Genomic DNA, 113,736 nt, shown 5'->3' with positions numbered 1-113,736 from the left:
ACCTACGTCACCGCCGACATCGTGAACAACCGCCTGCGCCTGACGGCCGAAAACGGCTACGAGTACGCCTTCGGCACGGACACGGCGGGCCTGGCGGCGGGGCTCGGCCTGAACACGTTCTTCGACGGCACCACGGCGGCGGACATCGAGCTGACCACCATGGTCCAGTCGGACCTGGACTTCATCGCCACCGGGCACGTCAACGGCGCGGGCGAGATCAATACGGGCGACAATACGACGGCCGGCGCCATCGCCGCCCTCAAGGACAAGGCCGTGGCCATCAACACCAACTCCGAACGGCCGACCAGCCAGACCCTGGCCAAGTATTTCAACAGCATCGTGACCAGCGTGGGCGGCGACACGTCCACGGCGCAGTTCAACTACGAGTACAACGAGGCCCTGGCCACGGACCTGGAGTCGCGCCAGCAGGAGACGGCGGGCGTGAGCCTGGACGAGGAAATGAGCAGCCTCATCAAGTACCAGCACTCCTACACCGCGGCGGCCAAGCTCATCTCGGCGGCGGACCGGATGCTCCAAACCCTCCTGGGCATCAAGAACTAGGCGGAGACAGCCATGCGCGTGACCCACTCCAACAGGTTCAACATGTACATCGGGAACCTGAACGGTTCCCTCTCCGAACTGATGGAGCTGAACATCCAGGCCGCCACGCAGAAGGTCATCAACAAGCCTTCGGACAACCCCGTGGGCATGGCCCGCGTGCTCGGCCACCGCGACACCCTGGCGGCGCTGGACCAGTATCGCGCCAACGTGAGCACTGCCAAGGGTTGGCTCAGCCTGGCCGACAACAAACTGACGCGCATGGAGGAAATCCTGACCCGCCTGCGCGTGCTGGCCGAGCAGACCTCCACGGGCAACGTCAGCGCCGACAACCGCAGCCAGGTCAGCTACGAGGCGCGCCAGCTCTACGAGGAGCTGGTGGTACTGTCCAATACCCAGTACGAGGACAAGTACATTTTCGCCGGCCACAAGACCGACACCAAGGCCTACGAGCAGGCTCTGTGGGTCACGGACAACGACGGCTCCACGGCGGGCACGAACTTCACCATCACCGGGGCCGCGCAGAGCACCGTGCTCGTGCGCTTCACCTCGGCGGGCACCGTGGGCACCGACGCCCTGACCTACGAGTATTCCACCGACGGCGGCGACACTTTCGTCAACGGCACGCTTGCCGCGGGCGACACCCAGCTCGACCTGGGCTCGGTGCAGCTCGACCTCGAGGCCGGAACGGCGGTGACCCAGCACGACCCCGCCGTGAGCGGCAGCACGGGCAACGGCACCTGGCTCTGGGTCCGGCCCACGGCCATCTACCAGGGCGACGACAACGACAGTCTGGTGGTCGACAAGCTCGGCTCCAGCAATCTGGATGTCACGGCAAACGGCCTGTTCGACAAGAACATCACCGTGCGCATCGACAACGACACCACCCTGGACGGCAACCCGGTGCACTATTCCTACAGCCTGGACGGCGGGGCCAACTGGGTCACGGGGCTGTCCACCGACGGCTCGGGCGACCCGGCGAACCTGACCCTGGTCGTGCCCGGCGGGACCATGACCCTGTCCGACTCCGGCGGCGGCAACCTGCTGGCCGCGGGCGAGCAGTTCGTCATCCGCCCGCACACGGCGAGCATTTCCCTGGAAATTTCCCCCGGGGAGAACCTGCCCATCAACAACGTGGGCAAGGACATCTTCGGCGGCATCTACACCGACCCCGTCACCGGGCAGACTTCCATGGTTTCCGGCCTGCCCGACGGGGTGAACATGTTCGACGAGATCGGCAAGCTGGTCGGCTACCTGGAAACCAACAACCAGCAGGGATGCGGCGAGGTTCTGGCGGCCATCACGCCCATCGGGCAGCACCTGATGAACAATGCCGCCCGGGTGGGCGCCCTGGAAAACCGGCTCCTGGTGGCCGACGGCGTCCTGGAGACCATGCAGCTCAACGAGAAGGAACGCATGTCCGAGGTGGAGGACGCGGACCTGGCGGAACTGATGACCAAGCTCGCCAACCAGCAGATCGTCTACGAGACCGTGCTGCGGTCCTCGTCGATGGTCATGCGTCTGAGTCTGGCGAACTTCATGTAGCGCGCACGCAGGACGCGGGCGCAAACGGCACGCAAGCAAGGAAGGCGATGGATACGCGATGCTCATACTGACACGGCGACCCGGGGAGAGCATCTACCTCGGGGACGACATAAAACTCACGGTGCTCTCGGTACAGGGCAAGCAGATCAAGATCGGGCTGGAAGTGCCCGACGACATGCCCGTCTACCGGGAGGAGGTCTACCTGCGGGTGCAGGAACAAAACAAGCTGGCCCTTCAACTCACGGACCAGGATCTCCTGGCGGCGACACGGTTATGGCAAAAAGAGAAATAACGCAGAAGGTGCAGACCCGTCTGGGCAACCTGGCTGTGGACATGGACCGGGTGATCCGCTTCCCCCGTGGGCTCATCGGTTTCGAGGACTGCAAGGAATTCACGCTGCTGCAATTGCGCCAGGATTCCCCCTTCCTCATCCTGCAAAGCCTGGAACGCCCCGAACTCGGGCTCATGGTGGCCGACCCGTTCTGCTTCATCGTCGACTACAACGTGAAGCTGGGCACGGCGGAGCAGAAAATCCTGAAACTCGACAACATCCGCCAGCTCGCGGTGCTCGTCACGGTGAGCATCCCCAAGGGCCGGCCCGAGGAGACGGCGCTGAACCTCATGGGGCCGATCCTGGTCAACCACGAGGCGCGCATCGGGCTCCAGGTGCCGCAGGTGGACTCCAAGCACCCCAGTCGCTTCCTGGTCGGCGCCCAGACGCAGGCGCCGGAAACGCGGGAAGCCGCCGAGCCCCTGGCCGGTCGGGCGGGGGGCTAGGCGGCTTCCGGAGCCGGAACCGGGCCGGGCCCGGCTACAGCAGCAGTTCGAGGTCTTCCTCGACGATCTTGGCCGCGGTCTTGCGGATGTCGGGCTGGTACTGGCCCGACTCCACCAGGGCCTTGAGTTCCTCGACCTTCTGGCGGCGCACGTCCGGGGCCTGCTGGGCCGCGCTCATGGCGCTGCCGAAGAGCCTGGCCTCGCCGGACAGGGTGACGGAGTCGCCCTGTCCGGACGAGGCCTTGGCGCCCTTTTCCTTGCGCGAGGACGGTTCGGGCTTGTCCACCTGGCCGTAGCCCTTGAGGCTGCCGATGAGCCCTGTGATTTCCATTGCCATTGTCTTGCTCCCCTGCCCCGAGTCCTCAGAGCATCGTGTCGCTCACCTTGTCCAGGGTGATCTCCCACAGCCGCTTGAACACGGCCTGTTTCTCGGCGCCGGTGACCTCCCGGGCGCCTTGGTCCGTCATCCTGAACACTTGCAGATCGATGGCAGCGGGCGGGTATTGGAACTGGAACTGCTCCCCGAATTCGCGGTTCAGGCTGCTCAGGATGGACTGGACGGTCGGGTTCTCGCTCCCGGTGACGACAAGATTTTCAACGATCTCCCTGGAAACTTGCTCCACCAGCAGCCGCCGCTTGGCCTGACGCAGGGTGGCGGTCTCTTCGTCCACCTCGGTGAAGGAGCGCCGGAACCGCGCCAAGCGGCGCGCGCTCGTCATTTGACGGGCGTAGGTCCGGAGCATTCTCTGCGTTTCCAACGGGCGTGCTGCGCTCAAAGCGGTTTCCTCTCGCAAGACTTATCGGCAGGGGCGGGTACTTTCTTTAGGGGTCGGGGTCGATTTTGCCGCTTTCGGGCCGATTGTCCGGAAACTGCTGGCGGGCGCATCTATTTCTGCGCCGCCCTTTCCGGGGTGGCCCCCGGCGCCTTGAATTGCTCCCCGCCATGAGCTAGAGAAGGAACCCATGTCCACGATACCAAAGACCGTTCTGCTCGTCACCAAGGCAGGCCATGCCCAGGCTCCGGCCCTGGCCGAAACCATCGCCCACTGGCTGCGCACCCGGGGCGAGAGCGCCCGCGTGGCCGAACACCGGGCCGGGCAGGGCGGCCCGGGCCTGCCCGTGGACGGCTGCGACCTCGTGCTCGTGCTCGGTGGCGACGGGACCATGATCAGCGTGGCCCGCGAGGTGGCCGGGCGCGCGCCGCTGCTCGGGCTGAACCTCGGGCGGCTGGGCTTTTTGACCGAACTGACTCCCGAGGGCTGGCGGGAACCCCTGGCCCGGCTGCTGGACCGGGGCGTGCCGTGGTGCGAGCGCCTGGGGCTGGCCTGGGAGGTGCTGCGCGACGGCGTCGTGGCGGCCTCGGGGGCGGTGGTCAACGATCTGGTGGTCAACCGCGGCGCCCTGGCCCGGCTGCTGCACCTGTCCCTGGCCCTGGACGGCGAGGACCTGGGGCACCTGCGGGCCGACGGGCTGGTGGTGGCCACGCCCACGGGGTCCACGGCCTATTCCATCTCCTCGGGCGGGCCCATCGTGCATCCGTCCCTGGCGGTGTTCACCGTGACGCCCATCTGTCCGTTTCTCAGCAATTTCAAGCCGATGGTCCTGCCGGGCGCGGCTGAGCTGCGCATCGCCGTGCGCGACGCGGGCACCGAGGTCTTCCTGACCCTGGACGGGCAGGGCGCCTTCGCCCTGCGCGCCGGGGACGAGGTGCTCGTGCGCCGCTCCCCGGCGGGCATGAAGCTGGCCGATGCGGGCATCACCACCTACGTTTCGCGCCTGCGGGCCAAGGGCGTCATCGAATAGCCGCGCCCGCCCGGGCCCCCGGCGCAACCGCAACACCTGGATGGAACCATGACCCCGCGCCGCTGCGTCGTGATTTTGGCTGCCCTGGCCCTGTTGGCGGCTCTGGCCGCCTGCGGCCCGACCCGGACCTGGACCCGCCTGGACGACGGCGCCGCGCGCGGCGTGGCCCGGGAGCTGGCCCCTGCGTCCCAGGGGCTGGGTTCCTGGGCGGAACTGGCCCCGGCCCTGGAACGCAGCCTCCAGTACGTGCGCGTCAAGCCGCAGGACGCGGTGGTCGTGCGCCAGGACGGGCTGGCCCTGACCTGGGGCGACCTGGGCCGGACCCTGGAAACCCTGCTGGCCAGCCTGCCGGAACTGGACGCCGACCCCGGGCTGCTGGCCCGGCGCTTCACCTGGCTGCGGCTGGCCCCCCGGCCGCTCATGACCGGCTACTACGCCCCGCACCTGGACGCCAGCCCCGTGGCCGACGAGCGGCACGTTCACCCGCTCTACGCCCGCCCGCCGGAGTCGCAGGAGGCGGACCTCGGGCAGTTCCACCCGCGCTGGGCCGGGCAGCGCCTGACGTACCGCATCGTGGACGGGCGGGTGGCGCCCCTGCCCACGCGCGAGGCCATCGACCAGGGCGGGGCCCTGGCCGGACGCGGCCTGGAACTGGCCTGGATACATGACCCCGTGGACGCCTTTTTCCTGCATATCCAGGGCTCGGGCATCCTGCGCTTTCCCGACGGCAGCGTGCGCCACGTGCTCTACGACGGCAAGAACGGCCATCAATACGTGAGCCTGGGCAAGGTGCTCATCGAGCGCGGGCTGGCCCCGGCCGAGGGCATGAGCATGAAGGTCATCCGCGAATTCCTGGCGGCCCACCCGGAGCGGATGGACGAACTGCTGGCCACCAACCCGAGCTACGTCTTCTTCCGCCTGGGAGACTCCGGGCCTTACGGGGCCATGGGGAAACTGTTGACGCCGCGCGTCAGCGTCGCTACAGACCCGGGACTTGTGCCCCTGGGCGCGGTACTGGCCCTGGAGGCCGTCCTGCCGCCCGAGGCCCCCGGCGGCCCGGCCCTGCGCGTGGCCGGGCTGGCCCTGGCCCAGGACACCGGCGGCGCCATCAAGGGCCACCGGCTCGACTACTACTGCGGCGACGGCCCCGATGTCGAATTCCTGGCCGGGCACATCAAGGACCCGGCCACCGTCCATCTGCTCGTCAGCCGCGAGGTGCTGCCATGACCCCGACTTCCCCGACGGCCCCGACTTCCTGCACCGCCTGCGCCCCCGGCCCGGGCCCGGCGGTGGATTTCGCCGCCCTTGCGGCCTGCGTGCGGGCGCTCATCGAGGTCCAGGGCCCCCTGGTGGCCGAGTGGCACGCGGCCGAGCCCCCCGATGCCGGGCCCGGCGCCGAGCCCGCCCCGGCGGCGGATCTCGCCGTGCTGCGCGCCCTGGCCGCCGGGCAGCATCTGGCCAACTTCCGGCTGTGGCACGTGGAGGACGAGGCCCGACGCACCGACGTGGGCCCCGAGGTCATCGCCGACTGCAAGCGGCGCATCGACGGCCTGAACCAGCGCCGCAACGACCTCATCGAAAGGGTGGACGCCTGCCTCGTGGCTTTGGTAACACCGTTCATCCCCGAGGGAACCCCGGCGCGCCACAACACCGAGACCGTGGGCATGGCCCTGGACCGGCTGTCCATCATCGCCCTGAAGATCCACCACATGGACGAGCAGGCCCGGCGCGACGACGCGGACGCCGCCCACCGCGAGGCCTGCGCCCGCAAGCTGGCCGTGTTGCGCGAGCAGCGCGACGACCTGACCCGGGCCGTGCTGGAGCTTCTGGACGACTACGCCCGGGGCCTGCGTCGGCCCAAGGTCTATTATCAGTTCAAGATGTACAACGACCCCGCCCTGAACCCCGCCCTCTACGCCCGCCGGGGCGCCTAGGGCGGCAAGGAAGCGCCGCCATGCCCGTCTACGAAGCCGTCATCGGCCTGGAAGTCCACGCCCAGTTGCGCACCGAGTCCAAGCTCTTCTGCTCGTGCTCCACGCGCTTCGGCCAGGAGCCGAACACCAACGTCTGCCCCGTGTGCACCGGCATGCCCGGCACGCTGCCCGTGCTCAACGCCCGGGCCGTGGAATACGCGACCATGATGGCCCTGGCCGTGGGCTGCCGCGTGAACGCCCGCAACGTTTTCGCGCGCAAGAACTATTTCTACCCCGACCTGCCCCTGGGCTACCAGATTTCGCAGTTCGACCTGCCCCTGGCCGAGGGCGGCGCCGTGACCATCGACGCGGGCACCGGGCCGAGGACCGTGGGCATCACGCGCATCCACATGGAGAACGACGCGGGCAAGAGCATCCACTCCCAGGCCGACAATGCCTCGTTCGTGGACCTGAACCGCGCGGGCACCCCGCTCATCGAGATCGTCAGCGAGCCGGACATGCGCAGCCCCGAGGAGGCCGAAGCCTACCTGCGCGCCCTGCACGGCATCGTGACCTGGCTGGGCATCTGCGACGGCAACATGGAGGAGGGCTCCTTCCGCTGCGACGCCAACGTCTCCATCCGCCCCGTGGGGCAGGCGGAGTTCGGCACGCGCACGGAGCTCAAGAACATGAACTCGTTCCGCAACGTGCGCCGGGCCATCGCCTACGAGATCACCCGCCAGGAGGACCTGCTGGCCGACGGCGGCGCCGTGGTGCAGCAGACGCGGCTGTTCGACGCCGACAAGGGCGTGACCCACGCCATGCGCGGCAAGGAGGAGGCCCACGACTACCGCTATTATCCCGACCCGGACCTGCTGCCGGTGGAGATTCCCCAGGCCATGATCGACGCTCTGGGCGCGGCCCTGCCCGAGCTGCCCGCCGCGCGGCGGGCGCGTTTCGAGGCCGACCTCGGCCTGCCCGCCGAGGCCGCCGCCGCGCTGACCGCCGAGCGCGCCCTGTCCGATTACTTCGAGGCCGCCGTGGCGGCCTACGCCGAGCCGCGCAAGGTCGCCAACTGGATGCTCTCCGAGATGCTGCGCCGCCTGAACGACACCGGGGCCGCCGTGGCCGACTGCGCCCTGGCCCCCGAGGGCTTCGCGGCCATCGTGCGCATGGTCGAGGAGGGCGCCGTGAGCCAGAAGAGCGGGCGCGACATGTTCGCGGCCCTGTTCGCCGAGGGCGGCGACCCCGAGGCCTATGCCCGCGAGCACGGCCTGGCCCAGGTGTCGGACAGCGGAGCCCTGGAGGCCGCGGTGGACGCCGTGCTGGCCGCCAACCCGGCCGAGGTCGAGGCCTACCGCGCGGGCAAGACCAAGCTCATGGGCTTTTTCGTGGGTCAGGTCATGCGCGCGACCAAGGGCCAGGCCAACGCCAAGCTGCTGAACGAAATCATCGCCGCCCGCCTGGGCTGACGCCCCGGGCCGACCCCAACCGCACCGAGGTTCCCGTGGATTGGCATATCCGCTTCAACGACGCCCAGGCCCGCCTGGAACTGCTGGATCAGCGCATGCTTCCCGTGCGCGAGGACTGGTTTTACTGCACGGACACGGCCAGCACCATCTATGCCCTGCAAACCATGGTCGTGCGCGGGGCTCCGGCCATCGGCGTGACGGCGGCCTACGGCTGCTGGCTGGCCGCGCGCGAGGCCGCCGCCACGGCGGGGACGGCGGAGCAGGACTGGCGCCCGTGCCTGGACGCCCTGCTGACGGACCTGGAAAACGCCCGGCCCACGGCGGTGAACCTGGCCTGGGCCGTGCGGCGCATGCGCGCGGCCTGGGAGCCGGAGCAAGGCATCGAGGCCCTGTGCGCCTCCTGGCTGGCCCTGGCCAAGGAGATTCACGAGGAAGACAAGCGCTTCTGTCGCCGCCTGGGCGCCGTGGGCGCCGCGGTCATCGACGACGGCGACACGGTGATGACCCACTGCAACGCGGGCGCCCTGGCCACGGCGGACTACGGCACGGCCCTGGGCGTCATTCGCGGCGCGTGGGACGCGGGCAAGCGCAACATCCGCGTCATCGCCAACGAAACGCGGCCCTTTCTCCAGGGCGCGCGGCTCACGGCCTGGGAGCTGGCCAAGGACGGCATCCCCGTCAAGGTCGCCTGCGACAACGCCTGCGCCCTGCTGATGAAAAAGGGGCTGGTCCAGAAGGTCGTGGTCGGCGCGGACCGCATCGCGGCCAACGGCGACGCGGCCAACAAGATCGGCACCATGGGCGTGGCCATCCTGGCGCAGCATTTCGGCGTGCCGTTCTACGTGGCGGCGCCGCTGTCGACCATCGACCCCGCCACCCCCGACGGCGACGCCATCCCCATCGAGGACCGCACCCCGCGCGAGGTGACCCACGTGGGCGCCACGCAGATCGTGCCCGACGGCGTGGAGGTCTACAACATGGCCTTCGACCCGACCCCGGCGGCGCTCATCGCGGGCATCGTCACCGAGGTGGGGATTCTCCGGCCGCCGTACAAGGAAAGCATCGCGGCGGCCCTGGCCGGGCGCTGAATGCCCGGCGCCGTCCGCCGCCCCCTTGCGCGCGGCGGCGAATCGGGATAGCACCACGGGCCGCCCCGGAGCCCCCCGCTGCCGGGGCCGGGCGCGGCCCGCGCCTTTCTGTTCCACTCCCTGCAAATCTACGCTATACGGACAATCATGCTCGCAACCATCGCCATCATCGGACGGCCCAACGTCGGCAAGTCCACGCTGTTCAACCGCCTGCTGCGCCGCAACAAGGCCCTCACCCACGACATGCCCGGGGTCACGCGCGACCGCATCCACGGCGTGGTGCGGCCTCAGAGCGGGCGGCCCTTCACTCTGGTGGACACCGGCGGGCTCGTGCCCGAGTCCAACGTGGACATCGAGCGGGCCATCGAGGAGCAGGCCGCCGAGGCCCTGGCCGAGGCCCAGGCCGTGCTGCTGGTGGTCGACGCCCGCGAGGGCCTGACCCCGGTGGACGCCCAGGTGGCCCGCGAGCTGCGCCAGAGCGGGCGGCCGGTGCTGCTGGTGGCCAACAAGGTGGACGGCGGCGAGCAGGAGAGCGTGGCCGCCGAGTTCCACGCCCTGGGCCTGGAAATGCTCTGCGTCAGCGCCGAGCACGGCCATGGCGTCCCGGCCCTGGTGGAGCGCCTGGAGCGTTTTCTGGACGAGCACGGCATCGACTCCGCCGAGCCGCAGATGGACCCCGAGGCCCGGGGCCTGCGCATCGCCATGCTCGGGCGGCCCAACGCGGGCAAGTCGTCGATCATCAACGCCATCCTGGGCGAGCGGCGGCTCATCGTCTCCGACGAGGCGGGCACCACCCGCGACAGCGTGGACGTGACCTTCGAGCGCGGCGGACGGACCTACACGTTTGTGGACACCGCCGGGGTCCGGCGGCGCACGCGCATCGAGGACGCCCTGGAGCGCTTCTCGGTGCTGCGCAGCCTGAAGAGCAGCGCCAAGGCCCAGGTGGCCGTGCTGGTGGTGGACGGCATGCAGGCCATGTCGCACCAGGACAAGCGGCTCATCGAGTTCCTGGACCGCGAGAAGACGCCGTTCATCGTGGCCGTGAACAAGACGGACCTGCTGCCCAAAGACACCATGACCGCCCTGCGCGAGCACTACGCCAAGGAACTGGCCATGGTCGGCCACGTGCCCATCGTCTACACCAGCGCCCTGACCCGGGCGGGCCTGGGCGGGCTGCTGCCCCTGGCCGAGAAGATCTGGGCCGAGTGCTCCCTGCGCGTGGGCACGGGCGAGTTGAACCGCATCATGCAGGAGGCCATCGAGCGCCACCAGCCGCCGCTCATCAAGCGCCGCCGGGCCAAGTTCTATTATCTGACCCAGGCCGCGACCCTGCCGCCGACATTCGTGTTTTTCGTCAACGATCCCGAGCTGGTGAAGGAATCCTATCAGCGCTATCTCGAAAAGCAGTTGCGTAAGTTCGTGGGCCTGAGCATGGCGCCCATGGCCGTGCATTTCCGCGCCAGCCACGAGAAGAAAACCACCACGACCAAGCCGCGCCGCCCGGCCCCCGAGCCGCGCCGCGCGCCCAAGCCGCGCCAGAAATCCACCAAGCTCGGCCCCGCGCCCGAGGGCGGCGCCGCTCCGGCCGCCAAGGGCGCCCCGGCGCCCGCGACCAAGGGCAAGCCCGGGGCCGACGCCCCCCGCCCCCGGCCCGCCAAGCCCAAGGGCCGCACCCCGGCCAAGGGCATCGCCCGCAAGCCCGGCGGCGGCAAATCCGGTGCGCGCAAGGCGGGCGCGGGCAAGGGTGGCGCCAAAGGCGGCGGCAAGGGCGGGCGCGGGTAGGGCGCCAAGCCCGGGGCGCCTTTCGCCGCCTTGCCGCCTTGACCTCACCCGGGGTTTTTCTTACCTTCGTCCGTCACGCCGCGCGCCCATACCACGCCCGGTTCCGCAGGGCCCGAAAGAGCCGGGGCGGACCGGGGGCGACCCGGGGCCGGGTCGTCCCGGCGCTCAACTCTTCATCCCCGAGGGAGTCTCCACCATGGTCCAGAAAGCCGAAAGCATCTGGTTCGACGGCAAGCTCGTGCCGTGGGATCAGGCCCAGGTCCACGTCCTGACCCACACCCTGCACTACGGCTGTGGCGTGTTCGAGGGCATCCGCGCCTACAAGCTTGCCGGGGGCGGCTCGGCCGTCTACCGCCTGAAGGAGCACATCCACCGCCATTTCAATTCGGCGAAGATCATGGAAATGAAGATTCCCTTCACCGAAGAGGAGATCTGCGACGCGGTCATCGCCACGCTGAAGGCCAACAAGCTGGCCGAGGGCTACATCCGGCCGCTGTCCTTCATCGGCGCGGGCGTCATGGGCGTGAACCCCGGCGACAACCCCATCCAGACCATCATCGCCACCTGGCCCTGGGGCGCCTACCTGGGCGAGGAAGCCCTGGAGAAGGGCATCCGAGTGAAGACCTCCACCTTCACCCGCCACCACGTGAACGTGATGATGACCAAGGCCAAGACCGTGGGCAACTACTGCAACTCCATCCTGGCCAAGCGCGAGGCCGTGGCCGACGGCTACCACGAAGCCCTGATGCTCGACACCGAAGGCTACGTCTCCGAAGCCTCGGGAGAGAACATCTTCATCGTGCGCCGCGGCAAGCTCAAGACCACGCCGCTGACCTCCGTGCTCGACGGCCTGACCCGCGACTCGATCATCGCCCTGGCCAAGGATCTGGGCTACGAGGTCATCGAGGAGCGCTTCACCCGCGACGAGCTGTACAGCGCCGACGAGGCCTTCTTCTGCGGCACCGCCGCCGAGGTCACGCCCATCCGCGAGGTGGACCGCCGGACCATCGGCGCGGGCAAGGCCGGCGACGTGGCCAAACACATCCAGCGCGAGTACTTCAAGATCGTCAAGGGCGAGAACCCCAAGTACGACGCCTGGCTCGACAGGTACGACATCTAGACCGCATCCGCCCCGCGCCGCGCCCCTCCCGGGCCCGGCGCGGGGCAGGGCCCCGCATGAGCCAGACCCACCTGACCCACAAGTACCGCCCGCAGCGCTTTTCCGAAGTCGCCGGGCAAGAGGTCATCAAGACCATCCTTTCGCGTGCGGCGGCCACGGGCGCCGTGGCTCCGGCCTATCTGTTCAGCGGCACGCGCGGCGTGGGCAAGACGACCATCGCGCGCATCTTCGCCAAGGCGCTGAACTGCGAGCAGGGCCCGGCCGCCGAGCCCTGCAACCAGTGCGCCCATTGCCGCCAGATCCAGGCCGGTGCCGCCGTGGACGTGATGGAGATCGACGGCGCCTCGCACACCGGCGTGGACAACGTGCGCTCCCTCAAGGAGGACGTGGGTTTCGCGCCCATCGACTGCCGCTACAAGGTCTTCATCATCGACGAGGCGCACATGCTCTCCAAGGGCGCCTTCAACGCCCTGTTGAAGACCCTGGAAGAGCCCCCGGCCCACGCCACGTTCATCATGGCCACCACCGAGCCGCACCGCTTTCCGGCGACCATCATCAGCCGCTGCCAGCATTATACCTTCCAGCGCCTGGGGCAGAAGGAACTGGAAGAGCATCTGGCCGGGCTGCTCAAGGCCGAAGGGCTGGCCTACGACGCCGACGCCGTGGCTCTGTTGGCCCGGCGCGGGGCGGGCAGCGTGCGCGACGCCATGTCCCTGCTGGGGCAGGTGCTGGCCCTGGGCGGGCAGCGGCTGACCAGCGCCGACGTGCGCCAGGTGCTCGGGCTGGCCGGGCGCGACATTCTTTTTCGGCTGCTGGAGGCCATCCACGGCCGCGATTGCCTGGGCGTCTCGACCATTCTGCGCGAGATTCTGGACCAGGGGCTGGATCTGGGCTTCTTTTTACGCGAACTCACGGAATGCTGGCGCACGCTGTTCCTGCTGGGCCAGTCGGGCGAGGCAGCCCTGGCCGTGCTGGATATCGGCGAGGACGAAGCCGCGCAGTGGATGGAGTGGACCCGGCGCTTCGACCCGACCCACGTCCACGCCTGCTGGCAGTTGACCCTGGAGGGCCAGCAACGGGTCAAGGGCAGCCTGGAACCGGCCCTGGCCCTGGAATTGCTGCTGCTCAACCTGGCCTGCCTGCCCCGGCTGCTGCCCCTGGGCGACATCGCCCGCACGGGCGCCGCGCCTGCCGGTCCTGCCGCCCCTGCGGCAGGGCACGCGGGGGGAGGGCAGGGCGCCCCGGCTCCGCCCCGGGCCGGAGCCGCGCCGCACGGCGCCGCGCGCAACCGCGAGGCCGCGAGCGCGTCGCACGCCGCCTCCAGCGCTGCCGCGGAGGATGCCGAAGCCGACGACACGGACCCAGGCGCCGCCCCGGGCATGCTGCCGGGGCCGGGCCAGGAGCAGGCGCCTGAGCCCGCACACCGCGCCGCACCCCCGGCCACGCCGGACGCGGACCCCGACGCATGGCGCGCCGAAATGGCCGACGCCGCCCCCGGGGCTCCCGATCTTGAGCCTCCGGCGCCCGAGCCCTCCCGGGGGCTGCCCCCGGCGCACCCGCGTGCTGCGCATCGCACCGCGCCCGCGCCTTCGGTGGCCGGGCACGGCGTGCCTCTGCCCGAAGGGCCGCGCTCCTGGGCAGGGTTCCGCCAGTTCGCCCAGGCGGTGCAGGAACGCACCGGGCGGGGCGTGAACGGCCTGATGCAGGCCGAAGCGCAATTCGCCGAGGGCGTGCTGACCCTGGAATGCCGCAGCCAGATGCACTGCAACCAGATTCGCCGCGGCGAGGCCTTTGCGGCGCTGACGGCCCTGGTGAACGACTATTTCGGGCCGGAAACGGCCATCGAGTTCCAGATTCCCGAGCGGTCGCAGTCGAACCGCAGGGACATGGAATCCCTGGCCAAGGCCCATCCGCTGGTGCTGTCCGTCATGGACGCCTTCGAGGCCGGGTTCGTGGAAGCGCGTCCGCCCGAGGTCGTCGTTGCGGACGAACCCGACACGCAACAAACAGAAACCGATGGAGAATAAGCCATGCGTGGCATGAACGACCTGATGCGTCAGGCGCAGATGATGCACAAGAAGATGGAGAAGCTCCAGACCGAGATGAAGGAGCGCGAGGTGGAGGCCAGCGCCGGGGGCGGCATGGTCAGCGTCACGGCCACCTGCGCGGGCGAGGTGCGCGCCATCCGCATCGACCCGGCCTGCGTGGACCCCAACGACGTGGAGATGCTTCAGGACCTGGTGCTGGCCGCCGTCAACGAGGCCGTGAAGAAGGGCAAGGAAACCGCCGAGGCCGAAATGAAGAGCATCACCGGCGGCGTCAACATCCCGGGCATGTTCTAGGAGCCTCGGCGTGCAGCAGCTTCCCGAGCCGCTCAAGGCGGTGGTTGACCAGCTCTCGCGGCTGCCGGGCCTGGGGCCGAAATCGGCCCTGCGCGCGGCCCTCGAGCTGCTCAAATGGCCCCTGCCCAAGGCCCAGGCCCTGGGCCGGAGCATTCTGGACCTGCGCGAGCGGCTGTTCTTCTGCGACCGCTGCGCCAGCCTGTCGGACTGCAACCCCTGCTGCATCTGCGCCGATCCGGCCCGCGACGGCTCGCAGCTCATGGTCGTGGCCGAGTGGGACAGCCTGCTGGCCATCGAGGACGGCGGATTCTACAAGGGCCGCTATCTGGTCCTCGGCGGGCTTCTGGCTCCGCTGGAGAACGTGACCTCCCAGAACCTGGAAATCCCCCGGCTGCGGGCGCGGCTGGCCGAGGGCCGGGTGACGGAGGTCATCCTGGCCCTGGGCACGACCCTGGAGGCCGAAACCACGGCCAGTTTCATCAAGGATCTCGTGGCCCGCGCACACCCCGCCGTGCGCGTCAGCCGCCTGGCCCAGGGCATCCCCCTGGGCGCCGAGGTCAAGTTCGTGGACCGCGAGACCCTGCGCCAGTCGCTGCGGTTCCGCCAGGACCTGTAGCGCCGCCCCGGCGCGCCCCGGCGGGAGAGCATGTCCGAGACCCTGAAAGCCGAAGTCAAGAGCGTGGTCTACCACAACCCGGCCAACGGCTACACCGTGGCCCGGGTCCGCGCCCGGGGCGAGGCCGGGGACGTGACCGTGGTCGGCACCATGGCCCAGGTCTGCCCCGGCGAGATGCTCGACCTCACGGGCCGCTGGGTGGAGCACCCCAAGTTCGGGCGCCAGTTCGAGGTCCACGTGGCCCAGCAGGCCATGCCCGCGACCATTAACGGCATCCGCCGCTATCTCTCCTCGGGCAACGTGCGCGGCATCGGCCCCAAGCTCGCCGCCCGGCTGGTGGACCATTTCGGGGCCACGGTGCTGGACGTGCTGGACCAGGAGCCCGAGCGCCTGCTGGAAGTCGAGGGCCTGGGCCGCAAGAAGCTCGCGGCCATCCGCGAGTCCTGGGCCGGGCAGCACGAGGCGCGCAACCTGATGATCTTCCTGCAATCGCATCAGGTGTCGCCGACCCATGCGGCGCGCATCTGGCAGCGCTACGGCAGCGGGGCCGAGGCCAAACTGCGCGAAAATCCCTATGAACTGGCCTACGAGATCCGTGGCGTGGGCTTTCGCACCGCCGACGGCATGGCCCTGCGCCTGGGCTTTTCGCCGGACGCGCCCCAGCGCGTCGAGGCCGGGGTGATCTACGCCCTGTTCGCCGCCAGCGAGAAGGGCCACCTGTTCCTGCCCGAGGACGAGCTTGTGCGCCATGTGCTGGGCCTGCTCGCGGGCTGGGAGCGCGTGCTGGCGCCCCCCGACGCCGCCGATGGCCCCCCCGGGCCCGGCGACGGCGGCGAGGGCGAGCCCGCCATGGGCCCGCCGGATGAGGACGGCCCGCCGCCCTGGCTGCTGGAGGACGACCCGGAGCTTGCCGGCGCCGGGGGCGGCCCGGGGCCCGAGGCCGTGCGCACCGCCGTGGCCGCCCTGGAGCACCGCAAGCGCGTGGTGGTCGAGGATCTTTCGGCCCAGGGCGTGCCGCGCGCGGTGTTTCTCATGCATTTCTACCGCCACGAGACCGAGACGGCCACGCGGCTGTACCACCTGATCGAACACCCCACGCCCATGGATTTGGCGGCCATCCGCAAAGTCATGCCCGGCATCGAGGCGGCCGCGCAGGTGGAGCTGTCCGCCGAGCAGCGCGAGGCAGTGTTGGCCGGATGCGAAAACAAGGTTTTCGTCATCACCGGCGGCCCGGGCACGGGCAAGACGACCATCACGCGCACCCTGGTCAGCGTGCTGACGGCGCTCAAATTCAAGGTCAAGCTGGCCGCACCCACGGGCCGGGCGGCCAAGCGGCTGGCCGAGGCCACGGACCATCCGGCCTCCACCCTGCACCGCCTGTTGCAGTACTCCCCCGAGGGCGGCTTCCAGCTCGGGGAGGACAACAAGATCGAGGCCGCCGCCGTGGTGGTGGACGAGGCCTCCATGCTCGACGAAGCGCTGTTCCTCGCGCTGCTGCGGGCCCTGCCCCTGACCTGCCGTCTGGTGCTCATCGGCGACGTGAACCAGCTCCCTTCGGTGGGTCCGGGCAACATCCTGGGCGACATCCTGGCCAGCCAGGCCGTGCCCCACGCCGTGCTCACGCGCATCTTCCGCCAGGCCCGCGAGAGCCTCATCGTCACCAACGCCCACCGCGTGAACGCGGGCCAACTGCCCGAAAACAACGAGCCCCCCGGGCCCGCGGACGATTTCTTCTGGGTCCGCCGGTCGGACCCCGGCGACATCCGCGACTACATCCTGCATCTGGCCACCGAGCGCATCCCCCGGGCCTATGGGCTGGACCCGCGCCGCGACATCCAGGTGCTCACGCCCATCCACAAGGGCCCCCTGGGCACCCAGGTGCTCAACCGCCTGCTTCAGGACCGGCTGAACCCCAAGGGCCGTGAAATCCGGCGCGGGGAGACCATCTTCCGCCAGGGCGACCGCGTGCTGCAACTGCGCAACGACTACGACAAGGACGTGTTCAACGGCGACCTGGGCTGGATCGCGGCGGTGGACCCCGCCGAGGGCGAACTGCTGGTGGAATTCGACGGCCGCGAAGTGGCCTACGAGGCCCACGAACTGGACGAACTGGCCCCGGCCTACGCCGTGTCGGTGCACAAATCCCAGGGCAGCGAGTATCCGGCGATCATCATGCCCGTGGTGCCGCAGCATTACATCATGCTCGAACGCAACCTGATCTACACCGGCCTGACCCGGGCCCGGAAGCTGGCCGTGCTCATCGGGCCCACGCGGGCCATGGCCATCGGCCTGGGCCGCGCGGGCAGCCGCAAGCGCAACACCAACCTGCAATACCGCCTCCAGGCGGCGTGCAACCGCTAGGGGAGGACGCCATGCCGCAACCCACGCGCCAGCCCGCGCAGATTCTGACCATCGCCGGATCGGACTCCGGCGGCGGAGCGGGCATCCAGGCCGACCTGAAGGCCGTCGCCATGCTCGGCGGCTACGGCATGAGCGTCATCACCGCGCTCACGGCCCAGAATTCCCGGGGCGTCACGGGCATCGAGGCTCCCACGCCCGGCTTCGTGGCCCTGCAACTGGCCACGGTGCTGGAGGACTTCCGCGTGGCGGCGGCCAAGACGGGGATGCTCTTCTCGGCGCCCATCGTCCACGCCGTGGCCGACGGGCTGGCGGACAAGACCTTTCCCCTGGTGGTGGACCCGGTGTGCGTCAGCCAGAGCGGGCACCGCCTGCTGAAGGAGGACGCCGTGGACGCCCTGCGGCGGCGGATGCTGCCCCTGGCGGACCTGCTGACGCCCAACCGGCCCGAGGCCGAGCTGCTGGCGGGCATGGAGATCGCCAGCCCCGGGGCGGCGCGCGAGGCCGTGGGACGGCTGCTGGACATGGGCGCCCGGGCCGTGCTGCTCAAGGGCGGGCACTTTGCGGGCGAGCACCTGGAAGGCCCCGGGGCGGGGCGCATGGCCGACCTGCTGGGGCTGGCCGACGGGACGTTCCAGGTCCTGGACCAACCCCGGGTGGACACGGCCCATACCCACGGCACGGGGTGCACCCTGTCGGCGGCCATCGCCACCGGCCTGGGCCAGGGCCTGGGGCTGGCCCAGGCCGTTGCCCGCGCCCAGCGCTATCTGAACCTGGGCCTGCGTCACGCCTTCGCCCCGGGCCACGGGCCCGGGCCCGTGGCCCACGGCATGCCCCTGGCCCTGCTGGCGGGTGGGGCCGACCCGCTGGACGCGGCCCTGGCGGCGGAGCGCGGCGGGGCGGGGGAGTAGGCCGGGCTCCCGTTCCGGCGAGGGCTCCGGCGAGGGCTCCGGCCCCGGGCCGCAGCGCCCGCGCCGGATGCCACAGACTTGACACAGCGGGGCAAATAGGGTTTCTAGCCTGCGCACCGTGGGACGATTGACACCCCCGCCCGGCGTGGCTATTGCATGGCCTTTTGCGGGGCGGAGCGTGCCGGGTCGCGGCGTGCGCCACCAGTGGCGCGGGCCCGGGGCGGGCCGTCGTCGCCCGGATTCTTTTTTTTCGCCCGCCGGGGCCCCGCCCCGCCGCACCCGCGATGGGGCGGGTTCGCGCCATGCAGGGGTGGTGGAATTGGTAAACACGCTGGTCTTAGGAGCCAGTGCCGCAAGGCTTGAGGGTTCGAGTCCCTCCCCCTGCACCAGGCCCGCGCTGGCCAACGATTTCCTCTGAAAACGAGGCAGACGCACAAGGAGCCGAACAATGGAATACAAGGTCGAAGAACTGTCCCCCGTCGAGCGCAAGGTGGTGGTCACCGTTCCCGTCGAGGAAGTGGACTCCGCCATCCAGGCCACCGTGGCCGTCTACCGCACCACGGTGGACATCAAGGGCTTCCGCAAGGGCAAGGTGCCCTCGCAGCTCGTGGAGAGCCGCTTCCGCCAGCAGATTGTCGAGGAAGCCACCACCGACCTGGTCAATGTCCACCTGAATGAAATCATGGGCGAGCTGGGCGTGCAGCCCATGTCGCGCCTGGACGTGGACGCCGGGCTCCTGGCGCGGGGCGAGGCCTTCACCTACAGCGTGAAGTTCGAGGTCGCCCCGACCTTCGACGTGCCCGAGTACATGGGCCTTGAGGTGGACCAGGAGAAGCCCGAGGTCGATTCCGCCGAGATCGAGGCCGTGGTGGACCGCATCCGCGAGAACCTGGCCGAGGTCCACACCGTCACCGAGGACCGCACCGCCCGGGACGGCGACATCGTAGTCGTCGACTTTTCGGCCTGGCAGGACGGCAAGGCCGTGGACGAGATCAAGGCCAACGGCTTCCAGATGGCGCTGGGCGAAAACCAGTCCCTGCCGGAGTTCGAGGCCATCGTGAAGAAGCTCAAGCCCGGGGAGAACGGCGAGGACGAGATCACCTTCCCCGAGGACTTCATCAACCGCGATTTCGCGGGCCGCACCGTGACCCTGCGCGTGAAGCTGCACGAGATCAAGGCCAAGGCCCTGCCCGAACTGGACGACACCTTCGCCAAGAAGGCGGGCGGTTTCAAGGACATGGCCATGATGCGCGAGGCCATCGAGAATTCCTACCTGGAGTCGCGCCGCAACCTCGTGCGCTCCGACGCCCAGAAGAAGCTGGTGGACAAGCTCCTGGCCCAGGTGGACTTCCCCCTGCCGCCCATGGTGGTGGAGGAGCACATGGCCCAGATTCTGGCCGACTTCAAACAGCGCGTGGAGAGCCAGGGCCGTCGCCTGGATGCCCTGGGCAAGACCGTGGAGGAGCTGCGGGACGAGTTCCGGCCCAAGGCCGAGGAGATGGTCCGCACCCAGATGCTGCTCCTGGCCGTCGCCGCCAAGGAAGGCATGGCCGTGAGCAACGAGGAAGTGGATCGCTTCCTGCTCCAGGAGGCTATCCGCACCAAGCAGGACCCCGAGACCGTGCGCCGCTACTATGAGGAGCACAACCTCATGTTCGCCCTCAAGGACCGCCTGCTGGCCGACAAGGCCGTGGACCGGATCTACGCCAGCGCCAAGGTGAACGAGGTCGCGCCCAAGGCCAAGGCCGATGAGGACGGGGAGGCCGCCCCGGCCAAGCCCGCCCGCAAGGCCCCGGCCAAGAAGGCCGCCAAGGAGCCCGGGGAGGCCGAAGACGAGACGGCCGCCAAGCCCGCCAAAAAGCCCGCCGCCAAGGCCAAGGCCGACGGCGCCGAGAAGAAGGCCCCGGCCAGGAAGGCCGCTCCCAAGGCGGACAAGGCCGAGAAGTAGCCAGCCTTTCGCAGGACGGGGCTCCGGCAGCGGAGCCCCGCCCCGTCTCCTTCGGGCGCCCGCGCCCGGCCCAGCCCGCGCCCAGCGGGCACGCGCGTTTTGAGGCTGGACGCGTCAACGGCCCATGACGTATGCTGTTTCATGGGCCCGAGGCGTCCGCAGGGCCCGACCATCAGCAAGAAAAGGGGGAGTGTTCCATGCCCACCGTTCCCATAGTCATCGAGACCACCGGGCGCACCGAGCGAGCCTACGACATCTATTCCCGTCTGCTGCGCGACCGGATCATCCTGCTCGGCACGGCCATCGACGACCACGTGGCCAGCCTGGTCTGCGCCCAGCTCCTGTTCCTGGAGTCCGAAAATCCGGAAAAACCCATCAACCTGTACATCAACTCCCCGGGCGGCGTGGTCACGGCGGGCATGGCCATCTACGACACCATGCAGTACATTTCCGCCCCGGTGTCCACCGTGTGCATCGGGCAGGCCTCCAGCATGGGCGCAGTGCTCCTGGCCGCCGGTGAATCTGGTATGCGTTTTGCTTTGCCTCACGCGAGAATCCTCATCCACCAGCCTCTGGGCGGGATGCAGGGCCAGGCCACGGACATCGACATCCACGCCCGCGAGATTCTGCGCATGCGCGAGATGCTGAACGGCATCCTGGCCCAGCATACCGGCAAGAAGCTCAAGAAGATCGCCGAGGACACCGAGCGCGACTACTTCATGGGCCCCCAGGAAGCCAAGGATTACGGCATCATCGACAAGATTCTGGTGTCGCGCAAGGAACTGCCGGAGCAAGCCAAGGAGTAGAAGGCACATGTCCGACAAGAAGATTGGCCTGCCCCCCGAACTGAGCTGCTCGTTTTGCGGCAAGGGGCAGGACGAGGTGCAGCGGCTCATCGCAGGGCCCGATGTCTACATCTGCGACGAGTGCGTTGGCCTGTGCAACGAGATCATCGCCCAGGAAAACGTTGCCGAGGAGGTGGAGGAAGGCCGCCTGCTCACCCCCGAGGAGATCAAGAACCTCCTGGATGAATACGTCATCGGCCAGTCCACGCCCAAGAAGACCCTGGCCGTGGCCGTGCACAACCATTACAAGCGCGTGTTCTACGCGGGCAAGTCCAAGAACGACGTGGAGCTGGACAAGAGTAACATCCTGCTCATCGGCCCCACGGGCTCGGGCAAGACCCTGCTGGCCCAGACCCTGGCCCGCGTGCTCAAGGTGCCCTTCGCCATCGCCGACGCCACGACCCTGACCGAGGCCGGGTATGTCGGCGAGGACGTGGAGAACATCCTCGTTCAGCTTTTGCAGAACGCCGACTACGACATCGAGGCCGCCTCGCGGGGCATCATCTACGTGGACGAGATCGACAAGATCGCCCGCAAGGGCGACAGCCCGTCCATCACCCGCGACGTGTCCGGCGAGGGCGTGCAGCAGGCGCTGCTCAAGATCATCGAGGGCACCGAGGCCAACATCCCGCCCAAGGGCGGGCGCAAGCACCCGCAGCAGGAGTTCATCCGCATGAACACCTCGAACATCCTGTTCATCCTGGGCGGGGCGTTCATCGGCCTGGAGAAGATCGTCCAGAGCCGACGCGAGGGCAGCGGGCTGGGCTTCGGCGCGGAGCTGCGCAAGACCCAGGAGGCCAAGGCCGACGAGCTTATCCGCAACGTCAGCCCCGACGATCTGGTCAAGTTCGGGCTGATTCCGGAGTTCGTGGGCCGCATTCCCGTGGTGGCCAGCCTGGAGGAACTGACCGAGGAAGACCTCGTGCGCATCCTCACCGAGCCGCGCAACGCCCTGGTCAAGCAGTACCAGAAGCTCTTCGAGCTGGACGACGTGCGCCTGCGCTTCACCGCCAACGCCTTGACGGCGGTGGCCAAGAAGGCCCTGGGGCGCAAGACCGGCGCGCGCGGCCTGCGCAGCGTGCTCGAGGGCGTGATGCTCGACATCATGTACCGCCTGCCCTCCCTGGAGGGCGTCAAGGAATGCGTCATCAACAGCGCCGTGGTGGAAAACGCCCAGGAGCCGCTGCTGATCTTCCAGTCCGAGGTCAAGTCCGCCTAGGCGGCTGGCGCGCCGGGGGCCGCCCCGGCGCGCCGCCGCGAGGGAGTTGACATCCGCCGCGGCGGTCATAGCTTGTCGGAGTTCGGGCCTGAGCGCCCGCCCTCACCCCTTCCCGGAGGAATAGATGTCGAACTTCGTCATGGTGGACAACGACCCCCGCTCCGAAGAACTGCGCCTGCCGCTCATGTCCTTGCGCGAGGTGGTCATGTTCCCGCGCTCCATCGTCCCGCTTTTCGTGGGGCGCGAGGCCTCGGTGAAAGCCATCGAGACCGCCCTGGCCAACTTCAACAAGAAGATTTTTCTCGTCGCCCAGCGCAGCCCCGAGCAGGAACGCCCGACCCCCGACGACCTTTTCGATATCGGCACCGTCAGCAAGATTCTCCAGCTTCTGCGCCTGCCCGACGGGACCATCAAGGTGCTCTTCGAGGGGCTCTACCGCGCCCGCTGGACCCCCGCCGACGGCCTGGTGCCGCTGGATTCCAAGGACGGCAAGGCCGAGTTCCCCATGGCCGTGGTGCGCCGCGTGCCCGACTTCGAGGCCGACTCCGCCGACGCCGAGGCCCTGGTGCGCGCCACGCACGAGGCCCTGGAGGAATACGGCAAGGTCAACAAGAAGATGGCCGCCGAGACCATCGTGGCCATCTCGTCGCTGACCAACGCGGGCAGGCTGGCCGACGCCGTGATGCCCCATCTCAAGGTGGACTACGCGCGCAAGCAGGAGATTCTGGAGCAGGCCGACCCCCTGCGCCGCCTGGAAGAGGCCTATGCGCTGCTGCAAAGCGAGATCGAGATTTCCTCGCTGGAAAAGAAGATCAAGTCGCGCGTCAAGGACCAGATGGAGCGCAACCAGCGCGAGTATTACCTGAACGAACAGCTCAAGGCCATCAACAAGGAGATGGGCCGCGAGGACGACCCCAACGTCGAGGTCGCCGAGCTGGAAAAGCGCCTGGCCGAAAAGGTCATGCCCGACGAGAACCGCGAGAAGGCCCTGCGCGAGCTGAAGAAGCTCAAGCAGATTCCGCCCTCGTCGGCCGAGTACACCGTGGTGCGCAACTACGTGGACTGGATTCTGGACCTGCCCTGGAACGTCTACAAGGAAACCGAGCTGAACATCGAGCAGGCCCGGACCATCCTCGACCAGGACCACTTCGGCCTGGAAAAGCCCAAGGAGCGCATCCTCGAATACCTGGCCGTGCAGAGCCTCGTCGAGACCATGAAGGGCCCCATCCTGTGCCTTGTGGGCCCTCCCGGCGTGGGCAAGACCTCCATTTCCAAGTCCGTGGCGCGGGCCACGGGGCGTGAGTTCGTGCGCCTGTCCCTGGGCGGGGTGCGCGACGAGGCCGAGATTCGCGGCCACCGCCGCACCTACGTGGGTGCACTGCCCGGCAAGATTATCCAGGCGCTGAAGCGCGTGAAGTTCAACAACCCCGTCTTCTGCCTGGACGAAGTGGACAAGATGTCCATGGACTTCCGGGGCGACCCGTCGGCGGCGCTGCTCGAAGTCCTCGACCCCGAGCAGAACTCCAGCTTCAACGACCACTACCTGGACATGGACTACGACCTGTCCAAGGTCTTCTTCATCACCACGGCCAACAGCCTGCATTCCATCCCCCTGCCGTTGCAGGACCGCATGGAGATCATCAAGCTGCCCGGCTATCTGGAAACGGAGAAGATGCAGATCGCCCGCAACTTCCTGGTGCCCAAGCAGATCAAGGAGCACGGCCTCAAGCCCGAAAACCTGACCCTGTCGGACAACGCCCTGACGGAGATCATCCGCCGCTACACCCGCGAGGCGGGCGTGCGCAGCCTGGAGCGCGAGGTCGCCGCCGTGTGCCGCAAGTCGGCCATGAAGCTGGTGGAGGAGGGCGACATGGACAAGGCCCTCAAGGTCACCAAGCAGCAGTTGCCGCAACTGCTCGGCATCCCCAAGCACAGCTACGGCGAGAAGGAGGACGCCCCGCAGGTGGGCGTGACCACCGGCCTGGCTTATACCGAGCTGGGCGGCGAACTGCTGCTGGTGGAAACCGCGCTCATGCCCGGCACCGGGCGGGTGGAAATCACCGGCAAGCTCGGCGAGGTCATGCAGGAGTCGGCCAAGGCCGCCCTGTCCTATATCCGCTCGCGCTCGGACCTCTTCGGCCTCAAGCGCGACTTCCACAAGGAAATCGACATCCACGTCCACGTGCCCGAGGGCGCCATCCCCAAGGACGGGCCCAGCGCGGGCATCACCCTGGCCACCACCCTGGCCTCGGCGCTGCTCAACCTGCCTGTGGACAACGAACTGGCCATGACCGGCGAGATCACCCTGCGCGGGCGCGTGCTGCCCATCGGCGGCCTGCGCGAGAAGCTCCTGGCCGCCCACCGGGGTCTGATCAAGAAGGTGCTCATCCCCAAGGAAAACGCCAAGGACCTGAAAGACGTGCCCGCCGCCATCCTGCGCGACCTGACCATCGTCGAGGTCGCCAACATGGACGAGGTCCTCTCCCACGCCCTGGTCTGCGCGGACCCGGAGAAGATCTTCTCCGGCCGTGGAACGGAGATGTGCCCCGTGGCCGCCTCCCTGGCCAAGGAAGCCGTGGAGGGCCCGACCCACTAGGGTCGGCGGCGCCGCAGAAAGAAACGAAAAGGCCGGAGCGCGATGCGCCCCGGCCTTTTTTTGCGTTTTCCCGCCGGGGAATCCCGCCCGCCTGGGGGCGGGGGGCCTGCGTGGTCCTATTCCCGGAAGTCGAGCACCGTGGGCTCCTGGGTGGCGGCGTTCAGGCTGCGCACCGGTGCGGGCAGGCTCCACGGGGACATGCCCAGGGCCCGCGCCGCGCGGGGCGCCCAGGCGGTGTCCACGCTGGGGCGCACGCGGGCGGCCTGGGCCCGGGCGTCCACGTCCAGCAGTTCGGCGGTCTCGGGCGTGATCTGCACCGTGCCCGAGGCCATGGCCAGCACCTCGCCCGTGGGCGCGTGCAGCAGGCGGATGTTGAAGCGCACGCTGCGCGAGGTCTGGCTGTAGGTGCCCGCCAGGAGCACTTCGCTCTGCGGGCTGCGGTCGCCCAGCAGGCGCACGTCGCGCGAGAGGGCCATCTCGCCGGTCCCGGGGTCGAGCATCAGATTGCGCGCCCGGCGGACCTCCTGGACGCGGTAGCCGTTGGCCACGAACCAGGAGGCCAGCTCCTCGCCCATGAGCCGGGCCAGGGGCGAGCTTTTTTCCAGGTCGCCCAGGTCCACGGGGGTGGAAAGGATGAGCGTGGTGCCCCGGGCGGGGCCTTCCAGCAGTTGCAGCCGCTCCACGAGCTGGCCGTCGAGCTGCACGGCGATGGACGCGGCGGTCTGGGGCACGCTCTGGGAGGCCCGGGCCGGGGCGGCCAGGGCCAGGGCGGCCAGCAGGGTCAGGGCGATGGTCAGGGGGCGGAGGGTGGACATGGGCGTCTCCTACCTGTTGCTCAGGATGATGCGGTCGGTGGCTTCCACTTCCCGGCTCAGGGTCTCGCGCATGGCGTCGTCGCGGGCCGTGGCCAGGCCGTGCATGAAGGTTTCGCGCGCCAGCTCGAAGCGGCCTTCGGCCTGATAGCGGCGGCCCAGGGCCAGGCAGCGCACGGAATTCTCGTTGTAGGCCATGGCGCGGGGTTCTGTTCTGGGCGCCGCCGGGGCCGGGGCGATGGCCTGCCACAGGGAGCAGCCTTCCAGAAGGAGGGCCAGCAGGGCGGCGGCCAGCAGGGGCATGACGGATCTGCGCATGGTGCGTCCTTGGCGTGGGCCTAGTGGAGCGTGTTCTGCTGGAGCATGAACTGCAGGCTCGTGTCGTCCTTCATGTCCGCCAGCGATCGGACCTCGGTTTGCGCGGCGCGCAGGCGCATGCCGCCGCCCTTGGTCAGCATGGCCCGGGTCACGGGCGTTTGCGGAAAGACCATGTTGGCCGTGCGCAGCACCAGCCCGTCCTTGGTGTTGAACAGGCGCGCGTTGACGAACACGTTGTGCTTGTCGAAATAATAAGTGCCCGAAAGGGCCAGTCCCGCCGGGCGCGGGCGCGCGGCCTTGGCCATGTCGCGGGTGATGACGAACTCGCCCTGTTCGGGGCGGGTCAGCACGCTCGGCATGGTCCGGTATTCGCGCACGGGGATGCCGAGCTGGTTCAGCTCGTAGAACATCTGCTCGGCGATGTAGCGCCCGAAGGCCGAGGAGCTGTCCATGTCGTCCTGGTTGACGAACGAGGCGGGCAGGGCCACGCCGCCGCCCAGGCCTGTGGTGCCGCGTTCAAAGAGCTGGGCGGCCATTTCGCGGATTTGCAGGCGGATTTCGCGCGCGGCGGCGTGCTCCTCGCTGGGTGCGGGCACGGGCGCTGCGGTGCCGACCCACACGTAGCCCCCGCCGCCGTCGGGCGCGAGCACTCCGGCGGGCAGGCCGGAAGCCCCCGCGACGGGGCGCCGGGCGCCGTCCACGTAGGCCTTGCCCATGGGCGCGGCCAGGGCCCCGGCGCCGGGGTCCAGGGCGCCGCCCCGGGTGGCGCTCTCGGCGTTGCGCCGGGCCAGGGATGCGGCATCGGCCTCGCCCGCCACGGCTGCCCCGGCGGACAGGGCGACGGCCAGCAGGCCGCCCAGCAAGGAGAGGAATACGGGTCTCGTGCGCATGGTTTCCCCCGAAGGGTCGTTGACGGAATTGGCTCTGGAGGCTCTATCGGCCGGGGCGACCAAAAGCTTTACACCCCGCGCGGGGTGCGGGGGGCGGCAGGGCCCGGGGCGGGCGAAGGGGAAGGGGCCCGGGCGCGGGGAGCCCGGGGGAGGGGACGGCGGCCGCGCGGGCCGGGGCGTCAGATTCTGTCGCAGGGGATGTTGAGCATGAACTCTTCGATCTGGTCCAGGTACTCGGAGTAGGCGTCGAGCTTGAACTTGCCGCCGCACTGGCCGCAGAAGAGATAGACCTCGCGGCAGGAGCGGATCACGCGCAGGGAACCCTGGCATTCCTTGCACGCCATGCGCGTGTCGGCCTGGCGGGGCCCGCCGAACAGGGTGGGGGTGTTCCACATGGTGGGGAAATCCTCGGCTGTTGTCGGTTTGCGGAAAGGCCGGGGCGGAGGTCGAACCGCCGGGGCGGATCATGCCTTATTTCCCGCCCCCGGGCAAGTCCCTCCTTTCATGGTGGGAAATAGACCGCAATTTCTCCGAATCATGGTTTATTCCTACGCGAATTTCAGGTATGCCCATGGGTATGGCCGCCTCGTCCCGCCAGCGCGGGCCGGGCGGACGCACCCTTCCCGCCTGGAGCAAGGAGAACCCATCATGGCCGAACATTGTGTCAATCTGATGATCGCGGGCGCCGCAGGGCAGGGGCTGGCCACGGTGGGCCAGTTGCTGGCCAAAAGCCTGGTGCGCGGCGGCTACGAGGTGCTGGTGCGCCAGGACTTCATGTCCCGCGTGCGCGGCGGGCACAACACCTTTCTCATCCGTGCCGCCAATTTTCCCCTGGACGCGCCGCGCGAGGCCGTGAACCTGCTCATGGCCCTGAACCAGGAGAGCGTGGACCTGCATCTGGACGAGATGGCCCCGGGCGGGCTGGTTTTCGCCGACACCGGGCTGGACCGCCGGGGCGCGGCGGGCCGGGGCGTGCCCTTCGGCGAGTTGGCGCCCAAGCCCATCTTCCAGAACGTGGCCGCCCTGGGCGTGCTGGCGGGCGTCCTCGGGCTCGATCCGGCCATCCCCAAGGCCCTGCTGGGCGAGACGTTCGCCAAGAAGGGCGAGGCCGTGGTCGCCCAGAATCATGAGGTTCTGGACGCGGCCTACGCCTGGGTGCGCGCCGGGGCCACGGCCTTTGCCCCGCTGCCGCCCATGGCGGCCCCGCCCCGGCGGCTGATGCTGACCGGCAATGAGGCCCTGGCCCTGGGCGCCATGGCTGCCGGAGCCAATTTCTGTTCCTATTATCCCATGACTCCGGGCACCTCCATCGCCCAGGTCCTGATCACCCACGGTCGCAAGCTGGGCGTGGTGGTCGAACAGGCCGAGGACGAGATCGCGGCCATGAACATGGGCCTGGGCGCGGCCTACGCGGGGGCGCGGGCCCTGGTGCCGACCTCGGGCGGCGGCTTCGCGCTGATGACCGAGGCCGTGAGCCTCGCGGGGGTGACCGAAACGCCCATCGTCTGCGCCGTGGCCCAGCGGCCCGGCCCGGCCACGGGGCTGGCCACGCGCACCGAGCAGGCCGACCTGAACCTCGTGCTCCACGCCGGGCACGGCGAGTTCCCCCGGGCGGTCTTCGCCCCGGGCACGGTGGAGGAGTTCTTCCACCTGACTCACCGCGCCTTCGACCTGGCCGAGCGCTTTCAGTCCCCGGTGTTCGTGCTGTCGGACCAGTACATGGCCAATTCCTACCGCAGCGTGGCGCCCTTCGACCCGGCGGCCCTGCCCGCGCCCGCCGAGCCCCTGCGCCGGTGGACGGCCAAGGAGCCTTACGGGCGCTACGCCGTGACGGAAAGCGGCGTGTCCCCGCGTCTGCTGCCGGGCTTTACCGACCAACTCGTGCTGGCCGACTCCCACGAGCACGTGGCCAGCGGGCACATGAGCGAGGACATCGAGGTCCGCAACACCATGCAGGACAAGCGCCTGCGCAAGGGCGCGGGCCTGCTGGCCGAAACCGTGGCCCCGACCTGGGACGGGCCCGAGGCCCCGGAGCTGCTGCTGGTCTGCTGGGGCTCCACCCGGGGCGCGGCCCTGGAGGCCGCGCGCGACCTGCGCGCACGCGGGCGCTCCGTGGGCGTCGTGCATTTCGCCCAGGTCTGGCCCCTGCGGGAGGACCAGTACCTGGAGCGCATCCAGGCCGCCGGGCGCACGGTCTGTGTCGAGGGCAACAGCACCGGCCAGTTCGAGCAGCTTCTGCGCCAGCAAAGCTGCCTGCGCATGGATGCTCATATCCACAAGTACGACGGCCGCACCTTCACCCCGGAATACATCCTGCGGGCCCTGGACGCCCTCGGGCTGGCATAGGGAGGCTTTGCCATGATCGACATCAAGGAATACGGCGAGTTCACCACCTCCTGGTGCCCGGGCTGCGGCAACTTCGGCATCATGGACGCCGTGCGTGCGGCCCTGTCGCGCCAGGGCATCGCCCCGCACCAGTTCGTGTATGTTTCGGGCATCGGTCAGGCGGCCAAGGCGCCGCACTACATCCGCTGCAACGGCTTCAACGGGCTGCACGGCCGTTCCCTGCCCGCGGCCCAGGCCATCCGTCTGGCCAACACCCGGCTGCCCGTGCTGGTTTCCAGCGGCGACGGATGCAGCTACGGCGAGGGCGGCAACCACTTCCTGGCGGCCATCCGGCGCAACGTGAACATCACGCTGCTGGCCCACGACAACCAGATCTACGGCCTGACCAAGGGCCAGGCCAGCCCGACCACCGCCCAGGGCCACGTGACCAAGGCCCAGCCGCAGGGCGTGGCTTCGGCGGCCTTCAACCCGGTGGCCGTGGCCGTGGCCATGCGTTGCGGCTTCGTGGCCCGGGGCTTTGCGGGCGACAAGGAATTCCTGGCCGATCTCATCGTGGCGGCCATGCAGCACGACGGGTTCGCCCTGGTGGACATCTTCCAGCCCTGCGTGTCCTTCAATAAAATCAACACCTATGCGTGGTATAAGGAACGCTGTCGCCCCCTGCCTGCGGACTACGATCCCACGAATTGGGAGGCGGCCATGGCCGCGGCGGCCACCTTCGGCGACGAAATCCCCGTGGGCGTGCTGTACCGCGAAGACAAGCCGAGCTTCGAGAGCCGCCTGGGGCACCTGGCGGGTGAGCCCCTGGCCGCGCGCGGGCCCGATCCGGCGGGCATGGCCCGGGTGCTCGAAGCGTTTGCCTAGCCCGCGAGGCTCTGGTAGGACAGGGGTACCGCCCGGGTTCAGGCCCGGGCGGTGCCCCTTTTTTCGCGCCCGGCGGGGCGCGTACACTGTGCGGGAGGAGCCATCATGAAGAAAGTTGCCCTGTTTCCCTTTCGTGGCGAACTGCTGTGCTTTGTGCACGTGCTGCTCAACGCCCTGGACATGCAGGCGCGCGGCTACGACGTGCGGCTGGTGCTCGAAGGCGCCTCGGTGACCCTGGTGCCCCAGTTGGCCGACCCGGACAACCAGTTCCACCAGCTCTACGCCAAGGTTCTGGCCTCGGGCGTGCTTGACGGGGCGTGCAAGGCCTGCTCGACCAAGCTCGGCGTGGCCGAGGCCGTGCGCGCCGCGGGCATCGCCCTCATCGGTTCCATGGGCGGACATCCGGCCATGGGCGAGTATCTGGACCAGGGATACGAGATCATCACCTTCTAGCGCATACGGACCGGCCCGCCCGGTCCGTCAGGGTATCCGTGAAGTTCCTCGCCGCCCAGGTCACCTACCTGCTTCAGGACCGCACCGCCCGCCGCAACATCGGCTTCCTGCTGAAGTTCGTGCTGCTGCTGGTGGCCGTCATCGCGCTGTACAGCGTGCTGTTCCACTTCATCATGCAGCGGGAGGGCCAGGAGCATTCCTGGATTACCGGCGTCTATTGGACGCTGACGGTCATGTCCACCCTGGGGTTCGGCGACATCACCTTCAGCGGCGACCTGGGGCGGCTGTTTTCCATCCTCGTGCTGCTCTCTGGCATCATCTTCCTGTTGGTGATGCTGCCGTTCACGTTCATCCAGTTCTTCTACGCCCCGTGGCTGGAGGCCCAGAACAAGGCCCTGGCCCCGCGTGAGCTGCCCCCGGGCACCAGCGGCCACGTCATTATCGTCGGCCCGGACGCCACGGCTCAGAATCTGGCCCAGCGCCTGCGCCAGTACGGCCACGACCACGTGTTGCTCTGCCCCGACGTGCAAACGGCCCTGGCCCTGCACGACCAGGGCTACACCGTGGCCGTGGGCGACCACGACGACTCCCAGACCTATCGCAAGCTGCGGGTGGATGCGGCGGCCATGGTCGTCGCTCTGGACAGCGACGTGCGCAACACCAGCGTGACCTTCACCGTGCGCGAGGCCTGCGCCACGGTGCCCATCGTGGCCAAGGCGGACCAGGAAGCCTCGGTGGACATCCTGACCCTGGCGGGCAGCACGCATGTGTTCCAGTTCACGCGCATGCTCGGCCAGACCCTGGCCCGGCGGACCCTGGGCGCGAACATGCGCTCGGGCATCATCGGCCGCTTCGACGAACTGATGGTCGCCGAAACGCCGGTGATGCGCTCCAACCTCGCTGGCCGGACCCTGCGCCAGAGCGGCCTGCGCGAGGCCGTGGGCGTGAACGTCGTCGGCCTGTGGGAGCGCGGGCATTTCACTTTGCCGGACCCGGACCTGCCGCTGACCGGGGCCATGGTCCTGGTCCTGGCGGGCACCCTGGGCCAGATCGAGGCCTTCGACCGCCTTGCGGGCGTGAATCCCAGCAAGGACGGGCCGGTGGTCATCCTCGGCGGGGGCCGGGTGGGCCGGGCGGCGGCGGAGCAGCTTCACCGCCTGGGGCTGGCCTATCGCGTGGTGGAGAAAAAGCCCCGCCAGATCGGCGACGAGGAGCATCTCGTCATCGGCAACGCGGCGGATCTGGACGTTCTGGAGCGCGCGGGCATCCGCGAGGCGCCCTCGGTGTTCATCACCACCCACGACGACGACATGAACACCTACCTGACCATCTACTGCCGCAGGCTGCGCCCGGACATCCAGATCATCAGCCGCGCGACGCTGGACCGCAACATCGGCGTGCTGCACAGCGCCGGGGCGGATCTGGTCATCTCCCACGCCTCCCTGGTGGCCAACACGGTGGTCAACCTGCTCTCGCCGGGCAAGGTGCTCATGCTCACCGAGGGCCTGAACATTTTCCGCATGCCCCTGCCCGCCGCCCTGGAAGGCACCACGCTCATGGGCAGCGACATCCGCGCCGCCACGGGGTGCAGCGTGGTGGCCGTGGGCTCGGCCCGGGGCCTGGAAATCAACCCCGACCCCACGCGGACCCTGGGCGCGGGCGACGAGTTGATTCTCATCGGCACTTCGGAGTCCGAGCGCCGCTTCCTGGACCGCTTTCCCCAGGCTGCGGGGCAGGCCTAGACCGGCGCGGGCCGCCCGCCCGCCACGCGCAGCCGCGCAAGGAGGTGCCATGCGTTCCGACGCCATCCCCCAGGGGCGGCTCTATGCCGAACTGGCCCACCTGATGCCCGTCATCACCCCGCCCGGGGACTACGCCGAAGAGGCCGCCTTCTGGCGGACCGTGCTGCGGGATTCGGCGGTGCCCCCCGGGGCCGGGGTGCTGGAACTGGGCGTGGGCGCCGGGCACAACCTGTCCCACCTTGCCGGGGAGTTTCGCGCCACGGGGGTGGACCTCTCGGAGGCCATGCTGGAGTTGTGCCGCGCGCTGAACCCCGGGGTGGAGCTGCACCGGGGCGACATGCGCCGCGTGCGCCTGGGGCGGCGCTTCGCGGCGGTGCTCATCCACGACGCCGTGAGTTACCTGACCACAGAGGACGATCTGGCCCGGACTCTGGAGACGGCGGCGGCGCACCTGGAGCCCGGCGGCGTGCTCGTCGTCGCGCCGGAGCATTTCACCGAAACCTTCCGGGGCCCGGCCCTGGAAACGAGTGCGCACCAGCGCGGGCCCCTGCGGGTCCATTACGTGGAATACACCCATGACCCCGACCCCGGAGACACGAGCATCGAAGTGCTGATGACCTTCATCGTCACCGACGGCGAAGGCACGCGCGTGGAACTGGACCGCCACGTGCTGGGGCTCTTCCCCCGGGCGGCGTGGGCGCGGCTGTTCGCGCGGGCCGGGTTCCGCCTGGAAACCCGCGCCTTCCCCCTGGCAGGCCTGGACCGGCCCTACGAACTGCTGCTGGGCATTCTGGAATAGGGCGCCCGGCTCCGCCCCGGGGCCGGGCCCAGCCCTTGCCTACGGTTCCCACATCTCGCGCAGCGCCTTGAGGGGCGTGGTCACCTGGTAGAGGGTGTGCCAGTCCGCATCTGCTTCCTGCGGGCAGGGTTCGAGCCGCGACGGGTCTGCCCCGGCCCAGGGCGCCGGGGCCCGGGTCAGGCTGCCCCCGGCGCCCAGCAGGCCCATGCCGCCGAGGTTGGCCACCCGCGCGCGGTAGGCCGCCAGCTCCAGTTCGGCCAGGGTCTTCCAGTCCGCCGCGGCCTGAGCCACGGTCTGGGCATCGACGGCCACCTCCGCCTTGAAGTAGCTCTCCATGCTCACGTCGGACAGAAAGGCGACATGCCGGGCCTGAATGAGCAGGGTGGTCACCTGGGGCCAGGTGGTGAAGGCGCCGATGTTGCGCAACCCGGTCCAGTGCGCCCCGATGTCCTTGCCCACGTAAAGCCGCGCGACGCGGATGCCGCCCAGCACGGCCAGCCCCGAGCGCCCGGCTCCCGAGCCGCCGGAAAGGCTGGCCCGCTCGCCGGAGCTGGCGTTGTATTCGGACTCCTGCGCCACGGACCAGCGCACCACCAGCAGCCCCGGCTTCTTGAGCGCCTGGCGCACGGCCTGTTCGGCCGTCGTGAACTGGCTCTCGGCTTTTTTGGCCTCCCGGGCGGCTTTGTCCGCAACGGTTGCCGTTTGCGCCTGCGGGGCGTCTTCCCCGGCGGCGGCTTCGGCTTGCGTGGCCGCAGCCGGGCTGCCCCCGGCGGCGCGGGCGTCCAGGGCCGTTCGCAGGGCTTCCAGCCGGGCCCGGGTGGCGTTGGCGGCGCTGTCCTGGGCCTGGAGCAGGGCGTCGCGCAGGGCCAGCACCTCGTCCAGGGTCACGTCGGCGCCCACGGTGCGCGTGAGAAAGTAGCTGTCGCCCTCACTGACGCCGATGGCCGAGTTCGGGCCCCGCCTGGGATTGTAGCTGTGCAGGACGCCCGGCTCGCGCGCGGGCAGAAGCCCCAGCAGGGACACCGATTCCCACTGTGAGCCCCAGAACAGCCGGGTGAATTTCGGCCCCAGGGCGTTGCTCTCGGTGGTCACGCCGTGCAGGGTGCTGATGGTGCTGGCGGGCTGGCAGGCCGCCAGAAACAGTGCCGCGCCCAGCAGGGCGGCCGCCGTCATGGTGCGCATGAGAGTCCCCCCTTTGTGAAATGATTTCAATTATCTTATATTATTAATCGAAAAAAGTATTTCTGGCAACGTGAAGATGCGCGGACAAAGAGAGAGGCCGCGCCCCGCGTGTGCGGGGTGCGGCCTCTTTCCTGGCGGCGCGCGGCGCCGGGGGCGCGCCGCGTGTCCGGGGCCGGCTAGTCGTATTTCACGGAGGAGAACTGCATCAGTTTGTCGAAGGCGTGGCGCGCCTCGACGTAACGGATGCTGCCGGTCTTGCCGCGCATGACCAGGGAGTGGGTGATGGCGCCGTGGCCGGTGTAGCGCACGCCGGCCAGGAAGGTGCCGCCCGAGATGCCCGTGGCCGCGAAGTACACGTCCTCGGTCTTGACCAGGGTCTTGACGGTCAGGATCTCGCGCAGGTCGCGCCCGGCGTCGATGAGGGCGTGCTCCTCCTTCTTGGAGCGCGGGTCCAGGCGGGCCAGGATCTCGCCGCCCATGGCGCGGATGGCGCAGGCCGAAAGCACGCCTTCGGGGGTGCCGCCGGTGCCCATCATCACGTCCACCTTGGAGCGCGGGTCGATGGCCATGAGCGAGCCCGCCACGTCGCCGTCGGTATGCAGCTCGATGCGCGCCCCGGCTTCGCGGATTTCCTGGATGAGCTGCTTGTGGCGCGGCTTGTCGAGCACGAAGACGACCAGATCGTCCACGTCCTTGTCCAGGGCCTTGGCGATGCGCGTCAGGTTCTCGCGCACGGGCGCATCGAGGTGCACCACGTCCTTGGCCTCGGCGGGCACCACGAGTTTTTGCATGTAGAAGCTCGGCCCGGGGTCGTACATCGCCCCGGCCGGAGCCACGCCGACGACCGAGATGGCGTTGGGCCGCCCGAAGGCCAGCAGGTTGGTGCCTTCCACGGGGTCCACGGCCACGTCCACGGCGGGGCCCTGGCCGGTGCCGAGCTTCTCGCCGTTGAAGAGCATGGGCGCTTCGTCCTTCTCGCCCTCGCCGATGACGACTCGGCCCTTGATGTCCAGGGCGTTGAAGGACAGGCGCATGGCGTCCACGGCGGCCTTGTCGCCGGCGTCCTTGTTGCCTCTGCCCAGCCAGCGGCCCGAGGCCAGGGCCGCCGCTTCCGTCACGCGCACGAGGTCCAGTGCGAGGTTTCTTTCCGGGGCTTCCACGGTGGGACTCCTTTTGCTGTGCGTTCGCTATCCGAGCCGCGCGCGGACCATGTCCGCGATGTTTTCAGGGGTGAAGCCGTAGTGGCGCTCCAGTTCCTTGGCCGGGGCCGAGGCGCCGAAGTGGCTGATGCCGAAGGCGACGCCCTCGGTGCCGACGTATTTGTACCACAGGTCGGGCCGACCGGCTTCCACGGCGACCTTGAGCGCCCCGACGGGCAGCACGGCGGCGCGGTAGGCCGCATCCTGCTCGTCGAACAGCTCGAAGCTCGGCACACTGACCACCCGGCAGCGCACGCCCGCGAGCAGCTCCGCCGCGCGCATGACGAGCTGCACCTCGGACCCCGAGGCCAGGAAGACCACCTCGGGCTCGCCCTGGCAGTCGGCCAGCACGTAGCCGCCCCTGGCCGGGCCGTCCAGCACCGCCGGATGGGCGGCCGGATCGATGACCGGCAGGCCCTGGCGGGTGAGCATCAGGCACGAGGGCCGCTCGGTCTGGGTCAGGGCGATGTTCAGGCAGGCGGTGGTTTCGTTGGCGTCCGCCGGGCGCAGCACGAGCATGTTGGGGATCAGCCGCAGGGAGCTGACGTGCTCCACGGGCTGGTGGGTCGGCCCGTCCTCGCCCACGTAGAACGAATCGTGGGTGAAGACGTGCAGCACGGGCAGCTTTTGCAGCGCGGACATGCGCAGGGCGTTGCGTTCGTAGTCCGAGAAGGTCAGGAAGGTCGCCCCGAAGGGCACCACGCCGCCGTGCAGGGCCATGCCGTTGAGCACGGCGCCCATGGGAAACTCGCGCACGCCGAAGGACAGGTTGCGCCCGCCGGGGTTCTCCGGCCCGAACACGCCCACGGCGTTGCGGAACTTTTCGGTCTGGTTGGAGGGGTCCAGGTCGGCGGAGCCGCCCGCCAGCAGCGGGAGCTGGTCCATGATTTCATTGAGGGCCATGCCCCAGGCCTTGCGCGTGGCCACCGAGGCGCCGGGGGTGAATTCCGGCCAGCGCAGGCGCAGGGTGTTGCGCCGGGCGGTCACGGCCTCCCACAGGGCGGCGAATTCGGGCTCGGAGTCGAGCAGGGCGGTGAGCTTGCGGTGCCATTTGCCGCTTTCGGCACTCAGGTGCCCGAAGCGGGAACGGAAATGGGTCAGCACCTCGTCGGGCACCTGGAAGTCCTTTTCGGGATCCAGGCCCATCTTGGCCTTGCTGGCGGCTATCTCCTCGGGGGAGAGGGGCGCGCCGTGGGTGTTGTGGTCGCCCTCCAGAGTGGCGGTGCCCTTGGCCATGACGGTGTGGCCGATAATCAGGGTCGGCTTGGCGGTTTCGGCATGGGCCTCGGCCAGGGCGGCGCGGATGGCGCCGTGGTCGTGGCCGTCGATGTCCAGCACCTGCCAGCCCAGGCCCTCGAAGATCATGCGGTAGTCCGCGCGGTCGCAGCGGCTGGTCGGCCCGGCGAGCTGGATCTTGTTGCTGTCGTAAAGCACGGTGAGGCCGCCCAGGCCCCACAGCCCGGCCAGGGCCGCCGAGCCCAGGGCCACGGGCTCCTGAAGGTCGCCGTCGGAGGCCAGGGCGTAGGTACGGTGGTTGCAGACGGCCTCGCCCAGGCGATGGCGCAGCATGGCCTCGGCCACGGCCATGCCCACGGCCATGCTCATGCCCTGGCCCAGGGGGCCGGTGGTGGCCTCCACGCCGGGGGTCATGTCGTGCTCGGGGTGGCCGGGGGTGCGGCTGCCCCACTGGCGGAAGGCCTTGAGGTCGTCGATGGTCAGCAGGTCGCAGAAATGCAGCAGGGCGTAAAGCAGCATGGACTCGTGCCCCGCGGAGAGCACGAAGCGGTCGCGGTCGAACCAGGCCGGGTCCTTGGGGTCGAAGCGCAGGGTCTCCTTGAAGAGCACGTAGGCCATGTCCGCCGAGGACATGGGGCCGCCGGGGTGCCCGGAGTTGGCCTTGCGGGTGGCGTCCATGACCAGGCCCTTGAGGGTGCTGACCGCCAGGGCGTCCAGGGCGCTGTCGGTGGTATGTTCCATGGGTGGTTTTCCTTGTGCGGTGGCGGTTGATGCGGCTTTGACGGCCTTATGCGCGGTCCATCAGGTCCACGCGGCGCTTGTGGCGGCCCCCTTCAAACTCGGTATTGAGGAAAAAGTCAAGAATCTGGAGCGCGGCGCCCTCGCCCGTCACGCGCTCGCCCAGGCAGAGCACGTTGCAGTCGTTGTGGCGGCGGGTCATCTCGCATTGGTAGGCGTTGGCGCAGGCGGCGGCGCGGATGCCCGCGAAGCGGTTGGCGGCCATGCTCATGCCGATGCCCGTGCCGCAGACGAGCACCCCGGGCACGCCCTTGTCGAGCACCGTGCGGCACAGGTCCTGGGCGATGGCGGGATAGTCGCAACTGTCGGTGCTCATGGTGCCCACGTCCAGGACTTCGATGCCCTGGCCCTGCATGGCGGCCTTGAGGGTTTCCTTGAGCCGGAATCCGGCGTGGTCCGAGCCGATGGCGACGGTGGTCGGCGGCATGATGCTTCCTTTGCTCCGCGCTGCGGGGCGGCTAGTTGTCGTTGTCCAGGCTCCGCCTGCGGCGGGCCAGCATGTCCTTGCGCGTGCGGCGCGCCTCTTCGGCCATGAATTCCAGCTCCTGCTCCAGGAAGTCGATCTGGGCCATGGCGATGCCCGCCTCGCCGTCGGCGGACAGCGGCGCCTTGCCGCCGGAGGCGAGGTGCGCCCGGGCCAGGCGGCCCAGGGCGGCGTATTCGGCCTCCAGGCGGCGGCGGACCTGGCGCGACTCGTAGCCGCGCAGCCCGCCGGTGACCATCCAGCGCAGTTCGTCGGCCAGCACGCGCAGGCCCAGGCGGCAGGTGCCCAGGATGCCCAGGGACTGTCCGGGGCGCTGGGGCGTGTCCTGCTGCGGGGCGGGCGCGGGCCGTTCCTGCCCGCCGGTGTCGGTGGCGGACCCGGTGGCGGCTTCGGTGGAGGGGCCGCTGGGGGTGGTGTCGGCGGGGTCGTTCCTGTCGGTGGTCATGTCGCCTCCCGTGTGCGCCTGGGCGCCGGGCCCGCCGGGCGGGTCACTGGTCCAGGGTTTCGTAGAGTTCCAGGGGCACGATGCGGGTGTCCTCGGGCACGGCCAGGGCCAGCCTGTCGGCGGGCCAGGGCGCATCGCGGCGCTCCAGGCGCTTGATGCGGATGATGGCCGTGGAGCCGCTTTCCGTGCGCAGGGCCAGACGCCGGGGCTCGGGCAGGGCGGCGGCCTCGTCGAAGGTGCCGAGCTCCAGGGTCCAGGCGGTCTGGCGCAACCGCCCTGCAAGTACCACCGGTCTGCCCGTCGCGTCCAGCGTCAGCGAGGAGACGGGCAGGGCGCCGGAAAACTCGTAGCGGAAACCGCCCTCGGGAGTCGGTGCCACGCTCTGGTAGCGCGCGGGCACGAGCCCGTCGTAGCCGCCGCAGACCAGGGCGGCCAGATCGCCCAGGGCCAGGGGCACGCCCAGGCCCATGCGCGCGGCCCCGGCGCGCGGGTCGGCGTGGGCGTAGAGCGTACCCTCGCCGGGGTAGTAGCCCTCGATGCCCCGGGCGTCCTCGCGCCACAAGGCCACGGGCGTGCCGAAGCCCGCGCTGGTGTCAAGGCGCAGCACCGGGCGCAGCTCCGGGCGCAACACCGGGCGCAGCTCCGGGCGTTGGACGGTCGCGCTTTCGCCGCCGTCGGGGTTGCCCCAGAACAGGAACTCCACGCGCATGGCCTTGCCGTCGGCTCCGGCGTAGTTCAGGCTGCCTGCGGCCGAAAAGCCTGTCGTGGCGCGGCGGGCGGCGTGGCGGGCGGTGTCGAAGGCGGCCCACAGCGCCTCGGCGGGCGGGCTGTCGCCGCGCGGGGCCTTGGGCCCGCAGCCCCACAGCGCCGCGGCCAGGGCCAGCAGCAACAGCGGCACCGCGAGCCGCGCCGGGGCCCCCGGGCCGAAAGGACGCACCGGGCTCACAGGGCGTCCAGCTTGGCCTTGACCCGCGCCTGGCCGGGGCGCAGCTCCAGGCTGTTGCGGTAGCCTTCGCGGGCCTTGTCGCGCAGGCCCAGGCGCGCGGCGATGTCGCCGTAATGCTCCCAGATGTCGGGCTCGTCGGACACGTGCTCCACGGCGCGGCGCGCCAGCTCCCAGGCCTTGTCCGTTTCGCCCATGCGGAAGTGGATCCAGGCCAGGGAGTCGATCACGTAGCCGTTGTCGGGCTCGATTTCCAGGGCGCGGGTGATGAGGACCAGGGCGCGGTCCAACTCGCGGTTCTGGTCGGCCAGCATGTAGCCCAGGAAGTTCAGGGCGTCGGCGTTTTCCGAATCCAGGGCGATGATGCGCTCCATTTCCGCCAGGGCTTCGTCCAGGCGCCCGAGCTTGTCCAGGATCACGCCGCGCGAGTAGAGCAGTTGCGTGTTGCGCGGCCATTTGGCCGTGGCCCGGTCGAGCACGTCCAGGGCCTGGGGCAGGTCGTTTTGGCGCTGGTGCCAGTTCGCTTCCAGCAGGGGATACTGGCTCTGGTCCGGGTAGCGGCGCCCCAGCTCGAGGATCAGCTCCAGGGCGCGCTCGGCGTCGCCCTTGTCCATGAGCAGATGGATGCGGAACTGGGCGGCCTGATGGAAGTTGCGGTCGGTGTCGGGGATGCGCTCCAGGTAGCCGATGGCCCGGCCCGCGTCGTTGTCGCCCTCATAGGCCAGCACGGCCATGGAGAACCAGATGCGGTCGGGCGCGTCGCCGCGTTCGGACAGGGGCACCAGCACCGCCCGGGCCTGCTCGTAGAACTTCTCGTCCATGAACAGCGCGGCGGCGTCCAGGGCGTAGGCCGCGTCGGTGGGGCCCTGGCGGTAGATTTCCAGGGCCCGGTCGGGCTGGTTGAGCTTGAGGTTCAGGCTGATGAGCCGCAGGTGGACCTCGCTGCCCGTCTCGCCCAGTTCCAGCAGGCGGGTGTAGACCTTTTCGGCCTCCAGGTAGTTGCCGTCGAGCTCGAAGAGGTAAGCCAGCTCGGCCCAGGCCTCGACGAAGAAGGGGTCCTTGGCCACGGCCTCGCGCAGCAGTTCCCGGGCCTGACGGTTCATGCCCAGGCCCGCGCTGGCCTTGGCGCTGTAGTAGAGGATGGAGGCGCCGCGCTCGGCGGGCGGAATGGCCCGCAGGTTTTCCAGGGCCTGGGCGAACTGCCCGGCGTCCAGGTGGATGAGGGCCATGTCCTTGTTGGCCGTCCAGTCCTGGGGGTTGCGCGCCAGGTAGTCGCTCATGGTGGCGATGGCGTCGTCGTGGCGGCGCTCGGCGTAGAAGGTGTTGGCCAGGGCCACGGCCAGCTCGCGCGAGGCGGGGTAGAGGGCGATGCCTTGGCGGGCGAGGTCGCGGGCCGCGTCCAGGCGCCCGCTGCGCCACAGGAAGTCCACGCCCTGCCGGTAGACGTGCTCGCGCGGGTCCAGGCGCAGCAGTTCGCCCAGGGCTTCCATGGCGTCGCCGTCGTCACCCGCGCGCCGGGCCTCCTCGAATTTCAGATAGTTGTAGGCCGCCTCGGCCTGGGGCGAGCGCTCGGCCTGGGGCTGCACCTCGGCCTGGGGAGCGGGGTCGGCGGGGCGCATGGGCGCGCACGCGGTCGCCCCGAGGGTCACCAGGAGGAGGAGTATGGCTGCTGTGTGGCGATGCATGGCCTGGTCCTTGGCTGTGCGGCGCGGCCGCGTGTGTTCCGGCTCAGGGCCGGTCGGCGTCGGCGATGTCCCGGGACGCCAGGTCGCGCAGTCTGGTGTGGATCTCTTCGCCCAGGGACAGCCCCAGCGCGATGAACTGCGGCCCGAAGGTCCGTCCCGTTGCCGTGCGGAAGGTTCCGGCGACCTCGCGGATCTTGGCCACCCCGGCGGGGAAGCGGGCCAGGATGTCGGCCACGGGCACCTCGTTGTAGTCGCACATCTCCCACAGGGTGGTGCTGAAATTATCCGGCCCCCAGCGGAATTTGTCGGCGTCGTACAGCGCGCCCGAGAGCAGGGCCGCCTCGGGGTCGTCGGTTTCGCGGCGCGTGCCGAAGGCCTCGTGGTCGGTGATGGCGAAGGCCACGCGGTCGAGGTCGCCGGGCTCCAGCGGATAGTCGGCCAGGATGGAGCGGGACAGCTCCGCGCCGCGGGCGGCGTGGTCGTCCTCCAGGCGGCAGATGTCGTGCAGCAGTCCGGCCAGATGGGCCAGCAGGGCCAGATGGCGCGCCCGGGCCAGGTCGCCCTGGCGCAGTTCCACCAGCACGATGGCCCCGGCCTCGATGGCCACCTTCTTGGCGTGGTCGATGCCGTGGCCGTAGTCGTCGTAAAGGAAGGGGATCACGTCCTCCTGCAGGCGCACCAGCAGGGGGTTGTCGAAAAACGTCGAGCGGGAGTATTCCAGCTCGCGGGCGCAGTCGGTGTAGAAGCCCGGCATTTCCTGACGGGCGACCATGGCCTTGGCCTCGGTCTTCATGCGGGCGAGGAGCTTATTCATCGTCCTTGATCCAGTCCTGTGAAAAGTCGTCGATGTGATCCGACAATTGTTTCTTGATCTTCTGGAGCAGCCGGGCCTCGATCTGGCGCACGCGCTCGCGGGTGATGCCGTAGCGTTCGCCGATTTCGCGCAGGGCCACGGGCGAATCCGAGAGCAGGCGCAGTTCCAGGATGTCGCGCTCCTTGTCCGAGAGCAGGGGTACGATGGCCCGCAGATGGCGGCGCAGCACCTCGGCGATCTCGTCCTGGGCCAGGGTGTCCTCCACGCCCGGGGTCAAGGCGGGCAGGAAGTCCATGCGCGTGGCCCCGCCGTCCTCGGACAGCGGCAGGTCCAGGGACATGTCCTGCCGGGCCAGGCGCTGGTCCATCTCGATGACCACTTCCTCGGACACGCCGAGGTTCTTGGACAGGGTGGCCGTGTCGGGGTCGAAGCCCTGGCTGATGAGCCGCTGGCGTTCCTTGTTCAGGTTGTAGAACAGCTTGCGCTGGGCCTGGGTGGTGCCGACCTTCACCAGCCGCCAGTTGTCCATGATGAACTTGAGGATGTAGGCCTTGATCCAGAAGGCGGCGTAGTACGAAAACTTGATGCCCTTGTCGGGGTCGAATTTCTGCACGGCGCGCATCAGCCCGACGTTGCCCTCCTGAATCAGGTCCAGCACGTTCTGCATCCAGCGGCGCTGGAAGTCCATGGCGATTTTGACCACCAGCCGCAGGTGGGAGGACACCAGCCGGAAGGCGGCGTCGGAGTCGCCGTCGTCGCGCACGCGCCGGGCCAGCTCGAACTCCTCCTCCGGGGCCAGCAGGCTGAACTTGCCGATCTCGCGCAGGTAGAGATGCAGCGGGTCGCGCGTGGCCAGGGCGCCCGTGGGGGCCGGGGCCAGTTCGAAGGTGTCGTCGTCCAGGCCGGGGTCGTCGTCGATCTCGGGGTCGAGGATGTCCTCTTCCCCGTCCTCGTGGAGTTCCTCCTCCTCGGGCGGCAGCACTTCGGGCGTTTCGGCCTGGGGCCGTGGCGTTTTGTCACTCATCGTCTGGGGTCCATGTGTCATATTCCGGTCGTGTTGTCATGCGTGCAGGCGGGCGCGCGGTCGCGCAGGCGGGGCGGGCCCCGGGGGGGCGGGCCGGGGGCGGCATGCCTGCGCCGCGCCCCAAAAAGGGAAGGGTATAGTTTTTGTTTGGCCTTTTCAATGATTTTGGTTAATCATCTCCCCCTCCAGGATGCGCGGGAAGGCCCGCCCCTGGCCGCTTCCCGGGCTCTTCCCGGGCCCCTTTCCGGGCCCTTCCCGGGGGGAGGCAACGCCAACGGAGCCAACGGAGCCAACGGAGAATGACTCTTGCCTGATTTTCGTCGCCTGCTGGCCGACGGCCGCGTCCACCTCTTCGATGGCGGAATGGGAACCCTGCTTCAGGCCCGGGGGCTGAAGTCCGGCCAGTCGCCGGAGCTGTTCGGCCTGGCCTCCCCTGAGGCCGTGGAGGGCGTGCACCGCGACTATCTGGCCGCCGGGTCCCGGGTGGTGACCACCAACACCTTCGGCGGCACGGCCTTCAAGCTCGGCCCCGGGCAGGACCCGGTGGCCGTCTCGCGGGCCATGGCCGCCTGCGCCCGCCGCGCGGCGGGCGACCACGGTTTCGTTGCCGGCAGCGTCGGCCCCACGGGCCATTTCGTCAAGCCCATGGGCGACCTGACCTTCCGCGAGATGGTCGCGGCCTTCGCCGCCCAGGTGCGCGGGCTGGCCGAGGGCGGGGCGGATGTCGTCCTGGTGGAGACGCAGTTCGACCTGGCCGAGGCCCGCGCCGCCGTCATCGCCGTCCGCGAAACCTGCGACCTGCCCGTGGCCGTGTCCATGACCTTCGACAAGGGCGCCTGCCTCACGGGCACCGCCCCGCTGACCTTCATCGACACCATGCAGAACATGGGCGTCGAGCTGCTGGGCACCAATTGCAGCGCCGGGCCCGAGCAGCTTGTGGACGTGGTGCGGGCCATGCTGCCGCGCCTGTCCACGCCGCTGGTCGTGCAGCCCAATGCGGGCCTGCCCGAGCTGGACGCCCAGGGCCGCACGGTCTTCCGCCTGGGCCCCGAGGATTTCGCGGCCCAGGTCATGCCCTTCGTGGAGATGGGCGCCAAGTTCCTGGGCGGCTGCTGCGGCACGACCCCCGGGCACATCCGCGCCGTGGCCGGGCGCCTGGGCGACCACGCCTGGACGCTGCCGGTTTCGCCCGAGCCGCCCGCCCTGGTGGTCACCTCGCGTTTCCTCTCCGTGCCCGTGGGCCACGGGCGGCCCGCAGTCATCATCGGCGAGCGCATCAACCCCACGGGCAAGAAGGAGCTCACGGCCCAGCTTCAGGAAGGCCGCTTCGACGAGGCCCTGCGCCTGGCCGAGGAGCAGGTGCGCGACGGGGCAGGCATCCTCGACGTAAACGTGGGCGCGCCCCTGGTGGAGGAGGCCGCGCTGCTGCCCGCCCTGGTGCAGGGCCTGTCCTCGCGCGTGCAGGCCCCGCTGTGCATCGATTCCACGGACATCGGCGCCGTGCGCGCCGCCCTGGACGCCTATCCGGCCTCGCCCCTGGTCAACTCCATCAGCGGGGAGCCCGGGCGCATGGAGGAACTGGGGCCGCTGTGCCGCCTTTACGGCGCGCCGTTCATCCTGCTGCCCCTCAAGGGCCGCAAGCTGCCCGTTTCGGCCGCCGAGCGCCTGGACGTGGTGGAGGAACTGCTCGTGCAGGCCGAGGGCCTGGGCATTCCCCGGCGGCTCATCGTGGTCGACGCGCTGGTGCTTACGGTGTCGTCCAAGCCGCAGTCGGCCCTGGCCTGCTTCGAGGTCATCCGCCAGTGCCGCGAGCGCTGGGGGCTGGCCACCACCTGCGGGCTGTCCAACATTTCCTTCGGCCTGCCCGCGCGCGAGTTGCTCAATTCGTCCTTCGTGACCATGGGCCTGGCCCACGGGCTGACCTCGTTCATCGCCAACCCCGGCTCGGCCCGGCTGCGCGAGAGCCTGGCCAGCGCCGAGGTGCTTCTGGCGCGCGACCCGCAGGCCGAGCGCTACGTGGCCGGATTCTCCAACTGGACCCCGGGCACGGGCGGCGCTGGCGGCGCGGCGGGCCCCGGCTCCGGCCCGGCCGAGCCGGTGAAGACCCTGGGCGACGCGGTGATCCGCGGCGCCAAGGACTCCATCTGCGCCATGCTCGACGCCGAACTGGCCAAGGGCGCCGACCCCTTCGTCCTGGTCGGCGAGCATCTCATCCCGGCCATCACCGAGGTGGGCGAGAAGTACGAGCGCAAGGAATACTTCCTGCCGCAACTGCTGCAATCCGCCGAAACCATGCAGACGGCCTTCGCGCACCTGAAGCCGCTGCTGGAGGCCGCCGGAGGCGCCCCGCGCGCCAAGATCGTCATGGCCACCGTGGAGGGCGACATCCACGACATCGGCAAGAACATCGTCATCCTCATGCTGCGCAACAACGGCTTCGAGGTCATCGACCTGGGCAAGGACGTGCCCGCCGAGCGCATCGTGGAGACCGCCGAGCGCGAGGGCGCGTCCCTCATCGGCCTTTCGGCGCTCATGACCACCACCATGGTCCGCATGCGCGACACGGTGGACCTGGTGCGCCAAAAGGCGCTGCCGTGCCGCGTCATGGTCGGCGGCGCGGTGGTGACCCAGGATTTCGCGGACTCCATCGGCGCCGACGGCTACACTCCCGACGCCGTGAGCTGCGTGAAACTCGCCAAGGACCTGACCGCCTGACCCGGAGGCTCTGCCCATGATCCGCATCCCGCGCCTGTTGCGCGTCGTGCCGTTGCTTGTCGCCGTGGCGCTGGGCGCCGCGCCTGTTCCCGCCGTCGCCGGGCCCGCCGTTGCGGCCTCGGGCGCCGCCCCGCAGGCTCCGGCCCAGCCCCAGGCCGCCGCCCCGGACGCCGCGAGCACCATGGACACCATGGACGTGGTGCGTCTGGTGGCCCGCTCCCAGGGCAAGGTCGTGCTGCTCAACTTCTGGGCCTCGTGGTGCAAGCCCTGCCAGGCCGAGATTCCCGAGTTGAACGCCCTGCGCCGCGCCGTGGGCGAGGACAGGCTGGTCATCCTCGGCCTGTCCGTGGACGAAGACCCCGCGGCCTATGCGCGCTTCGTGGCCCGCACGCAGTTCGACTACCCCGTGCATCTGGCCGACGAGAGCGTGCCCGCCTTCTACAAGGTCGGCGCCATCCCGCGCATCGTGGTCTACGATCCGCAGGGCCGGAAGGCCGTGTCCTACGAGGGCGGCGTGTCCGCCCAGACCCTGGAAAACCTCGTCTCGACCCTGTTGCCGGAGAACTGAGCCCGTGGCCGAACCCTATATCCGCAAGGCCAAGATGCAGGACGTGCGCGCCATCCACGCCCTGCTCATGCAATGCGCCGGGCGCGGCGAACTGCTGCCCCGGTCCCTGTCCGATCTCTACCGCCGCCTGCGCGACTTCTTCGTCCTGGTTTCGGGCGAGGAGGGCACCGTGCTCGGCTGCTGCGCCTTTGCCATCTGCTGGGAAAACCTGGGTGAAATCCGCTCCCTGGCCGTGGTGCCCGAAAGCCAGAAGACCGGATGGGGGCGGCGGCTGGTGGAAGCCTGCCTGTCCGAGGCGGTGATTTTCGGCGTGTATCAGGTGTTCACCCTGACCTACGTGCCGGGGTTCTTCGGCCGCCTGGGTTTCGAGGAGGTCACCAAGGACGTGCTGCCCCAGAAGGTCTGGGCCGACTGCCTGAACTGCCCCAAGTTCCCGGAATGCGACGAGACGGCCATGCTCCTGGCCCTGTAGGGCCCCCCCTTGCCCTTTGAGCCACAACCTGCAATAATCACAGCATAACGTAAAGGATTCGCCATCCATGAGCCCCGCGAGTGCCCTGACCAGGAACCTGAAGACCGTGCTGCCCCCGGAGCGGATCGAGGCCCGGGTGCGCGAGCTTGGCGCCGAGATCACCCGCATCTACCAGGGCGAGCCCCTGACGGTGGTCTGCGTGCTCAAGGGCGCCTTCCTGTTCTTCGCCGACCTCGTGCGCCGCATCGACCTGGACCTGGAGCTGGAATTCATCCGTCTGGCCAGCTACGGCAAGGGCACCGACAGCGGCGAGCTGGTGTTCTCCAAGGATCTGGAAACCTCCATCCAGGGCAAGAACGTGCTGGTGGTGGAGGACATCGTGGACAGCGGCCGGTCCATGGATTTCCTGCTGCGGACCTTTGCCGAGCGCAAGCCGCGCAGCCTGCGCCTGGCCGCCCTGGTGGACAAGTTCGAGCGCCGCGAAGTGCCGCTGGACGTGGACTTTCCTGGCTTCACGCTGCATAAAGGCTTCATCGTCGGCTACGGCATGGACTACGCCGAGCGCTATCGCCAGCTTGGCGGCATCTTCGAAATCGAGACCTGAGGCCCCGGCGCCCCGACGGGCCGGGACGAAGCATTGCGAGTGCGCCCATGATCGTCGAGTGCCCAAACTGCAAGTCCTCGTTCAACCTCGACGACGCCCTTGTGCCCCCCGGCGGGCGCAAGGTGCGTTGTTCGGTGTGTGAAAACATCTTCACGGCCACCCCTCCGGCCGGGCCCCCCACGGGGGAGCTGCCCGAACTGGACGAACTGGCCGACGGCTTCGGGCAGGACTTCGGGGCCGACGACGACGATCTTCTGGCCTCCCTGGGCGAAGCGGCCCTGGACCGTGACGATCAGGATCTTCCGGGCGTGGCCGAGGCTCCGGAGGCCAAGGCCGCGCCGTCGGCCTCCCGCTCCGCAGGCTCCGCCCCGAAGCTCGACCTGAACCTCGACACCGTGCCCAAGGCGGGCAAGGCCGCCAAGGCCGGGCGCGGGCGCGGGCGGCGCGTGGTCATCGCCGTGGCGGCGATCGTGCTGCTTCTGGGCGCGGGGCTGGGCGCGGTCTGGCAGTTCGCGCCGCAGTATCTGGGGCTGGCGCCCGAGGCCAAGTCCGGCTCCGGGGGCACGGAGCCGGTGGCCGACCCCACCGAGCAGGTCCGGAAGATATCCCTGGAAGGCATCAAGCAGTATTACGTCGAGAACGACAAGACCGGCCGCCTGTTCGTCATCCAGGGCAAGGCCGTGAACCTGTTCGAGACGCCGCGCGAGCTGATCGCCGTGGAGGCCAGCCTCTTCGACGCCCAGAACCAGACCCTGGCCACGCGCCGCCTGCTGTGCGGCAACACTCTGGACCTCTTCCAGCTCCAGGTGCTGGCCCGCGAGGAGATCGACGCCGCCCTGGAGAACGAGGCGGGCATCGGCGCCAACAATATCAGCCTCCAGACCGGCCAGTCCGTGCCGTTCATGATCGTGTTCTTCACCCCGCCCGAGGGGCTGGCGGAGTTCAACGTGCGGGTGGTCGACGCCAAGGAGGTCGCGCCGTGAGCGCGACCCGCGTCCGGGCCGGAAGCCGGGGCGGCGCCTCGCGCCGCGCCTGTGCCGGGGGCCGTCGCCGGGGCGCCCGCGCGGGCGTGGTTCCGGCCCCGGCGCCCCGGCCCCGCGTGCTTCCTCCGGCCTCTGCTTTCCATCCATGAAGACCCGGCGCGTTTACGTCTGCACCGAGTGCGGCGCGAAGTCGCACCAGTGGCAGGGCCAGTGCGCGGGGTGCGGCGCGTGGAACAGCCTGACCGAGCACGCCGAGGCCAAGCCCGCGGCCGGTGCCCCGGGCCGTCGCCCCAGTGCCGAAACCCTGCTGGCCGAGAACCGCCCCGCGCCCCTGGCCGAACTGCGCCAGGGCCGCGCCGTGGCCTATTCCAGCGGGCTGGACGCCCTGGACGAGGTGCTGGGCAAGGGCTTCGTGCCCGGCGGGGTGGTGCTTTTGGCCGGGGAGCCGGGCATCGGCAAGTCCACGCTGCTGCTGCAACTGGTGGGCAACCTGGCGCGCACCGGGCGCAGCGCGGTCTACGTGTCCGCCGAGGAGTCCCTGGGCCAGATTCGCGGCCGGGCCGAGCGGCTGGGCCTGCTTTCGCCGGACCTGCTGGCCATGGCCACCACCCGCGCCGAGGACGCCCTGGCCGCCCTGGCCCAGGGCCATGCGCCGGACCTGATGGTGGTGGACTCGGTGCAGACCCTGTCCTCCGAAGCGGTGGACGGGCTGCCGGGCAGCGTGTCGCAGGTGCGCGCCGTGTCCACGGCGCTGGTGGAGCAGGCCAAGCGTTGCGGCACGACCCTGGTCCTGGTCGGCCATGTGACCAAGGAGGGCCAGATCGCCGGGCCCAAGCTGCTGGAACACATGGTGGACACCGTGCTCTCCCTGGAGGGCGACCGCCAGCACCTGTTCCGCATGCTGCGCGTGATGAAGAACCGCTTCGGCCCGGCGCACGAGATTCTGCTCTTCCACATGACCGGCGCGGGCATGGAGGTGGTCGGCGATCCGTCCACGTTCTTTTTGCAGGACCGCGACCCCGGCCTGTCCGGCGCGGCGCTGTGCATGGCCGTTTCGGGCCAGCGGCCCTTTGCCGTGGAAGTCCAGGCCCTGGTGACCAAGACCTTCCTGGCCATCCCCCGGCGCACGGCCCTGGGCTTCGACGCCAACCGCCTGCACCTGCTGCTGGCGGTGATGGAAAAAAAGCTGCGCCTGAACCTGGGCGGCGTGGACATCTACGCCAAGATCGGCGGCGGCATGAAGCTGGCCGACCCCGCCCTGGACGCCGCCATCGTCGCCGCCGTGCTGTCGAGCTTCTACGACCGCGCCCTGCCCGAAGGCGCCGTGACCTGGGGCGAAATCGACCTGAACGGCCAGATCCGCCCCGTGGCCTCCCACGACATCCGCCTCAAACAAGCCGCCCGCCTCGGCTACGCCCCGGTCCTGCACCCCGGGGAAGTCAAGAACATCGCTGTGTTGCAGACGCGGCTGTTCGGGCGGGGGAAAGAGGGCGGGAGCTGACGGGCAGCTACAGGCTCCTTGGCTGAAGCTGAGAGCGGCTTCGAGCAATCCGCCATGCCCCGCACGGCTCCTGTTCGTCCCGCCGTGTGCGGTGTCCGTAAGACGTTGCGCGCCCGCATGTTTGGTCGCGCCAAAACCCAGGAGTCTCGTAACGGCCTCCCGGCCTGGGAAAGGGCGATGCCGGGGCGTTGCCGCGCACAAGTTTTTGTTGTGTTCTCTGAACAATAGTGTGTCGCTTCCCCTTATTCCGGTTTCCTCCGGGTTTCCCAGGAACCGACTCCTGCCCTCCGAATGGCACCTTGGCCGATTTCCCCTTTCCCCGCCGACACCCAACTCCATTTTGGGCCGGGAAATCCTCTGCTCACGTATGAGGATCGTATTCGCACGGATGCATAATGGCGCCTTGGGATTTCTATTTTCCATTCCCCATCCGCCACGGGCGCCAGTCCATCGCGCTGGCGCCCTCGGCGGAAAGTTTCCGGAACGGGACACGGAAGAGCCCCTCCGAGAGCACCTCCCTTGCGCTCCCTGAACGGCAAAATCCTAGAGAGAAAACGAAAAAATGCTGTCAGGCCTTTCCTTCGCGTGCGGCATTTGCTAGATTCTGACCCTAAGAGTCCAGTATACCGGAGAAGGCGCGGCGGACAGGGGCTCGCTTGCGCCGCGCCCGCACTTTCACGCAAAGGAGGCATCCTATGGCAGACGACAGCAAGGTTTCGCGCCGTAATTTTCTCAAAGTCACCGGCATCGCGGCGGGTGCCGCCGCGTTGGGGACCATGGCCCTGCCCGCGGGCGAGGCCGCCGCGCAACACGCGGAGCACGGCCACGGCGCTCCCGGGGACGTGAACCTGCATCGCGGCAGGATGTTCTTCACCAACACGCTGGAGTTCTCCATCCTGTCCAGCGCGGCGGAGCGAATCTTCCCCAAGGACGAACTCGGCCCCGGGGCCATCGAACTGGCCGTGCCGTATTTCATCGACAACCAGCTTGCGGGCGCCTGGGGCTACAATGCCCGTGAATACATGCAGGGCCCCTTCGCCCCGGGCGCATCCACCCAGGGCCCGCAAACGCCGCTCATCCGACGCGATCTGTTCCGCCAGGGCCTGCTGGCCCTCAACGCGGCCGCGCACCAGCGCCACAAGAAGGACTTCCCCAAGCTCTCCGGCGCCGAGCAGGACGAAATCCTCAAGCTGTGCCAGGCCGGGGAGTTGCCCACCGAGGGCTTCAAGTCGTCCTACTTCTTCGGCGAGTTGCGCGGCGCCGTGCTGGCGGGCTGCTATGCGGACCCGATCTACAACGGAAACAACAACATGGATGGCTGGCGCCTGAAGGACTACCCGGGCGCGCAGATGGTCTACACGCACCTCATCGAAAACGACGGATTCGACAAGGTCGAGCCCATTTCCCTGGCCAGCATGCAGTAGGAGGCGACCATGGCGAAAGAATTGAAGAAAGTGAACGTGGTGACGGTGGGCGTGGGCTTCACGGGCGGCATCGCCCTGGCGGAATGCGCCAAGGCGGGTCTTTCCGCCGTCGGTCTGGAGCGCGGCGGCCGTCGCGGCCTGGACGACTTCCTGGAAATCCATGACGAGTGGCGCTACGCCATCAACTTCGGCCTGATGCAGGACCTGTCCAAGGAAACCATAACCTTCCGCAATTCCGAGAAGATGCCCGCCCTGCCCATGCGGCGCATGGGCTCGTTCTGCCTGGGCGACGGCCTGGGCGGCGCGGGCGTGCATTGGAACGGCATGAACTACCGCTTCAAGCCCTACGACTTCCAGATCAAGACCATGACCGAGGAGCGCTACGGCAAGAACAAGCTCGGGCCGGACTACCAGCTTCAGGACTATCCCCTGACCTATGAGGAACTGGAGCCGTACTTCACCAAGTTCGAGTACGCCATCGGCGTGTCCGGCGAGCCGGGGCACTTCGACGGCAAGCGCTCCAAGCCCTGGCCCATGCCTCCGCTGGTCAAGACGCCGGGCATGAAGCTCTTCGAGAAGGCGACCAAGGGGCTGGGCTACCATCCCTACCACATTCCGGCGGCCATCGCCTCCGAGCCGTACACCACCACGGACGGCATGCAGCTCAACCCCTGCCAGTATTGCGGGTTCTGCGAGCGCTTCGCCTGCGAATACGACGCCAAGGCCCAGCCGACCAATACGTTCATCCCCGTGGCGGAAAAAACCGGCAACTGCGAGGTGCGCTGCAACTGCAACGTGGTTGAAATCCTGAAGAAAGGCAACAAGGTCACCGGCGTGCGCTACGTGGACACGCTGACCATGGAGGAATTCATCCAGCCTGCGGACGTGGTGGTGCTTTCCAGCTACGTGCTCAACAACGCCAAGCTGCTCATGGTGTCGCAAATCGGCCGCCAGTACGACCCCGCCACCGGCAAGGGCACGCTGGGCAAGGGCTACTGCTACCAGATCCTCCCCGGCGCCACGGGCTACCTGAAGGATCCCTCGAACCTCTACGCCGGAGCCGGAGCCCTGGGCATGGTCATCGACGACTTCAACGCCGATGCCTTCGACCACTCCGGGCTGGACTTCATCCACGGCGGCTGCATCGCCCTTTCGCAGACGGGCAAGCGGCCCATCGCGGGCAACACCACCGACCCCGGCACCCCGTCCTGGGGCGCGGAGTTCAAGAAAAGCTCGATCCGCAACTTCAACCGGACCTTCGGCGTCGGCGCGCAGGGCGCGTCCATGCCGCACCGGGCGAACTTCCTGGACCTGGACCCGACCTACAAGGACGCCTACGGCCTGCCCCTGCTGCGCATGACCTACAACTTCACCGACCAGGACAAGGCGCTCTTCACCTACATGAACAAGAAGATCGAGGAGATCGTCAAAAACATGGACACGGTGGCCGTCGCGCCCCGGGGCATGATCAAGGACTACAACATCGTGCCCTACCAGACCACGCACAACACCGGCGGCACCATCACGGGCAAGAGCCCCGAGGACAGCGTGGTCAACTCCTACCTGCAACACTGGGACGCCGAGAACCTCTTCGTGGTCGGCGCGGGCAACTTCACGCACAACGGCGGCTGCAACCCCACGGGCACCGTGGGCGCCCTGGGCTTCCGCTGCGCCGAAGGCATTCTCAAATACGCCAAGAGCGGCGGCATGCTGGCCTAAGCAAGGCGCCCCGATTGCGCGGGGAATCCAGACGCGGCGGGGCGGTCCGGAAGTTCTTCCGGGCTGCCCCCCAGCCCGGGCTCCTGCGCCGTGCCGCATGATCAGGCCTCACTAACAAGCAAACGGCTTTGACGGGTTCGTCAAAGCCGTTTTGCCTTGGGGCGGGGGTGGGGGCCCGGCGCAAGAAAGGAAACCGCCGCCGCAGTCGCAAGACTGTGGCGGCGGCTTTTCTCCGAGTGGAGCGGGGGAGAGTGGCCTGCGGTCAGGCCACGTCCCAGGCCTGCCCGGCGGGGGTGTCCTTGACCGTGGCGCCCAGGGCGGCGAGCTGGTCGCGCAGGGCGTCGGAGGCGGCGAAGTCCTTGGCGGCGCGGGCGGCGGCGCGCTGGTCCAGCAGGGCCTGGACCCGGGCGGTGTCGATGCCCTTGCGCCGGGCCTGGGTGTCGCGCAGGGCGGCGAGGAACTGCGCCGGGTCCTGGGTGAAGACGCCGAGCACCGCGCCCCAGGTGTCCAGGTCGGCCTGGATGCGCTCCCAGGCGGCCTTGGCGCCCCGGGTCTTGCGCAGGGCCTTGTCTTCGGCGATGCGCCCGGCCAGCCGCACGAGGTTGAACACGTGGCCCAGGGCCTGGGCGGTGTTCATGTCGTCGGCCATGGCCGCCTCCCAGGCGGCTTCCTGCTCGGCGATCTCGGCGTTCAGTTCGGCGGGCAGGTCCGTGGCGGCCCATTTCGTGCCTGCCAGGGCGGCGGCCATCTCCTGGCGCGCGGTGTAGATGCGCCGCAGGTTCTTCTCGGCCTCGTCCATGTTGTCCAGGGTGAAGTCGATGGGGCTGCGGTAGTGCTTGGTCAGCAGGAAATAGCGCAGCGTCTCGGGCAGGTAGGCCTCCATGATCTCGCGGATGGTCTTGAAGTTGCCCAGGCTCTTGGACATTTTTTCCGAATCCACCTGCACGAAGCCGTTGTGGACCCAGAAGCGGGCCATTTCCCGGCCCGTGGCGGCCTCGCTCTGGGCGATTTCGTTCTCGTGGTGCGGGAAGACGAGATCCTGGCCGCCGCCGTGGATATCCAGCGGCAGGCCGAGGTGTTTGTCGCTCATGGCCGAGCACTCCAGGTGCCAGCCGGGGCGGCCGGGGCCCCAGGGGCTGTCCCAGGTGGGTTCGCCGGGCTTGGCGGCCTTCCAGAGGGCGAAGTCCAGGGGGTCTTCCTTTTCCTCGCCGGGGGCCACGCGGGCGCCCGCGCGCATCTCGTCGATGTCGCGGCCCGAGAGTTTGGCGTAGTCCGCAAAGGAGCGGACCCGGAAATACACGTCGCCCGAGGGCGTGGCGTAGGCGTGCCCCTTGGCGATGAGTTCTTCGGTCAGGGTGATCATCTCGGGGATGTGCGTGGTGCAGCGGGGCTCCACGTCGGCGCGCAGGATGCCCAGGCGATCCATGTCCTCGTAGAAGGCCTGGATGAAGCGCTCGGCCAGGGCCATGGGGTCCTCGCCGTTCTCGTTGGCGCGCACGATGATCTTGTCGTCGATGTCCGTGAAGTTGCGCGCGAAGGTCACGGTATAGCCCATGTGGCGCAGGGTGCGCACGAGCACGTCGAAGACCACCGCCGAGCGCGCGTGGCCGATGTGGCAGTAATCGTAGGCCGTGATGCCGCAGGCGTACATGCGCACGTGGTTGCCGCGCAGGGGTGCGAACTCCTCCTTGCGGCGGGTCATGGTGTTGTACAGTTGCATGGGGTCGCTCCCTGGCGTGATGATTGCGTTGGCGTGGCCGGGCCTTGCGGGCCGGTTGGGCATCATGCCCGAAACGGCCCGGGCCGTCAAAGCCCTTGGCCGCGCCGGGGCGCCCAAGCGGGCCGCGCCCGCCTTTGCCATTCTTAATAAATCATGAACGAACGTTAACGCGCGGCGGCCATGCGCGGGGGGGCTTCTTGCATGCCCGGGCTGCGACGGCAGGGAGGCGGCAGAATGTGCAGCCGCTTCCCCTTCCAGCCGGGGGCGTAAACCAAGGAGCAAGGACATGTCGATTTCCAGCGTAAGCGGACAGGGCACATCGTCGCTGCAGGACCTGCTGGCGACGATGCAGTCCGGGTCGCAGTCCTCCAGCGGGGTCTCTGAGGACGCGTCGTCCCTCCAGGCCAAGCTCATGGAGGAGTTCGACACGGACGGCAACGGCGAACTGAGCGAGGAGGAGCTTGCCGCCCTCGTGGAGAAGCTCGAAGCCATGCAGGACAATCTGGCCATGATGAACCAGATGCGCATGGGCGAAGGCGAGGACGACGGCGGGCTCATCGGTTCGCTCATGCAGAGCCTTGAGGAGTCCGGCGAGACCGAGGCCGCCGACGCCGACGGCGACGGCGAGGTCACCCCCGAGGAGGCCCTGGCCTACTTCGGCCTGGACCAGGAGGGCGATGCCCTGCTGTCCGCCGTGCAGAATGCGGGAACGGGCTCCTCCGGCAGCGAGGAGGAGGAAGAGGAGGAGACCTCCGTGACCGAGGCGGCCGCCGCGGGCTCGTCGTCCTCCACCGAAGAAGCCGACCTCAACGGCGACGGCGTGGTCACCCAGGAGGAATGGGCCGAATTCTACGGCGTGAGCGCCGAGGATCTCCAGGCCATGGGCCTGGGCGGCAGCCAGGGTTCGGAATCCGGAAACTCCATGGCCAAGCTGCTGCGCGAGGCCGTGCAGGCCTATCGTGACGCCTACAACTCCCAGAACGAGTCGAGCCTCGACAGCCTGGGCGGGTTGATGGATCTGGGTTCCGGCGTGGATTCCGTGGCCTAGGGCATCCGCCGCGCCGGGACCGTAAACGGGAGCCGACCCGCCATGGATGGCGGGCCGGCTTTCCTTTTGCCCGAGGCGGCAGCGGACCGCACGGCCGGGCAGGGGCCGTGTGCCGGGAGCGGGGCGCTTACCCCGGGAGCAGGGCGCTGACGCAGGCCACGGCCTTGATGCCCTTCTTCTCGCCCGTGAAGCCCAGGCCCTCTTCGGTGGTGGCCTTGACGTTGACCCGCCCGGCGGGCAGGCGCAGCAGTCCGGCCACGGCGGTGCGGATCTGGGCCTTCCAGGGCGCCAGGCGCGGCACCTGGCAGATGAGCGTCAGGTCGGCGTGGGTCACTTCCAGCCCGGCTTCCAGGGCCATTTCCAGCACCTCGTTGACCAGCACGGCGGAGGGAACGGCTTCGTAGCGCGGGTCGGTGTCCGGAAAGTGCTCGCCGATGTCGCCCCGGCCCAGGCAGCCCAGCAGGGCGTCGGCCAGGGCGTGCAGCAGCACGTCGCCGTCGGAATGGGCCACGACCTCCGGCCCGCCCTGGATGGGCACCGTGCCCAGGACCATGGGCCGCCCGGGGCCGTACTTGTGCACGTCGTAGCCCCAGCCGGTGACGGGCACGCGGGCCGGGGCGGCGCTTCGGGGCGCGAGCATCCGCAGATCCTCCGGGGTGGTGATTTTCACGTTGCTCTCCTCGCCGGGCACCACGGCCACCTCCAGGCCCAGGGCCTCGACCATGGATGCGTCGTCGGTCACGTCCAGCCCGTTGCGGGCGCAGTGTGCGTGGGCGGCCAGCAGGTCGGCCAGGACGAAGGCTTGCGGCGTCTGCACCGCCGCCAGTTCCGCCCGGGGCAGGGTGGCGGCGACGTGCCCGCCCGCCACGCGTTTGACAGTATCCTTCACCGGCACGGCGGGGATGGCCGCGCGGGCGCCCGCATCCAGGGCCGCCAGCAGCGCGGTGACCAGCGCGGCCGAGGCGAAGGGCCGCGCCGCGTCGTGAACCAGCACCCGTGTGCAATCCCGGGGCAGCACGGCCAGGGCGGCGGCCACGGAATCCTGACGCCGCGCGCCGCCGGGGGCGAAGCGCAGGGGCAGCCCCAGGTCCTCGGCGGCGGCCAGGGCCTCGGCCCGGGCCCCGGCCTGGGCCAGCTCGGCGGGCGGGAAGGCCAGCGCCACGCCGTGAACCCCGGCCACACGGGCCAGGGTGCGCACGCCGGCCCAATAGAGCGGGGCGCCGCGCCAGGGCAGGAACTGCTTGCCCGTGCCGAGCCCGGCGGCGGCCAGCCGCGTGCCGCTGCCTGCGGCGGGAATCACCACCCACGTGCTCATGGGGCCTCCTGGAGGGGTGCGGATACGTTGCGGGCGCGCCGGGGGCCGAGCCCCGGGCGCGCCCGGTCGTGTGCTGAAAAGGGAGCCGGACTGTAAGCCGGGTTCTGTTCCCCTTGCGGGGTGGCCATCATTCCTCTAGGGCGGCGGTTGCCCGCCGCCTCAAGCAGCCTACCCGAAGGCATCGGCCGGGCCAGCCTCAAACGCCTTCCTATTTGGCCTTGCTCCGGACGGGGTTTGCCGAGCCGACCGGGTCGCCCCGGCCGCTGGTGGGCTCTTACCCCACCGTTTCACCCTTACCCTCCGGGGAGGGCGGTTTGCTTTCTGTGGCACTTTCCGGGGATTTCGCCCCCTGGACGTTATCCAGCGTCCTGCCCTGCGGAGCCCGGACTTTCCTCCCCGGCCCTTGCAGGCCGCGGCGATGGCCCGTCCGGCTCCCAAGTCTTGAAACTAGGTCCGCCCGGCCCCGAAGTCCAGAGCCCGGGGCCGGGCGGCACGAATCAGCGGTCGTCGTCGTCGCGCTCGTCGTCGGGGCCGTCGTGGTCGTCCGCGTAGCGCGGCTCCTCGTCGCGCTCGTCGTCGGGCCCGGCTTCGTCCTCGTCGTCGTCCATGGCCACCGGGGTGCGGATGGCGGCGGCGGCCAGGGGCGAGTCGCAGGCGTGGAAATGCTCGCACCAGTAGATCAGGCGCTGGCAGTTGGGGCAGGAGAGGATGGTCTCGCCCTTTTGCAGGTCGTTGAAGGCCTGGGGCGGAATCTGGATGAAGCAGCCCGAGCAGACGCCCGCCGTCACCGGCACGATGACGGGGTTGGAGATGCGCTCGCGGATGAATTCGTAGCGCTTGAGCACCGGAGCGGGCACCACGACGCAGGCTTCCTCGCGCTCTTTCTGCAACTCGGCCAGGCGTTTGCGCGCGGCGGCCGAGCGCTTCTTCAGGTTGCCCTGGTATTCCTCAAGCTGGGCGGTCAGCTCGGCCTGCTCCTTTTGCAGCTCGTCGAGCAGGGCGGTCTGGCGCTCCAGCTCCTCGGCCAGGGCGACCTTTTCCTCCTCGCGGTTGCGCGTGGTCTTCTCCATGTTGTCCATTTCGCGCATCATGGCGTGGTATTCGCGGGTGTTGCCCGCCATCATGAGCTTGTTCTTGCTCTTTTTGATGCGCGAGGTGTTGTCCTCGATCTCCAGGTCCAGGCGCTTGCGCTGGGTGTTCAGGATGTCGAGCTTGTCGTCGAGAACGGCCTTGCGTTCCAGAAGCTCGGCATTCCTGGCCTCCAGGTCGGCCAGTTCGCGGGGCATGCTGCCCAGTTCTTCTTCAAGGACGAGGATCTCGCCGTCCACCTTCTGGAGGACGACGAGTTTTTCGATCTGTTCGAGGTACATGCTCAAAGGGGTATCCTCCCATGGCCGCACGCGGCGGCCGCTTCGGTCTGCGCGGCCCGCGCGGGCCGGCCTTGGTTGCTCGGTTCCGGGCCGGGCCCGGGGAACCTATTTGGGCAGGTGGACCCGCAAGGGGTCGCTGCCGGGGAAAAAACGCACGCTGACGCCCTGCGGGCCGAGACGTTCGTCCAGCAGGGCGGCCATCTCGCGGGTCATGCGCTCCTCAAGGGAGAAATGACCCACGTCGATGGTGAAAATTTCGGCCTCCATGGCCGCGTGGTACTTCACGTCGCCGGTGACGAGCACCTCGGCCCCGGCGGCCTGGGCGGCCCCGCCCAGGGACGCCCCCGAGCCCGTGCAATACGCCACCGTGCGCACCCGGCGCGGCGCCTCCCCCGCCAGGGTCCAGAAGTCGCGCGCAACGCAGTCGCCCAGGTGCGCGGCGAACTCCTCCCAGGGCAGCGGCGCGGGCAGTTCGCCCGCCAGACCGTAGCCCGTTTGCGGCGCCTCGGGGCCTGCGGGTTCGAGCACGCGCAGGTTCTCCAGGCGCAGTGTCCGCGCCAGCCAGCCCGCCGGGCCTTCGGGGCGCACGTCCAGGGAGGTGTGCGCCGCGTAGAGCCACACGCCGTCGGCGAGCACGGCCCGCGCGGCGTCCAGGAAATATCCGGGCCGCGACAGGGGCTTGGGCTCCATGTACAGCGGATGGTGGGTCAGCACCATGTCCGCACCCCAGTCCAGGGCCTCGCGCAGCCGCCCGGGCGCGGGGTCGATGGTCACGCCGAGCTTGCGCACCTGGGCGCGGGTTCCGGCCACCTGCACGCCGCTGTTGTCCCACGCGGCGGCCCCGGCGGGCGGGGCGATCTGCTCGATGCAGGCGATGACGGCTGCGTGATCCATGGTCTCTCCGGCTTCGGGCACCGGTTGGGGAGCCAAGGAGGGCGAGGGCGCTCCGCGCGGCGGGGCTTCTCGCGGCACCTCCGGGGTGTCGGTGGTGGGCCAAGCAGGGGTCGAACCTGCGACCATCCGGTTATGAGCCGGAAGCTCTGCCAACTGAGCTATTGGCCCATCCGGTGCTTGCCAAGCCGAATTTCATATCCTTTTGAGGCGGTTTTTGTCAAGGCGCGGCCCGGTGCCCGGGGCGGCGGGACGTACGCCGACCGCGTTCCATCATGAGCGACGGGTGCGACACGATGCCGGAGCGCGAGCCGGGTCGCCGACTCATGACCGGATGGTCGCGGGCCCGGCTGCGGGCAGCATGGGGCTGCCCCTTTCCCGGGTGAGTGAACAAGCGCGCCGGACCCGGCAGACGGGCCCGGCGCGCGGGAGGTCGGGGATTTTAGTTCAGGAACGCGCCTGTTGCGTGAAAGGGGAGCGGCGCGGCGGCACTGCCGACTTTGGGCCGCCTGCCTTCAGGAGCTTCAGGAGCGGGCCTTGGGGCATTTGTCGCGGCAGTACTTGATGGCCTGCCGGGCGGCGACGGCGCCTTCGCCCACGGCCACGCTGATCTGCGCGAAGCGGCCCACGCAGTCGCCCGCGGCGTACACGCCGGGGATGTTCGTCTCCTGCATGGGGTTGGCCACGATGTGGTTGCCGTTGCGTTCCAGGCCCAGGGTCCAGGCGAAGTCCGACGAGGAGGCCTCGCCCATGGCGATGAACAGGCCGTCGGCGGCGTAGGTGTCGCCGTCCTCGAAGACCAGGGTCTCCAGGGCCGGGGCGCCGCGCAATTCCACGATCTTGCGCTTGATGATCGGGATGTTGGCTTCTTCGAGTTTCTTCAGGTATTCCTGGGAGATCGTCATTTCCTTGCCCTGGGTGCACAGGGCGACCTTGTCGGTATAGGCCAGCAGTTCCAGGGCCTGGCTGGCGGCGTAGACGCCTTCGCCCAGGGCCACCACCGGACGGCCGCGATAGAAGAACCCGTCGCACGACACGCAGTAGGAAATGCCCTTGCCGTCGTAGTCGTCGAAGTTGGAGATGCCGGGGCGGACCTTGGAGACGCCCGTGGCCAGGATCACGGCGCAGGCGTCGTAGTGGCCGGACTCGGTCTTGACCTCGAAGCGCATGGCCTCGTTCATGTGGATGCCGAGCACCCGGGCGGTGACGATGGTGGCGCCGAAGCGCTCGGCCTGGGTGCGCCCGGCGGCCATGATGACGTTGGCCTTGGTGGTGTCGGGAAAGCCGAAATAGTTGTCGATGTCGTATTCGCCGTCGATCTTGGGCGGCAGGCCGACGACGACGGTTTCGATGTCGGCCCGGGCGGCGTAGATGGCGGCGCTCAGGCCCGCGGGGCCCTGGCCGACGATCAGCAGTTGAACCTGTTGCATGCATTCCTCGCGGGGGTTGGCGTTGGCTTGTCCTTCCCCCCTTTTCTATCAGGACCGCGCCCGGCCCGCAACCGTGCCCACATGCCGCGCAAAATACAGGAACGGCGTGTCGAGAAGGGCGACGATGCTCTTGAAAACATACGTCGTAAGCATGATTTCAAGCAGCACGGGCCATGGGAAGACGCCCCAGAACGCAACGAGGCAGAAAATGGACGAATCGAGCAGTTGGCTGACCAAAGTGCTGGCGTTGTTGCGCAGCCAGAGCTTGGCGTCTCCCGTGCGGTCTTTCCAGAAATGAAACGCCCAAACGTCGTGGAATTGGGACACGAGATAGGCGGCCATGCTGGCCAGGGCGATGCGCGGCAGGAGGCCGAAAATGGCTTCCATGTGCGGCTGGGCGAAGTCGTCGGCCGTGGGCGTGAAGGCCAGGGCGATCTGCATGTAGACCGTGGCCAGCACGAGCACCGTGAACCCCAAAAGCACCCCGCGTTTGGCCGCGGCCTTGCCGTACAGTTCGCCGAGCATGTCGGTGGAGAGGAACACGCTGGCGTAGAGCACGTTGCCCAGGGTGGTGGTCAGCCCGAAGAGCTGCACCGTCTTGAGCACCTGGATGTTGCACAGGATCAGGTTGAAGACGATCAGGCCGTAGAGCCCGGCCTTGCCGAAGAAGCGGTGCAGGACGACGACCATGGACAGGTCGAACAGGGCAAAGCCCAGCCACAGGATTTCATTGGGCATGTCGAACTCCGGAGTGATGTTTTAGATGGAGGGCGGCCTCCATCCCGGCGGTGTGCCGGAGGGATGCTCCATAGGCGTCTTCGGGGCGGGGGTCAAGCCGGGCGGGAGGGCCGGGGTTTGAGCGGGAGCCAGGGCGTCGTTGTGCAAAACCCTGGGCGGTTTTTTATCCACTTTTTTCCAGACACGGTTGCCTTGGGTAAAATATTCAGTTATATTAATATGTAAGCAACAGCATAATAAATTTCCGGTCGTACCCCGTTGTACAGGGCCACCCGGCAAACCTGTTGAAAACGCAAGGAGGCTCACCATGAAGGCGCAAATCGACAGCAGCTACAAGCTTTTTATCGGCGGCCAGTGGGTCGCGGGCTCGAACGGCAAAACCTTTACCACCCGCAACCCGGCCAGCGGCGAGGCGCTGGCCACCTGTGTGGACGCAAGCTCCGAAGACGTGGACGCCGCGGTGCAGGCCGCGTGGAAGGCCTTCGAGTCGTGGAAGCGTACCAGCCCGCAGGAGCGGGCGGCCGTTCTGCTGCGCGTGGCCGATCTCATCGACGCCAACGCCGGGCACCTGGCCATGGTCGAAACCCTCGACAACGGCAAGCCCATCCGCGAGACCACGGCCATCGACGTGCCCCTCTCCTCGGACCATTTCCGCTACTTCGCCTCCGCCATCCGCACCGAGGAAGGCCGCGCGGTGATGATCGACGACACCACCATGAGCATCATCCTGCGCGAGCCCATCGGCGTGGTCGGGCAGATCATCCCCTGGAACTTCCCGCTGCTCATGGCCGCCTGGAAGATCGCCCCGGCCCTGGCCGCAGGGGACTGCGTGGTCATCAAGCCCTCCAGCGAAACGCCGCTCAGTGTGCTGGAACTCGCCAAGCTCCTGGCCCAGGCCGTGCCCCCGGGCGTGGTCAACGTCATCACCGGCAAGGGTTCCGGCGCGGGCAACGACATGCTGACCCACCCGGGCTTCCGCAAGCTGGCCTTCACCGGCTCCACCAAGGTGGGCTACACCGTGGCTGCGGCCGCGGCCGCAAAGCTCATTCCGGCCACGCTGGAACTGGGCGGCAAGTCGGCCAACATCATCTTCCCCGACGCGCCCTTCGAAAAGGCGCTGGAAGGCATCCAACTGGGCATCCTGTTCAACCAGGGCCAGGTGTGCTGCGCGGGGTCGCGCGTGTTCGTGCATGAGGACGTGTACGACAAGTACGTCGCGGCGGCGGCGGCGGCCTTCGGCAGGATCAGGGTCGGCCTGCCCTGGGAGAAGGACACCATCATGGGCTCCCAGGTGAACCAGCATCAATTGGAGAAGATCCTGGCCTATGTCGAGGTGGGCAAGGCCGAGGGCGCGACGGTTGCCGCCGGAGGCCGACGCGCCGATGCGGGCCCGTTGGCCAAGGGCGCCTTCATGCAGCCCACGTTGCTGACCGACGTGAAGAACTCCATGCGCGTGGCCCAGGAGGAGATCTTCGGCCCCGTGGCCTGCGTCATCAAGTTCCGCGACGAGGCCGAGGTCGTCGCCATGGCCAACGACAGCGACTATGGCCTGGGCGGCGCGGTCTGGACGCGCGACCTCAACCGGGCCATGCGCGTCGCGCGGGCGGTGGAGACCGGGCGCATGTGGGTCAACTGCTACAACCTCCTGCCCGCCCACTCGCCCTTCGGCGGCTACAAGAAGTCCGGCATCGGCCGCGAAACGCACCTCATGATGCTCGACCACTACACGCAGAACAAGAATATCTACATCCACATGTCCGAGGAGCCCCTCGGGCTGTACTAGCCGCGCACGACCGGCGGGACGGGGCTCCGGCCCCGCCCCGCCCCCGCGCGGGGAGGCGGAACATGGCCGCGATAACGCCGGATACTCCGGTGGACGAGGTGCTGGCCCTGCCCGGAGCCATGACCTATTGCATCCGCAACGGGGTCTCGCCCTTTTCCTGCGCCGGGGAGTACCCGGGCAGCATCGGCGAGTTGCTCGAACGCAAAAACGCGCCCGACCCGGAAGGCTTCATCGCCGGGCTCAACGAGCTTGCGCGGGGGGCGGACGAAGGGTAGGCGGCGGGCGCGCCCCGGCCTTGCGAGAACTCGACCGGACGAGGATGGCACGGTGTCTGCCGGGGCGCAGGTCGCCCCATCCGGCCGATGCCGGGCCAGACCGGGCCAGACGTGGCCAGACATGGCCAGACATGGCCAGACATGGCAAAAAGGCCGCCCAAGGGCGGCCTTTTCATTGCGTGTGCAGGGTGCCCGCGCCGGGCCTCAGCCCGCAGCGCCCGCGCGGGTGGCGGGTTCGGTCAGGCATTCATTGGCTAGGCAGACCTGGTTGCGGCCCTGGCCCTTGGCCGTGTACAGGGCACGGTCGGCCTCGCGCACGAGGTCCGCATTGCGCGCGAAGGCGCCCGGGGTCAGGGACGAGACGCCGATGCTGGCCGTGACCGTGAAGTCGCGACCCTCGAAGGAGAAGCGCAGGGCCTGGACCTTGGTCCGCAGGCGTTCGGCCAGCAGCAGGGCCTGGGCCTGCCCGGTGTGCGGCAGGATGACGCAGAATTCCTCGCCGCCGTAGCGCGCGGCGAAGTCCGTGGAGCGCAGGGTGTCCTGAAGCAGTTGGCCCACGTCCTTGAGCACCAGATCCCCGGCCTGATGGCCGTAGGTGTCGTTCACGGCCTTGAAGTGGTCCAGGTCGAGGATGAGCAGGGAGATGTCCTGCCCGTAGCGCTGGGCGCGCGAGAGTTCCTCCACGATGCGCTCGTCGAAATAATGGCGGTTGTAGATGCGCGTGAGGCCGTCGTGGTCCGCGCGCAGCTTGACTTCGCGGTAGAGCAGGGCGTTCTTCAGCGCGAGGCCCATGTGGCTCACGGCGGAGTTGAGCACGTCGCGCTGCTGGCGCGTCAGGCGGACCTCCTCGCCGGTCAGCAGGGCCAGGCAGCCGAAATTGCGCCCGCCCGCCTTGAGGGGCAACAGGAAGAAGCGCCCGTCGCGCGGGGTCAGGTCCGCGCCCTCGGCCACGGCGTCGGCGTCCATGAGGTAGGTGAGCTGGTAGCTCTCGACCTTGGCGCCCGAGAGTCTGCGCGCGCTGCCCAGAAGCAGTTCTATCCATTGCTCCTGCACGGCGGGGTCCTCGTGGAAGGCCAGGAAAATCTCGCTTTCCATGGAGTCCTTGCCCATCTCCTGCCAGAAGATGCCCTGGGCGGCGGTGACGGGCAGCAGTTCGGCCAGGTCCTTGCGGGCGGTGGCCACGATGGTCGCGGGGTTCAGGCTTTCGGACACCCGGGCCATGAAGCGGTTGAGGAACAGCAGATAGTCCGTCTTGCGCGAGAGGATTTCCCGTTCCAGGGCGATTTCGCGGGTCATGCGCATGATGTCTTCATAGAGCGAGTGGACCTCGCCCGCCTTGCGCATGGTGTCGATGATCTTGGGTTCGGCCAGGGGGCGACGCAGTACGGTCAGAAAGCCCATGTCGATGAAGGCCTCCAGGTCGGCCTCGCCGCCCGGGTCGAGCACCAGCACCTTCTGGGGCGGGTCCCATTCCAGGATGGCCGCGCGCCCGGCGGCGTCCAGCCGCTCCCACACGCGCATGGGAATCCAGACCATGAAAGGCGTTTCCTCGTCCATGTCCGTCTCGCCCGGCAGGGCGGACTCGGGCCAGTTGCGCAGGGTGCAGCCCGGCACGGCGGCCTGGATGCGCTTGGCGTCCAGTTCGTCGAGCCCCAGGCCCCAGAAGAGGATGTTCTGTTCCACAGTGTTCATTGCTGCGTCCTTTGTGCTGAGAGGGCGAATCGCAGTTTGGCTAGCAAGAACGGGGCCAAAATGGAGCGGGGCCCGGCGCGGCAGAAGCCCCCTGGCGGGCGCGGATTTTTTTGCGGCCTGCCCGGCGGTCGGTTTTTTGACTTGGGGCCGCGCAGGGGCTAAACCCGCCGCCGGGTTGCGCCGATGAGCCGACGGACCCGACGCGTCCGATTCGCGTCCGTCTTGCGTTCGGCCCGCGCCCACCCCGTTGGCGCGCTCCGGAAACTTTGTTCCCTGGGAAGGTCCATGCCCGAAACGCCGCTTGTGTCCGTCGTGGTCGCCAATTACGAGTACGCCCGCTTCCTGCCGCGCCTGTTCGACAGCCTCGCGGGGCAGACCTTCGGCCTCTCGCGGGTCGAGCTGGTGGTGGTGGACGACGGCAGCGCCGACGAGTCCGTGCCTGTGGCCCGGGCCTTGGGCGCGGCCCTGGGGCTGGCGCGGCTGCGCGTGCTGCCCCTGCGCCATCAGGGCCACCCCGGCCCGGTGCGCAACGCGGGGCTGCGCGTGGCCGCCGGGCGCTACCTGCTCTGCCTGGACGCCGACGACGAACTGGCCCCGGGCTTCCTGGCGCGCACGGTGGCCGCCCTGGAGGCCGATCCGGACGTGGCCCTGGCCTATACGGACTATGTGGAATCCGGCCCCGGGGGCAGCCGCGATGTGGCCCTGCCGGAGTTCGACCCCGCCCTGCTGCGCACCCAGAACCCCCTGACCCTGGCCACGCTCATGCGCCGCGAGGTCTTCGCCGCCAGCCGGGGCTTCTCTTCGGCCACGGCCTATGAGGACTGGGATTTCTGGGTCCAGGCCGCGGCGGCGGGGTTCTCGGGACTGCGTGTGGCCGCGCCGCTGTTCCGCTACAACCACCACCGGGCGAACTTCTCCTGGCGCGCGCGGCTGGCCGACGGCCGGGCCAAGGCGCAGATCGTTGTGGACAACAAGTATTTCTTCGCCCCCGAGGTGCTGGCCTGGGCCCGGGCGCTGCTGCGCGGCGAGGCCTGGGCCGTGCCCTTCAAGCGCGGGCTCATCCCCCGTGTGCAGGACGTGGCCGCCCTGCGGGCCATTGCCGCGGACGTGGCCCGGGCCCGTGCGGTTCAGACCCAGGCGCGGCCCCTGACCCAGGGTTCTTGACGCGCGCCCCCGCCAGGAGGCATGATCGAACGCTATGGAATCGCGGAAAATCTGGGCCACTCTGGATCCGTTCCACGAGGGCGGGGAGATCATGGGCCGCAGCGTGGCCAACGAGGCCTTCCTGCGCGCCCTGCTGACCCTGGACCCGCTGGACGAATACCATTTCTTCCTGCGCGATCAGGTGCTGGCCCGGGGGATGGAGGAGTTCCTGGCCCGCGAGTTCCCGGCCCTGGCGGGCGACGGGCGCCTGCGCGTGCGCACGCGGCGGGAGTTGCCCGGGGCTCTGGCCTCGGGGCGCCATCACTGTTTTCACCTTTCGGACTGCATCAACAACCCCGCGCACCTGGCCCGGCTGCGCAACGCCCTGGCCCCGGCGCTGTTCCCCATCACCGCGCCCACCCATTCCCTGAGCTATACGCGCTACATGCGCGACCTGCTGGCCCACCTCTGGCCCGGGGTCACCCCGCGCGACTGCGTTGTGGCCACCTCGCGCGGGGCCGTGGGCGTGCTCGGCGCGCTGTACGACCACCTCGACGGCTGCTACGGGCCATTGCCCCGGCCCCGGGTGGAGCGCATCCCCCTGGGCGTGGACACCGAGGCGCTCTGCCCGCCGGACCCCGCCCAGCGCGCCGCCGCGCGCGACCGCCTGGGCCTGGACGAGGACCACTGCGCCCTGCTCGTCTTCGCGCGCATCTCGCAGTATTCCAAGATGGACCTCGTGCCCGTGCTGCGCGCCGCGCGGCGCATGGCCGCCGGAGGGGTCGACCTTGCGCGCCTGCGGTTGTTCGTGGCGGGTTGGACCGACGCGGGCGACCCCTATCCGGCCACCCTGGCGGCCCTGGCGGCCAACGCGGGGCTGCGCCTGGAGGTGGTGTCCCGACCCGACGAGGCCGCCAAGCGCGACCTGTTCCACGCGGCGGACGTGTTCCTCTCGCCGGTGGACAACCCTCAGGAAACCTTCGGGCTTACGGTGCTGGAGGCCGCCGCCTTCGGGCTGCCCGCCGTGGTGTCGGACTACGACGGCTACCGCGACCTTGTGCAGGACGGGAGCACGGGCCTGCTGGTGCCCACCCTGGGCCCGGGGCCGACCCCCGACGTGGACGCCCTGGCGCCCCTGGTGTTCGACAACCAGTCGCACCTGCTGCTGGCCCAGCAGACGGTGGTGGACGTGCCCGCCCTGGCCCGGGCCCTGGCCCGGCTGGTGCGCCAGCCGGAGCTGCGCCGGGCCATGGGCCGGGCCGCCCGCGAGCGCGTGCTCGCGGAGTTCACCTGGGCTTCGGTGGTCCGGCGCCATGTGGAGTTGTGGGACGCGCTGTGGGCCGAGCCGGTGGACGAGGCCGCCTTGCGCGGGCGGGCCCACCCGCTGCACATGCCCTACGGCGCGGCCTTCGCGGGCTATCCCACGGCGGGCTGGGACGACGCCCTGGCCCTGCGCTGGTCGCGCACGGGCGAAGCCGTCTATCGCGGGCAGGATTTCATTACCGTCTGCGCCGGGCTGGAAGGGCTGGTGGACCCGGAGCATGTGTCCCGGCTGGTGTTTTTCGCGCGCAACGCCCTGGGGGCCGGAGCCCTGGCGGCCAAGGTCGCCGCCGGGTGCGGGCTGGACGCCGGGCAGGCGCGTTTCCTGGTGCTCTGGGCCCTGAAGCACGACCTGCTGGAACGCGCCGGGCAGAGCCTGGGCTCCGGCGGGGCGCGCTGAGGTGCCCCCCGTGTCTTCTTCCGGCCCCGGGGATTCTTCGGCGCCCGATGCCCCCCGGGGGGCCCCCGCTGTTTCTTCGGTTTCCGCCGCCTCGGGGCCGCTGCCCCGGGTGCGCCAGCACACCCTGTTGCGCCTGCGCGGGGGCACCACGGGCGTGGCCCGGCTGCTGCACGAGGCGCTCCTGGCCGCCGGGGCCGACGCGGCCCTGAGCTATGAGCAGGACGACGCCCCGGGGGCGGCCTCCGAGGTTGCCCGAAACGCGGACCCCGGGGCCGAAACGCCGCCCCCCGGGCGCGAGCCCGGAGTCGAGATGCGCGTATCGCCCCTGGCCGCCGGGGCCTGGGCCTTGGCCGACGGCCCGGCGCTGCTGCACCTGCACGCCAGCGCGGACTGGCAGGCCTGCCTGCGCGGCGCGCTCTACGCCGGGGCGCGCACGCTGCTGACCCTGCACGACTGCCGGGCGCTGACGGGCGGGTGTCCCTATCCCCTGCGTTGCCGCGAGTGGCGCACGGGCTGCATGGACCCCTGCCCCCGGGGGTTCGAGGAGGCCCGGGCCGCCTGCGCCGGGCGGCGCGAACTGCTGGGCAGGCTGCGCCCGGTGCTGGCCGCGCCCTCGCGCTGGCTGGCGGACATGGCCCGCGAGGCCCTGCCCGGGCTGGACGTGCGCGTCATCCCCAACGGCATTCCCTGGCCCGGGCGCGTGCCCGCGCGGGGCGAGGCCCGGGCCCGCCTGGGGCTCGGGGCCGGGCCGCTGCTGCTTTTCGCCGCCCACGGCGGCACCGAGGCGGCCTACAAGCGCGGCTGGCAGTGGGTCGAGTCCTTCGCGCGCATCCGGGCCCGGGTGCCCGGGGCGCAGTGCTTCATCGTCGGTGGCGGGCGCTACGAGCGGCGCGACGACGGCGTGACCTTCTGGCCTTATGTGGACAACGCCACCATGCTGGCCTTCATGCGCGCCGCCGACGTGCTGGTCTACCCCAGCCAGGCCGACAACCATCCGCTGACCGTGCTGGAAGCCCTGAGCCAGGGGCTGGCCGTGGCGGCCTTCGGCGCCGGGGGCATCCCCGAGCAGTTGGCCGACCCCGAGGCGGGCATCTGCGTGCGCAGCATGCAGTGGGCCGAGCTGGAGGCCGCCGTGGTGGCCCTGCTGTCCACCCCCGGGCTGGCCCGGCGCATGGGCGAGCGCGGTTTCGCCTACGGGCGCAAGCGCTTCACCGCCGAGCGCATGGCGGCGGACTACCTGAAGCTCTACCGCCGCCTGGGGGCCTGAGCCCCGGCGCCTTCAGCCGCGCGGCGCCCTGCCGCGCAGGCTTTCTTCCAGGAAATCCAAGACGATTCGGGCCGTGGGCCGATGAAAGACCATGCCCAGGTGGCAGACGGGGGCGGTTTCGCGTTCCTGCCAGCCGGGGGCCTGGATGCGCAGGCCCTGGCGGGGCAGGACGATGTTGTCCATGGGCGAGGCCAGGCTCAGGCAGGGCGTCTGGGGCGGCCTGTCGGCGGCCTCCACGGCCTGGATGAGCGGGCCGCGAAAGGCCAGGGAGCGGCCCAGGGGGTTCAGGGCCAGCCCGGCCAGGGCGCTGCCCTGGTGCGGCGCGCCCAGGGTGGCGGCGGCCGACACGCGCCCGGCCAGGGGGCTTGTGTTCAGGAACTGGCGGATGGCCAGCCCGCCCAGGCTGTGACCCACCAGGACCACCCCGCGCCCGGGCCGGGCGGCGTCCAGGCGGCGCACCTCGGCCTCCACCCGGGCCACGATGGCCGCGAAGTCGTCGCGCAGGCTGTGGTAGGTCAGGGCGTGCAGGTCGCGGTATCCGGCGGCGTGGAACCATGTCGAAAAGGGCAGCCAGGCCGAGGCGGTGTGCATGTAGCCGTGGACGAAGAGCACCGGCGGCCCGGCCTGGGGCCCGGGGTCGGCCTCGGGCGAACGCAGCCACAGCCGCTGGAGCAGGAAAACCGGATACAGGGCCACGGCGGCGGCCTGGACCACGAGACTGGAGGCGAACGCCGCCGCGCCCAGGCTGAAGACGTGGCCTTGCGAGAGCCGGTGCAGGTGGTCCAGGTGCGCCGCGTCCACCACGCGCCAGAAGCGCCACCACGTCACGGCGCAGAACACGAGCACGCCGAGGCACGGCAGGACGACGAGCGGCAGGATGAACAATGCGGGCATGGACCTTCCTTGGCGGCGGGAGCGTCGGGCCATGGTAGGGCCCGGGGGCGTAAAAGGGAAGGGGGCTCAGGCGACGGGCGTCAGGTTGCCCAGGAACTGGTCCACGCTGCGTTCCCAGGTGTGTTCCAGGGCCAGGGCGCGGCATTGGGCGGGGTCCATGGTCAGGGCCCGGGCCACGGCGCGGCCCAGGTCCTCGTCCAGCCAGCCGGTGCGGCCGTGGGCCACCACGTCGCGCGGGCCGGGCACGGGATAGGCCGCCACGGGCACCCCGCAGGCCATGGCCTCGATGAGCACGATGCCGAAGGTGTCCGTGCGGCTGGGGAAGACGAACACGTCGGCGGCGTCCAGGTGCACGGCGAGGTCCAGCCCGGTCTTGCGGCCCGGGAAATGGGCCTGCGGATAACGGCGGCGCATGGCCTCCAGGGCCGGACCGTCGCCGATGACCACCTTGCTGCCCGCCAGGGGCAGGCTCAGGAAGGCGTCCAGATTCTTCTCCACGGCCACGCGGCCCATGTACATGGCGATGGGTCGGGGCAGGGCCAGGGCGCCCTTGCCGCGCGGGCGAAACAGCTCCGTGTCCACCCCCCGGCCCCAGTGGCGCAGGTTGGCGAAGCCCCGGCGGGTCAGCTCCTCGCGCAGGCTCGGCGTGGAGACCATGGTCGCCGCCGCCGGGCGGTGGAACCAGCGCAGGGCGCGGAAGGTCCACTCCTCGGGCACCCCGGAGCGCATGCGCACGTAGTCGGGAAAGCGGGTCATGAAGGCCGTGGTGAACGGCCAGCCCCGGCGCAGGCAGTGGTTGCGCGCGGCCAGCCCCAGGGGGCCCTCGGCGGGCACGGCCACGGCCTGGGGCCGGAAGTCGTCCAGCAGTCGCCCCAGGCGCCGCCCGGGCAGCAGGGAGAGGCGGATGTCCGGGTAGGTCGGGCAGGGCATGGTGCGAAACAGGCCGGGGTGGATCACGAGCACCTCGTGGCCGCGCCCGGCGAGGCCCCGGGTCATGCGGTTCAGGGTGGTGACCACGCCGCTGGTCTGCGGCTGCCAGGCGTCGGTGCAGATGGCGATTCTCATGGGCGGCTGGCTCCGGGCGCCGGGAGCGGCGCGGGGTTGCGCGCAAGGGTTGCGGGAGGGCAGCGGGACGCTGCGAGGGGCTGGGGCATGGGTACACCGCCCGGCGGCTTGTGACAACGCATGACGGCCCGCAAGGGGCCGTCGTCACCGGAATTTCGCCCGGGCGTCACCGTGGCGCCACGTAGCGGGGGCTTCCGGTGGCGAAACGGGGGCACTCATGCGGCAGGGCAGGGGGAAGATGAAGCGGAGCGCAGGCCCGGGCCGGGCGCCAATGTTACATTTTCGCCGTTTCGTTGACACGAAATCGCCGGGCCGCCTATGGTGGCGCCCTTTCCCCCCGCCGTGCGCGGGGGGCGCAACCTCATGCCGACACCCGCCGGGCCGCCCGCCCGGCGGCGGGGAGCCCGAAGAACATGACCAGCAACGCGACTCCGGCCCCGGGCCGGAACGAACGGCCCGCGCGCGTGGCCCCCGCCGTGCGCCTGCGCAGGGGGGTGGCCGTGGTGGCCAATCCGGCGGCGGGGCGCCTGCGCGGCGGGCGCTCGCGCGGGCGGCTGGACGCCGTGGCCCGCCGCCTGGGCGCCCCGGTGCTCGGGCTGGACTGCGCCAGCGCCCCGGAGTTTCGTCACTGCGTGGCCGAGGCCTCGCGGGATTTCGAGGTGCTGCTCGTGGCGGGCGGCGACGGCACGTTCACCGACGCCCTGAACAGCGAGCGCGGCCCCGCCGCCCTGGGCTACCTGCCTTTCGGCACGGGCAACGCCCTGGCCTGGGCCCTTGGGCTGCCCGGAGCCCGGGGGCGCTACCTGGAGCGCGTGCGGCGCGGGGCCGGGCGGCCCGTGGGCGTCATGCGCGTGGACGGCGCGCGCAAGGCCTTTTTCGCCAGCATCGGCATCGACGCCCTGACCGTGCGCAAGTACAACGAGGCGCGGATGGGCCACGGCCTGGGGCGCTACGCCCTGGCCTTCCTGGCCGCCCTGGCCGAGCACGACCCGGCGGACCTGGAAATCCGCTCGGCGGGCGCGGTGCTCCGCGTGCCCCGGGCCCTGGCGACCATCGTCTCCAAGCACCCGTTCTACGGCTACGGCCTGCGCGTGAACCGTGGCGCCATCACCGACCCCTGCCTGCACGTACGGGCCTACGACCGCTCGCGGCTGGCGGCCCTCAAGGCCCTGGCGGCGGCGGCCCTCAAGGTCGCGCCCACCACGGGCGTCTTCCACCACGGCGCGGCCTTCACCATCGCCTGTGACCGCGAGCAGGCCCTGCAACTGGACGGCGAATGGGGCGGCACGGGCCGCGAATTCCACTTCGAGCTGCTGCCCGAGAGCGTGCGGCTGATTCTGTAGCCGCGCGTCGGGCTCTGGCTTCTGGCCTTTCATGTCCAACGAAAAACCCCGCCGAAGCGGGGTTTTTCGTTTTCTGCCGTCCACGAGGCGCACGCCGGGCGGCGGGGAGGAATCAGCCGTCGGCGTTGAGCTTGGCGACGATCTCTTCCAGCACCTTGGCGGCGCGCTCGTTGTCCACCTGGCAGGTGCCCACGGCCTGATGGCCGCCGCCGCCGTAACGCAGCATGAGCTGGCCCACGTCGGTCTTGCTGCCGCGGTTGAGGATGCTCTTGCCCACGGTGAACACGGTGTTCTGCTTGTTCAGGCCCCAGAGCACGTGCACGGAGACGTTGGCCTGGGGGTAGAGGGCGTAGACCATGAAGCGGTTGCCCGCGTAGATGGTCTCCTGGTCGCGCAGGTCGATGACCACCGCGTTGCCGCGCAGGGCGGAGTTGTCCAGCAGCATCTGGCGGAAGAGCTTGGCCTGGTCGTTGTAGCGCTCCACGCGCTCGCGCACGTCGGGCAGTTCCAGGATCTTGTCCACCGGCATGGCCCGGCAGTACTCGATGAGGTCTTCCATGAGCCGGTAGTTGCTGATGCGGTAGTCGCGGAAGCGGCCCAGGCCGGTGCGCGGGTCCATGATGAAGCCGAGCAGGATCCAGCCCGTGGGGTTCAGGATTTCATCCTCGGTCAGCCGGGCGTCGTCGACCTTGTCCACGGCGGCCATCATCTCGTCGAAGTCCTTGGGGAACTTCTCGTGCCCGCCGTAGTATTCCCAGATGACCCGCGCGGCGCTGGGGGCCTGCTTGTAGGCGCCCTTGAACTCGAAGCCCGCGCCCAGGCGCGCGGCCTCGGAGGCATGGTGGTCGAACCACATGCCGCAGCCCTTGACGTAGGGCACGTTGGCCAGGATGTCGTTCTCGGACACTTCGATGGTGCCATCCTGCAAATCCTTGGGGTGGGCGAATTTCCATTCGTCGATGAGCCCCAGCTCGTTGAGCAGGACGGCGCAGATCAGGCCGTCGAAGTCGGAACGGGTAAGCAACCGCATGGATGTCCTCCTTGATTCTTGCGTCGGGGAGCGTCGGGGGCCGTCGGAGCGGGCTCCCGTGGCATTCGATTGACCACCATGTAATATGCCCAATTGAATTTTATTGTCAAAGTATTTGAAATGCGCGGCAGCCCAACGCTCCCGGACTGCGGGCCGCGGCCGGGGCGGGACGCTTCGCGCGGGCCCGGGGGGGCCGGATTTCTGGCCCGGGTCAGCCCTCGCGGGGCAGGGCGGCCAGGGCCTGGCTGCGCAGTTCGCGCAGGTGGCGGCCCGACTCCTCGCCCCGGCCGCGCCACTGCCCGGGCAGGGTCACGGCCAGCATGGCCCGCAGGTCGCGCCGGGCCAGGGGCGCGTGGTCCTGCCCGTGGTCGGCCAGCACGAGGCGGAACAGTTCGTCCACCAGCCGCGCGCGGTGCAGGGCGTCCAGCAGGTCCACCCGCGTGGCCGGGCGCAGTTCGGGGTAGCGCGCGGCGGTCATGTGCAGGGCGGCGGCCAGCTCCCCGGCCTGGATGAAGCGGTTGGGCAGGGCCAGACGCCTGCCCATGGCCTGAGCCAGGGGCGCGCCCAGGCGGTCATGGCCGTGGTGGCGCGGGTGGTGCTCCGGGGGCGTGGCCGTCTTGCCCAGGTCGTGGACCAGGGCCATCCAGCAGGGCAGTTCGTCGCCCGCCAGGCGGTCCATGACCTGGGCCGTGTGTTCCAGGGCGCTTTCGTCGTGCCAGGGCGCGGGCCCGGCGGGTATGGCCCCGGCTCCGGCCAACTCGGCCAGCCAGGGCGCCAGGGCCCCGGCCCGGGCCAGCATGCGCAGCAGCCGCCCCGGCGCCGGGCTGCACAGGGCCTTGCGCACCTCGGCGCCCACGCGCTCGGGGGGCAGGGCGGCAAAGCCCGCCCCGGCGGCGGCCCGGGCCATGGCGGGCACAAGCTCCGGGTGCGGCTCGAAGTCGGGCATGCGCGCCAGAAAGCGCGCCGCGCGCAGCACGCGCAAGGGGTCGTCGTCCAGGGCGGTCGGCCCCACGGGGCGCAACAGGCGCGCGTCCAGGTCTTCCAGGGAGTGGGGCAGGCCCACGGCCAGCTCGCGGACGCGGGCCGGGTCCGGCTCGGCGGGATAGTCGGGCAGGGGCAGGGCCAGGGCGTTGATGGTGAAGTCGCGCGCCAGCAGGTCCGCGCCCAGGTCGGCCAGCAGGTCGCAACTCTGGGCCCCGCCGCAGCAGGCCGTGCGTCCGCCGTCGCGCGGGAAGGCGTACTCCCGCCCGTCCAGCAGGAAGACAGGGAAGGTTTTGCCGACCTGATACGCCTTGGGGAAGCGGCGCAGGAACTGGGCCGTGGTCGCCCCGAGGACGAGATAGTCCCTGTCGCGGGCCTCGCGGCCCAGGAGCATGTCGCGGACGGCGCCGCCGACCAGACAAATGAGCATGGCCCCAGCAATAACAGGCCGAAGGAGCCTTGCCAACCGCCGCGCGGCGGGGGCATGAATACGTCGAATACGCAAGGGTTCGGCCTGTATTCATACGTCGACCACGCACGCGGACAACCGTGATTACCGTGATTACAGGTGTAATCACGTTGCACGTTGCAATCACAAATTGACCACGCACGCACGCGCGCGTACAACTGCGCCCATGCGCGTGCCAGCGGGAGTGAGCCTCCTGGGCCCGGGGTTGGACGGCCTGTCCGGCCCCCTGAATCCGGATGATCTTGGTGCCGTCCACCCGGTGTGGGCGGCGGATGTTGCCGCATACGGCCCCTGGAGCCGCGACGGGCAGGGCCTGTATCGCGCGGCCGGGGCGCCGGACGGCGCGCCGCTGTGCGTCTGCGGACCGTGCGCCTCGGCGCTGGACGTGGCCTGGGCCCTGGTGCGCGCGCAGGGGCTGCCCGAGTGGGGCGCCGTGCTGGCCACGGCCCAGAGCGCCGGGCGCGGGCAGTTGCGCCGGGCCTGGAGCGGCGCCCCGGGCGACATTCTGGCCGCGTGGCGCTGGCCGCTGCCCCCGGGGCCCTGGGCGCCGCTGCTGCCGCTGCTGGTCGGCGCCGTGGTGGCGGACGAACTCGCGGCGCGGGGCGCGGCCGTGCGTATCAAATGGCCCAACGATCTGCTGGTGGACGGGCGCAAGGTCGGCGGCATCCTGGTGGAGGAGCGCGGAGGCGTCGTGGTGGCGGGCCTGGGGCTGAACCTCGGCGGCGCGCCGCGGGATCATGAATTGCGCGACGCCCGGGCGCCGCGCGCCGCCTGCCTGGAGCCCGCAACGGCGATAAAATCGATTTTCGGCCTGTGGCGGAGTCTTGTGGAGCGGGCTGAAAACTGGTACATCTTGAAAGTTTCCGGCGGCAGTCCTGCACAATTTCTGGAAGACTTGACCCTTCGTCTGGCCTGGGTGGGCCGGGAGGTGAGGGTTTGCGAGGCGGAGAGCGAGTTCACGGCCCGGTTGCTCGGTCTGGCTCCCGACGGGGGGCTTGTCCTTGAGCGCGCGGGGCGCAGGGTGACCTTGCACTCCGGGAGCGTTTTCCTGCCTTGATGCGCGGGCTCCGCCGGGGGGAAGCACGGACGGTTTTCAGGATCATCAGCCCAAAGGGAGTGTGTGGAATTGTCTGAGCAGCAGAAGCGTCCGAAGCCTTTCAAGGAAGTGCTGGCGGAGCTTGCCGGCAAGAAGATTCTCGTGGCCAACCGGGGCATCCCCGGGCGGCGCATCGCCCGGACCATCCGCGAAATGGGTGGCGCCGTGGCCATCATGACCGCCACGGACGTGGACAAAACCTCCCCGGTGCTCTCGGGCGTGCAGGAGCTGATGCTCCTGGGCGACAACCCCAGGGCCTACCTGGACATCGACCGTATCATCCGCAAGGCCAAGGCCCGGGGCATCGTGGCCATCCATCCCGGCTGGGGCTTCGCCGCCGAGGACGACTCCTTCCCCGAGAAATGCAAGCGCGAGGGCATCCTCTTCCTGGGCCCCGAGGCCAAGGCCATGCGCCTTCTGGGCAACAAGGTCGAGGTGCGCCGCCTGGCCAAGACCCTGGACGTGCCCGTCGTGCCCGGCTCCGAGGGCGCGGTGAGCATCCCCGAGGCCCGGCGCATCGCCGAGGAGATCGGCTACCCGATCATGCTCAAGGCCGAGGGCGGCGGCGGCGGCCGGGGCATCTACGAGGTCTTCCGGCCCGAGCAGCTCGAGGACGCCTTCTCCAAGGCCTCGGCCATGGCCCAGGCCTCCTTCGGCAACCCGCGCCTGTTCGTCGAGCGCCTGCTGACCAGCGTGCGGCACATTGAAATCCAGGTCATCGCCGACCGCTTCGGCAACGCCTTCGCCTTCGACGAGCGCGACTGCACCGTGCAGCGCAACCACCAGAAGCTGGTGGAAATCACGCCCTCGCCGTGGGCGGGCATGACCGCCGAACTGCGCGAACGGCTCAAGGAATACGCCGTCCGGCTGGTCAAGGCCGTGAACTATTTCTCCCTGGCCACCGTGGAATTCCTGGTCGACCAGAGCGGCACGCCGTACCTCATCGAGGTCAACACGCGCCTGCAGGTGGAGCACGGCATCACCGAGATACGCTACGGCGTGGACCTCGTGGAGGAGCAGATCGCCGTGGCCTTCGGGGCCAAGCTGCGCCTGAACAAGCGCGACACCAAGCCCCTGAACCACGCCATCCAGGTGCGCATCAACTGCGAGGACCCGCAGAAGAACTTCGCGCCCAACTCCGGGGTCATCACGCGCTACGTCTCCCCGGGCGGCCCCGGCATCCGCCTGGATTCGTGCATCACGGCGGGCTACGAGTTCCCGTCGCAGTACGACTCGGCGGCCTCGCTGCTGGTGGCCTACGGCGCCTCGTGGAAGAAGGCCCTGCGCGTCATGGACCGCGCCCTGCGCGAGTACCACATCGGCGGTGTGAAGACGACCATCCCCTTCCACCGCCAGATCGTGCGCCACCAAGCCTTCCGCGACGCCGAGTTCGACACCAACTTCGTGGCCAAACACCCGGAGTTGATGGACTACGTGGACTGGGAGCCCGAGGCCCTGCGCCTGTCGCGGCTCATCGCCGAAATCTCGGCCAAGGGCTACAACCCCTACGTGCAGCTCGGCGAATACCGGGGCCGGCGCGACAAGCGCATGGGGCGGCTGGACGTGGTCCTGCCGCGCATCTACCCCAACGCCTACAAGTACCCCTATCCGCGCGGCGACCGCCAGGCGACCCTGGACTACGTGCGCGACTCGGGCATCGTCCATTTCACGGACACCACCACCCGCGACATCACCCAGTCCAACAGCGGCAACCGCTTCCGCTGGGCCGAAGACAAGCTCGTGGCCCAGTACCTGGACAACTGCGGGTTCTTCTCCCTGGAAAACGGCGGCGGCGCGCACTTCCACGTGGCCATGCTGGCCAACATGACCTACCCGTTCACCGAGGCCGCCCTCTGGAACGAGTTCGCGCCCAAGAGCCTGAAGCAGATCCTCATCCGGTCCACCAACGTGCTGGGCTACAAGCCCCAGCCGTCGAACCTCATGCGCAAGACCGGCGAGATGATCAACGAGCACTACGATGTCATCCGCTGCTTCGACTTCCTGAACCATATCGAAAACATGCGACCCTTCGCCGAAGTGGCCCTGGCCAGCCCGCGCAACATCTTCGAGCCGGCCATCTCCCTGTCCTGGGCCAAGGGCTTCACCGTGCAGCACTACCTGGACGTGACCGAGGCCATCCTGGCCCTGGTGCGGCAGGTCGCGGGCGTCAGCGCCAAGAAGGCCCAGAAGCTGTTCATCCTCGGCCTGAAGGACATGGCCGGGGTCTGCCCGCCGCACTTCATGCGCGAGCTGGTGGGCGCCCTGCGCCGCAAGTACCCCGACCTCGTGCTGCACTACCACCGCCACTACACCGACGGGCTGTTCGTGCCCGCCGTGGCCGAGGCGGCCAAGGCCGGGGCGCACATCGTGGACACGGCCATCGGCGCCAGCGTGCGCTGGTACGGCCAGGGCGAGGTGCTTTCCACGGCGGCCTACATGGAGCAGGAACTGGGCCTGAAGACCAGCCTGAACAAGGAGATGATCCGCACCTGCAACTTCGTGCTCAAGCAGGTCATGCCGTTCTACGACCGCTACGCCGCGCCCTATTTCCAGGGCATCGACTACGACGTGGTGGACCACGGCATGCCCGGCGGGGCGACCTCCTCCTCCCAGGAGGGGGCCATGAAGCAGGGCTACATCCACCTGCTGCCCTACATGCTCAAATTCCTGGCCGGAACGCGCCAGATCGTGCGCTACCACGACGTGACCCCCGGCTCGCAGATTACCTGGAACACGGCGTTTTTGGCTGTGACCGGGGCCTTCAAGCGCGGCGGCGAACGCGCCGTGCGCGACCTGCTCGATGTGCTCGAATACGTGGTGGCGACCCCCGAACGCGACATGTCCGACAACATGCGCCGCGAGCGGCTGGCCATCTACTGCGACGCCAACGACGCCTTCCGGGGGCTTTTGCTCGGCCAGTATGGCCGCCTGCCCCTGGGCTGGCCGCCGGACTGGGTCTACGAGAGCGCCTTCGGCTGCGAGTACCGCAAGGCCCTGGCCTCGCGCACCGAGGGCACGCCCCTGGCGACCCTGTGCGACATGGACATGGACGCCGAACTGGAGGCCCTGCGCGGGCACATCAAGCGCGAGCCCTCGGACGAGGAGTTCGTCATGTACCTGAACCACCCCGGCGACGCGCTCAAGACCATCCAGTTCCAGCAGAAGTTCGGCGACCCGAACAACCTGCCCCTGGACGTGTGGTTCGAGGGCCTGGAGCCGGGCGCGGAGCTGACCTTCCAGGACTCCAAGCGCAAGCCGCACATGATGACCATCCTGGACATCGCCGAGCCCGACGAACGCGGCATGAGCATCGTGCGCTACGTGCTCGACGCCGAGACGATCTCCGAGCAGGTCAAGGTCGCCCAGGGCACGGGCGTGGTCAAAAGCACCGTGGAAATGGCCAACCCCGACGACCCGCATCAGGTCGGATCGCCCTCCAACGGCGACCTCTGGATCATGTATGTCTCCCCGGGGGATGTGGTCCATGCGGGCGAAGAGCTGTTCAACATCTCGATTATGAAGCAGGAAAAGGCCGTGCTCTCCCCGGTGGAGGGCGTGGTGCGGCGGGTGGTCAAGTCCGCCAACTACAAGGACGACAAGAAGATGGTACCCGTCGTGGAGGGTGAATTGCTGGTGGAGATCGGGCCCATTCCCAGGACCTGCCCCACCTGCAAGGCCCACGTCATCGACGAGCGGTTCAAGTTCTGCGCCGAGTGCGGGCAGAAGCTGTAGGTGTGAGGCACCGCGCACGCCGGGCCCCGGAAAGGCGCCCGGCGTGCGCGTCCATCCCAAGCGCAAAGGGCCGGACTCCGGGGATGGGGGCGGCCCAAGTGGAGCATTCCCGTACCATGCCGTAAGGAGGAGAGCATGGCCAAAGCCAAAAAAGCCGAGCAGGGCAAGGGCACCGAAGCCGCCGGGAACCAGACTGAAACCCAGGCCGCGACCGCCGGGGTACAATCCGGACTCCAGGCCGCGACCCACGACGTTGCCGCCCTGCGCAAGCAGATCGTGCTGACCGGGGCCGAGATTACGGCCATCGGCGAGGAATCCGAGATCCTGGTGGGCGGCAAGAACTACAACACCGCCATCATCAGCCAGGTGTCCGGCATCCGCGCTCCGCAGTTCCGGGCCATTTCCTCCATTGCCTTCCACAAACTGCTGGACGAGACCAAGGTCAACGCCGCCCTGGTGCGCGCCACTGTCGATGCGGAATACAACCGCGTGGACTGGAGCGACGAAGAGGTGAACAAAGACGCGGACTTCCTGCAAAAATTCGTGCGCAACATCGCGCGGGTGGTCCGCGAGGGATCTTCCAGCGGGCCGCTGGTGCGTCTGCGCACCTTCGTCAACAACGTCGTTGACGGCTTCGCCACCTCCCCCGAGGGCATCGACCAGCTCCGCAAGCGCTCGGTGCTCGTGCAATCGGCCATTCTCTCCGTGATTCTGCCGCCCGAGGTGGAGCAGGCCGTGCGCTTCGCCTACCAGGGCATTTGCAAGGAGGCCGGGCTGGAAGACGTGCCCGTGGCCGTGCGCTCCTCCGCCGCGGGCGAAGACAGCCGCAAAAAGGCCTTTGCCGGGCTTCAGGACACCTACCTGAACATCGTGGGCGAGAACATGTGCGTCGAGGCCTACCATTGGGATTGCGCCTCGGCTTACAACCTGCGCTCCATGACCTACCGCCGCGAGGCCATTCTCGACGCCATCGCCCGCGCCGAACGCACCGGCGACGACGAGTACGCCGCCCAGGCCAAGAAGGAATGGGCCATCGAGAACACCTCGCTGTCCGTGTGCATCATGCGCATGATCAACCCGGTGATTTCGGGCACGGCGTTCTCCGCCGACACAGCCACCGGCTGCCGCGGCACGGACAAGAAAGAGCTGGTTTCCATCGACGCCAGCTACGGCCTGGGCGAGGCCGTGGTCGGCGGCATGGTCACCCCCGACAAGTTCTACGTCTTCGAGCGCGAGGACGGCGCCGAGGTCGTCATCCGCTTCATGGGCTTCAAGGACAAGAAGATCGTCTACGACCCCGAGGGCGGCACCAAGGTCGTCAAGGTCGGCGACCTGGAGGCCTACCAGTGGGCGCTGTCCCTGGCCCAGGCCGAGGAGGTCGCCCGGGGCGTGCGCGGCATTTCCAGGGCCTACGGCGGCATGATCATGGACACCGAGTTCTGCATCGACAGCTCCGACCGGCTCTGGTTCGTCCAGGCCCGGCCCGAGACGCGCTGGAACGAGGAGTTCGAGCTGCACCCCAACACCATCTTCATGCGCCGCCTGGAGGTGGACCCCAAGGCCCTGGTCCGGGCCGAGGTGGTCATCGAGGGCAACGGCGCCTCGCGCGGGGCGGGGCAGGGCACGGTGCGCTTCCTGCGCTCGGCCCTGGAACTGAACAAGATCAACAAGGGCGACGTGCTGGCCGCCGAACGCACCGACCCGGACATGGTGCCCGGCATGCGCATCGCCTCGGCCATCCTGGCCGACGTGGGCGGCGACACGTCCCACGCGGCCATCACCTCGCGCGAGCTGGGCATCCCGGCGGTCATCGGCATCCAGCGCGCCGAGATCCTGCGCAGCCTGGACGGCCAGGAAGTCACCGTGGACGGTTCGCGCGGCAAGGTCTACCGCGGCTGCCTGCCGCTCATGGAGGTCGGCGGCGAGATCGACACCGCCGCCCTGCCCGTCACGCGGACCAAGGTCGGGCTGATCCTGGCCGACGTGGGCCAGGCCCTGTTCCTGTCGCGCCTGCGCCAGGTGCCGGACTTCGAGGTCGGCCTGCTGCGCGCCGAGTTCATGCTCGGCAACATCGCCGTGCATCCTCTGGCCCTGGAGGCCTTCGACAACCGCAGGCTGGAAGTGCTGGTCAACCGCAAGCTGCGCCAGCTCGACGCGGAACTGACCAAGATTCTGCGCGACCAGTTGGCCACCGGCGTGCATACTCTGGACCTCAAGCTGCGCGAGTACGTGGGCGTGGTCAGCGGCCTGGGCCGCGAGATCGCCGGGCTCACCGAGCGCGAGGGCTCCCGGGGCGGCACCGACGAGGTGCTGGCCATCCACCGCCGCCTGCGCGAGCTGGACAAGAAGCTCGACACGCACCTGGAACTGGCCACCCAGCGCCTGGACGTGCTCAAGACCTCCGAGGATCTGGAAGCCCACGTGGCCGTCATCATGGGCTACACCGAGATACTGGAGGCCCCGGGCCATGACCCCGAGGTGGAAAAGCACCGCCAGGACGCCCTGGAGGCCGTGCAGGCCCACTGCGCGCGCATCCAGGACGAGCCCATGGTCCAGGACGTGCTGGAGCGCATCGGCCGCCTGCGGGCCGAGGTCGCCCGTCAGGTGGGCCTGGAAAAGGAGATCGAGGATGTGCGCACCCTGCCCGGGAAGATTCGCGAGCTGATCCGCTCGCGCGGCTTCCGCAACGGCAAGGAGCACTACGTCCAGACCCTGGCCCAGAGCCTGGCCCTGTTCGCCATGGCCTTCCACGGCCGCGACATCATCTACCGCACCACCGACTACAAATCCAACGAGTACCGCAACCTGCTCGGCGGCAACCTCTTCGAGGCCTATGAAGACAACCCCATGATCGGCTACCGGGGCGTGTCGCGCAATCTCCACGACTGGGAGATCGAGGCCTTCAAGCTGGCGCGCGGCGTGTTCGGCGGCAAAAACCTCCAGATGATGCTGCCCTTCGTGCGCACCCTGGAAGAAGCCCGCAGCATGAAGCGCTACCTGGAGCAGGTCCACAAGCTCAAAAGCGGCAAGGACGGGCTGAAGATCATCCTGATGAGCGAGATTCCGGCCAACGCCATCCTGGCCAAGCAGTTCCTCCAGGAGTTCGACGGCTTCTCCATCGGCTCCAACGACATGACCCAGATGGTGCTGGCCACGGACCGCGACAACGCCCGGCTCCAGCACATCTACGACGAGGAGGACCCGGCGGTCGTCTGGGCCATCCTGGTGACCATCTTCACCGGCCAGAAGTACGGCAAGAAGGTCGGCTTCTGCGGCCAGGGCGTGTCCAACAGCCTGATCATCCGCGGGCTGGTGGCCATAGCGGGCATCGTCTCGGCTTCGGTGGTGCCCGACACCTACCACCAGACCAAGCTGGACATGGCCGCCGTGGAGGCTCTGAACATCCCGGCCTCGCGCCTGGGCGCCTGGATTCGCGAGCAGCACCTGAACCGGTTGGTCAAGCTCATCGAAGAGCAGAAGTACGGACACATTCTCAAAAAATACAAGACCTCCGCCGACTTCATGGAGTGGTACGAGGGAGAGCTGGCGCGCTTTGCCGAGCAACTGCGCGACAACCTCGACGCCGACAAGGAGGAGTTCTACCGCCAGGAGCTGGAGCGTTTCCGCTCGCTCTTCCACAAGCCGGTGATCTACGCCGACTGGGACTGGGAGGCCACCGTGAGCGACGCGCTGCACCAGTCGGGCTTCAAGGACTTCGAGGAGCAGGCCAGGGCCCTGGAAATCCAGCGCGGCAAGATAAGCTAGCCCGCCGGAACCGACGAAAACACCCGAGCCCCCTGTGGTCACGCCCCGGGGGGCTCGTTTTTCCGGACAGGAGCCGCCATGCCCCGCCGCGATCCCCTGCGCCACTGGCGCCGCCACGTGCCCGAACTGGGTGCGGGGCTGGCCGAACGCCTGCTGGAGCGCGCGGACGGCCTGCGCGCCCGGGCCGAGGTCTTCCCGCCCCGGGGCCAGGAACTGCGCGCCCTGGAGCTGACCCCGTTCGACGCCGTGCGCGTGGTCGTCCTGGGGCAGGACCCGTACCACGGCCCCGGCCAGGCCCACGGGCTGGCCTTCTCCGTGCCGCACGGCGTGCCCGCGCCGCGTTCGCTGCGCAATATCTTCAAGGAACTCGGAGCCCCGGCGGACATGAGCCCGGACCTGACGCCCTGGGCCGGGCAGGGCGTGCTGCTGCTCAACACGGTGCTCACCGTGGCCGCCGGGCGGGCCGGGTCCCACGCCGGGCTGGGCTGGCAGGAGCTGACCGACGCCGTGGTCCGGGCTCTGGCCGCAGGCCGCGAAGGGCTGGTCTTTCTGCTGTGGGGCGCCCAGGCCCGGGCCAAGGCCGCCCTGGTCGACCCCGGACGGCATCTGGTCCTGGAGGCGGCCCACCCGTCGCCGCTGTCGGCCCATCGCGGCTTTCTGGGCTGCGGCCATTTCATCCGGGCCAACGAGTGGCTCGCCGCGCGCGGGCAGGCGCCCGTGCGCTGGATTACCCCGTCATAGTCATAAGGAGCATTGCGCGTGTCCGCCTTCACCATCCGTTCCGTCCGCCACGAGGACCTGGACTCCTGCCACCGCCTGGAATCCTGCTGCTTTCCACCCGCCGAGGCCGCCTCGCGGGAGAACATCGCCGTGCGCATCGCGCGCTTTCCCGAAGCCTTCCTGGTGGCCGAGGCGGCGGGCCTGGTGATCGGCCACGTCAACTGCGGCGCCACCGGCAAGGACGACATCACCGACGAGGCCTTCAAGGGGTTGACGGGCCACGACCCCGCCGGGCGCAATCTGGTGGTCTTCTCCCTGGCCACGGCTCCGCCCTGGCGCGGGCAGGGGGTGGCCTCGGCGCTCATGGCCAGGCTGGTGGCCTCGGCCCGGGCCCAGGGCCGGGGGAGGGTGCTCTTGTTGTGCAAGGATCACTTGAAGGATTTCTACCAAGGGCTGGGCTTCGCCGACGGCGGCCCCTCGGCCTCCACCCACGGCGGTGCCGCCTGGCGCGAAATGCGCCTGAACCTCGACTGAGCGCGGCGCACCCGCCCGCACGAAGCGAGACGCACAGCGCCCCGGAGCCGGAAGGCCCGGGGCGCTGTGTCGTCCGGGGCCCTTCATTCGTTGGGCGCGGTATTTGCCGCTCGCGTCCGGAGCGACCTTCGCCGAAGCGGTGTGCGCCGCCCTGGCGCCATCGAGAAATTTCATGTGGGGGTGGAAAAAATCACGTGTTTGTTTTATGATATACCATCTCAAGTATTTCAGTGCGTTGCAATACCCGTAACGGAGGGCGAAGGTGAGCATTGCGTCGCGGTTGACTCTTGTTGTCCTGGCGTTGTTCTGCGTGACTCTGGTTCTGGCGGGGGCGTCGTGGATGTCCTCTGCGGGGCAGGAGGCCGACGGCCTTGTTATCAACCTTGCGGGGCGCCAGCGGATGCTCAGCCAGAAGGCGGCCAAGGAGGCGCTGTTCCTGCTGGATCGTCAGGCCGCGGGCCGGGACACCGACGAAATTGCCCGCAAGCTGGCGTCCACCGTGGCGGTATTCAACAAGACCTTGGAATCGCTGCGCCTGGGCGGCGCGGCGCCCCTGACAGGCGACCCCCGGGGCCCGGCGGCGGACTTGCCCCCGGCTTCGCCCGAGGTCGCCGCCAAGCTGACCGAGGTCGAACGTCTGTGGCATCCTTTCCGCGACCTGCTGTCCCACCTGGACGCGACCGCCGATCCGGCACGCATCGTCGAGGGCAGCGAGGGCGTGCTCGCGGCCATGAACGCGGCCGTCGTCATGTTCCAGAAGGAATCCGAGGCCAAGGTGCGCCGCCTGCTGTGGATGCAGACGGCGGGCTGCGGGCTGGCCTTCGCCGTCCTGCTGGCCGCGGCGTTCTTCGTGCGTCGCCACGTGACCCTGCCCCTGCGGCGATTGACGGAATTCGTCGCCTGCCTGGGCGGGGGCGAGGGCAGGGCCGACGCCTGCCGGGAAGGGCACTACGCGGGCGAGCTGGCCCAGTTGCGCGACGGGCTGGTGCAGATGGTCGGCTCCCTGTCGCAGACCATGGAGGAACTGCGCGGCAAGGAGCACGTCGCCGCGAGCAGCCTGGCCGAGGCCGAGGCGGCCACCCGACGCGCCAACGACGCCCTACGCGAGGCCGAGCAGGCCAAGCGCCAGGGCATGTACGACGCGGCCCTGGCCATCAAGGAGCTGACCGAGCGCATCGGCGTGGCCACCCGGCGTCTGAATGCCAAGATCGACGAGGTCAGCAAGGGCGCGGCCCTGCAACAGGAACTCACGGCCGAAGCCGCCCGGAGCCTGCAAAGCATGGACGAGGCCAGCCGCGAGATTGCCGGCAGCTCGACCCAGGCCGCCGACGCCGCCGACAGCGCCAAGGAAACCGCCGAACGCGGCGCAGCCACCGTGCAGAAGGTCGTGGAGGCCATCCGCGCCGTGCAGGACGGCACGGACCGTATGAAGCTGGGCATCGACGCCCTGAATCAGCGGGCCGACGGCATCGCCCAGATTCTGACGCTCATCAGCGACATCGCGGACCAGACGAACCTCCTGGCCCTGAACGCCGCCATCGAGGCCGCCCGCGCGGGCGACGCCGGGCGCGGCTTCGCCGTGGTCGCCGACGAGGTGCGCAAGCTGGCCGAAAAGACCGTGCATGCGACCACCGATGTGGGCGAGGCCGTGCAGGCCATCCAGGACGGCACGCGCGACACCCTGACCGACATCAATCAGGCCGTGCAGGCCGTGGAGCGCAGCACGGGCCTCACCGACGGCGCGGGCAGGGCCCTGCACGAGATCGTGACCATCGTGGCCCGGACCTCGACCCTGGTGCGCCCTTTCGTGGCCCTGGCCGGAGAGCAGGCCCAGGCCGGGGAGCGCATGACCGGCAGCATGGACCGCATCACCGAGATCGCGACCCAGTCCGTGACGGGCACCACCGACGGCATGGGCATCCTGGGCGCGCTGCTGGGCGCCACCAACGAACTGGAGGCCCTGGTCGCGCAGTTGTCGGAAAACCGGCTGACCGTGGTCTACGACGAACAGGAGCGCATGGCCGCCGTGGCTCGGGAAGGGGAGTTCGTGACCTGGACCCCGGCCCTTTCCGTGGGTGTGGCCAACATCGACGAGCAGCACAAGCATCTGGTGAGGATGATCAACCAGCTCTACGCCGCCGTGCGCGGCGGGTCCGCCGACGCCGTGATCAACGAGCTTTTCGAGGGGCTCAAGAAATACGTGCAATTGCACTTCACCACCGAGGAGCGCCTGCTCAAGGGCATCGGCTACGACGAACTGGACGCCCACGTGGCCCAGCACCGCAGGCTGGCCGAGGAGGCCAAGGCCCTGGAAGCGCGCTGGCGCTCCGGAGGCCGGGGGGTGGGCATGGAGGTCCTGGCCTTCCTCAAGGACTGGCTGGTCAACCATATCCAGAAGGTGGACAAGCGCTATTCCCAGGCCTTCGCCCGGGCGGGCATCTCCTGACGCCCCGCGCGGAGGGATGAAACGAAGAATCCCCGGGGCCCTTGCGGCTCCGGGGATTCTTTTCGCCTGTGCGCCGGGCGGCTACTGGCCCAGGCCCACGCGGTCGATGACGTTGTTCCGGATCCAGGCCGGATCCCACCATTCGATGGGGTTCACGGGCACGCCGGAAACGTAGACGCCGTAGTGCAGGTGGTCGCCGCCGGCCAGGCCCGTGGCGCCGGTGCGGCCGATGATCTGGCCCCGGGCCACGGTGTCGCCCGTCTCCACGTCGATCTGCGAGAGGTGGGAATAGATGGTCATGAGCCCCAGGCCGTGGTCGATCATGACGTTCTCGCCGAAGATGCCGTGAAAGCCCGTGCGCACGACCACGCCCGCGTTGGCGGCGGGCACCTGGGCGGCCTGGAGGGAGGCCAGATCCACGCCCAGGTGGGTCTGGTGGTCCACCACTTCGCCCTTGTAGAGGTAGGTCCGGGCATCGGCGAACCCGGCCCGGGGCGCGGAGTTGGGCAGGCGCACGAAATCGCCGCGCCACAGGGGCTCCGCGGCGCTGTGCTGCCCCAGTTCCAGGATGGCCGCGTTGTCGCGCACGCGCATCTCGGTGTTGACCTTGAGGTAGATTTCCAGGGGCGAGGTCAGGCCGGGGTAATCGGCCTCGTACTGGGGCATCTTGGCTTCCAGGAAGCTGTCGGGGATGTTCAGCGTGTCCTCGCGGAAGGCGCGGTCGTTGACGTGGAAGGGGAAGGACTGCTCGCGGACGTTGCCCGCGAGGTCGGCGGCTTCCAGGCGCGGGGCGAACTCGGCGGGGGTCATGTCATACGGAAAAGCGAACAGGCAGGCGTAGTTGCCGCCGGGCAGCTTGTAGCCGGGGAAGAAATGCGGCCCCACGCGCACGCCGCTGCGCGACACGTCCTCGTTCACGGTGTAGGAGATGCAGCCCGCGCCGCCGCGGTTCAGGTTGTGCTGCCCGGAGAGCACGGCAACGTGGGGTTTCTTGGTGTCCAGGGTCAGGGGGAAGACGGTCTCGCCCGCGTTGCCCTTGCCCAGGCTGCGGAAGGAACTGTCCACCGCCGAAACCACGATTTCGATCGGCCCGTCGGGCGCCTTGGCCTCGCCCAGGGTGAAGGGGATGCGGGCGGCGGGGGTCTTGTCGAACTCCTGGGAGGCCAGCACCACGGACCCGGAGGGCGAACGCAGGGAGACGATGACCGTGCGCAGGCCCGAGGGGTCGGCGGCCTGGAGGGTGAACTCGGTGCTCATGCCCACGGGGCCCGAAGCCGGGGAGAGGGTCAGGGCCGGGGGCTGGCCGTCGGAAAAATGCAGCAGGGCGGCGCCGCCGGCCAGCACGGCCAGGGCGACGACAAGGAGCAGGGAAAACGTTTTTTTCATGATGTCTCAAGTCCTCGGGCTTGTTGGTTGCTGCCGCGCCGAAGGATGGGCGGGGCCTTTCCGGGAAGGCAGACTACCCGTTTCGCCGACGCCTGCCAAGGGCGGCGCAGGATCCGTCCAGGTAGGAAATGGCGCCGCAGGCAGATAAAGAGAATCATTGTCAGTCAAAGAGTGGGAAGATTTTTTCAATGCAGTGCTCTTGGTAATACGTTCACAATAGGCAGTGTTACCTTTCGGCATAACAATGCATCAAACATGTAAACCACCGGGAATATGCTCAAATCCTGGCGGAAAATTCTGCTTTTCGGTTGACGCCCTCTTTGAATTGTGGTGAAAATCCCTGCAAATTGCGGCCAACGCATGACGATTCATAAACCCTCAACCAGGTTGGATGAAAGGTTTGCCATATTGGCGGGCACGTGCCCACCGATTGTTTGGTAACTATGGAGGTGTCTTATGAAATGTTCCATTGGAAGCGGTAAGAATGATGTGATGAAGTCTCTGGAAGAGAAAGGTGTCTCCCGCCGTGACTTCATGAAGTTCTGCGCCGCTGTGTCCGCCGCCATGGCCGCGGATGCGACGTTCACCCCCGCCAAGGTCGCCGAGGCCCTGACTTCCGGCAACCGTCCCCCGGTCGTCTGGCTGCACTTTGCCGAGTGCACCGGTTGCACCGAGTCCGTCCTGCGCACCACCGAGCCCGACATGGCCACGGTGCTGTTCGACGTGATCTCCCTGGACTACCACGAGACCCTGATGCAGTGCGCCGGCGAGGCCATCGAAGAGGCCCTGCACGACACCATCCACAAGCACGAAGGCAAGTTCGTCCTGGTCCTGGAAGGCGGCGTGCCCACCGCCGAGGGCGGCATCTACGGCAAGGTCGGCGGCAAGACCATGCTCTCCATCCTGGAAGAAGTGTACCCCAAGGCTGCCGCCACCATCTGCATCGGCACCTGCGCGGCCTACGGCGGCGTGCAGAAGGCCGCCCCGAACCCCACCGCGGCCAAGGGCTGCTCCGAGGCTCTCGGCGGCGCCACCATGGTCCAGGTTCCCGGCTGCCCGCCCAACCCCATCAGCTTCATCGGCACCGTGGTCTACTTCCTGACCAAGGGCATGCCCGAGCTCGACGACCTGGGCCGTCCGGTCCTGTTCTACGGCGAGACCGTGCACGACAACTGCCCGCGCCTGCCGCACTTCGACGCCGGCGAGTTCGCCCCCTCCTTCGATTCCGAGGAGGCCAGGAAGGGCTACTGCCTCTACGACCTGGGCTGCAAGGGCCCGGACACCTACAACAACTGCCCCAAGGTGCTCTTCAACCAGGTCAGCTTCCCGATCCAGGCGGGCCACCCCTGCATCGGTTGCTCCGAGCCTGACTTCTGGGATGAGATGAGCCCGTTCTACGAGCCGCTGTAAGGCCGGACGGCTTCATTTTATCGCTGAACAACAAGCAAGAGACAAGAGCAACCATTTAGGAGGAAATCATGGCTGGTTGTAAAACGAGCAAAATGCCGGTGACCCCCGTCGGCAATTATAACGGCAAGGTCGTCATCGACCCGGTGAACCGCCTCGAAGGCCACCTGCGCATCGAGGTCGAGGTCGAGAACGGTCGCGTGAAGAACGCCTGGTCCAGCTCGCAGTTGTTCCGCGGCCTGGAAATCATCCTTCAGGGCCGCGACCCCCGCGACGCCAAGCACTTCACCCAGCGCGCCTGCGGCGTGTGCACGCACACCCACGCCCTGGCCTCCACCCGCTGCGTGGACAACGCCGTGGGCGTCCAGAAGAGCATCCCCGAGACGGGCCTCATCCTGCGCAACCTGCTGCTGGGCGCGCAGTTCCTGCACGACCACATCGTGCACTTCTATCACCTGCACGCCCTGGACTGGGTGGACGTGGTCAGCGCGCTGTCCGCCGATCCCAAGAAGGCTGCCGAGATCACCAACACCGCCGGCCTGGGCCATCGTCAGCACACCGTCGAGGAGCTGAGCGCCACCCAGGAGCGCATCAAGAAGTTCGTTGAGCAGGGCCAGCTCGGCATCTTCGCCAACGCCTACTTCCTGGAGCCCCACGCGGCCTACAAGCTGCCCGCCGAGCTGAACCTCATCGCCACGCATCACTATCTGGAGGCCCTGAAGCTCCAGATCCTGCCCGCGCGCATGATGGCCATCATCGGCGGCAAGAACCCCCACACCCAGAGCCTCTACGAGGGCGGCATCACCTGCTACGACGCCCTCAAGCCCGAGAACATCGCCCAGTTCAAGGCCCTGTTCAAGCAGACCATGGAGTTCGTGAACAACACCTACATCCCGGACGTGCTGGCCGTTGCGCCGTACTACCTGGATTGGGGCGGCATCGGCCACACCACGCACTTCAACTCCTGCGGCGAGTTCCCCATGGACGAGTCGGACCTCGGCTCGCGCTACCTGCCCTCCGGCGTGATCTTCAACAACGACCTGTCCGTGGTCCACGACTTCGACCTGAAGAAGATCGAAGAGCATGTGGCCCATAGCTGGTACAAGGACGGCGCGCCCAAGCATCCCTGGCAGGGCGTCACCGAGCCCATGTACACCTCGCTGAACGAGATGGAGACCGGCAACACCGGCAAGTACAGCTGGATGAAGTCGCCCCGCTACGACGGCAAGGCCACCGAGGTCGGCCCCCTGGCCCAGGTGCTGGTCGCCTACGGCAAGGGCCATCCGCGCGTCAAGCCGGTGGTGGACCTGGTGCTCAAGCACCTCGGCGTCGGCGCCGAGGCCCTGTTCTCGACCCTGGGCCGCACCGCCGCCCGCTGCATCGAGACCAAGGTCATCGGCGACGAGATGGTCTCCTGGATCGAGAAGCTGGAAGCCAACGTGGCCGCCGGCAAGACCGACATCGTGGCGCCCTTCAAGATGCCCGAGTCCGCCTTCGGCGTCGGCTTCGTGAACGCCCCGCGCGGCACCCTGTCGCACTGGATCGAGATCGAGGGCGGCAAGATCAAGAACTTCCAGTTGGTCGTTCCGTCCACCTGGAACCTCGGCCCGCGCTCGGACGACGGCGTCCTCTCCCCGGTGGAGGAGGCCCTTATCGGCACCCCGGTGTTCGATCCCAAGCGTCCGGTGGAAGTGCTGCGCACCATCCACTCCTACGACCCCTGCATCGCCTGCGGCGTGCACATCATCGACCCCAAGACCAACGAAACCTACAAGTTCAAGGTCTGCTAGGGTAGACAGGACGCGAACACAGGTTATACAAAGGGACCCGGCCCCCAGGGGTCGGGTCCCTTTTCTTTGCGAGGAGGCCGCGTGGCGGACCAGACGAAGAACATTCTCGTGCTCGGCGTGGGCAACATCCTTTTGCGCGACGAAGGCATCGGCGTGCGGGTGGTGGAGCGCCTGGAGCGCGAATTCCGGTTTTCCGGCAACGTGCGGCTCATGGACGGCGGCGTGCGGGGCATGATCCTCATGGACCCCATCACCCAGGCCGACCACGTGGTCGTCATCGACGCCGTGGTCAACGACCAGCCCCCGGGCACCATCTACCGCCTGGAAGGCGACGACCTGCGCCTGTCCGTGGCCTTCAAGAACTCCGTGCACGACATGGACCTTCTGGAGACCATGTGCTGCTGTGAATTGATTTCCGGGCGGCGGCCCAGCGCCGTGATCATCGGCATCGAGCCCAAGGACTACCAGTCCGACCCGCTGGTGGCCCTGAGCCCGGAAATCGAGGACAAGATTCCCCGGCTCATGGAACTGGCCCTGGAGGAAATCCGGGCCGCCGGGGGCGAATTCGCCCCCCGAAGCGACAACTAGACCAGGAGGGAGCGCCTATGTGCCTGGCCACGCCGTGCAAGGTCGTGGAGTACATCGACGAGGATATCGCCCGCGTCCAGGTGGGCGACAGCGAGACGTTCATCAAGTGCGCCTGCATGCTGCTGCCCGAAAAACCCGTCATCGGCCAGTACGTCCTGGTCCACGCCGGGTTCGCCATCAACGTGGTGGAGGAGGACGAGGCCCGCAAGACCCTGGACCTTTTGCGCGAAATGTCCGATCTCGCGGGGGTCACGCCCGTGGGCAACACGGCCTTCGACCTCTCGGAATAGCCGCCCGCAAAGGGCTTTTGCGCACAAGGCGCCCCGGCCGCATCCCCGGCCGGGGCGTTTTGCGTTTTGGGCGCCGCCCTCGCGCGGCCGTCGCGCGGCCCGGTGCAGAAACGCGCAATGCGCGGCACGATTCCCGCCGCCGGGCGACCCTGGCGACGGCGGGCCCGTTGCGCAAGCCTTCCTGAGCCGAAATTTCGGGCAATATCGGGCAGAGGGGCACCGCGGGCACGACCGATGCAACGCCTGCGGCAGGCTCCGGCAGAAGAACGGCATTCCCGCGGCAATCGCAATCAAGGAGGAATCCCATGGTCCTGAGCGTCACCGTCCACGGACGGTCCTGCGACCTGGCCCTGCATCCGGTTTCCGAAAAGACCGCCGAGATGGTCCGCCGCCTGGGCACGGACGTGTACCGCGAAAAGCCCCTGCGCTGGTGGCGCAAGGGCAACACGGCCACCTGGGGCATGAAGATCGACGACGAGTGCAACGTGCGCGTGGAATTGGACGGTCGCCCCGTGGCCTTCGACACGGCGCGCATCGTCGCCGATCCGCTGCGCCTGCGCAGGCGCATGTATCTGGACAGCAAGGTCCGCTATCTCTGCGTGCTGGGCTACGACAACGAAATCTGCAAGTTCCAGTGGACCTGGGACAACGTGACCGGATTCGACCCCGACAAGTTCGAGTTCATGGTCCACAAGTGGGACCGCATCATGGGCGAGCAGGACTATTACATCCTGGACGAAATCCGCTACGGCGGCGAGTTCGCCGACCGCCACGACTGGTGCGAGACCTCGGGCTTCACCCTCGTGCCGCCCCGGCTTATCGATCTGGACGAGGTCCGCGCGCTGTACGCCGGAGGAGGGGACCCCGTGGAGGCCGATACCGTGGCCTGAGATCGCCCATGGCGACCTCCCGGCGCCTTCCGGGGCGCCGTAACCATAGAACGGGGCCGCCCGCGCGGGCGGCCCCGTTCCGTTTGCCGTGCGGCAGGCCGGGCCCGGCGGGCCCGGGCTAGAGATCGGCCAGGTCGCCCTCCAGCGCCTCCATGAGCCGGATGGTCAGCTTGAGGAAATCGGCCTCGGTGATGATGCCCCGCAGCACGCCGTCGTCCACCACGGGCAAACAGCCGTACTTGTGGTTCAGCAGGATGTTCGCGGCGTCGCGCAGCTTCATCCACGGCGGCACCACGGTCACGTCGTGGCGCATGACCTCCAGCACGGGGATGCCCGCGTCGATCTCGTCGCGGGTGCTGCGGTCCACCTCGGCGAACTGCGAAATGGTGGCGCTCAATATGTCTCGGTGGGTCAAAAGCCCCAGGAACTCCATGTTTTCGCCCACGATGGGAATGTGCCGAATGCGCGCCAGGGACATCATGGACCGCGCCGTCTTGAGCGTGTCCGTCTCGCGCAGGGTGAACACCTCTCCGGTCATCAGGTCGGCCACGGTGAGCATGGGCAAAACTCCTTGTGTTACTTCTCATAATCCCGCATCGTCCGCGGCCTGTCAAGGGCGGGCGCCCGCGCGCGCCGGGTCGTGAAGTTGACTTGCGTCCCGAAATCTGGTGGGAAACGCCTTGCGTGGCGCCGGGGCGCGGCGTATGGATTCCGCCGGAAAGGGGAGAGCTGATGCGAATCGACATGCGCCGCAGCCGGGAACGCATGGTCCGGGAGCAGATCGAGGCCAGGGGCGTGCGCGACCCGCGCGTGCTGGCGGCCATGCGCCGGGTGCCGCGCCACCTGTTCGTGGACGAGGCGCTGCACGGCCAGGCCTACGCCGACCACCCCGTGCCCATCGGCTTCGGGCAGACCATCTCCCAGCCCTACATCGTGGCCCTCATGACCTGCTACCTCGAGCTGGCCCCCGGCATGAGCGTACTGGAGATCGGCACCGGCTCCGGGTATCAGGCCGCCGTGCTGGCCGAGGCCGGGGCGCGGGTCTGGACGGTGGAGCGCATCCCCGAGTTGTACGAGACGGCCCGTCGGCGCCTGGAGCACCTGAAGTACTCCTCGGTGCACTGCAAGCTCGACGACGGCACCCTGGGCTGGCCCGAGGCCGGCCCCTTCGACCGCATCCTGGTCACGGCGGGCGGGCCCGACGTGCCCCAGCCGCTTTTGGCGCAACTGGCCGACCCGGGCATCCTGCTCATCCCCGTGGGCGGCTCGCGCCGCGAGCAGCAGCTCGTCATGGTCCGCCGCCAGGACGGCCGGTTCCTGCGCGAAAACAAGGGCGGAGTGGTCTTCGTCGATCTGGTCGGCCGCCACGGCTGGTAACCTGTGCCCTCTTTCCCCTGCGGAAGGCGTATGACGTTCAAGCAAGCGTGGCTGCGCGGCCCCGGCCCCACGACCCTGCCCCAGGCCCTGCTGCTGGCGGCCAAGGGCTTCTGCATGGGCGTGGCGGACATCATCCCCGGCGTCTCCGGCGGCACCATCGCCTTCATTACCGGCATCTACGAGGACCTGCTGGCGGCCATCCGCTCGGTGAACGCGCCCTTCGTGGCCGCCCTGGCGCGCCTGCGCCCGGCCGAGGCCCTGGGCGAGGTGCACCTGCGCTTTCTGCTGCCGCTGCTGCTGGGCCTGGGCGCGGCCCTGGTGGGCACGGCCGGGCTGATGCACCATCTGCTGACCGCGCACCCCGTGCAGGTCTGGGCGCTGTTCCTGGGGCTCATCGGGGCCTCCATCCTGGTGGTCGGCCGCATGGTGCCGCGCTGGGGCGCCGCGCCCCTGGGCGCCCTGGTTCTGGGCGCCGTGGCGGCCTGGGTCATCGTCGGGCTCATTCCGGTGGCCACGCCCGAGACGCCGTGGTTCCTGTTCCTGTGCGGGGTCATCGCCATCTGCGCCATGATCCTGCCGGGCATCAGCGGCTCCTTCCTGCTGCTCATCCTGGGCAAGTACGAGTACGTCACCGCCGCCCTGCGCAACCCGCTGGACCCCGGCAACCTGCTGATCCTGCTGATCTTCGGTTGCGGCTGCGTGGTGGGCATCGCCGGGTTCTCGCGGCTGCTCTCCTGGCTGCTGACGCGCTGGCACGCGCCCATGATCGCGCTGCTCACGGGTTTCATGATCGGCGCGGCGCGCAAGGTCTGGCCCTGGAAGGAAACCCTGGAGACGGCGGTCATCCGGGGCAAGGTCCACGTGCTGCGCGAGGCGGCCGTCCTGCCCGACGCCCTCGACGCCGGAGTGCTCCTGGCCCTGGGGCTCATGGCCGCCGGATTCGCGGCGGTGCTGCTGCTGGACCGGCTGGCCTCGGGCGGCGCAGGGGCGCGAAGGAAATGAATTTCCATCCCCGGCCTTGCAGACAGGCGCCGGGGGCTTATGCTAGACGAGGACATGCGGACGGCGGGCCCTGCCCGCGCCGTCCGCTCCACGGAACACGCCAACCACGAGGTATGCATATGAGTTCCTGCGGTTCCTGTTCCTCGGCGTCTTCGTGCGCGTCGGCCAAGAAGGGCGGCGGGTGCGACGACCCCAAGGAAACCAAGCTCAAGGTCCAGGATCAGGTCATCAGCAGCACGCTGGCGCACATCCGCTACAAGCTGTTCATCATGAGCGGCAAGGGCGGGGTGGGCAAAAGCTCCATCACAGTGAACACGGCGGCGGCCCTGGCCCGGCTGGGCTACAAGGTCGGCATCATGGACGTGGACATCCACGGCCCCAGCGTGCCGCGCCTGCTGGGGCTCACGGGCGGCGGGCTGGAAACCGGGCGGGGCAGTCTGCTCGTTCCCCGCAAATACGACGACAACCTCGCGGTGGTGTCCATGGACTCGCTGCTCAAGGACCCGGACCAGGCCGTGCTCTGGCGCGGGCCGATGAAAACATCGGCCATCCGCCAGTTCGTGTCCGACGTGGACTGGGGCGAGCTGGACTTCCTGGTCATTGACTCGCCCCCCGGAACGGGCGATGAACACATGACGGTGCTCAAGACCATCCCCGACGCGCTGTGCGTGGTGGTCACCACCCCGCAGGAGCTGTCCCTGGCCGACGTGCGCAAGGCCATCAACTTCCTGCAATACGCCAAGGCCAACATCCTGGGCGTGGTGGAGAACATGAGCGGCCTGATCTGCCCGCACTGCGCGCAGGAAATCGCGCTGTTCAAGAAGGGTGGGGGCCGCGATCTGGCCGCGAAATACGGCCTGCCGCTGCTGGGCGAGATTCCCCTCGACCCGGCCACCGTGGTCGCCAGCGACCTGGGCACGCCCGTGGTCTACCTGGACGGCCCGTCCCCGGCCAAGGACGCCCTGCTGGCCCTGGCCGGGACCATCGCCGCGGCGGCCCAGGACAGCCTGGAAGCCGTGGCCTCGGCCCACGTGTAGGGCCCTCGGGCCGCCCCCGGCGGCCCGGCCCGTGGAGGAGACCATGCCCCGCAAGGCCGCCTTCCTCGCCGCGATGGCGCTGGGCGCCGCGCTGTTCTGCGCGGCGCCCGTCGCGCGCGCCGCGGGCATGTATTTCTACGAGGACGGCGAAGGCCGGTATCACTTCACCAACCGCCCGGCCAACACCACCTACCGGGTGTTCGCGGTGTTCAAGAACTTCCCCGACGCCCGCAAATCCGACATCCTGCGCGTGGTGCGCTCCAAGGCCGACGCCTACGGGCTGGACCATCGCCTGGTGCAGGCCGTGATCCAGGTCGAGTCCAATTTCCAGCCCGGGGCGGTGTCCAACAAGGGCGCCCAGGGGCTCATGCAGATCATGCCCTCCACCGGGGCGGACCTGGGCCTGACCAACCCCCACGACGTGGAGGGCAATATCGAGGCCGGGGTGCGCTACCTGCGGATGCAGATGGACCGCTTCGGCAGCCCGCCCCTGGCCCTGGCGGCCTACAACGCGGGCCCCGGGCAGGTGGAGCGCTACGGCGGCATCCCGCCCTTCCGCGAAACCCAGGACTACGTGCGCAAGGTTCTTTCCCTGTACCAGAAACTCAAAGGCGGTTCCTGACCCATGCTCAAGCGACTGAACCTGGCCAACAAGCTGACCCTGGGCCGCATCCTGGCCGTGCCCGGGGTGGTGGTTCTCTTAACCTACCCCAACCGAGTGACCTGCCTGCTGGCCATGCTGCTGTTCATCGCCGCCTCGCTGACCGACATGGCCGACGGCTACGTGGCCCGGCGCTACGGGCAGGTCACGGCCTTCGGCAAGTTCCTGGACCCCCTGGCGGACAAGATCCTCGTCGGCTCGGCGCTGATCATGCTCTCGGCCCTGGCCTGGGTGCCTGCCTGGGTGGTGGTGGTCATCATGGCCCGCGAGATCACCGTCACCGGCCTGCGGACCATCGCCGTGGAGCAGGGCGTGGTCATCGCCGCCGACCGCTACGGCAAGATGAAGACCGTGATGCAGATTCTGGCCGTGTGCCCGCTGTTGCTGCACTACCCCTGGTGGGGGTTCGACCCGCAGCCCCTTGGACTGGTGTTTCTCTACGTAGCCCTGGCACTCACGGTTTTCTCCGGGGCCAATTACTTGTACACTTTTTACAGGAATTGGGTATATACGGCAGAAAAGGAAGCATAGGGCGGAACGACGCGTCGCGCCGGGCCGCCTTCCCGTACTTCAACCTGACCGGGGGGAGCAATGGCTCAGATCGATGCGTTCTTCAAGATGGTCCACGACATGGGGGCGTCGGACCTGCACCTGTCGTCGGGCAACCAGCCCATCATCCGCCTGCACGGCGACCTGGAGCGGGTCAAGTACAAGGTTCTGGAGCACGACGAACTCAAGCGCCTGCTTTACGAAATCACGCCCGAAACCAAGATCAAGGAGTTCGAGGAGGCCGGCGACATCGACTTCGGTTACGAAGTGCCCGGTCTGGCGCGCTACCGCGTGAACTTCTTCAACCAGTCCCGGGGCGTGGCGGCGGTGTTCCGCGAAATCCCCTCGACCATCCTGACCGTGGAGCAGCTCGAACTGCCCGCGCTGCTCAAGGACCTGGCCCTGCTGCCCAAGGGGCTGGTGCTGGTCACGGGCCCCACGGGCTCGGGCAAGTCCACGACGCTTGCCGCGATCATGGACTACGCCAACAAGACCCGCAAGCAGCACATCCTGACCATCGAAGACCCCATTGAATTCGTGCACACCCCGCAGAAGGCGCTGATCAACCAGCGCGAGCTGGGCCGCGACACCCGGAGCTTCTCCGCCGCCCTGCGCGGGGCCCTGCGCGAAGACCCGGACATCATCCTGGTGGGCGAAATGCGCGACCTGGCGACCATCCAGCTCGCCCTGGAAGCCGCCGAAACCGGCCACCTGGTCTTCTCGACCCTGCATACCATCTCCGCCGCCAAGACCGTGGACCGCATCATCGAGGTCTTCCCCGGCGATCTGCAGGGGCAGATCCGCGCGGGCCTGTCGGAGTCGCTGCGCGCCGTGGTCTCCCAGACGCTGTTCAAGCGCATCGACCGCAAAGGCCGCGTGGCCGCGCTGGAAATCCTGGTCGGCGTGCCCGCCGTGCGCAACCTGATCCGCGAGAACAAGACCTTCCAGATCAACTCGGTCATGGAGACCGGGCGCAAGTTCGGCATGCAGACCCTGGACGACGAAATCCTGCGCCTGCTCAACCAGCGGATCATCGACCCCAACGAGGCCTACGAGAAGTGCGTGGACAAGGCCAAGTTCAAGCAGTTCCTGACCAAGCCGCCGCAGGACTTCACCGAGGGCGTCTAGCCGGGGGGCGACCATGCTGCGTGCGCATCTCGATCATCTCATCGGCCAAGTGCTGGATTTCGCGCCCGAAACCTCGGACATCTTCGTCGTGGCGGGCAAGCCGCTGCAGGCCGAAGTCCACGGCGTGCTGCGCGACGTGCCCCTGGCCCCGGCCATGGGCGCGCTGACGCCGTTCCAGACCGAGTCCATGGCCCTGTGCATGATGGACAAGAACAACAGGCTGTACCGCGACCTGACCCGCCAGGGCTCGTGCGACCTGTCCTACGCCCTGCCGGGCCGGGCGCGTTTCCGTGTGAACATCTTCAGCCAGCGCGGGTCGCTGTCCATCGTCCTGCGCCAGCTTTCCATGCAGGTGCCCAGCCCGGCGCGCCTGGGGCTGCCCGCCGTGTTCGAGGAAATGGCCCGCGAGAAGTTCGGGCTGATTCTGGTCACGGGCGCCACGGGCTCGGGCAAGTCCACCTCCCTGGCCGCCCTGGTGGACTCCATCAACGAGCAGTTCCCGGTGCACATCCTGACCCTGGAAGACCCGGTGGAATACGTGCACGCCCACAAACGCGGCACGGTGAACCAGCGCGAACTGGGGCAGGACTTCGATTCCTTCGCCTCGGGCCTGCGCGCGGCCCTGCGCCAGGCGCCCAAGGTCATCCTGGTCGGCGAAATCCGCGATCGGGAAACCATGGAAATCGCGCTCCAGGCGGGCGAGACGGGCCACCTCGTGCTGGGCACGCTGCACACCGCCGACACCGGCCAGACCGTGAACCGGGCCATCGGCCTGTTCGACCCCACCGAGGAGGTGCTGATCCGTCAGCGGCTGTCCGAGGCGTTGAAGTTCGTGGTTTCCCAGCGCCTGCCCCCCCGGGTGGGCGGCGGGCGCGTGGCCGCCTTCGAGATCATGCGCAACACCTTGCGCATCAAGGAGCTGATCCAAAACGGCGAATCCGGCGAGAAGACCTTCTACAACGTGGTGGAGCAGGGCGACGCCTACGGCATGACCACCTTCGACCAGTGCCTGGCCGGGCTGTTCCGCGACGGGCTCGTCACCGAGGAGACGGCCATGATTTACGCCTCGGACCGTTCCAACCTCATGCAGCGCCTGGACCGCATCAAGACCGCGCGCGGCGACCAGGTGTCGGACATCACGGGGCTGGAGATCGACCTGCACTACGGTTCCTGAGCCTGGGGGGCAGGCGAGGGGGGGAATGATGATCGTCAAGAGTCCGTACGCGGGCAAGGAGTTCACCTTGCCCGACGACAAGCTGCCCGCCGTGGCGCGCTTCGCCATGAAGTGCCCGTTCAGCGGGCGGCGGATGATTCTGGAACGCCGCCCGGACGGCGGCTACGACGTTTCCGCGGCCGAGGAGGCCGGGGCGGCCCCGCAGGCGCCCGGGGCGCGGCCCCAGGCGCCGACGCCGGGCGGGGCTCCGGCCCCGGTGCCCGCGCTGCCCCAGGTGGAACCCGACAACCACCCGCCCGGAATGCCGGTGGCCTTCCTGTTCCTGGGGACGGCGGGGCAGGGCGGCTGGGCGGACGCGGCCCGGGAGTTCTTCGCCGCCCGGGGCTACGCCGTCAGCACGGCCGCGGGGGAGCTGGAGGCCGTGGCCCGGTTGCGGCTGAACAGCTACGAGGTGGTCGTGGCCGGAGCCGGAGAGGACTGCGCGCGCCTGCGCGAGGAGATGGCCTCCTGGCCGGGCATCCGGCGCCGGGGGGTGAACGTCGTGCTGGTGGGCGACCAGGGGCCGAGCAACGACCCGCGGCTGGCCTTCCTGCTGGGGGCCAACGCCTTTTTTGCCCAGGACGACGCACCCCGGGCAGGGGACTTGCTGGAAGGGGCCCTCACGGGTTATGGGTTGCGCTACACACTGATGGCGGCAGCCCGCAGCCAGGTTGAAGCCTAGCCGAAGGAGCCAATGGACCCGAACGCCACGACCCTTCAGTCGCGCCTGCTCAATTGTCTGGAGACGATCATGGAACTTGAGCGGGACATCGAGCGCCTGGAACTCGGCCACGTGCTGCTGGCGGAGTTCAACCAGCTTCGGTCGTTCATGGAACGCATCGACCAGGTGACGGTCGAGGAGGAGGACGTGCGCCGCATCGAGGCGGCCACGTCCAATTTTCTGGACGAACTCCGGGTGCCCCTGGGGCTGACCCGCGAAGGCGGCGGCAAGGACCGCCCGATGCAATGACCGCCTCGGCCCGCCGCGGGATCGTTCTGTTTTTTCTGCTTGTTCTGAACGGCGTCCTCGGCTATCGCCTCGTTGCCGGCGAAACCGGGATGTTCGCCTATCTCGAATTGCGCCAGCACTACGAGGAAATGCAGGACCGGCTGCTGCGCGCCGAAGACCGCAGCCGCGACCTGTCGCGGGAGATACGCCTGCTCAAGACCGACCGGGAGTATCTGGAAAGCCGCATCCGCGTGCGCATGAACTACGTGGGGCAGGGCGAGACCCTGTACCTCTTCCCGGACGAGGGGGGGGCGACCTCCCCGCAAGATCCCCTGGGGGCCGGACAGGATGATGACGAAAATTAACTGGTTCAAGGAAGTCCTGGAGCTGGAGCCCGGCTCCAAGGTGTTCTTCCCCCTGGCCCGCCTGTATTTCGAGGACGGCAACACCGCCGAGGCCATGACCACCCTGCGCCAGGGCCTGTCGCGCAATCCGGACCATATCGAGGCCCGCTTCCTGTTGGTGGAAATCCTCTCGCGCCTGGGCCGCGACGACGAGGCCGCCCAGGAGGTGCGAACCATCACGGGCATGCTCTCGCGCTATCCGGCCTTCTGGAAGGTCTGGGCCCAGAGCGCGGCGCCGGACTCCAAGGACTCGGCCATGGCCCTGTCCTTTCTGGCCGCCAGCTTCCAGGGCGCGGCCCTGTCCTGGTCGCAGGTCATCGAAAAAGGCCTGGACGCGCTGTTCCGCGGCAATGGCGGCGGCAGCGATGCCGAACCCGCCCCGGCGGACGGCGCGGAGGCCGACGCCGCCCAGCCCAGGCGCAAGAAGCCCGCGCCCGCCCGGCGCGCCGCCGCCGAGGCCGACGCCACCATCCGCACCCGGACCATGGCCGACCTGCTGGCCGACCAGGGCGACTTCCAGGGCGCGCTGGACATCTACACCGAACTGGCGGACAAGGCCTCGGGCCACGAGGCCGACGAACTGACCGCGCTCATCGAAAAGATGCGCCTGAAAATGCGGCGGGGAGCGGCGGACGAAAGCGCCGCCCAGCCCGCGCCCCGGGGCGCAGAACCCGACGACGTGGCCGACGCCGCGCAGGAGGACGCCGCCGGGGAGGAACCCCAGGTCGGCGGCGGCCTGCCCGGCAAGGACAAGCTGCTGGAAACCCTTCAGGCCCTGGCCGAGCGCCTGGAGGCCCGTGCGGCCCACTAGGGGCGGCCCTGCGGCCAAGTTTCCCTTGCTGAATCGGCCGGACTTTGGCACACCTGCGGAAACCGCCGCAAGGCGGCGCGCCTTTGTGGCGGGCCCGACGCGCCCCGTGCGTCCGGATGCCCGCGATACGCCCATAATACGCCCGGCCACGGGCAGACAAGGGGTTGGAACTTGAAACGCTTTCTCGCCATCGTCGCCCTGTTCGCCGCACTGGCTGCGCTTACCGGCTGCGGAACCATGGAAAAGACTTGGGTTTCCACCAAACAGACGACCCAGAAGTACTACAAGGAATACCTGGACACCGACCCCACCATCGACTACGAGGCCCATGACTGGACCTCCAGCGAAGCCAAGCTCGCCGACCTGATCACTCCCGTGGACAACCCCATCCACCATTTGTCCATCGCCCTGAACCGTCAGGACGCCTTTCCCGAGGACGCGTGGGTGGACGCCGTTTTCGCCGCCCATCCCTGGATCAGCGGTCTTGAAGCGATCACCCTGGACGGCAAGGTGGTGCTGCAACGCCCCGAGACGACCCTCAAGCCCCTGAACCTCGCCCCCGCCCTGGCCCATGGCGAGGCCCTTGCCGACCGCAAGCTGCGCACCTACGTGGACACGACGCCCCTGGGCCCGGAGGTCTACCTCGCCACGGGCATGTTCCGCGGCAACGAACTGGTGGGCGCCGTCGTCGTGCATTTCGACATCCGCAACGTCGTCAATTTCTGCCCCCAGCCCGAGTCGCTGGTGATGGCCACTCCCGGGCAGACCCTGTGGTCCGGGTCGGACGCCGCCGCCGCCGCCGCCGTGGCCGCCCAGCCCTGGGCGGAGCTTCTCGTCGAGCGCAGCTCGGGCCGCTTCGAGGCCGACGGCCAGCGTTACATCTGGCTGTGCCGCTCCCTGGGCGACGCCAAGATTCTCTACGCCACCACGGCGCTGGAGGACGACGCGGCCGAAGAGGACTCCGGGTTCTCCTTCTTCGGGCTGTTCTAGCCGCTTTCCTCCCTTGTCCGCCGGGCCGCCCGGCGTCCGCTTCCGCCCCTTCCGGGCCGGGAAATGGGCGCCTGCGGCTTTACTGGCGCCCGGCGCTGGTTTATGAAGGGACGTTGCGCACGGGCGCAACGGGTTCGCATCGTTCAACGGAGGTCGCCATGCGCCAGGTCACCGTCACCGAGCATCTGCTGCTGCACCAGAAGAAGTCGCCCATGGCCACGGGCCGCTTCACCAGCCTGCTGACCGAACTCATCCTCTCGGCCAAGCTCATCTCGCGCGAGGTGACCAAGGCCGGGCTGGTGGACGTGCTCGGCTTCACGGGCGAAACCAACGTCCAGGGCGAAAAAGTGCGCAAGCTCGACGAGTTCGCCAACAACGTGCTCATCCACCGCCTGCGCCGCTCGGGGGTGCTCTGCGCCATGGCCTCGGAGGAGAACGGCGACCTGATCCAGGTGTCCGGCGACCTGCCCCAGGGCGACTACATCCTGATCTTCGACCCGCTGGACGGCTCGTCGAACATCGACGTGAACGTCAGCATCGGAACCATTTTCTCCATCTACCGCCGCCCGCTGCACAAGGGGCCCGGGTCGCCGTCCCTGGCCGAGGTGCTCCAGCGTTGCGACAAGCAGGTCGCCGCCGGGTATTTCATCTACGGCTCCTCGACCATGATGGTCTACACCACGGGCAACGGGGTCCACGGCTTCACTCTGGACCCCAGCGTGGGCGAATTCCTGCTCTCGCACCCGGACATGAAAATCCCCGAGCAGGGCCGCATCTACTCGGTGAACGAGTCCTACTGGAACTACTGGGACCCGGCGACCAAGGAAGCGATCGCCTATTTCAAGAGCACGGAAAACGCCCTGGGCAAGCCGTACTCCTCGCGCTACATCGGCTCGCTGGTGGCCGACTTCCACCGCAACCTGCTCTACGGCGGCATCTTCATGTATCCCGCCAAGCGCCGCCCCGACGGCACCTACGCGGGCAAACTGCGCCTGACCTGCGAGGCCGCGCCCATGGCCTTCATCGTCGAGCAGGCCGGAGGCCTGGCCACCGACGGCGTGAACCGCATCCTGGACTACACGCCCACCGAGCTGCACCAGCGCGTGCCGTTCTTCGTGGGCTCGCCCAACGACGTGCGCACGGTGCGCGAGATCATGCTGCGGAGCGGCAGTGACACTGTGCCTGGGAATTGAGACCTCCTGCGACGAGACGGCCCTGGCCCTGGTCCGCGACGGACGGCTGCTGGCCCAGCGCATCGCCACCCAGATCGACGCCCACGCCGTGTTCGGCGGGGTGGTGCCCGAGCTGGCCTCGCGCGAGCACCTGCGCGCCCTCGGCCCGCTGCTGGACGGCCTGACGGCCGACGCGGGCGTACGCCTGGGGGAACTGGACGCCGTGTGCGTGGCGCGCGGGCCGGGGCTGCTCGGCAGCCTGCTTGTGGGCCTGAGTCTGGCCAAGGGCATCGTGCTGGCCACGGGCGCGGCCCTGGTGGGCGTGAACCACCTCCAGGCCCACCTGCTGGCCCCGGCCCTGGAGCGGCCCATCGCCTTTCCGGCCCTGGGGCTGCTCGTTTCCGGCGGGCACACCCAGACCTACCGCATGGACAGCCCCACGGCCTTCGCCACCCTGGGCCGGACCCTCGACGACGCGGCGGGCGAGGCCTTCGACAAGGCCGCCAAGACGCTGAACCTGCCGTATCCCGGCGGGCGGTTCATCGACCTGCTCGGCCGGATGGGCGAGGCGGACCCCGCGCTCTTTCCCCGGCCCTACGTGGCCAACGACAGCCTGGATTTCAGCTTCTCGGGCCTGAAGACGGCCATGGTCAATCACGTGGCGGCCCACCCGGACCTGCGCGCCCCGGCCCTGACGGACGACCTGGACGCCCTGGTGGCGGACCTGCGCGCCCGGGGCGCCCTGGAGCCTCTGGCCCGGACCTGCGCGTCGTACACCCTGGCCGTGGCCGACACCCTGCGCATCAAAACCGCCCGCGCCCTGGACGCCAACCCCGGCATGCGCTCGCTGGTGGTCGCCGGAGGAGTGGCGGCCAACAGCGTGGTGCGCCGGACGATGGCCGAACTGGCCGCCGCGCGAGGGCTGGACATCGTGCTGCCGCCCCTGGCGCTGTGCACGGACAACGCGGCCATGATCGCCCTGGCCGGGGAGTTCCTGTTCCACGCGGGCTACCGCCATGGGCTGGACCTGGATGCCGTGCCCCGGGGGCGGCGTATCCCGTGGGATTACCGGCAGGTGCGGCCGCATCCGGCCTGACCCCATGGCATCTGGCCCCTTGACACCCGGACGGGCCGCCCTTAGGGTTGACAAAGTGCGGTGACAGTGGACGTTTTTTCGGACCCGGCCCCAAAGGCCGAGGCGGGCTGCAACGTCCTGGGGGGCGGGTTCTTTTGCGGGGCCTCCCGGCGGGCGCAAACCGGTAAGCAATGACAAAGGAGTACGATATGGCTTTGCAGGTTTCCGACGGCAATTTCGAGTCCGAAGTGTTGCAGTGCGATCTGCCCGTTCTGGTGGATTTCTGGGCCCCGTGGTGCGGCCCCTGCAGGGCCATGGGTCCGGTGGTGGACGAGTTGGCCACCGAATTCGCCGGGCAGGTCAAGGTCGCCAAGATGAACGTGGACGAGAACCAGGCCACCCCCAGCAAGTACGGCATCCGCGCCATCCCGACCCTGATCCTGTACAAGAACGGCGAGGTGGTCGAGCAGGTCACCGGCGCCGTGTCCAAGAGCAGCATCAAGGAGATGCTGAGCTCCAAGCTGTAGATCCGGGCCGGACAACGGTCTTTCGGCGGCCCCGGCTGGTGCCGGGGCCGCCTTTTTTCGGTCCGCGCGGCGCCCGGGAACCCTTCGCCCGCTTTCCGGGCTTGACCGCAAGGCCACAGGTTGGGTACGAACCTCTCGGATGAGCCGCGCCCCCAGCGCCCGGGCGCGTCCGTGAACCGGGCATCCCGCCCGGACGGCAACTCCGCGCGACGGTACCAATGAAAAGACTCTCCCGCCTCATGGCCGCGATGCTCATGCTCTTCGGCCTTTCCGGCTGTGGCTACATCGACTACTTCCTGCTGCCCCCGCCCGAAGACACGGCGCAGGAACTGTACGAAGCCGGGGCCGAAGCCATGCAGGAGAAAGACTACTTGCAGGCCGCCGAGCGCTTCCAGCAGCTCAAGGACCGCTATCCCTTCAGCCCCTATGCCGCCCGCGCGGAAATCGGCCTGGGCGACGCCTACTACCTGGCCGAAATGTACGTCGCCGCCTCCGACGCCTACATCGAATTCGAGGCTCTGCACCCGCGCCACGAGAACATCCAGTACGTGCTGTTCCAGGTGGGCATGGCCAACTACAGCAGCGCCACGGCCATCGACAAACCCATGGACCGTATCAACACGGCCATCGAGTATTTCCGGCGCATCATCGAGGAGTACCCCGACGGGCAGTATGCGGCTCAGGCTGCGGAATACATCGTCCATTGCAGGCGCAAACTGGCCGAGCACGAAGTTTTCGTGGCCGACTTCTACTGGAAGCTGGAGCGCTACGGCGCAGCCTGGGAGCGCTACCGCTTCGTGGTCGAGAACTATACGGACCTGCCCGATGTGGTGGCCTACGCCGAGCAGCGGGCCACGGTGGCCTACCTGCGCCAGCAGGAAAGCAACTCCGAGGAGCAGCGCGAAACCGAGCAGGGCAGTTGGAAAAAATGGCTCGACTGGCTGTAGGATGAATTGTCTGGAAAACGGCCCGTACAGGGCCGTTTTTTTCTTTGCGCCCGCTCCGGGGCGCGCCCGGAGGCAGGAGGGCCCGGCATGAGCGAAGGCTTTTTCCCGCAGTGGGTCGCGGACCTCGCGGTGCCCGACGCGGTCTTCGCCCGGGCCTACGACGGCCTGGACGCCGTGCGCCGCGCGTGGATCAAGAAGACCGTGGCCCAGGTCCACGCCCTGGTCGGCCCCATGGCCGATCCCCTGCAGGAGCGGCACACGGGCCACCGCCAGGGGTTTGGTTCCCGGAGCCTGACCCGGCCCCTGGACTGCGCCGTGCTGTTCCTGGACGATACGTGCGTCTCGGCGCCCCAGGCGGTGGCCGCCGCGGTGCCCATGCTGCTCTCCGGGGTGCCCAACCCCTGCGCCGTGCGCGTGCAGGGGGGCGCCCCGCAGGCCGACGACGTGCTGGCGGCCCTGGAACTGGCCGGACTGGAGACGGTTTTCCACCTGGACGAGGCCTGTGCGCGGCGGTTCATGACCCTGCTTGTGGAGGGCGGCTCCACGGTGGCCCTGTTCCAGGGCCAGGGGCAGGCCCTGGACAGCCTGCGCACCGCCGCCGGATACGCCGCGCCGCCCCTGCGGTTGTGGCGGCCCTTCGCGGTGGAGCGGGTCGGGGTGCTGGCCGGCGCCGGGCGGCAGTGGGACTGGGCCACCCTGGGCTGGGCCCACGGCTGCGCGGCTGTGGACGTTTACGGCGCGCGCACGGCCATCCCCGGGCTGCCCCCGGGCGCCCGGCGCAGGCCCGGCGGCCTGCGGGCCCTGCTGGACGGCGGCTACCCCGTGGTCTATGTACCCGGCGAACACCTGGACGCGGCCCTGGCTGCGGCGCCCCTGGTTCTGGGCCCCGGGCAGGAAGGCTGCTGGGTCTGGCCCGGGCTGGACGCGCGGCTGTTCCAGCGTCAGTCCCTGGCCATGACGGACGGCCAGCGCTAACCGGGGCCCGGCGCCACCCCGACACGACCCGGCCCAAGGAAGCGGCACATGTCCAAAAAACCGGCCATTCCCAAAGATTTTCTGCGCTCCCTGCGCAACATCGGCATCATCGCCCACATCGACGCGGGCAAGACGACGCTTTCCGAGCGCATGCTCTACTACTGCGGGCGCATCCACCGCATGGGCGAGGTCCACGACGGCACGGCGACCATGGACTTCATGCCCGAGGAGCAGGAGCGCGGCATCACCATCGCCTCGGCCTGCACCACCTGCCGGTGGAACGGGGCGACCATCAACATCATCGACACTCCCGGACACGTGGATTTCACCATCGAGGTCGAGCGCTCCCTGCGCGTGCTGGACGGGGCGGTGGGCGTGTTCTGCGCCGTGGGCGGGGTGGAGCCGCAGTCCGAGACCGTGTGGCGCCAGTCGGTGAAATACCACGTGCCCAAGCTGGCCTTCGTGAACAAGATGGACCGCCCGGGGGCCGACTTCGCCGCCGTGCTCGCCGCCATGCGCGAGCGCCTCGGCGCCGTGCCCCTGCCGCTCACGCTGCCCGTGGGCAGCGGGCAGGACTTCGAGGGCGTCATCGACCTCGTGGCCATGCGCCGCCTGCATTTCGACCCCGAAACCCAGGGCGCGGCGGTCCACGACACGGCCCTGACCGAGGCCGAGGCCGGGCTGGCCGCACCCTGGCGCGAGCGGATGCTCGAAACCCTGGCCGAAGCCGACGAAACCTTTCTGGACCTCTACCTGGGCGACGGCGAGGCCGATGCGCAAAGCATCCGCGCCGCCGTGCGCCGGGCGACCCTGGCCCTGGCCCTGGTGCCCGTGTTCGCGGGCTCGGCCCTGCGCAACGTGGGCGTGCAGCCGCTCATGGACGGCGTGTGCCATTACCTGCCCAGCCCCGAGGACGTGCCCGGCCAGGAGGGCGTGGACCCCGCCACGGGCCGCCGCGTGACCCTGGCGCCGGACCCGCGCGGCCCCCTGGCGGCCCTGGCCTTCAAGGTCAGCATGGACACCGGGCGCAAGGTCGTGCTGCTGCGCGTGTATTCGGGGATGGTCGAGGCCGGGCAGGCGGTGTACAATGCCACCCAGGGCCAGGAGGAGCGCGTGGCGCGCCTGTTCCGCCTGCACGCCGGGCACAAGGAGAAGGTCGACCACGCCTTCGCGGGCGAGATCGTGGCGGCGGCGGGCATGAAGTTCGCCCGCACGGGTGACACCCTCTGCCCGCAGGACGCCCAGGTGCTGCTGGAACGCATCGACGGCTACCGGCCCGTGATCTCCCTGGCCCTGGAGCCGCGCAACTCCGGCGAGGCCGACAAGCTGGAGGAGGTTCTGGGCAAGATGCTCATGGAGGACCCGACCCTGGAGGTCCACCGCGACGAGGGCACGGACCAGTTGCTCATCTCCGGCATGGGCGAACTGCATCTGGAAGTCGTGCTAGAGCGCATCCGCCGCGAATACGGCGTGGACCCGCGCGCGGGCAGGCCCCAGGTGGTCTACCGCGAAACCGTGCGCGCCACGGGCCGGGGCGAGGGCGAATTCGACCGCGAGCTCGGCGAGGTGCCGCATTACGGCTGGGTGGCCGTGACTGTGGAGCCCCGCCCGCGCGACGCCGGGCGCGACGTGGTCTTCGCCTTCGACACCGCCTCCTGGCCTGCGGATTGGACCCAGGCCGTGGCCGACGGGGTGGAGGACAGCCTGCAATCCGGCGTGCTCAAGGGCTACCCCGTGGCCGACGTGCGCGTGAGCATTGCGGAAATGCGCCGGGTGGACGGGCGCTCCACTCCGGTGGGCTATCGCATGGCGGCGGCGGCGGCGGTGAAGCAGGCCCTGGGCGCGGCCCAGCCCGTGCTGCTGGAGCCGATCATGAGCGTGGAGATCGGCGTGCCGGACGATTTCGTGGGCGAGGTCATCGGCCTTCTGGGCTCCAAGGGCGCCAAGATCGACAACATGTTCGACCGGGGCGGGCAGAAGGTCGTCCAGGCCCTGACGCCCCTGCGCCAATTGTTCGGTTTTTCGACTGAATTGCGCTCGGCCACCCAGGGCCGGGCCGGCCTCATGATGCAGTTTGCACGGTTTGACATCCTCGGGTAGGTGCGGAGCCCGATTGCCCGCAATGAGACCATGCTGAAGAAGAACCGCACGACCTGGCAGCGCCTGCGGCGCTGGTCCCGGTATCAGTACCTGCGCGTCATGCGCATGAACGCCACCCCGTACTCCGTGGCCATGGGGCTGGCCGTGGGCATATTCGCGGGGTTCCTGCCCATCGTGCCGCTGCAGACGGCGCTCACGGTGGCCCTGTGCCTGCCTCTGCGCGCCAACCCCGTGGTGGGGTTCATGGGCACCTGGATATCCAATCCTTTCAACTGGGTGCCGTTCTATTACTTCCTGTTCGTCGTCGGCCGGGCCATCGTACCCTGGGACGTGCCGCCCCTGGAGCTGGACCAGTTCGGGGCCATGCTGCGCAGCTTCGACGTGACGGAGTTCATGGACTTCGGCAAGGACCTGCTGGCCAGCTTCAAGGTCATGCTCATCGCGGGGGGCGTCATGGGCATTCCCTCGGCAGTGCTGACCTATTACGTGACCCGCGCGGCGGTGATCCGCTACCGCAGGCGCCGGGCGCTGCGCCTGCTGCGCAAGCGCACCCGCCTGAGCTGACCCGCGACGAAAGGCCCCCCGAAGCGGAGGGCGGACTCCGGGCCTGAGGGCCGCACGCCCCCATGCGGCGCGGACGCGCCCGCCGGGGCCGGGCGAGCCGGACGAACCGGAGAAGCGCCCGAGGCAGCGCACGGGCGGCAGGGCATTCCGAAGAGTCACGGACGATCCCGGAGGGACGGACCGGAAGGCCCGCAGACGGCCTGGCGCCCCGAAGGCCTCCCGGCAGCGGCGAAAGCGCCGCCCGGCACTGCGAAATGACGCCAAACAGAGTCTAGAGTTTTTCAAGTAATTCTTTAAGGACGCAATGTGAAAAAGCTTTTCATCTCCCACCCCGGAGGGCTCCGGTGAGCCGTGCCGCCGCGCCGCCGCGCTACGGGCGCTTCGCCAAGAAGCGTTTCGGGCAGCATTTCCTGCACGACAAGGGCGTGTGCGCGCGCATCGTGGCCGCCCTGGGCATCCAGCCCGGAGACCGCGTGCTGGAAATCGGCCCCGGGCACGGGGCGCTGTCCACGCTCATCGCCCAGGCCGGGCCGGGGCTCTATGCCGCCGTGGAGCGCGACCTGCCCCTGGCTCTGGAACTGCGCGACAAATGCCCGGGAGTGCAGCCCCTGGCCGCCGACGCTCTGGCCGTGCGCTGGGAGCGCCTGGGCCCCCCGGGCGGCTGGAAGATCATCGGCAATTTGCCCTACAACGTGGCCTCGCCGCTGATGTGGGAGCTGTTTTCGCGCTGCCGGGGGCTGGCCCGGGCGGTGTTCATGGTCCAGAAGGAAGTCGGCGACCGCCTCGTGGCCCGCCCCGGCACGGCGGACTACGGCGCCCTGTCGGCCTGGGTCCGGAGCTTCGTGGAGCCGCGCCTGGGGTTCACCGTGGGCCCCGGGGCGTTCATCCCCCGGCCCAAAGTGGACTCGGCCGTGCTTGTTTTCACGCCTGTGGCCGGGCCGGGCGATTTCGAGCCCCGGGCCCTGGCCGGATTGCTGCACACCTGCTTCCAGAAACGACGCAAACAACTCGGCAACATATTGAGATCATGTATGAATGATGCCGCGCAGGCCTACCTGGAATCCCAGGGGCTGACCCTGCGCTCCCGGCCCGAGGAATTGGCTCCGAACCAGTTCCAAGCCTTGTCACTGCTGGTTAAAAGCCATCTTGCGTCTTGACAGGAAGCGGGCTTCGCTGCCAATGTCCAAGTCGGCGTGTCTGGCAACCCCGGCTGCGGGCGCCAGGACCGCCGGAGAGGGCGAAAGCCATCTTTCGGTCAGGAACCGCCCGGTTTTTTTCAGCCCGGCGCTGGACATGGTTCCTGGTTTGCTTTAAGGCGACTGGAAGACCGTCCGACTCGGGAAGGCGCGTAGCGCAGGGCTCCGCTTCCCGTTCCGCCGGGAGCCGCGTCTGCCACTTGGCCCCGCCGCCCTGCGGTGCGGGCATGTGATAGTCGGATCGTGATCGTATTTCTTGGGGAGTTTGTTTCCAACTTGAGAGGAGGAAAGGACTGATGACTAAGGCTGATTTGGTCGTAAAAATCGCGGAGAAGGCGAACATCACCAAGGCCAACGCCGAGCGTGCCCTGAACGCCTTCCTGGAGACCGTCGAGGCCACCCTGGTCAAGGACGGCAAGCTGACCCTGACCGGCTTCGGCACCTTCGTTGTCGAAGAGCGCAAGTCCCGCACCGGCCGCAACCCCCGCACCGGCGCCAAGATCAAGATTCCCGCCACCAAGGTTGTCAAGTTCCGCCCCGGCAAGCTCCTCAAGGACGCCGTCAAGTAAGGCTCCCGGGAGGGTATCATGATTCATGGAGAAACCCTGCACAGCCCGCTGCCCTGGGATCTGCCCTGGTGGATGCCCGACCATGCGGTGTTCTTCGGCGTGCTGTATGCCGTCCTGGGAATCCTGGGCCTGGCCGTGGGCTTCGTGCTGACGAAATCGTACATCGAGACCGTCGTCAGCCCCAAGACCGGCCACGATCACTAGCGCCTTCGGACGCGAAATGCTTTCAGGGGCCCGGCCTTCGCACGAAGGCCGGGCCCCTGTCGTTCGCGGCGTCCATGCCCGGGAAGGGGAGGGACGCCGGGCGGGGGAGCCTCCCGAGAGGCACGGCCGGGACGGCCCGACGCCGCCGGTCGGGCGTGCGCGTCGCCTCCCCCCCGGGGGCACGGCCTGCCCGGGGCGGGCTCCAGGAAATTTTCCCCGGCGCGGGGAGCGCTGACGGGAACTTTTTCCTTGCCCTGAATGGAAAGCCGGGATAAATAGACCGTCTTCACCGCTCGGCGGCCTCACGGCGTACCGAGTGGAGACAAGGGAGGTGATTTACTTGCCCGGAGTGCTCCTGGAAGACAACGAAATCTTCGATATCGCCCTGCGCCGTTTCAAGAAGCAGGTCGAGAAGTCCGGCATCCTGTCGGAGCTGAAGAAGCGCCAGCATTACGAGAAGCCCAGCGTGCAGCGCAAGAAAAAGCGCGCCGCCGCCCGCAAACGGCTGCTCAAGAAAATGCGCAAAATGAACGTGGGCTGAGGCGCCTTGCGCGT

Annotated in this window: 101 protein-coding genes, 2 tRNA genes, 1 other RNA gene and 1 pseudogene (1 of these 105 cut by a window edge); 75 read left to right on the top strand and 30 right to left on the bottom strand. The window is 68.9% G+C overall.

Annotated elements, in window-relative coordinates; translation table 11 throughout:
• The 4 genes in view from flgK to fliW are tightly spaced (at most 58 nt apart) and all read left to right on the top strand, a layout consistent with a single transcriptional unit that may run on beyond the window.
• Positions 1-561, top strand: partial view of a flagellar hook-associated protein FlgK gene (gene flgK, locus ACZ5KV_RS00740; RefSeq protein ID WP_464240430.1) — the end only. 1,560 nt of this gene lie to the left of the window's left edge; 561 of the gene's 2,121 nt are visible here — the last part of the coding sequence; the start codon falls outside the window, past its left edge; its stop codon occupies positions 559-561.
• Positions 562-573: 12 nt separating this feature from the next.
• Positions 574-2,103: a flagellin N-terminal helical domain-containing protein gene (locus tag ACZ5KV_RS00735; RefSeq protein ID WP_464240429.1), complete on the top strand. Its 1,530-nt coding sequence runs from the start codon at positions 574-576 to the stop codon at positions 2,101-2,103.
• 58 nt (positions 2,104-2,161) lie between these two features.
• The gene (csrA, locus tag ACZ5KV_RS00730; protein ID WP_464240428.1) at positions 2,162-2,395 is read left to right on the top strand and encodes a carbon storage regulator CsrA; all 234 of its coding nucleotides are present in this window, start codon (positions 2,162-2,164) and stop codon (positions 2,393-2,395) included.
• Positions 2,377-2,880, top strand: a complete 504-nt coding sequence (gene fliW, locus ACZ5KV_RS00725; RefSeq protein ID WP_464240427.1) for a flagellar assembly protein FliW — start codon at positions 2,377-2,379, stop codon at positions 2,878-2,880. Before csrA ends, fliW begins: the two co-directional genes overlap by 19 nt.
• 34 nt (positions 2,881-2,914) lie before the next feature.
• Here fliW and flgM read toward each other — a convergent pair whose 3' ends face one another.
• Complete coding sequence (gene flgM, locus ACZ5KV_RS00720; RefSeq protein WP_464240426.1) at positions 2,915-3,217, bottom strand: flagellar biosynthesis anti-sigma factor FlgM; 303 nt, start codon at positions 3,215-3,217, stop codon at positions 2,915-2,917.
• 25 nt (positions 3,218-3,242) lie between these two features.
• Positions 3,243-3,623, bottom strand: a complete 381-nt coding sequence (locus ACZ5KV_RS00715; protein ID WP_464240425.1) for a DVU0524 family FlgM-associated protein — start codon at positions 3,621-3,623, stop codon at positions 3,243-3,245.
• Between the two features lie 220 nt (positions 3,624-3,843).
• Between ACZ5KV_RS00715 and ACZ5KV_RS00710 the strand changes: the two genes are divergently transcribed.
• From ACZ5KV_RS00710 to lon, 17 genes and pseudogenes are all read left to right on the top strand, one after another.
• Positions 3,844-4,683 carry an NAD(+)/NADH kinase gene (locus ACZ5KV_RS00710; protein WP_464240424.1) on the top strand — a complete coding sequence of 280 codons (840 nt, stop codon included), beginning with the start codon at positions 3,844-3,846 and terminating at the stop codon, positions 4,681-4,683.
• Between the two features lie 48 nt (positions 4,684-4,731).
• The gene (gene mltA / locus ACZ5KV_RS00705) at positions 4,732-5,910 is read left to right on the top strand and encodes a murein transglycosylase A (protein WP_464240423.1); all 1,179 of its coding nucleotides are present in this window, start codon (positions 4,732-4,734) and stop codon (positions 5,908-5,910) included.
• Positions 5,907-6,617: a DUF4254 domain-containing protein gene (locus ACZ5KV_RS00700; protein ID WP_464240422.1), complete on the top strand. Its 711-nt coding sequence runs from the start codon at positions 5,907-5,909 to the stop codon at positions 6,615-6,617. The genes mltA and ACZ5KV_RS00700 overlap by 4 nt, the downstream gene beginning before the upstream one ends.
• Before the next feature lie 20 nt (positions 6,618-6,637).
• Positions 6,638-8,068 (top strand): Asp-tRNA(Asn)/Glu-tRNA(Gln) amidotransferase subunit GatB, encoded by a 1,431-nt coding sequence (gene gatB / locus ACZ5KV_RS00695; protein WP_464240421.1) that lies wholly within the window; start codon positions 6,638-6,640, stop codon positions 8,066-8,068.
• Positions 8,069-8,103: 35 nt separating this feature from the next.
• The gene (gene mtnA / locus ACZ5KV_RS00690; protein ID WP_464240420.1) at positions 8,104-9,156 is read left to right on the top strand and encodes an S-methyl-5-thioribose-1-phosphate isomerase; all 1,053 of its coding nucleotides are present in this window, start codon (positions 8,104-8,106) and stop codon (positions 9,154-9,156) included.
• A gap of 147 nt (positions 9,157-9,303) precedes the next feature.
• On the top strand, positions 9,304-10,938 hold the full coding sequence (gene der / locus ACZ5KV_RS00685; protein ID WP_464240419.1) for a ribosome biogenesis GTPase Der: 1,635 nt from the start codon (positions 9,304-9,306) through the stop codon (positions 10,936-10,938).
• Between the two features lie 196 nt (positions 10,939-11,134).
• Positions 11,135-12,058, top strand: coding sequence for a branched-chain amino acid transaminase (locus ACZ5KV_RS00680; protein ID WP_464240418.1), 924 nt, complete (start codon positions 11,135-11,137; stop codon positions 12,056-12,058).
• Positions 12,059-12,114: 56 nt separating this feature from the next.
• The gene (dnaX, locus tag ACZ5KV_RS00675) at positions 12,115-14,085 is read left to right on the top strand and encodes a DNA polymerase III subunit gamma/tau (protein ID WP_464240417.1); all 1,971 of its coding nucleotides are present in this window, start codon (positions 12,115-12,117) and stop codon (positions 14,083-14,085) included.
• Positions 14,086-14,088: 3 nt separating this feature from the next.
• Positions 14,089-14,400 carry a YbaB/EbfC family nucleoid-associated protein gene (locus tag ACZ5KV_RS00670; RefSeq protein ID WP_464240416.1) on the top strand — a complete coding sequence of 104 codons (312 nt, stop codon included), beginning with the start codon at positions 14,089-14,091 and terminating at the stop codon, positions 14,398-14,400.
• Positions 14,401-14,410: 10 nt separating this feature from the next.
• Positions 14,411-15,016: a recombination mediator RecR gene (gene recR, locus ACZ5KV_RS00665; protein ID WP_464240415.1), complete on the top strand. Its 606-nt coding sequence runs from the start codon at positions 14,411-14,413 to the stop codon at positions 15,014-15,016.
• A 30-nt stretch (positions 15,017-15,046) separates the two neighbouring features.
• Positions 15,047-17,377 carry an SF1B family DNA helicase RecD2 gene (gene recD2 / locus ACZ5KV_RS00660; RefSeq protein ID WP_464240414.1) on the top strand — a complete coding sequence of 777 codons (2,331 nt, stop codon included), beginning with the start codon at positions 15,047-15,049 and terminating at the stop codon, positions 17,375-17,377.
• 11 nt (positions 17,378-17,388) lie between these two features.
• Positions 17,389-18,285 (top strand): bifunctional hydroxymethylpyrimidine kinase/phosphomethylpyrimidine kinase, encoded by an 897-nt coding sequence (gene thiD, locus ACZ5KV_RS00655; RefSeq protein WP_464240413.1) that lies wholly within the window; start codon positions 17,389-17,391, stop codon positions 18,283-18,285.
• Between the two features lie 304 nt (positions 18,286-18,589).
• A tRNA-Leu gene (locus tag ACZ5KV_RS00650) sits at positions 18,590-18,674 on the top strand.
• Between the two features lie 59 nt (positions 18,675-18,733).
• A pseudogene (tig, locus tag ACZ5KV_RS00645) lies at positions 18,734-20,032 on the top strand (trigger factor); the annotation flags it as partial.
• Positions 20,033-20,430: 398 nt separating this feature from the next.
• Positions 20,431-21,039 carry an ATP-dependent Clp endopeptidase proteolytic subunit ClpP gene (clpP, locus tag ACZ5KV_RS00640; protein ID WP_464240412.1) on the top strand — a complete coding sequence of 203 codons (609 nt, stop codon included), beginning with the start codon at positions 20,431-20,433 and terminating at the stop codon, positions 21,037-21,039.
• A gap of 7 nt (positions 21,040-21,046) precedes the next feature.
• On the top strand, positions 21,047-22,297 hold the full coding sequence (gene clpX / locus ACZ5KV_RS00635; RefSeq protein ID WP_464240411.1) for an ATP-dependent Clp protease ATP-binding subunit ClpX: 1,251 nt from the start codon (positions 21,047-21,049) through the stop codon (positions 22,295-22,297).
• Between the two features lie 124 nt (positions 22,298-22,421).
• Complete coding sequence (gene lon / locus ACZ5KV_RS00630; protein WP_464240410.1) at positions 22,422-24,893, top strand: endopeptidase La; 2,472 nt, start codon at positions 22,422-22,424, stop codon at positions 24,891-24,893.
• Between the two features lie 116 nt (positions 24,894-25,009).
• Here the strand turns inward: lon and ACZ5KV_RS00625 are convergent, their stop codons facing one another.
• From ACZ5KV_RS00625 to ACZ5KV_RS00610, 4 genes are all read right to left on the bottom strand, one after another.
• Positions 25,010-25,708 (bottom strand): FlgO family outer membrane protein, encoded by a 699-nt coding sequence (locus ACZ5KV_RS00625; protein ID WP_464240409.1) that lies wholly within the window; start codon positions 25,706-25,708, stop codon positions 25,010-25,012.
• A 9-nt stretch (positions 25,709-25,717) separates the two neighbouring features.
• A complete protein-coding gene (locus ACZ5KV_RS00620; RefSeq protein ID WP_464240408.1) occupies positions 25,718-26,023 on the bottom strand; it encodes a hypothetical protein in 306 nt (101 codons plus the stop codon).
• A 20-nt stretch (positions 26,024-26,043) separates the two neighbouring features.
• A complete protein-coding gene (locus tag ACZ5KV_RS00615) occupies positions 26,044-26,913 on the bottom strand; it encodes a FlgO family outer membrane protein (RefSeq protein WP_464240407.1) in 870 nt (289 codons plus the stop codon).
• Between the two features lie 179 nt (positions 26,914-27,092).
• The gene (locus ACZ5KV_RS00610) at positions 27,093-27,308 is read right to left on the bottom strand and encodes a dual CXXC motif small (seleno)protein (protein ID WP_464240406.1); all 216 of its coding nucleotides are present in this window, start codon (positions 27,306-27,308) and stop codon (positions 27,093-27,095) included.
• A 253-nt stretch (positions 27,309-27,561) separates the two neighbouring features.
• On the opposite strand from ACZ5KV_RS00610, the gene ACZ5KV_RS00605 reads away from it, so the two are divergent.
• From ACZ5KV_RS00605 to ACZ5KV_RS00585, 5 genes are all read left to right on the top strand, one after another.
• Positions 27,562-29,259, top strand: a complete 1,698-nt coding sequence (locus ACZ5KV_RS00605) for a 2-oxoacid:acceptor oxidoreductase subunit alpha (RefSeq protein ID WP_464240405.1) — start codon at positions 27,562-27,564, stop codon at positions 29,257-29,259.
• A 12-nt stretch (positions 29,260-29,271) separates the two neighbouring features.
• The gene (locus tag ACZ5KV_RS00600) at positions 29,272-30,123 is read left to right on the top strand and encodes a 2-oxoacid:ferredoxin oxidoreductase subunit beta (RefSeq protein ID WP_464240404.1); all 852 of its coding nucleotides are present in this window, start codon (positions 29,272-29,274) and stop codon (positions 30,121-30,123) included.
• A 105-nt stretch (positions 30,124-30,228) separates the two neighbouring features.
• Entirely contained in the window at positions 30,229-30,576 is a 348-nt protein-coding gene (locus ACZ5KV_RS00595; RefSeq protein ID WP_464240403.1) for a DsrE family protein, read from the top strand.
• A 38-nt stretch (positions 30,577-30,614) separates the two neighbouring features.
• Positions 30,615-32,318 (top strand): potassium channel family protein, encoded by a 1,704-nt coding sequence (locus ACZ5KV_RS00590; protein WP_464240402.1) that lies wholly within the window; start codon positions 30,615-30,617, stop codon positions 32,316-32,318.
• 49 nt (positions 32,319-32,367) lie between these two features.
• Positions 32,368-33,117, top strand: a complete 750-nt coding sequence (locus ACZ5KV_RS00585; RefSeq protein WP_464240401.1) for a class I SAM-dependent methyltransferase — start codon at positions 32,368-32,370, stop codon at positions 33,115-33,117.
• Between the two features lie 39 nt (positions 33,118-33,156).
• Here the strand turns inward: ACZ5KV_RS00585 and ACZ5KV_RS00580 are convergent, their stop codons facing one another.
• The 9 genes from ACZ5KV_RS00580 to ACZ5KV_RS00540 all read right to left on the bottom strand — a co-directional run bounded on the left by ACZ5KV_RS00580 (position 33,157) and on the right by ACZ5KV_RS00540 (position 42,927).
• A complete protein-coding gene (locus tag ACZ5KV_RS00580) occupies positions 33,157-34,299 on the bottom strand; it encodes a hypothetical protein (RefSeq protein WP_464240400.1) in 1,143 nt (380 codons plus the stop codon).
• 176 nt (positions 34,300-34,475) lie between these two features.
• Positions 34,476-35,459, bottom strand: coding sequence for a class II fructose-bisphosphatase (gene glpX / locus ACZ5KV_RS00575; protein WP_464240399.1), 984 nt, complete (start codon positions 35,457-35,459; stop codon positions 34,476-34,478).
• A 27-nt stretch (positions 35,460-35,486) separates the two neighbouring features.
• Positions 35,487-37,475 carry a transketolase gene (gene tkt / locus ACZ5KV_RS00570; protein ID WP_464240398.1) on the bottom strand — a complete coding sequence of 663 codons (1,989 nt, stop codon included), beginning with the start codon at positions 37,473-37,475 and terminating at the stop codon, positions 35,487-35,489.
• 46 nt (positions 37,476-37,521) lie between these two features.
• Entirely contained in the window at positions 37,522-37,959 is a 438-nt protein-coding gene (rpiB, locus tag ACZ5KV_RS00565) for a ribose 5-phosphate isomerase B (protein ID WP_464240397.1), read from the bottom strand.
• A gap of 31 nt (positions 37,960-37,990) precedes the next feature.
• Positions 37,991-38,461 carry a hypothetical protein gene (locus ACZ5KV_RS00560; protein ID WP_464240396.1) on the bottom strand — a complete coding sequence of 157 codons (471 nt, stop codon included), beginning with the start codon at positions 38,459-38,461 and terminating at the stop codon, positions 37,991-37,993.
• 43 nt (positions 38,462-38,504) lie between these two features.
• On the bottom strand, positions 38,505-39,407 hold the full coding sequence (locus ACZ5KV_RS00555) for a hypothetical protein (protein ID WP_464240395.1): 903 nt from the start codon (positions 39,405-39,407) through the stop codon (positions 38,505-38,507).
• Complete coding sequence (locus tag ACZ5KV_RS00550) at positions 39,404-41,089, bottom strand: tetratricopeptide repeat protein (RefSeq protein ID WP_464240394.1); 1,686 nt, start codon at positions 41,087-41,089, stop codon at positions 39,404-39,406. The genes ACZ5KV_RS00555 and ACZ5KV_RS00550 overlap by 4 nt, the downstream gene beginning before the upstream one ends.
• A 43-nt stretch (positions 41,090-41,132) precedes the next feature.
• Positions 41,133-41,903 (bottom strand): HD domain-containing protein, encoded by a 771-nt coding sequence (locus ACZ5KV_RS00545; RefSeq protein WP_464240393.1) that lies wholly within the window; start codon positions 41,901-41,903, stop codon positions 41,133-41,135.
• A complete protein-coding gene (locus ACZ5KV_RS00540) occupies positions 41,896-42,927 on the bottom strand; it encodes a sigma-70 family RNA polymerase sigma factor (protein WP_464240392.1) in 1,032 nt (343 codons plus the stop codon). The genes ACZ5KV_RS00545 and ACZ5KV_RS00540 overlap by 8 nt, the downstream gene beginning before the upstream one ends.
• Before the next feature lie 306 nt (positions 42,928-43,233).
• Between ACZ5KV_RS00540 and ACZ5KV_RS00535 the strand changes: the two genes are divergently transcribed.
• From ACZ5KV_RS00535 to ACZ5KV_RS00500, 8 genes are all read left to right on the top strand, one after another.
• Positions 43,234-45,642: a homocysteine S-methyltransferase family protein gene (locus tag ACZ5KV_RS00535; RefSeq protein ID WP_464240391.1), complete on the top strand. Its 2,409-nt coding sequence runs from the start codon at positions 43,234-43,236 to the stop codon at positions 45,640-45,642.
• Positions 45,643-45,658: 16 nt separating this feature from the next.
• Positions 45,659-46,210: a TlpA family protein disulfide reductase gene (locus tag ACZ5KV_RS00530; RefSeq protein WP_464240390.1), complete on the top strand. Its 552-nt coding sequence runs from the start codon at positions 45,659-45,661 to the stop codon at positions 46,208-46,210.
• Between the two features lie 4 nt (positions 46,211-46,214).
• The gene (locus tag ACZ5KV_RS00525) at positions 46,215-46,682 is read left to right on the top strand and encodes an N-acetyltransferase (protein ID WP_464240389.1); all 468 of its coding nucleotides are present in this window, start codon (positions 46,215-46,217) and stop codon (positions 46,680-46,682) included.
• Positions 46,683-46,749: 67 nt separating this feature from the next.
• Positions 46,750-47,286 carry a hypoxanthine phosphoribosyltransferase gene (hpt, locus tag ACZ5KV_RS00520; RefSeq protein ID WP_464240388.1) on the top strand — a complete coding sequence of 179 codons (537 nt, stop codon included), beginning with the start codon at positions 46,750-46,752 and terminating at the stop codon, positions 47,284-47,286.
• Between the two features lie 47 nt (positions 47,287-47,333).
• On the top strand, positions 47,334-48,269 hold the full coding sequence (locus tag ACZ5KV_RS00515) for a DUF3426 domain-containing protein (protein WP_464240387.1): 936 nt from the start codon (positions 47,334-47,336) through the stop codon (positions 48,267-48,269).
• Between the two features lie 145 nt (positions 48,270-48,414).
• Positions 48,415-49,770, top strand: a complete 1,356-nt coding sequence (gene radA, locus ACZ5KV_RS00510) for a DNA repair protein RadA (protein WP_464240386.1) — start codon at positions 48,415-48,417, stop codon at positions 49,768-49,770.
• Positions 49,771-50,465: 695 nt separating this feature from the next.
• Entirely contained in the window at positions 50,466-51,194 is a 729-nt protein-coding gene (locus ACZ5KV_RS00505) for a gluconate 2-dehydrogenase subunit 3 family protein (protein WP_464240385.1), read from the top strand.
• A 9-nt stretch (positions 51,195-51,203) separates the two neighbouring features.
• Positions 51,204-52,913: a GMC family oxidoreductase gene (locus ACZ5KV_RS00500; protein ID WP_464240384.1), complete on the top strand. Its 1,710-nt coding sequence runs from the start codon at positions 51,204-51,206 to the stop codon at positions 52,911-52,913.
• Between the two features lie 262 nt (positions 52,914-53,175).
• Here the strand turns inward: ACZ5KV_RS00500 and cysS are convergent, their stop codons facing one another.
• Positions 53,176-54,633 (bottom strand): cysteine--tRNA ligase, encoded by a 1,458-nt coding sequence (gene cysS, locus ACZ5KV_RS00495; protein ID WP_464240383.1) that lies wholly within the window; start codon positions 54,631-54,633, stop codon positions 53,176-53,178.
• Between the two features lie 286 nt (positions 54,634-54,919).
• Here cysS and ACZ5KV_RS00490 point away from each other — a divergent pair, with 286 nt between their 5' ends.
• Positions 54,920-55,681: an EF-hand domain-containing protein gene (locus ACZ5KV_RS00490; RefSeq protein WP_464240382.1), complete on the top strand. Its 762-nt coding sequence runs from the start codon at positions 54,920-54,922 to the stop codon at positions 55,679-55,681.
• A gap of 127 nt (positions 55,682-55,808) precedes the next feature.
• Here the strand turns inward: ACZ5KV_RS00490 and ispD are convergent, their stop codons facing one another.
• From ispD to ACZ5KV_RS00455, 7 genes are all read right to left on the bottom strand, one after another.
• Positions 55,809-56,996 (bottom strand): 2-C-methyl-D-erythritol 4-phosphate cytidylyltransferase, encoded by a 1,188-nt coding sequence (gene ispD, locus ACZ5KV_RS00485; protein ID WP_464240381.1) that lies wholly within the window; start codon positions 56,994-56,996, stop codon positions 55,809-55,811.
• Positions 56,997-57,073: 77 nt separating this feature from the next.
• Positions 57,074-57,431: RNase P RNA component class A (gene rnpB, locus ACZ5KV_RS00480), an RNA gene on the bottom strand.
• A gap of 62 nt (positions 57,432-57,493) precedes the next feature.
• A complete protein-coding gene (locus tag ACZ5KV_RS00475; RefSeq protein WP_464240380.1) occupies positions 57,494-58,366 on the bottom strand; it encodes a zinc ribbon domain-containing protein in 873 nt (290 codons plus the stop codon).
• A gap of 105 nt (positions 58,367-58,471) precedes the next feature.
• Positions 58,472-59,260, bottom strand: a complete 789-nt coding sequence (locus tag ACZ5KV_RS00470) for a Nif3-like dinuclear metal center hexameric protein (protein ID WP_464240379.1) — start codon at positions 59,258-59,260, stop codon at positions 58,472-58,474.
• A gap of 92 nt (positions 59,261-59,352) precedes the next feature.
• Positions 59,353-59,428, bottom strand: a tRNA-Ile gene (locus tag ACZ5KV_RS00465).
• 353 nt (positions 59,429-59,781) lie between these two features.
• Positions 59,782-60,687: an NAD(P)/FAD-dependent oxidoreductase gene (locus ACZ5KV_RS00460; protein ID WP_464240378.1), complete on the bottom strand. Its 906-nt coding sequence runs from the start codon at positions 60,685-60,687 to the stop codon at positions 59,782-59,784.
• Positions 60,688-60,735: 48 nt separating this feature from the next.
• The gene (locus ACZ5KV_RS00455; RefSeq protein ID WP_464240377.1) at positions 60,736-61,425 is read right to left on the bottom strand and encodes a queuosine precursor transporter; all 690 of its coding nucleotides are present in this window, start codon (positions 61,423-61,425) and stop codon (positions 60,736-60,738) included.
• 307 nt (positions 61,426-61,732) lie between these two features.
• Here ACZ5KV_RS00455 and ACZ5KV_RS00450 point away from each other — a divergent pair, with 307 nt between their 5' ends.
• Together ACZ5KV_RS00450 and ACZ5KV_RS00445 are read left to right on the top strand one after the other, a co-directional pair.
• A complete protein-coding gene (locus ACZ5KV_RS00450) occupies positions 61,733-63,208 on the top strand; it encodes an aldehyde dehydrogenase family protein (RefSeq protein WP_464240376.1) in 1,476 nt (491 codons plus the stop codon).
• 62 nt (positions 63,209-63,270) lie between these two features.
• The gene (locus tag ACZ5KV_RS00445; RefSeq protein WP_464240375.1) at positions 63,271-63,483 is read left to right on the top strand and encodes a hypothetical protein; all 213 of its coding nucleotides are present in this window, start codon (positions 63,271-63,273) and stop codon (positions 63,481-63,483) included.
• Positions 63,484-63,687: 204 nt separating this feature from the next.
• Here ACZ5KV_RS00445 and ACZ5KV_RS00440 read toward each other — a convergent pair whose 3' ends face one another.
• Positions 63,688-65,175 carry a GGDEF domain-containing protein gene (locus tag ACZ5KV_RS00440; RefSeq protein ID WP_464240374.1) on the bottom strand — a complete coding sequence of 496 codons (1,488 nt, stop codon included), beginning with the start codon at positions 65,173-65,175 and terminating at the stop codon, positions 63,688-63,690.
• Positions 65,176-65,460: 285 nt separating this feature from the next.
• Between ACZ5KV_RS00440 and ACZ5KV_RS00435 the strand changes: the two genes are divergently transcribed.
• The 3 genes from ACZ5KV_RS00435 to ACZ5KV_RS00425 all read left to right on the top strand — a co-directional run bounded on the left by ACZ5KV_RS00435 (position 65,461) and on the right by ACZ5KV_RS00425 (position 69,305).
• Positions 65,461-66,339 carry a glycosyltransferase family 2 protein gene (locus ACZ5KV_RS00435; protein WP_464240373.1) on the top strand — a complete coding sequence of 293 codons (879 nt, stop codon included), beginning with the start codon at positions 65,461-65,463 and terminating at the stop codon, positions 66,337-66,339.
• A 34-nt stretch (positions 66,340-66,373) separates the two neighbouring features.
• On the top strand, positions 66,374-68,038 hold the full coding sequence (locus ACZ5KV_RS00430) for a glycosyltransferase family 4 protein (RefSeq protein ID WP_464240372.1): 1,665 nt from the start codon (positions 66,374-66,376) through the stop codon (positions 68,036-68,038).
• A 109-nt stretch (positions 68,039-68,147) separates the two neighbouring features.
• Entirely contained in the window at positions 68,148-69,305 is a 1,158-nt protein-coding gene (locus ACZ5KV_RS00425; RefSeq protein ID WP_464240371.1) for a glycosyltransferase, read from the top strand.
• Between the two features lie 12 nt (positions 69,306-69,317).
• On the opposite strand, the gene ACZ5KV_RS00420 is transcribed toward ACZ5KV_RS00425, so the two are convergent.
• Both ACZ5KV_RS00420 and ACZ5KV_RS00415 read right to left on the bottom strand, forming a co-directional pair.
• Positions 69,318-70,199 (bottom strand): esterase/lipase family protein, encoded by an 882-nt coding sequence (locus tag ACZ5KV_RS00420; protein ID WP_464240370.1) that lies wholly within the window; start codon positions 70,197-70,199, stop codon positions 69,318-69,320.
• Between the two features lie 66 nt (positions 70,200-70,265).
• Positions 70,266-71,264: a glycosyltransferase family 4 protein gene (locus ACZ5KV_RS00415; RefSeq protein ID WP_464240369.1), complete on the bottom strand. Its 999-nt coding sequence runs from the start codon at positions 71,262-71,264 to the stop codon at positions 70,266-70,268.
• A gap of 413 nt (positions 71,265-71,677) precedes the next feature.
• Here ACZ5KV_RS00415 and ACZ5KV_RS00410 point away from each other — a divergent pair, with 413 nt between their 5' ends.
• On the top strand, positions 71,678-72,607 hold the full coding sequence (locus tag ACZ5KV_RS00410) for a diacylglycerol/lipid kinase family protein (RefSeq protein ID WP_464240368.1): 930 nt from the start codon (positions 71,678-71,680) through the stop codon (positions 72,605-72,607).
• A 112-nt stretch (positions 72,608-72,719) separates the two neighbouring features.
• Here ACZ5KV_RS00410 and ACZ5KV_RS00405 read toward each other — a convergent pair whose 3' ends face one another.
• Both ACZ5KV_RS00405 and ACZ5KV_RS00400 read right to left on the bottom strand, forming a co-directional pair.
• Positions 72,720-73,637, bottom strand: a complete 918-nt coding sequence (locus ACZ5KV_RS00405) for an exopolyphosphatase (RefSeq protein ID WP_464240367.1) — start codon at positions 73,635-73,637, stop codon at positions 72,720-72,722.
• A 211-nt stretch (positions 73,638-73,848) separates the two neighbouring features.
• Complete coding sequence (locus ACZ5KV_RS00400) at positions 73,849-75,048, bottom strand: HD domain-containing protein (protein ID WP_464240366.1); 1,200 nt, start codon at positions 75,046-75,048, stop codon at positions 73,849-73,851.
• Between the two features lie 223 nt (positions 75,049-75,271).
• Between ACZ5KV_RS00400 and ACZ5KV_RS00395 the strand changes: the two genes are divergently transcribed.
• The 6 genes from ACZ5KV_RS00395 (at position 75,272) to ACZ5KV_RS00370 (ending at position 87,380) form a co-directional block, all read left to right on the top strand.
• Entirely contained in the window at positions 75,272-76,144 is an 873-nt protein-coding gene (locus ACZ5KV_RS00395) for a biotin--[acetyl-CoA-carboxylase] ligase (RefSeq protein ID WP_464240365.1), read from the top strand.
• Between the two features lie 69 nt (positions 76,145-76,213).
• A complete protein-coding gene (locus ACZ5KV_RS00390) occupies positions 76,214-79,915 on the top strand; it encodes a pyruvate carboxylase (RefSeq protein ID WP_464240364.1) in 3,702 nt (1,233 codons plus the stop codon).
• 135 nt (positions 79,916-80,050) lie between these two features.
• Positions 80,051-83,680, top strand: a complete 3,630-nt coding sequence (locus ACZ5KV_RS00385) for a PEP/pyruvate-binding domain-containing protein (RefSeq protein WP_464240363.1) — start codon at positions 80,051-80,053, stop codon at positions 83,678-83,680.
• A 78-nt stretch (positions 83,681-83,758) separates the two neighbouring features.
• The gene (ung, locus tag ACZ5KV_RS00380) at positions 83,759-84,421 is read left to right on the top strand and encodes a uracil-DNA glycosylase (protein ID WP_464240362.1); all 663 of its coding nucleotides are present in this window, start codon (positions 83,759-83,761) and stop codon (positions 84,419-84,421) included.
• Positions 84,422-84,439: 18 nt separating this feature from the next.
• The gene (locus tag ACZ5KV_RS00375; protein WP_464240361.1) at positions 84,440-84,934 is read left to right on the top strand and encodes a GNAT family N-acetyltransferase; all 495 of its coding nucleotides are present in this window, start codon (positions 84,440-84,442) and stop codon (positions 84,932-84,934) included.
• Positions 84,935-85,196: 262 nt separating this feature from the next.
• Complete coding sequence (locus ACZ5KV_RS00370; RefSeq protein ID WP_464240360.1) at positions 85,197-87,380, top strand: bacteriohemerythrin; 2,184 nt, start codon at positions 85,197-85,199, stop codon at positions 87,378-87,380.
• 81 nt (positions 87,381-87,461) lie between these two features.
• On the opposite strand, the gene ACZ5KV_RS00365 is transcribed toward ACZ5KV_RS00370, so the two are convergent.
• Positions 87,462-88,766 (bottom strand): M23 family metallopeptidase, encoded by a 1,305-nt coding sequence (locus tag ACZ5KV_RS00365; RefSeq protein ID WP_464240359.1) that lies wholly within the window; start codon positions 88,764-88,766, stop codon positions 87,462-87,464.
• Between the two features lie 456 nt (positions 88,767-89,222).
• Between ACZ5KV_RS00365 and ACZ5KV_RS00360 the strand changes: the two genes are divergently transcribed.
• The 5 genes from ACZ5KV_RS00360 (at position 89,223) to ACZ5KV_RS00340 (ending at position 93,731) form a co-directional block, all read left to right on the top strand.
• A complete protein-coding gene (locus tag ACZ5KV_RS00360; protein ID WP_464240358.1) occupies positions 89,223-90,176 on the top strand; it encodes a hydrogenase small subunit in 954 nt (317 codons plus the stop codon).
• A 68-nt stretch (positions 90,177-90,244) separates the two neighbouring features.
• A complete protein-coding gene (locus ACZ5KV_RS00355) occupies positions 90,245-91,963 on the top strand; it encodes a nickel-dependent hydrogenase large subunit (protein ID WP_464240357.1) in 1,719 nt (572 codons plus the stop codon).
• 81 nt (positions 91,964-92,044) lie between these two features.
• Positions 92,045-92,551 carry a HyaD/HybD family hydrogenase maturation endopeptidase gene (locus tag ACZ5KV_RS00350; protein WP_464240356.1) on the top strand — a complete coding sequence of 169 codons (507 nt, stop codon included), beginning with the start codon at positions 92,045-92,047 and terminating at the stop codon, positions 92,549-92,551.
• A gap of 17 nt (positions 92,552-92,568) precedes the next feature.
• Positions 92,569-92,841: a HypC/HybG/HupF family hydrogenase formation chaperone gene (locus ACZ5KV_RS00345; protein WP_464240355.1), complete on the top strand. Its 273-nt coding sequence runs from the start codon at positions 92,569-92,571 to the stop codon at positions 92,839-92,841.
• A 305-nt stretch (positions 92,842-93,146) separates the two neighbouring features.
• A complete protein-coding gene (locus tag ACZ5KV_RS00340) occupies positions 93,147-93,731 on the top strand; it encodes a hypothetical protein (protein ID WP_464240354.1) in 585 nt (194 codons plus the stop codon).
• Between the two features lie 118 nt (positions 93,732-93,849).
• Here the strand turns inward: ACZ5KV_RS00340 and ACZ5KV_RS00335 are convergent, their stop codons facing one another.
• A complete protein-coding gene (locus ACZ5KV_RS00335) occupies positions 93,850-94,290 on the bottom strand; it encodes a CBS domain-containing protein (protein ID WP_464240353.1) in 441 nt (146 codons plus the stop codon).
• A 173-nt stretch (positions 94,291-94,463) separates the two neighbouring features.
• On the opposite strand from ACZ5KV_RS00335, the gene ACZ5KV_RS00330 reads away from it, so the two are divergent.
• From ACZ5KV_RS00330 to rpsU, 23 genes are all read left to right on the top strand, one after another.
• The gene (locus ACZ5KV_RS00330) at positions 94,464-95,108 is read left to right on the top strand and encodes a protein-L-isoaspartate(D-aspartate) O-methyltransferase (RefSeq protein WP_464240352.1); all 645 of its coding nucleotides are present in this window, start codon (positions 94,464-94,466) and stop codon (positions 95,106-95,108) included.
• Between the two features lie 30 nt (positions 95,109-95,138).
• Complete coding sequence (locus tag ACZ5KV_RS00325; RefSeq protein WP_464240351.1) at positions 95,139-96,110, top strand: DUF368 domain-containing protein; 972 nt, start codon at positions 95,139-95,141, stop codon at positions 96,108-96,110.
• A gap of 119 nt (positions 96,111-96,229) precedes the next feature.
• Positions 96,230-97,147: an Mrp/NBP35 family ATP-binding protein gene (locus ACZ5KV_RS00320; RefSeq protein WP_464240350.1), complete on the top strand. Its 918-nt coding sequence runs from the start codon at positions 96,230-96,232 to the stop codon at positions 97,145-97,147.
• A 43-nt stretch (positions 97,148-97,190) separates the two neighbouring features.
• On the top strand, positions 97,191-97,769 hold the full coding sequence (locus tag ACZ5KV_RS00315; protein WP_464240349.1) for a lytic transglycosylase domain-containing protein: 579 nt from the start codon (positions 97,191-97,193) through the stop codon (positions 97,767-97,769).
• 3 nt (positions 97,770-97,772) lie between these two features.
• Complete coding sequence (pgsA, locus tag ACZ5KV_RS00310; protein WP_464240348.1) at positions 97,773-98,339, top strand: CDP-diacylglycerol--glycerol-3-phosphate 3-phosphatidyltransferase; 567 nt, start codon at positions 97,773-97,775, stop codon at positions 98,337-98,339.
• A 60-nt stretch (positions 98,340-98,399) separates the two neighbouring features.
• Positions 98,400-99,485: a type IV pilus twitching motility protein PilT gene (locus ACZ5KV_RS00305; RefSeq protein WP_464240347.1), complete on the top strand. Its 1,086-nt coding sequence runs from the start codon at positions 98,400-98,402 to the stop codon at positions 99,483-99,485.
• A gap of 13 nt (positions 99,486-99,498) precedes the next feature.
• Positions 99,499-100,659 carry a type IV pilus twitching motility protein PilT gene (locus ACZ5KV_RS00300; protein ID WP_464240346.1) on the top strand — a complete coding sequence of 387 codons (1,161 nt, stop codon included), beginning with the start codon at positions 99,499-99,501 and terminating at the stop codon, positions 100,657-100,659.
• 25 nt (positions 100,660-100,684) lie between these two features.
• Complete coding sequence (locus ACZ5KV_RS00295) at positions 100,685-101,380, top strand: hypothetical protein (protein WP_464240345.1); 696 nt, start codon at positions 100,685-100,687, stop codon at positions 101,378-101,380.
• A gap of 12 nt (positions 101,381-101,392) precedes the next feature.
• Entirely contained in the window at positions 101,393-101,668 is a 276-nt protein-coding gene (locus tag ACZ5KV_RS00290) for a hypothetical protein (protein WP_464240344.1), read from the top strand.
• Positions 101,665-102,012, top strand: coding sequence for an FtsB family cell division protein (locus ACZ5KV_RS00285; protein WP_464240343.1), 348 nt, complete (start codon positions 101,665-101,667; stop codon positions 102,010-102,012). The genes ACZ5KV_RS00290 and ACZ5KV_RS00285 overlap by 4 nt, the downstream gene beginning before the upstream one ends.
• Positions 101,996-102,862 (top strand): tetratricopeptide repeat protein, encoded by an 867-nt coding sequence (locus ACZ5KV_RS00280; RefSeq protein WP_464240342.1) that lies wholly within the window; start codon positions 101,996-101,998, stop codon positions 102,860-102,862. The genes ACZ5KV_RS00285 and ACZ5KV_RS00280 overlap by 17 nt, the downstream gene beginning before the upstream one ends.
• 171 nt (positions 102,863-103,033) lie before the next feature.
• Positions 103,034-103,852, top strand: a complete 819-nt coding sequence (locus ACZ5KV_RS00275; RefSeq protein WP_464240341.1) for a hypothetical protein — start codon at positions 103,034-103,036, stop codon at positions 103,850-103,852.
• Between the two features lie 158 nt (positions 103,853-104,010).
• Positions 104,011-105,045 (top strand): class 1 fructose-bisphosphatase, encoded by a 1,035-nt coding sequence (gene fbp / locus ACZ5KV_RS00270; RefSeq protein ID WP_464240340.1) that lies wholly within the window; start codon positions 104,011-104,013, stop codon positions 105,043-105,045.
• Positions 105,023-106,120 carry a tRNA (adenosine(37)-N6)-threonylcarbamoyltransferase complex transferase subunit TsaD gene (gene tsaD / locus ACZ5KV_RS00265; protein ID WP_464240339.1) on the top strand — a complete coding sequence of 366 codons (1,098 nt, stop codon included), beginning with the start codon at positions 105,023-105,025 and terminating at the stop codon, positions 106,118-106,120. The genes fbp and tsaD overlap by 23 nt, the downstream gene beginning before the upstream one ends.
• Before the next feature lie 188 nt (positions 106,121-106,308).
• Complete coding sequence (gene trxA / locus ACZ5KV_RS00260) at positions 106,309-106,626, top strand: thioredoxin (protein WP_028586955.1); 318 nt, start codon at positions 106,309-106,311, stop codon at positions 106,624-106,626.
• Between the two features lie 218 nt (positions 106,627-106,844).
• Entirely contained in the window at positions 106,845-107,573 is a 729-nt protein-coding gene (locus ACZ5KV_RS00255; protein ID WP_464240338.1) for an outer membrane protein assembly factor BamD, read from the top strand.
• Positions 107,574-107,660: 87 nt separating this feature from the next.
• Positions 107,661-108,548, top strand: coding sequence for a hypothetical protein (locus ACZ5KV_RS00250; protein ID WP_464240337.1), 888 nt, complete (start codon positions 107,661-107,663; stop codon positions 108,546-108,548).
• Positions 108,549-108,596: 48 nt separating this feature from the next.
• Entirely contained in the window at positions 108,597-110,648 is a 2,052-nt protein-coding gene (fusA, locus tag ACZ5KV_RS00245) for an elongation factor G (protein ID WP_464240336.1), read from the top strand.
• A gap of 30 nt (positions 110,649-110,678) precedes the next feature.
• Entirely contained in the window at positions 110,679-111,212 is a 534-nt protein-coding gene (locus ACZ5KV_RS00240; protein ID WP_464240335.1) for a DUF2062 domain-containing protein, read from the top strand.
• A 344-nt stretch (positions 111,213-111,556) separates the two neighbouring features.
• Complete coding sequence (rsmA, locus tag ACZ5KV_RS00235) at positions 111,557-112,369, top strand: 16S rRNA (adenine(1518)-N(6)/adenine(1519)-N(6))-dimethyltransferase RsmA (RefSeq protein WP_464240334.1); 813 nt, start codon at positions 111,557-111,559, stop codon at positions 112,367-112,369.
• A gap of 335 nt (positions 112,370-112,704) precedes the next feature.
• Positions 112,705-112,977, top strand: coding sequence for an HU family DNA-binding protein (locus tag ACZ5KV_RS00230; protein ID WP_464240333.1), 273 nt, complete (start codon positions 112,705-112,707; stop codon positions 112,975-112,977).
• An 18-nt stretch (positions 112,978-112,995) separates the two neighbouring features.
• Positions 112,996-113,181 carry a hypothetical protein gene (locus tag ACZ5KV_RS00225; protein ID WP_464240332.1) on the top strand — a complete coding sequence of 62 codons (186 nt, stop codon included), beginning with the start codon at positions 112,996-112,998 and terminating at the stop codon, positions 113,179-113,181.
• A 340-nt stretch (positions 113,182-113,521) separates the two neighbouring features.
• On the top strand, positions 113,522-113,722 hold the full coding sequence (gene rpsU, locus ACZ5KV_RS00220; protein WP_291496070.1) for a 30S ribosomal protein S21: 201 nt from the start codon (positions 113,522-113,524) through the stop codon (positions 113,720-113,722).
• Positions 113,723-113,736: the final 14 nt, after the last annotated feature.

The sequence above is a fragment of the Desulfocurvus thunnarius genome (assembly GCF_055390965.1).
Note: the sequence above shows the minus strand (reverse complement) of the source record. Positions and strands in the feature narration are given on the sequence as shown.

Bases quoted from the DNA above. Each gene is read 5' to 3' on its own strand.
- ACZ5KV_RS00735 (WP_464240429.1), top strand. From the start codon at position 574: ATGCGCGTGACCCACTCCAACAGGTTCAACATGTACATCGGGAACCTG.
- csrA (WP_464240428.1), top strand. From the start codon at position 2,162: ATGCTCATACTGACACGGCGACCCGGGGAGAGCATCTACCTCGGGGAC.
- fliW (WP_464240427.1), top strand. From the start codon at position 2,377: ATGGCAAAAAGAGAAATAACGCAGAAGGTGCAGACCCGTCTGGGCAAC.
- flgM (WP_464240426.1), bottom strand. From the start codon at position 3,217: ATGGCAATGGAAATCACAGGGCTCATCGGCAGCCTCAAGGGCTACGGC.
- ACZ5KV_RS00715 (WP_464240425.1), bottom strand. From the start codon at position 3,623: ATGCTCCGGACCTACGCCCGTCAAATGACGAGCGCGCGCCGCTTGGCG.
- ACZ5KV_RS00710 (WP_464240424.1), top strand. From the start codon at position 3,844: ATGTCCACGATACCAAAGACCGTTCTGCTCGTCACCAAGGCAGGCCAT.
- mltA (WP_464240423.1), top strand. From the start codon at position 4,732: ATGACCCCGCGCCGCTGCGTCGTGATTTTGGCTGCCCTGGCCCTGTTG.
- ACZ5KV_RS00700 (WP_464240422.1), top strand. From the start codon at position 5,907: ATGACCCCGACTTCCCCGACGGCCCCGACTTCCTGCACCGCCTGCGCC.
- gatB (WP_464240421.1), top strand. From the start codon at position 6,638: ATGCCCGTCTACGAAGCCGTCATCGGCCTGGAAGTCCACGCCCAGTTG.
- der (WP_464240419.1), top strand. From the start codon at position 9,304: ATGCTCGCAACCATCGCCATCATCGGACGGCCCAACGTCGGCAAGTCC.
- ACZ5KV_RS00680 (WP_464240418.1), top strand. From the start codon at position 11,135: ATGGTCCAGAAAGCCGAAAGCATCTGGTTCGACGGCAAGCTCGTGCCG.
- dnaX (WP_464240417.1), top strand. From the start codon at position 12,115: ATGAGCCAGACCCACCTGACCCACAAGTACCGCCCGCAGCGCTTTTCC.
- ACZ5KV_RS00670 (WP_464240416.1), top strand. From the start codon at position 14,089: ATGCGTGGCATGAACGACCTGATGCGTCAGGCGCAGATGATGCACAAG.
- recD2 (WP_464240414.1), top strand. From the start codon at position 15,047: ATGTCCGAGACCCTGAAAGCCGAAGTCAAGAGCGTGGTCTACCACAAC.
- thiD (WP_464240413.1), top strand. From the start codon at position 17,389: ATGCCGCAACCCACGCGCCAGCCCGCGCAGATTCTGACCATCGCCGGA.
- clpP (WP_464240412.1), top strand. From the start codon at position 20,431: ATGCCCACCGTTCCCATAGTCATCGAGACCACCGGGCGCACCGAGCGA.
- clpX (WP_464240411.1), top strand. From the start codon at position 21,047: ATGTCCGACAAGAAGATTGGCCTGCCCCCCGAACTGAGCTGCTCGTTT.
- lon (WP_464240410.1), top strand. From the start codon at position 22,422: ATGTCGAACTTCGTCATGGTGGACAACGACCCCCGCTCCGAAGAACTG.
- ACZ5KV_RS00625 (WP_464240409.1), bottom strand. From the start codon at position 25,708: ATGTCCACCCTCCGCCCCCTGACCATCGCCCTGACCCTGCTGGCCGCC.
- ACZ5KV_RS00620 (WP_464240408.1), bottom strand. From the start codon at position 26,023: ATGCGCAGATCCGTCATGCCCCTGCTGGCCGCCGCCCTGCTGGCCCTC.
- ACZ5KV_RS00615 (WP_464240407.1), bottom strand. From the start codon at position 26,913: ATGCGCACGAGACCCGTATTCCTCTCCTTGCTGGGCGGCCTGCTGGCC.
- ACZ5KV_RS00610 (WP_464240406.1), bottom strand. From the start codon at position 27,308: ATGTGGAACACCCCCACCCTGTTCGGCGGGCCCCGCCAGGCCGACACG.
- ACZ5KV_RS00605 (WP_464240405.1), top strand. From the start codon at position 27,562: ATGGCCGAACATTGTGTCAATCTGATGATCGCGGGCGCCGCAGGGCAG.
- ACZ5KV_RS00600 (WP_464240404.1), top strand. From the start codon at position 29,272: ATGATCGACATCAAGGAATACGGCGAGTTCACCACCTCCTGGTGCCCG.
- ACZ5KV_RS00595 (WP_464240403.1), top strand. From the start codon at position 30,229: ATGAAGAAAGTTGCCCTGTTTCCCTTTCGTGGCGAACTGCTGTGCTTT.
- ACZ5KV_RS00585 (WP_464240401.1), top strand. From the start codon at position 32,368: ATGCGTTCCGACGCCATCCCCCAGGGGCGGCTCTATGCCGAACTGGCC.
- ACZ5KV_RS00580 (WP_464240400.1), bottom strand. From the start codon at position 34,299: ATGCGCACCATGACGGCGGCCGCCCTGCTGGGCGCGGCACTGTTTCTG.
- tkt (WP_464240398.1), bottom strand. From the start codon at position 37,475: ATGGAACATACCACCGACAGCGCCCTGGACGCCCTGGCGGTCAGCACC.
- rpiB (WP_464240397.1), bottom strand. From the start codon at position 37,959: ATGCCGCCGACCACCGTCGCCATCGGCTCGGACCACGCCGGATTCCGG.
- ACZ5KV_RS00560 (WP_464240396.1), bottom strand. From the start codon at position 38,461: ATGACCACCGACAGGAACGACCCCGCCGACACCACCCCCAGCGGCCCC.
- ACZ5KV_RS00550 (WP_464240394.1), bottom strand. From the start codon at position 41,089: ATGCATCGCCACACAGCAGCCATACTCCTCCTCCTGGTGACCCTCGGG.
- ACZ5KV_RS00545 (WP_464240393.1), bottom strand. From the start codon at position 41,903: ATGAATAAGCTCCTCGCCCGCATGAAGACCGAGGCCAAGGCCATGGTC.
- ACZ5KV_RS00540 (WP_464240392.1), bottom strand. From the start codon at position 42,927: ATGAGTGACAAAACGCCACGGCCCCAGGCCGAAACGCCCGAAGTGCTG.
- ACZ5KV_RS00530 (WP_464240390.1), top strand. From the start codon at position 45,659: ATGATCCGCATCCCGCGCCTGTTGCGCGTCGTGCCGTTGCTTGTCGCC.
- hpt (WP_464240388.1), top strand. From the start codon at position 46,750: ATGAGCCCCGCGAGTGCCCTGACCAGGAACCTGAAGACCGTGCTGCCC.
- ACZ5KV_RS00515 (WP_464240387.1), top strand. From the start codon at position 47,334: ATGATCGTCGAGTGCCCAAACTGCAAGTCCTCGTTCAACCTCGACGAC.
- radA (WP_464240386.1), top strand. From the start codon at position 48,415: ATGAAGACCCGGCGCGTTTACGTCTGCACCGAGTGCGGCGCGAAGTCG.
- ACZ5KV_RS00505 (WP_464240385.1), top strand. From the start codon at position 50,466: ATGGCAGACGACAGCAAGGTTTCGCGCCGTAATTTTCTCAAAGTCACC.
- ACZ5KV_RS00500 (WP_464240384.1), top strand. From the start codon at position 51,204: ATGGCGAAAGAATTGAAGAAAGTGAACGTGGTGACGGTGGGCGTGGGC.
- cysS (WP_464240383.1), bottom strand. From the start codon at position 54,633: ATGCAACTGTACAACACCATGACCCGCCGCAAGGAGGAGTTCGCACCC.
- ACZ5KV_RS00490 (WP_464240382.1), top strand. From the start codon at position 54,920: ATGTCGATTTCCAGCGTAAGCGGACAGGGCACATCGTCGCTGCAGGAC.
- ispD (WP_464240381.1), bottom strand. From the start codon at position 56,996: ATGAGCACGTGGGTGGTGATTCCCGCCGCAGGCAGCGGCACGCGGCTG.
- ACZ5KV_RS00475 (WP_464240380.1), bottom strand. From the start codon at position 58,366: ATGTACCTCGAACAGATCGAAAAACTCGTCGTCCTCCAGAAGGTGGAC.
- ACZ5KV_RS00470 (WP_464240379.1), bottom strand. From the start codon at position 59,260: ATGGATCACGCAGCCGTCATCGCCTGCATCGAGCAGATCGCCCCGCCC.
- ACZ5KV_RS00460 (WP_464240378.1), bottom strand. From the start codon at position 60,687: ATGCAACAGGTTCAACTGCTGATCGTCGGCCAGGGCCCCGCGGGCCTG.
- ACZ5KV_RS00455 (WP_464240377.1), bottom strand. From the start codon at position 61,425: ATGCCCAATGAAATCCTGTGGCTGGGCTTTGCCCTGTTCGACCTGTCC.
- ACZ5KV_RS00450 (WP_464240376.1), top strand. From the start codon at position 61,733: ATGAAGGCGCAAATCGACAGCAGCTACAAGCTTTTTATCGGCGGCCAG.
- ACZ5KV_RS00445 (WP_464240375.1), top strand. From the start codon at position 63,271: ATGGCCGCGATAACGCCGGATACTCCGGTGGACGAGGTGCTGGCCCTG.
- ACZ5KV_RS00440 (WP_464240374.1), bottom strand. From the start codon at position 65,175: ATGAACACTGTGGAACAGAACATCCTCTTCTGGGGCCTGGGGCTCGAC.
- ACZ5KV_RS00435 (WP_464240373.1), top strand. From the start codon at position 65,461: ATGCCCGAAACGCCGCTTGTGTCCGTCGTGGTCGCCAATTACGAGTAC.
- ACZ5KV_RS00430 (WP_464240372.1), top strand. From the start codon at position 66,374: ATGGAATCGCGGAAAATCTGGGCCACTCTGGATCCGTTCCACGAGGGC.
- ACZ5KV_RS00420 (WP_464240370.1), bottom strand. From the start codon at position 70,199: ATGCCCGCATTGTTCATCCTGCCGCTCGTCGTCCTGCCGTGCCTCGGC.
- ACZ5KV_RS00415 (WP_464240369.1), bottom strand. From the start codon at position 71,264: ATGAGAATCGCCATCTGCACCGACGCCTGGCAGCCGCAGACCAGCGGC.
- ACZ5KV_RS00410 (WP_464240368.1), top strand. From the start codon at position 71,678: ATGACCAGCAACGCGACTCCGGCCCCGGGCCGGAACGAACGGCCCGCG.
- ACZ5KV_RS00405 (WP_464240367.1), bottom strand. From the start codon at position 73,637: ATGCGGTTGCTTACCCGTTCCGACTTCGACGGCCTGATCTGCGCCGTC.
- ACZ5KV_RS00400 (WP_464240366.1), bottom strand. From the start codon at position 75,048: ATGCTCATTTGTCTGGTCGGCGGCGCCGTCCGCGACATGCTCCTGGGC.
- ACZ5KV_RS00385 (WP_464240363.1), top strand. From the start codon at position 80,051: ATGGCCAAAGCCAAAAAAGCCGAGCAGGGCAAGGGCACCGAAGCCGCC.
- ung (WP_464240362.1), top strand. From the start codon at position 83,759: ATGCCCCGCCGCGATCCCCTGCGCCACTGGCGCCGCCACGTGCCCGAA.
- ACZ5KV_RS00365 (WP_464240359.1), bottom strand. From the start codon at position 88,766: ATGAAAAAAACGTTTTCCCTGCTCCTTGTCGTCGCCCTGGCCGTGCTG.
- ACZ5KV_RS00360 (WP_464240358.1), top strand. From the start codon at position 89,223: ATGAAATGTTCCATTGGAAGCGGTAAGAATGATGTGATGAAGTCTCTG.
- ACZ5KV_RS00355 (WP_464240357.1), top strand. From the start codon at position 90,245: ATGGCTGGTTGTAAAACGAGCAAAATGCCGGTGACCCCCGTCGGCAAT.
- ACZ5KV_RS00345 (WP_464240355.1), top strand. From the start codon at position 92,569: ATGTGCCTGGCCACGCCGTGCAAGGTCGTGGAGTACATCGACGAGGAT.
- ACZ5KV_RS00340 (WP_464240354.1), top strand. From the start codon at position 93,147: ATGGTCCTGAGCGTCACCGTCCACGGACGGTCCTGCGACCTGGCCCTG.
- ACZ5KV_RS00335 (WP_464240353.1), bottom strand. From the start codon at position 94,290: ATGCTCACCGTGGCCGACCTGATGACCGGAGAGGTGTTCACCCTGCGC.
- ACZ5KV_RS00330 (WP_464240352.1), top strand. From the start codon at position 94,464: ATGCGAATCGACATGCGCCGCAGCCGGGAACGCATGGTCCGGGAGCAG.
- ACZ5KV_RS00325 (WP_464240351.1), top strand. From the start codon at position 95,139: ATGACGTTCAAGCAAGCGTGGCTGCGCGGCCCCGGCCCCACGACCCTG.
- ACZ5KV_RS00320 (WP_464240350.1), top strand. From the start codon at position 96,230: ATGAGTTCCTGCGGTTCCTGTTCCTCGGCGTCTTCGTGCGCGTCGGCC.
- ACZ5KV_RS00315 (WP_464240349.1), top strand. From the start codon at position 97,191: ATGCCCCGCAAGGCCGCCTTCCTCGCCGCGATGGCGCTGGGCGCCGCG.
- pgsA (WP_464240348.1), top strand. From the start codon at position 97,773: ATGCTCAAGCGACTGAACCTGGCCAACAAGCTGACCCTGGGCCGCATC.
- ACZ5KV_RS00305 (WP_464240347.1), top strand. From the start codon at position 98,400: ATGGCTCAGATCGATGCGTTCTTCAAGATGGTCCACGACATGGGGGCG.
- ACZ5KV_RS00300 (WP_464240346.1), top strand. From the start codon at position 99,499: ATGCTGCGTGCGCATCTCGATCATCTCATCGGCCAAGTGCTGGATTTC.
- ACZ5KV_RS00295 (WP_464240345.1), top strand. From the start codon at position 100,685: ATGATGATCGTCAAGAGTCCGTACGCGGGCAAGGAGTTCACCTTGCCC.
- ACZ5KV_RS00290 (WP_464240344.1), top strand. From the start codon at position 101,393: ATGGACCCGAACGCCACGACCCTTCAGTCGCGCCTGCTCAATTGTCTG.
- ACZ5KV_RS00285 (WP_464240343.1), top strand. From the start codon at position 101,665: ATGACCGCCTCGGCCCGCCGCGGGATCGTTCTGTTTTTTCTGCTTGTT.
- ACZ5KV_RS00280 (WP_464240342.1), top strand. From the start codon at position 101,996: ATGATGACGAAAATTAACTGGTTCAAGGAAGTCCTGGAGCTGGAGCCC.
- fbp (WP_464240340.1), top strand. From the start codon at position 104,011: ATGCGCCAGGTCACCGTCACCGAGCATCTGCTGCTGCACCAGAAGAAG.
- trxA (WP_028586955.1), top strand. From the start codon at position 106,309: ATGGCTTTGCAGGTTTCCGACGGCAATTTCGAGTCCGAAGTGTTGCAG.
- ACZ5KV_RS00255 (WP_464240338.1), top strand. From the start codon at position 106,845: ATGAAAAGACTCTCCCGCCTCATGGCCGCGATGCTCATGCTCTTCGGC.
- ACZ5KV_RS00250 (WP_464240337.1), top strand. From the start codon at position 107,661: ATGAGCGAAGGCTTTTTCCCGCAGTGGGTCGCGGACCTCGCGGTGCCC.
- fusA (WP_464240336.1), top strand. From the start codon at position 108,597: ATGTCCAAAAAACCGGCCATTCCCAAAGATTTTCTGCGCTCCCTGCGC.
- ACZ5KV_RS00240 (WP_464240335.1), top strand. From the start codon at position 110,679: ATGCTGAAGAAGAACCGCACGACCTGGCAGCGCCTGCGGCGCTGGTCC.
- ACZ5KV_RS00230 (WP_464240333.1), top strand. From the start codon at position 112,705: ATGACTAAGGCTGATTTGGTCGTAAAAATCGCGGAGAAGGCGAACATC.
- ACZ5KV_RS00225 (WP_464240332.1), top strand. From the start codon at position 112,996: ATGATTCATGGAGAAACCCTGCACAGCCCGCTGCCCTGGGATCTGCCC.